Origin of the sequence: Thermohahella caldifontis (genome assembly GCF_041153465.1) — a bacterium.
GTDB lineage: Bacteria > Pseudomonadota > Gammaproteobacteria > Pseudomonadales > Oleiphilaceae > Thermohahella > Thermohahella caldifontis.
In genome coordinates, this window is sequence record NZ_CP154858.1 from 683795 (window position 1) to 799137 (window position 115343).

The window sequence follows — 115343 nt, forward strand, 5'->3', positions numbered from 1 at the left end:
TGCGCAGTACAAAGACGTCGTCTCCTGCAACCGGTGTGTTCGGGGGGCACCCTTTTCCTTCCAGTCCGGGATCAGCTCGTTGAGAGAAGTCGGCTCCAGTACGGTACCTGCAAGAATATGCGCGCCAACTTCGGAACCTTTTTCAACAACACAGACCGTAAGTTCCTGACCAGCGTCCTGGGCCAGCTGAAGCAGTTTGATCGCGGCGGACAGACCCGACGGGCCGGCACCCACGATGACAACATCAAACTCCATAGCTTCGCGTTCCACGACTCGTCTCCTCTGTAATGACTTCGGATTGGGGCAAGACTGGTTCAACGCCACGCCGCGGGAATCGGACAGGCCGGCTGATCAGACCAAGTCTTTGATAGTATGCACTAAGTATCTATACTGACAGCCCATAGCATACCCGATTTTTGACATCAAACAAACGTTTGTTTGAATTTTGGGGTTGATTTGTGTCTAATGTGACCGGAAGGGTCGCAGCCCGGCAAGAGTTGACGCCCCTCAAGTTTTGCCGGATTTGCATGACAGCGGACCGGCAAGGCAGTTGACCTGTGTATCCGTTGGCTTCATTATGTGGGCCTCGAACGTCACACAGTCGTAAAACAATGGGTGCATGGCGCGCTGCAGGCCCATGCATGCAGATGAACCCATCGCTGATAAATACGAGGAATCTATGAAGGTTCTGGTCGCTGTTAAACGAGTTATTGACTACAACGTCAAAGTACGTGTCAAGCCTGACAATTCAGGTGTGGATCTGACCAACGTCAAGATGGCGATGAACCCCTTCGACGAAATTGCGGTTGAAGAAGCCGTTCGTCTGAAGGAAAAGGGTATCGCTACGGAAGTGGTTGTGGTCTCCATTGGTCCCAAGGCTGCTCAGGAACAGATCCGTACCGCTCTGGCACTGGGTGCGGACCGCGGCATCCTGATCGAGACGGACCAGGAAGTTCAGTCCCTGGACGCAGCCAAGCTGCTCAAGGCTGTCGTTGAAAAGGAGCAGCCCCAGCTGATCCTGCTTGGCAAGCAGTCCATTGACACGGACAACAACCAGACCGGTCAGATGCTGGCTGCCCTGCTGGGCATCGGACAGGGCACCTTCGCATCCCGCCTGGATGTGGAAGGCGATCACGCTGTGGTTGAGCGTGAGATTGACGGTGGTCTCATGGACGTCAAGCTCAAGCTGCCCGCCGTGGTGACTGCAGATCTGCGTCTGAACGAGCCGCGCTATGCTTCGCTGCCGAACATCATGAAGGCGAAGAAGAAGCCGCTTGAAACCCTGAGCGTTGCAGATCTGGGTGTCGAACTCAAGCCGCGCCTGAAGACACTGAAAGTCGAGCCGCCGCCTCAGCGCAAGCCCGGCATCAAGGTGAAGAGCGTGGACGAGCTGATCGACAAACTGAAAAACGAAGCGAAGGTGATCTAACATGAGCGTGCTTGTTGTTGCAGATCATGACAATCAGAATCTGAAGCCCGTTACCCTGAACGTGCTGGGTGCGGCAAAGCAGATCGGTGGCGACATTGTGGTTCTGGTTGCCGGCGAAAACTGTGGGGCGGTAGCCGAGCAGGCCGCCAAGGCAGAGGGTGTCAGCAAGGTACTGGTCGCTGACAACGCGGCGTACGGCCACCACCTCGCCGAGAACATAGCCCTGCTGGTGACTGAAATCGCCAAGGATTACACGCATATCCTGGCGCCGGCAAATACGTTCGGCAAGGATTTCATGCCGCGTGTCGCGGCCCTGCTGGATGTGGCGCAGATTTCCGATATCGTCAAGGTGGTTTCTCCGGACACCTTCGTGCGTCCTTTCTATGCCGGTAACGCGCTGGCAACCGTACAGAGCGAAGACCCGATCAAGGTGATCACCGTTCGTGGCACGGCCTTCGATCCGGTGGCAGCAGAGGGTGGCTCCGCAGCGGTCGAGAAGCTGGATATCGTGAAGGACGCGGGTGTATCCGAGTTCGTGAAGGAAGAAATCGCCAAGTCCGACCGTCCGGATCTGACCAGCGCCCGCGTGGTGGTTTCCGGTGGCCGCGGCATGCAGAACGGCGAAAACTTCAAGATGCTGTACGAGCTGGCTGACAAGCTGGGTGGTGCAGTCGGTGCTTCCCGTGCTGCAGTGGATGCGGGCTTTGTCCCCAACGACCTGCAGGTAGGCCAGACCGGCAAGATCGTGGCACCTGATCTCTACATCGCCGTGGGCATCTCCGGTGCAATCCAGCACCTGGCCGGTATGAGCGGCAGTAAGGTCATTGTTGCCATCAACAAGGACGAAGACGCACCGATCTTCCAGGTAGCGGACTACGGCCTGGTGGCAGACCTGTTCGAGGCGGTCCCCGAGCTGATCAGCAAGCTCTGATCCGTCCGGTCATGCAGTAATGAAGGGGAGGGTCGGCGTGGCCTTCCCCTTTTGCTTTTCGTGCATCAGGACTGCAGCTCGGCCAGATTCCTGAAGTGATCCAGTGCTTCCGGGTTGGCGAGGGCGTCCGTATTACCCGGCGCTTCACCATGAATGAGGCGCTTGACGGCCAGCTCGCTGATTTTTCCGCTCAGTGTTCGGGGAATATCCGGCACAGCGATGATTTTTGCGGGCACATGCCGGACGGATGCCTGTTCCCGGATACGTGCACGGATTCGGGATTGCAGTTCCTCCGTCAAGCTCACCCCGTCGCGCAAGCGAACGAACAACACAATCCTCTCGTCATCCTGCCAGCGCTGCCCCACGACCAACGCTTCCAGGACTTCATCAAAGGTTTCCACCTGTCTGTATATTTCCGCCGTGCCGATACGAACACCTCCGGGGTTCAGGGTGGCATCCGAACGACCATGGATGATGACACCGGTTTGTTCGGGCAGTTCACCTGAGGCCGGATGAAAACTCAGTTCGCCGAAATCACCATGAGCCCAGACGCCGGGAAAACGCTCGAAATAAGCACCCCGGTACTTGCACTGATCCGGGTCATTCCAGAATCCGACCGGCATGGACGGGAACGGCTGTCGGCAGACCAGCTCGCCCCGCGTCCCTGGGGGAACCGGCTGGCCGGCATCATCATAAAACGCCACGTCCATTCCCAGCCCGATGCATTGAAGCTCGCCCCGATAGACCGGGAGGATGGGGTTACCCAACGCAAAACAGCTGACGATATCTGTGCCACCCGATATGGAGCTGACACACACATCCGGTTTGATGTGCTGATACAGGTAATCAAAGGTCTCATGGGCCAATGGCGAGCCGGTGGAAAGCAGTGTCCGCAAGTGGGGCAGGGCATTCGGCGTTTCCCGGAAGGATACGCCGGCCTTGTCACAGCCGGCATAGAATTTTGCCCCGGCACCCAGCGCGACCAGCTCTTCCTGTTCGGCAATCTCCCAGAGACGGCGGGCATCGGGCGCGAAGGGCGAGCCGTCATAGAGGACAGGAACCGCCTGAAGTGCCAGCGCACTCACCAGCCAGTTCCACATCATCCAGCCGCAGGTGGTGTAGAACAGTATCCGGTCGCCGGCTCTGAGATTGGTGTGCAGCCCCAGCTCCTTGACGTGCTGAAGCAAGGTTCCCCCGGTGCCGTGCACGATGCACTTGGGTTTTCCGGTGGTGCCGCTGGAATACAGGATGTACAGGGGGTGGTTGAAGGGAACACGTTCAAAAGCGGGCTTGTGCTGACCGGCCACCGCGTGTTCCCAGCCAATAACAGGGCAGGAAAATGCGGAGGGATCCCAGCTATCACCTTCATAGTGGTACGGAATCACTGCGGACAGGGAAGGCAGGGCCCGGGAAACGGCCAGGACCTTGTCCCGACAGTCGTGGATCTTGCCCGCATAGCGATAGCCATTGACGGCAATCAATACCCGGGGCTCAATCTGTGTGAACCGATCCAGAATGCCTGACAGCCCGAATTCGGGAGAGCAGCTGCTCCATACTGCACCAATGGAGGTGGTCGCCAGCATGCCAATAACCGCTTCAATCCGGTTGGCGGTGATGGCGGCCACCCGATCGCCTGCCTGAACGCCCAGTTCACGAAGCTGATGGGCCAGATTGCCAACCTGTTGTCGCAGCTCTGCCCGGGTGAGTGTTCTGCGCTCGCCGTTTTCGGCATGTTCGATCAGGGCCAGCGCCTGGTCATTGCCCTGAAGCAGGTTTTCGGCAAAACTGAGGCGGGCATTGGGAAACCAGCGGGCACCGGGCATGGCGTCTGGATTCTCAAGAACGGGCCCCTGTGAAAAATCACCCTGCACGTTGAAATAGGTGACCAGGCTGTGCCAGAACGCTTCCTTGTGTTCGACAGACCAGCGATGCAGCGCACTCCAGTCCTGACAAGTAACCTGAAGATTATCCTGCAACCATCTGATATAGGATGAGATCACTGCGCTTTTCTTCTGCGCTTCAGAAGGGACCCACAGTGGTTGAGTCGTCATGCCTCGCCCTCCTTGAGTGTCATGGTGTTGTAATGTGCCAGGCCCGCTCTGGCCGTATAAGGCCGTCCCAGGTGCTGGGATATCCAGTGGCCGGTTTCTGCCAGGCGGTCCATGTCGAGTCCGGTGTCATAGCCATTTTTTTCCAGAAGATAGACCACGTCTTCGGTGGCGACATTGCCACTGGCACCGCGGGCATAAGGACAGCCGCCCAGACCGGCTATGGACGTATCAAAACGTGTAATGCCCAGATCCAGACAGCGGTCGATGGCGGAAACCGCCTGACCGCGGGTATCGTGCAGGTGCAAAGCGATCTGTCCGGTGCCGGTTACCTTGAGCACCTGTTCAATCCGTTGTGCAATCTGTCTGGCGGTACCCACGCCGATGGTATCGCCCAGGGATACCTCGACACAGCCTATGTCCAGGAGCGCCTCCGTCACCCGGATGACCGCTTCGGCATTGGTCGGGCCTTCATAGGGACAAGCCATGAGACAGGAGACATAGCCTCTGACCGCCATGCCCGCGTCCAGTGCTCGCGCCACGACCGCGCGAAACCGGCTGAGGCTCTCATCAATCGTGCAGTTGATATTGCGCTGGCAGAAGGTGTCACTGGCTGCGGTGAAGATGGCGATGGTCTCCACGGGGTGGGCCAGTGCGCGTTCCAGTCCCTTTTCATTCGGCACCAGGGCAATCTTGTTGAAGTGACGCCGGGCCAGTGCGTCAATAACGTGCTCCGTGCCGGCCATCTGCGGCACCCATTGAGGTGAAACGAAGCTGCCCACTTCAATATCGTGCAGTCCCGCATCGTTCAGGTGTTCGACAAGCTGAATGCGTGTCGCCGCATCCAGAGGTGTCCTTTCATTCTGAAGACCGTCACGGGGGCCGACTTCAATCAGTGTGATGTCGCTCATGAGGCATCCTCTGATCCGGTATGCTCAGTGTACTCGAAGAGTCGCTGACCTTCCTGTACCTGATCCCCCTCGTTCACGAGAATGCGCTTCAGTGTGCCATCCCGGGAGACCCTGACCGGATGCTCCATCTTCATCGCCTCCATCACCATGACCGTATCTCCGGATTTCAGTCGCTGTCCGGGTTTTGCGAGCACCTTCACCACAGCACCTGTCATGGGCGCAAGATTGTCAGAACCGCCTTCGCTCCCGGCGGGATCGTAGGCATCCGGCTCGAGCAGGGTAAAGGTGGCCAGAGGCGGGCTGTATATGACCAACCGGCCGGACGGGCAGGCGTAGCGGATCTGTATGGTCTGGCCATTTTCAAGGCGTATCGCGGCCTGACCGTGTCGGTCACCCGGCAGCAGTTCGAAGGTGAATGTGCCGCATTCCGAATGTGCTTCCACCCGCGAACCAGCCATCCGGACCGCCAGGTGCAGGCGTCTTTCACCCTGCAGCAGCGTCAGATATTGCTCGTATACGGGCATGACGCTGCGAAAAGCCCACTGGCGACTGACCGGATCCAGCCTGAGGCGTGCCTCGTGCAACCACGCCGCCAGCGCCTGGCTGACGACTTCGGGTTCCGAAGGTTCGCCACCGGGTTTCACTCGCTCACATAACCGTGTATCCAGTCTGGCATCACGAAAATCTTCATGGGCAAGTATCTGCAACAGGTACGACACATTGGTCTGAACACCATCGATGCGTGAATGGGCCAGCGCCTGATACAGGTTGCCCAGTGCAGCGTCCCGCGAGGGTGCCGATGCGATCACCTTGGCCAGCATGGGGTCAAAGTGAGGGGTGATTTCCAGGCCCTCACGCAAGGCATGATCGATACGCAACCCCGGCACGGTGTCAGGCCACTCCAGTGCGGTCAGCCGGCCGGTGGCGGGCAGAAATCCCTTTTCGGGCTGTTCGGCGTAGATGCGGGCTTCAATGGCGTGGCCCGTGGCACGTATATCGCTTTGCGAAAACGGCAGCGGCTGGTCATCGGCGATGCGCAACTGCCATTCCACCAGATCGAGCCCGTACACGGCCTCGGTAACCGGATGTTCGACCTGAAGGCGCGTATTGACCTCCATGAAATAGAAGTTGCCATTCGGTGCAAGCAGGAATTCCACCGTGCCGGCATTGCGATAGTCCAGTGCTTTGGCACAGCGAACGGCCGCATCGCCCATGGCCTGACGAGTCGCATCATCCAATCCCGGCGCGGGGGCCTCTTCGAGAATCTTCTGATGCCGCCGCTGCACGGAGCAGTCCCGGTCGCCCACATAAAGTGCCTTGCCGAAATGGTCGCACAGCAGCTGAACTTCCACATGCCGGGCAACAGGCAGGTACTTTTCCAGCAGTACGTGGTCGGACCCGAAGGCACTCAGCGCTTCCCGCTTTGCACTGGCCAGGGCATCGGGGAAATCCGCCTCGGACCCGGCCACTTTCATCCCTTTTCCACCCCCGCCGGCGCTGGCCTTGATCAGTACGGGGAACCCCATCCGGCGTGCTTCGTCCAGCAATCGTGCAGCCGTCTGATCATCACCGTGATAGCCGGGCACGGTGGGAACACCGGCAGCTTCCATTTCTGCCTTGGCCCTGGACTTGTCACCCATGCGGGATATGGCTTCCGGCGCTGGCCCGACGAAGCGTATTCCGCGCTCACGGACGCTACGTGCAAAGCCCGCATTTTCGGAGAGAAATCCATAACCGGGGTGCAGCGCATCCGCATCCGCCATTGTGGCCACTCTCAGGATGTCATCCTGATTCAGATACGCTCTGACCGGTGGGCTGCCTTCCACATGCCAGGCTTCATCTGCCGCCAGAACATGGGGCGCATCCGCATCCTGACCGGAGTGGATGGTGATGGTATGAATGCCCAGTTGTCTCGCGGTACGGATGATGCGCACGGCGATTTCACCGCGATTGGCCACCAACAGCCGTTTGATATGCTTCATGGGCGGGCCCTCCACGCCGGGGCACGCTTTTCCAGAAAGGCGTTCAGCCCTTCCTGCGCTTCTGTGCTGGCACGGCGCTCGGCAATCGCTCTTGCCGTCAGTGCCTGAATCCGGTGATCCGGGGTGGTGCCGGAAACGTCCCGGATCAGTTGCTTGCAGTGCCTGACCGCTGACGGGGCGTTTTCCGTCAGGGTGCGCAGCATCCGGTTACAAGCCTCATCCAGCCTGTCAGGTTCCGTGACATCGTGAATCAGCCCGAGTTGCCTGGCCACTGTGGCCGGTATCTCTTCAGCACTCAGCATGAAGCGTCTGGCCTGTCGAGCGCCCATGGCACGAATGACGTAAGGGCTGATCACGGCGGGAATGAGTCCGAGCCTGACTTCGCTCAGGCACAGCCGTGCGCTGGTGTCAGCCAGTACAATATCGGCGCAGGCGATCAGGCCGACTGCGCCGCCATAGGCAGCCCCGGTCACGCGGCAGACAACCGGGACAGGGCAGGTATCCACTGCGTCCATCAGGTCTGCGAGGCGTTCGGCATCGCGGATATTTTCCGCTTCGGTGGCGGCACCCAGGCGTTTCATCCATGCCAGATCCGCACCCGCGGAGAAATGCTTGCCCTTGCCATACAGCAACACTGCCCGGGTATCTGCCGGCAGATTACGAAAGGCCTCCGTCAGATTGCGTATGACGTGCTCGTCGAAGGCATTGCGCTTGTCAGCGCGGTCAATACCAATGCGGACAATATGGTTTTCTGTATCCGTTGCGATCATGGTCACATCCTGAAGACGCCGAAGTGAGTGGGTTCCGCAGGGGCGTTGAGCGCAGCCTGCAATCCAAGTGCAAGCACCATCCGGGTATCTGCCGGATCAATGATGCCGTCATCCCAGAGGCGGGCGGTGGCATACCAGGGGTCGGACTGGCGTTCGAACTGTTCCAGAATCGGACGCCGGATGGTTTCGGCTTCCGCTTCGGTCAAGGCGGTGCCCTTCCGGGCGGCCGCGTCCTGACGCACCTGTACCATGACGCCTGCAGCCTGTTCTGCCCCCATCACGGCAATCCGTGCATTGGGCCACATCCAGAGAAATCTGGGGTTGTATGCGCGTCCGCACATGCCATAGTTGCCGGCACCATAGCTCCCGCCGACAATGACCGTGAACTTCGGCACGTTGGCACAGGCAACGGCGTGAACCAGTTTGGCGCCATGCTTGGCGATACCTTCCGCTTCGTATTTCGAGCCCACCATGAAACCCGTGATATTCTGGAGAAAGATCAGCGGGATGTTGCGCTGACAGCAGAGTTCCACAAAGTGTGCGCCCTTGAGGGCGGATTCGGAAAACAGAATGCCGTTGTTGGCGACGATCCCGACCTGAACACCTTCAATGGCGGCAAAGCCACAGATCAGGGTTTTGCCGTATTCGGCCTTGAACTCGTCCAGCTCCGATGCGTCCACAATCCGCGCGATGACCTCCCGCATGTCGAAGGGTGTCTTGGGTGACTCGGGCACGATGCCCCGCAACTCTTCCGCCGGATAGGCAGGCGCAGGCCCGCCGGGCAATCCGGGTGAAGGATTGCCATTGAGACGCCTGACCGCATCTCGCGCACGCTGCAAGGCCTGAAACTCATCCCGCGCGTAATGATCGGCGACACCGGAAACCCTGCAGTGCACATCCGCTCCTCCCAGGTCTTCGGCCGAAACGGTCTCGCCCGTTGCCGCCTTGACGAGCGGGGGGCCGGCCAGGAAGATGGAGCTCTGATGGGCCACCATGATGGCTTCATCCGCCATGGCCGGCACATAGGCCCCGCCTGCCGTGCACAGCCCGAGTACGACGGCAATCTGTGGAATGCCCTGTGCGGACATTCTTGCCTGGCGGTAAAAGATGTGTCCGAAATCTTCCTTGTCGGGGAAGACTTCATCCTGACGGGGCAGGTTGGCGCCCCCGGAGTCCACGAGGTAGATGCAGGGCAGACGGTTCTGTTCGGCAATGGTCTGAGCCCGGATATGCTTCTTGACCGTCAGCGGGTAGTAGGTACCGCCCTTGACCGTGAAGTCATTGGCCACCACCATGCAATCCCGGCCATGAACCTTGCCGATCCCCGCGATGATACCTGCACCGGGCACATAATCGTCATAGACGTTCCAGGCTGCCTGTGGTGCAACTTCCAGAAAGGGCGATCCCGGGTCCAGCAGTCTCGATATACGCTCCCTCGGGGACAGCTTGCCGCGTTCCCGATAGCGCTGCTGAACAGCTTCGCCACCGCCAAGACGTACCTTGTCCATTCGCTCCCGCCATTGGGCAAGCAACCCGGACATCCATTCCTGCCGCCTCCGGAAATCGTCGGAACGGCTATCCAGTGTACTGATGAGCTTCATGGCTACCCCGGCGAATCAGGTGGTTTCGTTGAACAGTTCCCGCGCAATGAGCATGCGGCGGATTTCGGATGTGCCGGCGCCGATTTCATAGAGCTTGGCATCGCGGAGCAGTCGTCCCGTCGGGAAGTCATTGATATACCCGTTGCCGCCAAGGATCTGGATGGCATCCAGAGCCATCTGGGTGGCTTTTTCCGCACAGAACAGGATGACCCCGGCTGCATCCTTTCGCGTGGTCTCGCCACGGTCACAGGAAGCGGCTACGGCGTAGAGGTAGGCGCGGGAGGCATTCAGGTGAGTGTACATGTCGGCCAGCTTGCCCTGAATGAGCTGAAACTGCCCGATGGGCTGGCCGAACTGCTTGCGCTCGTGAACATAAGGAAGCACCACGTCCAGGCAGGCCTGCATGATGCCGACAGGTCCGCCTGACAAAACCACGCGCTCGTAATCCAGGCCGCTCATCAGTACCCGAACCCCCTGGTTCAGCCCCCCAGTATGTTTTCCTCGGGGACTTCACAGTCTTCGAAGATGAGCTCGCAGGTATTGGAGCCGCGCATGCCCAGCTTGTCCAGTTTGGGCCCGCGGGAAAAGCCCTTGAAATCCCGCTCGACGATGAATGCCGTAATCCCGTGTGCAGCACGCTCCGGATCCGTTTTCGCATAGATCACGTAGGTGTCCGCATCGGGACCATTGGTGATCCACATCTTGCTGCCGTTCAGGATGTAACGATCCCCTTTTTCACCGCTCTGAGGGTCATGGAAACCACATCACTGCCGGCATTGGGTTCTGACATGGCCAGGGCGCCAACGTGCTCCCCGGACACCAGTTTGGGCAGATAACGCGCCTTTTGCGCTTCGTTGCCGTTCCGGTAGATCTGGTTGACGCACAGATTGGAGTGCGCACCATAACTCAGGCCGATGGAGGCGGAGGCCCTGCTGATTTCCTCCATGGCCAGCACATGTGCCAGATAGCCGAGACCGCTGCCACCATAGGCCTCGCTGACCGTAATCCCCAACAACCCCATCTCTCCCAGGCGTTTCCAGATGTGCATGGGGAAGGCATTTTCCCTGTCCACATCGGCTGCAATGGGCGCAAGTTCCGACTGGGCAAAGTTGCGGACCTGATCCTGAAGCATGGTCAGGGTTTCATCAAAACCAAACTGAAGAGTGGGGTATTGGGGTGCCATATTCCGACCTCGTATCTCGTTTAATGTTGTGATTGTTCTGACGGGGTGCTTTGGGCGCGCCTGAGCGCCTCAAGGCAGCGTTCTTCGGCGGCATCCAGTTCGGTTTGCATGAGACGGATATCGGCCAGTTGCTGCTCGAGAATGGCGCGGCGTTCCTGAATCTTTTCCAGCATGCGCTGAAGCTGGGTGATGTTGCCATGTGCCGGATCATAAAGGCCGATGAGTTCCCTGGATTCGGCAAGGGTCAGTCCCAATCGCTTGCCTCGCAGGATGAGCTTGAGGTTGACCCTGTCCTTGTCCGTATAAATGCGTTTCTGACCTTCCCGGCGAGGGTTCAGCAGACCTTCCGCTTCATAGAAACGAATGGTCCGCGTGGTGACATCAAATTCCCGCGCAAGATCACTGATGGTATAGGTGCGTTTGCTCAACCGTGCATGCTCCCGTTCATGGCATTTCAGGCAGTATATGTTTACGTTAACGTAAACGTCAATATAGACCAAATGCCGAAAGCACTGGAGCAATTCCGCCGATGGCAGGGTTCGGGGCAACCGATGACCGATCTGGCAGATTTACGGATCCATCAGCGGTGCAGATGATCAAAATGGCAGGGAAAGGCTGGAGTTCTGCAACTGGCTGGCCAGTCGCTTCCGGAAGAACACCCATTCATTCAGGCGCTCCGGAGTCGATACGGGGCTGCCCTGGGTTTTCTGGCGTGCAAGCCAGAGTCCGGAACCATTGAAACTGTAGATGGGATAGAGATCCTTGCGCTCCCCCGCAGGTTTGATCTCCGGAATCAGATTATCCAGAATCAACGGTTCGGCACCGGGGGTGGGGTAGTAGGCCAGCACCATGTGCGCCTGGTTGAGTGTGAGCGCCTTGACGTAGGTGACGCGCAATTTTTCATCTGCCACGCCCAGCTGTCTGAGCGTGAAATATTTGGCCAGTGCAAAATCTTCGCAGTCACCTCCGTTGGTGCTCAGGAACTCGACGGGGGTGGCCCAATAATCCGCACGCCCCCAATGCTCGATATCCGAGACGAAGCGGGCGCGATTGAAAAACCGGTTGACCTTGTCCAGCTTGTCCTGATCGGAAAGCGTTTGCGGCAGGTTCAGGAGCCTTTCCCAGTACAACAGCCGGAGACGGGCCTTGTCACCATACTCCTTGGTAACGGCGTTCAGAAGACTGTCAGACAGCTGGAAGGCACCGGCCGCCAGCACACAGATCACCAGCGCCATGACCCGGGTGAACGCAGTGACCGGGAAACCACCTGAATATTGCACACACGACTCCGGCTGCATCGTTTACAGATGCAGTATAGATCATCCGGCTGGTTTACTGCTGACTTTGTGCGCGAATCTGTTCCCGCAGTTGCTGAAGTTTGGCCCGGATTTCTTCCCGGCGCGCTTCGTCAATAACCGGTGCCGAATACATGGGTACTTCTGCGGTGCCTTGAGAGAAATCCGGATCGGATGCTTCCTCCGGGACCTGTTCATCATTGCTTCCGCTGAACCCGGAGTCTTCATCGTCACCGAAATCAGCGGCATCCGGTGCCACAGCGGTAACTTCGAAACCGCCTGAAGTTTCCGAGGTTTCCGGGAACCTCAACACTTCCAGTTTGCCTTTCCGGTCAAGCACGACGCTGTCTTCACGCACATCCTTGAGTAGGGCACCACCGGTGACGGTTTCCCCGAGTCTGTAAAATTCGGTACGGCCATCGGGCCCGTCAATCAGCGCACCTTCCTCACGGCCGTCGGAGCCATCTGCTACCCCTCGCAGGGTAAGCCGAAGACGGGTTTCGGGCAGATCCTCAGGAATGGATTTTTCCGGTGTTACCGCCTGCGGCTCTCCGAACAAGTGAACCCTGGCAATCGCCTCTCCCTCAACAGTCCGTGCAGCCGGTGGTTGTATCATCCGTACCGGCGGCGGATTCTGCCAGCTACCCAGCTGTTTCCAAGCTGTCCAGCCCTGGAAACCAAGCCAGGCCAGCATTGCCACCAGCAGGATTGCTGCTGTGCGTTTTGGGGAAAAAACATTCAGAATCCCGGATGCCACCTGAATCACGCCATAAAAGTGTCCATAATGAGCGAACGTTAATGGATTTTGATCGTACAGGGAAGTATTTTGAAAATAAGGTGTTAGCTGTGCCACACTTTCCGCGAGGATCGTCCGGTTGGGGGAGTGACAAGCCCGGGCTACTGGTGCAGCATGACGTATTCGATATTCCATTGCTTCAGGTGAATGTATATGCAGTCTCGGAACCCGGCCAACACAGCGCGGTTACCATTTGCCTTTGCACGCCGCCAGGGTGTTTTTCTTCGTCAGGAGGATGAAGGGCACGCCATTGTGTACAGGCACAATGCGCCGGTTACTGCCTTCATGGAAGCTCAGCGGCTGGCCGGCAAGCCGGGCAAACTGAGAATGGTGGACCCGGACACCTTCGACCATGAACTGAATCAGGCCTATCAGAGCGACGGTGCGGATGCCATGCAAATCGCAGAGGGTATCACCGATGAACTGGACCTCAACAGCCTTGCCAACTCGGTTCCTGAGACGGAGGATCTTCTGGAGCAGGAGGATGACGCTCCGATCATCCGGCTGATCAATGCCATTCTCTCGCAAGCGGTCAAGGTCGGTGCTTCCGATATTCATATCGAAACCTTCGAACAGGAATTGGTGGTGCGTTACCGTGTGGATGGCGTGCTCAGGGAAGTCGTCAAGCCCAAACGCACGCTGGCGCCGCTGCTGGTCAGTCGTATCAAGGTGATGTCCAAGCTGGATATTGCGGAAAAGCGCATTCCCCAGGATGGCCGCATTTCGCTCAGAGTCGCTGGCAAGGAAGTGGATATTCGTGTTTCCACCATGCCCAGCGCCAGCGGCGAGCGTATCGTCATGCGTCTGCTCGAGAAACAGGCCGGCCGTCTCAGACTCGAATCGCTGGGCATGTGCGAACGGGATTTGCAGGCTATGAAGCGTCTGATACACCGGCCGCATGGCATCATACTGGTTACCGGTCCGACCGGATCGGGGAAAACCACCACCTTGTATTCCGCTATCAGCGAAATCAATGACCGTTCACGCAACATTCTGACGGTCGAGGACCCGATCGAATATCATCTGCCCGGAATCGGACAGACACAGGTCAATACCAAAGTAGGCATGACCTTCGCCAAGGGGCTCAGAGCCATTCTGCGTCAGGACCCGGACGTTGTCATGATCGGTGAGATCCGCGACCTGGAAACCGCCGAAATCGCCGTCCAGGCCAGTCTTACCGGACACCTTGTGCTGTCAACACTGCATACGAATACTGCCGTGGGTGCTGTCACGCGCCTCGTGGACATGGGCATCGAACCCTTCCTGATTTCTTCAAGCCTGATCGGGGTGCTCGCACAACGACTTGTCCGCGTGCTTTGTCCCGCGTGCAAGGAAGCCTATCAGCCGGATGCGGAAGTCTGCCATTTTCTGGGTGCGGACCCGAAGGCGCCGCCCACCATCTACCGGGCAGCGGGATGTGAAGAGTGTAACCAGCTTGGCTACCGGGGCCGGCTGGGTATCTATGAAATCATTGAAGTGGACGATACCCTTCGGCAGCTCATTCACAAGCAGGCTGGTGAACTGGAACTGGAGACAGCCGCCAGACAGAAGTCGCCTTCCATCCATGCTGATGGCGTGGACAAGATCCTCAAGGGCATGACCTCTGTAGAGGAAGTGCTGCGCGTCACACACAGGGACTGATATGCCTGCATTCGAATACACGGCGCTTGATCAGCGGGGCAAGACGCGAAAGGGTGTACTGGAAGCCGACAGCGCCCGTCAGGCGCGCGCCCAGCTCAGGGAGCAGCAATTATCACCGATCGAAGTCAACCAGGCGAAGGAAAAGGCAGACAAAGGGCAGTTCAGCTTCCGCCGCAAAAGCCTTTCTGCAACGGATCTGGCCATAGTGACCCGACAGCTTGCGACCCTTGTGCAGTCCGGCATTCCGATCGAGGAAGCACTGGGGGCCATAGCGCGCCAGTCGGAAAAGCCCAAGGTCCGTACGATCATGATGGCGGTGCGCTCGAAGGTATTGGAGGGTTACCCGCTTGCAGACAGCATGGCCAGCTTCCCTTCCGCATTTCCGGAGATGTATCGCGCCACTGTGGCTGCCGGCGAACATTCGGGGCATCTGGACCTGGTGCTCAACAGACTGGCGGACTATACCGAACAAAGGCAGGCTGCAAGGAACAAGATCCAGCTCGCAGCCATCTATCCGATCATACTCACCTTTGTGGCCATTGCCATTGTGACATTTCTGCTTGGTTATGTGGTTCCGGATATCATCAAGGTCTTTGTTCAGCAGGGGCAGGACCTGCCTCCGCTCACTCAGGCCATACTGGTACTGAGTCGTTGGGTCACGGATTACGGACTGATCGCCCTGGTGCTCATCATTGCAGGCCTGATCGGCTTCCGCATCGCCATGCGTCAGGATAATTTTCGTTATCAGGTGCACCATTTCCTGCTGGTGGCTCCGGTCATAGGCAGATTTGTCAGGGGCGCCAATACAGCCCGCTTCGCCAGTACTCTGGCCATTCTGAACAGTAGTGGCGTACCGCTGGTGGAAGCCATGAAAATTGCAGGCGAAGTCCTCAGCAACATTTGCCTGAAGGATGCGCTGGCCGCCGCGACCCAGAGTGTCAGAGAAGGCGGGACGCTGCATGCAGCACTGGAACAGACCGGATATTTTCCTCCTTTGATGCTGCACATGATTGCCAGCGGTGAGGCTTCAGGTGAACTGGATCAGATGCTGGAGCGGACAGCTCACGCTCAGGAGACGGAACTCCAGGGCATCATTGCCACGCTGGTCGGGCTTTTCGAGCCGCTCATGCTGCTGGTGATGGGCGGGGTTGTCCTGGTCATTGTTCTGGCCATCATGCTACCCATTCTCAACATGAGCAATCTTGTCAACTAATTAACCATTACATGAAAAAAGGCTGTTAAGAGTATGATTAGAAAGCAAACTGGTTTTACGCTGATTGAAATCATGGTGGTCATGGTGATCCTGGGGCTGCTCATAGCGGCGGTCGCTCCCAACATCCTCGGGCGAGCGGATCAGGCCAAAGTCACCATTGCCAAATCCGATATCCGCAATCTGTCCAATGCGCTGGACATGTACAAGCTGGACAATTTCAGTTACCCCAGCACGGATCAGGGGCTTGAAGCACTGGTCAAGAAACCCTCGGGATTCCCGGAAGCCAAGAACTGGAATCCCAATGGCTACATCAAGAGCCTGCCCAAGGATCCCTGGGGCAATCCCTACCAGTACCTGAGTCCGGGTACACATGGGCCTTATGATCTCTATTCTCTGGGATCTGACGGCAAGGAAGGCGGCGAAGGCGACGCGGCTGACATCGGCAACTGGAATCTGGATCAGTAACACAGTGCGGTCACGTGGTTTCACGCTCATTGAGCTTCTGGTCGTCCTCGTCATTATTGGTCTGATGGCGGGGGCGGTCTCGCTGGTAGTGGGCGGCAACCGTGAAAGGCGTTTGCTGGATCAGGAAGCCGAAAGGCTGGTATCGGTGATCAACCTGGCGCGGGATGAAAGCATCTTCGAGGGCAAGGTATTCGGTTTTGCTGTAGAGGATGAACGCTATCTGTTCCGGATGCTCAATGATGAGGCAACCCAGTGGACGGAACCTGACCTGAGCGCCCTTCGCCCACATTCCATACCCGAGTGGATGAGTCTGACCCTGAAAAATGACGAAGTGGCCTTCAGACTGAAAAAGGAGGAGAAGCAGGGCAGCGAAACAGCTTTTGAGCCACAGGTCATTCTCACGCCGTCGGGTGAATACACGCCGTTTGAAGCCGAACTGAGCCTGAAGGCTGAGGAGACGACAAGGATCGTCATTCGCGGAGACGGTTTCAATAATGTGGAACGGCAAATGGATGAGACCGCAGATGCGCACTAAACGAATTGCCGGCTTCACGCTCATCGAGGTTCTGGTGGCCTTGCTGATTTTCGGTCTGGTGGCTGCCACGGTCCTGAAGAGCACTTCATCATCGGTTCAACGGCATGAAAGTCTTGAAGAGCGCTCACTGGCGGCCTGGATAGCTGCCAACGCCATCACCGAATTGCGCTTGCAATCCAGGCTGAGTCCCGGCAGAAGAGGAGAGGACCTGACCTTTGCCGGCCGTCAGTGGAAGGTCGTACGTGAGGTGATTGCGACACCCAACCCCTGGGTCAAGGAAATACGCATCACGGTGCAAAGGGTCGAAGAAGGACTTGAACCACGACAGGTGGCTGTTGTGACCGGCTATGGTGGTACCCACTGATGAAGCGCCAGGAAGGTTTTACACTGCTGGAGGTGCTGCTGGCTGTCGGGATTACCGCGCTGATCGGCGTGGGTGCCTATTACCTTTTTGATCAGGCAGTTCGTGCTGAAAAAGCCATGAAGGCCCGCACGGCAGAATTTTCAGCACTTCAGCGAACCGTTTCCTATCTGGAAGACGATTTGATGCAGGCCGTGCCCCGTCCTGTACGCGGAGAGTATGGCGAAACACTGTTTGCCCTGACGTCGCGCAACATCCTGTACCCGGTGGAGCTGACCCGGACCGGATGGAGCAATTTTGCGGGCGGGCGGCGCAGTGAACTTCAGCGTGTCGCCTATCAGGTCAAGGATGGTGTGCTATACCGGCTCTACTGGCGAGTACTGGATCGTGCTCAGGATACCCTGCCAAGAGAACAGGCACTGCTCAAGTCAGTCGGTCAGCTCCGCTTCCGCTTCATGGATGCCGAGGGCGCCTGGCATGATGACTGGCCGAGCCTGGAAATGATGCAGGCTGCCGGCAATACGGAAAACGATGTCGCTCTGATGCCGCGGGCAGTTGAGTTTACGTTGGAAACAGGCAGGTTCGGCACCATCAGACGCATTCTGGAGCTTGCCCAACCGGATCCCGGAGACGAGGACGCTGCAAGCAGTTCAGTTCCCGGGGGCAACCCGTCAGATAACAATTCCGGAGCAGGCGCGTGAACAGACAAAGCGGGATGGCGCTCATCCTGGTCCTGCTGATCACCGCACTGGTCACCATTGTTGCGGTGAATATGGAAAGCCGTACGGCTTTGACCATCAAGCGCACGGCCCATCATATTTTCAGGGAGCAAGGTCGTCATCTGGCGTACGCCGCAGAGAGCTATGCCAGAGAGATTCTTTATGCGGATTGGGAAAAGGATAATCGTGAAAAAAGCATGGTGGATACACTGGATGAACCTTGGGGTGCTGCGGCCATCCGGATTCCACTTGCCGCCTGGGCGGGTCTTGAGGGGCAACTTGACGACATGCAGGGCCGTTTCAATATCAATTCGCTGGTCACCCGTAAGGACGGCAAAACGACCGTAAACCTTCAGGCGCTCAATCAGTTCAAAAGATTATTGAACATTCTTAATGTATCTCCTGAGCTCAATGCCGAAAAATTTGTGGACTGGATGGACGATGATGAAGAGATCTACCAGTTCCGTGGTGCAGAAGATGAGACCTACCTGCTCAAATCGCCACCCTACCGTGCGGCAAACCAGCCCTTCAACGACATCAGTGAATTGTGGCTTATCGACGGGATGACTGAAGAGGATTTCAAAAAGCTTGAACCCGTGATCAGTGTGCTCCCCACATCCACGCTGAAAATCAACGTCAACACTGCCTCCCGGGAAGTGCTGGAGAGTCTGAACGAAGGCATTGATGCGGCCAGGGCTGAGGCACTGATCGAGGCGCGGAAAGCGGACAAGGGCTTCAAGGACGTACAATCCTTTCTCGCCCGAGACGAACTGGCAGGTCTGGGCATCAAGGAAACCGGCCTCACAGTCAAAAGTGATTACTTTCGTGCCCGGATCAAGGTACATTTTGATGATCGCATCATCCGACTGGAATCACTGATTCACCGTGACGGGCAAGGTAAAATGCAAACTGTCAGGCGTGATTTCGGAAAGCGTTTTAACATTGATAAAAAAGCCGTGGACGTACAATGAGGCAACGCCATGCTACTTGAACTTGTGGTCAGGCCTGGGCCTGAAGACACTTGGCAATGGCTTCTGGCCAGCGCCGACCTGAAGGATATGGAAACAGGTGAGGGAAGCCAGGAAGCACTTGAACAGGCCTTGCTTCACTATGCTGATACACGTATCAGGGTGCACATTCTCCTGCCGGCAGAGCAGGTTGTCGCACTCTTGCCTGTTGTCCCGGCTCGCCAGACACGCCTTTATGAACGCATTATTCCCAATCTGGTTGAAGATGATCTGGGCGAAGAGATAGAGCGTTGCCATTTTGCCTGGGGCAAACGGCAAGAGGGTAATCGTGTACCTGTACGTGTCGTGTCACGAAGCATTATGGACGCGTGGACAGACTGGGCCGGTAACAACGGCCTGCTGCTGCAGGGCATCTGGAGTGAGGCGGATATCTTGCCAACGGCCGACAATCTGGTTTCTCTGGTGTCAGATGGAGATCGAATTCTCTTCAGACATCCGAGGGGCCTGTGCGGAGCGTTACCCCGTGAAGGCATCAATCTGCTGGATACGTTGTTCAGTGATCCACCCGGTTTGACGGCACAACTTTATCACCCGAAGGACGAAGATGTCGGTGTAACGATCGCGCAGCTGGAACAAACCGGGTTACAGCGTGTCGAATCTCAACCTTATGGATCTCTCTTTGAGTGGTTGGGCACACGTTTACTCAATGGGGCAGAGCAATCAATCAATCTCTGCACAGGCCCCTATCAGCCGCGGGAGACTGATTCACAGAAGCATCTCAAGGCATGGTGGCCTGTTGCGGCAGTTTTATTGCTGGGGCTGACGCTGGGAACCGGGCTCAACGTTGCAGAAGGGTTGTATTATCAAAAACAGGCTGAACACTATCGGAGCCAACAAGTGGCACTTTACAGACAGTGGTTCCCGGGGGCGCGGGTACTGGCAAGCCCACGCAAACAGCTGGCCTCCAAGTTACAACAGTTGTCCGGCTCTGGCCAGGAAGGCGTCTTTCTGCAAGCCTTGCATGACACGGCCATGCGTATCAGACAGAATGGCCAGGGAAAAATTTCTGTTCGCAGCTTGCAGTTCACACAAGAGAAAGGCGAGTTGGCAGTAGAAGTTCGGGCACCGGCGCTGGCTGACCTGGAGTCTGTTCGTGAGGCACTCTCCAAGGCCGGTTATCAGGTGGATATTGGTTCTGCCGTTCGGGAGGCCGACGGTGTACGCAGCCGGCTGCGAATCAGGAGATCATGAAGATGGCGCTTGTCCCCGAAAACATCCGTATATCGCTCTCCAGAAAGTGGCAGAGCCTGCCCCAGAGGGATCAGAATGCCCTCTTGGTGCTGGGTGTCGCGCTGGCCCTTTTCATCGCCGTGTTCGGAATCTGGCGCCCTGCAGCACAGTTTGCCGAATCTGCACGTGCCGATGCCGAACAGGCCCGAGCCGACTACATCTGGATGAAAGAAAGGGAAGCATTGGTCCGCGCACTCAGACAAAGCGGTTCATCACAGGCAAACGGACGCGTGCTGACAATAGTGAATCAGGAAGCGGGACGCTATGGTATTGAACTGAAGCGTTTTGAGCCCCGGGGCGAGAACCGTCTCAATGTCTGGCTGGAAAGCATCCCTTTTGATAAGGTGGTGCTTTGGTTATCTCAGCTTGGCAAGCAGGGTATTCAGGTACGTCAGATTTCAGTGGATCAGGCCGGTCAGCCAGGTCTGGTCAACGTACGGCTTTCCCTGGAACGCTGACGGTAACAATAAAAACAGAACAAGGACACCCATCATGCAAACCACACTGGATACGGAAGACACTCGGCTTGTCCGGCTTGATCGCTCCGTACTGGTTGAGGCCAAGACGATCCTCTATCACGCCTACAGGAACGAACCCACCTTTCAATACCTGTTTGACAGTCACCGTCCCGGCTATGACCAGCGCGTGCGAGCGACCCTGCGAGAAGGACTGGAACTGCACTTTGCCTCCGGCCAGGATGCGCTGGGTATTCTTGTCGGTGACAGGTTGGCTGCCGTAGCACTGATTTCCAATGATCACTCCCGGACCGGTCTGGGTAATCAGTTCAACTGGCGGATCCGGATGATGCTGACGGCAGGCCTGGCGTGTACACGCCGCTATATGGAATATCATGAGCAAATCAGAAGCCTGCTCCCCGAGGGCATGTGCCATTATCTGCCGTTCATTGGTGTGGATCCGGATTATCAGAAACACGGTCTGGGGCGCAAGCTGATGGATGCAGTCGAAAATATCTGCCGTGAAACACCCGTCAGCTCCGGAATCGCACTGGATACCGGAAACGCCAGGTATATCCGTTTTTACACTTCGCTGGGTTACCGGAAAATCGGTGAGATAGAGCTGGGCTCCGTGAAGGAAATCCTGCTGTTCAAGAGTTTGGTAAATGATGAGTGATTCATATGATCTGATTGTCCTGGGCGGTGGCTCGGGAGGTGTGCGGGCTGCCAGAATTGCGGCCTCACTGGGCGCCCGTGTCGCCATTGTCGAGGGGTGCTTCTGGGGTGGAACCTGCGTAAATGTGGGCTGTGTGCCGAAAAAGCTATATGTTTACGCCTCCCATTATCATCAGAGTTTTGAAGAGGCCGAAGGCTTCGGTTGGAAAGCAGGACAAATCAGTCATGACTGGGCCATCCTGCAAGCTAGGCAAAGAGCAGAAATTCAGCGTCTGAATGGTATTTACAGCCGGCTTCTGGATCACAGCGGTGTCACCCGGATAGAGGGCTATGGGCGCTTTCTTGATGCCCATACCATTGAGGTAAATGGCGAAAGGTTGACCGGGCGATATATTCTCGTCGCCACCGGCAGTACACCCGAGTATCCCGATATTCCGGGAAAGGAATGGCTGCAATGCTCAGACCGGCTTTTCGAGCTGAAAGAAAAGCCGGGCAGGGCAGTGGTCTGGGGAGGCGGTTATATCGCTGTTGAGTTTGCGTGCATTCTGGCGGGGCTGGGTGTAGAAACCACGCTGGTTTACCGTGGATCACAGATATTGAGAAAGTTTGATCCGGATGTATCTGCATTCGTACAGTCCGAACTGCCGAAAAAGGGTATCTGGCTGAAACTTGATACCACACTGGAGTCACTGGAACGGGTGGATGATGGCGTCCGCGCTCAGCTCAGTAACGGAGAGTCTTTGATTGCGGATGAAGTATTTGGTGCGACAGGTCGCCGCCCGAATACCGATCAGCTCAACCTGGAGGCTGCAGGCGTAATGACCGGCCCGAAAGGGGAGGTCATTGTCGATGAAAATTACCAGACATCGCAGGCACATATTTTTGCGGTGGGTGATGTGATTGACCGCGTACAACTCACGCCTGTTGCTCTGGCAGAAGGCATGTACGTTGCCAACCGTCTGTTCGGAGGGATTCCGAAGCCGGTTCGCTATGACCTGATTCCCACAGCCGTCTTCTCCCAACCGGCCATCGGTACTGTTGGCATGACCGAACCCGAGGCGAGAGAAGCAGGACATGAGGTTCGGATCTACATGACCGATTTCAAGCCCCTCAAGCATACGCTTAGCGACATGGACGAGCGTACGCTGGTCAAGCTGATCGTGGACGCAGAAACGGACAGAGTTCTGGGTGCCCACATGGTTGGGGATGAGGCTGCCGATGTGATTCAGGGGATTGCCATCGCCATGACCGCAGGAGCAACCAAGTCAGACTTTGACAGTACAATCGGCATTCACCCTTCCAGTGCGGAAGAGTTCGTCACACTCCGTACCCCGGTCCGTTAAGGACTGTTCATTGCCCCTGACGTATCGAGTCCGGGCAAGGGTGCCAGGTACTCGCCAAGCACCCTGGCCAGTACCTGGCGCTTGACCGGCTTGGCCAGAAACGCATCCATGCCTGCTGCCCGGCATCGATCCTCGGCACCATCCAGCGCATTGGCTGTCAGCGCAATTACCGGTGTGTGCGGGCGACCTTCAAGGGCTTCCTGCCGGCGAATCATTTTGGTGGCTTCAATGCCATCCATCACCGGCATCTGGCAATCCATGAGGATCAGATCGTAACGGCCCTTTGACCACAGGGTGAGTGCCTCACGACCGTTGTAACAGGCCTGGCAGGTCAACCCAAGGTGACGCAACAACCCCATAATGACTTTCTGGTTGACCAGATTATCTTCAACCACCAGCACGTGCCCCTGTAACCTGACATCATTTCCGGTATCACTTTCGATCGACTCTCCGGATGCCTTCACGATGACGGGCAGCGAGACCAGATAGCGGTTGCCTGATTCACTGTCTTCACGGGGTTCCCAGAGCAGCCTGCCCCCCATCAGTTCCAGCAAGCCACGAACCAGAGAGAGACTGATACCAAAGCCAGGGGGAGCTGCTCAATGACAATCAACCCCTTCTCCTCACCATCAAAGAGTGCCTTGCGAACGGCCTCATTCAATGGTGGCGCATCATCTTCACATTCAATCTGAAGCTGCATCCGTTCATCCGTCATGGCCTGTAACCGGGTATGGATACGGATTTCCCGGCACTCCGAGTATTTGATCAAGGCGCCCAGAAGCGTGCCTAATAACTGGCGAACACGCTCCGGATCAAGGGATACTCTTCGTCCGTCAATATCGGGGGAATGACTGACTACAATCACTCCCCCCTGGCTTCGAGCGTGTCCCGATAGGCTTCGGTTACCTCATCCACAAGATGAGTGGCCAGACAAGGCACGGGATCCAGCGTAACCTTGCCACGATCCAGCAGAGAGTAATTGAGGATATCCGAGATCTGAGCCAACAAGTTTTCGGCTGAACGCAAGGCTGTGTTTGCATATTCCTTTTGTGTCGGACTCAGAGTTGTCTGCTCCAGCAACTGGAGCATGCCAATCACGCCATTAAGGGGAGTTCTGAGTTCATGACTCATGAGCGCCAGAAATTCACCTTTTGCTGCGCTGGCGGTTTCAGCACGCTTGCGTGCCTTCTCCAGGGCCAGGATATGCGCATTCATTTCCCGATCCTGCTCCGCAAGCTTTCCTGACAACGTGTTGACGGCGTCAATCAGCTCACCCAACTGACCATCCACATCCTGATCTGCCATGTGGTGGCCGTAATTCCCGGCAGCCAGACGGGTCAGTGAGGAATGTATCGACTCAAGCGGCGATGAGATGGCCTTGACCAGCGCTCTGACCAGAAGCAGTACCAACAATACCATTACCAGCCCGAGAGAAAGGGCATTGACAACGATCTGGTTGCGCTTGCCGTTAAGTGTGTCGAGGGATATTGTGAGCTCCACCTCACCAAGGCGATCAGGTACATCTGTCGCGCTACGGCTCAGGCCTGAAAATTCGGTAAACGGATCATTACTCAATGCGACAGCAGGATTCCGGACGGGTTGCCGGATCAAATGCATCTGCACCGGGGATTTATCCGGACCTTCACTTTCTGCAACGACGTGACCATTCTCGTCCAGAACCCGGACGCGTGAAACCCAGTCCTGATGTATTCCACGACTGATCTGCTTTTGCAGGCCCATATAGTTGCCGGTCAGCAGGTCATATTCGGACATCAGTGCAACCTGCCCGGCCAGCAGCTCCCCCTTGCTGACAAGATCCTGTCTGGCGTCTGCCAGCCTTGCTGAAGTAAAAAACCAAAGCAGGGCCAGGAGCAGAAACCCACTGGGTACCAGTCCCAGAATCAGGGCCCGCGTCTGAATGGATTGCCCGCGCCTCTTCATCGTGTCGCCTCCATCCTTTCCAGCTCGTGACGGAGCATGTCATCCGAAGGTGGATTCAGCCCCAGCGAACGCGCAACCTGGCGATTTACTGCAACGGAAAAGTAGCGTGCGTATCCTGGCCGCGGCCAAAACCCGTGCTTTTTGTAAAACTCGAGTGCCTCGATGATTTCACGCGAGAAATCTCCAATACTGGAAAAGGTTGTTGCCAGGCTGCCGGCTCGTACATAGGCAAGGGAAGGGCCAACCACCGGCTTTCCATGCCGGTACGCGGACAACAGGATCAACTTGATCAGGTTTCGGTTGTAAATTTCCGGTTCCGGTGTCGCAAGCAAGGCATCAGCACTGTTCAGCGCTCGTGACAGGATTCTCGGTAACTCATCCTGATTTCGGAGTGTAAACGACTGAACACTCAACGCAGGGTGTTTGGGCCACTCGGCCAGCGGTTTGTCTGCAGGCACCAGAACTGCGACCGTCTTCGCCCTGGGCAAGAGAATGGAGATCAGATTCAGCTGCCTTTCGGGAGGGGATTCCAGATAAATGACGCTGTGCTGACGCTCCCTGAACGGAGGCAGAGCGCTGAGCTTCTCGTAACTGGCCTTGCGGATAAACACGCCGAGCGTGGGCACCTTCGGAAGTGCCGCCGAGACTCTTTTGAGAGCCTCCTGGCCCAGCGCCACAATACGTACATCTTCAAGCTGTGCAACCTGATCAGCCAGTGCCCCGACATTATTCTGGCTGACCATGACGAAATCCCAGTTCAAGCCATCCAGCTCGTTGAGAAACTGCCTCAGTTCATGTGCTACGGGGGAATATTCCGGGGCCACAAGGAGTACGGAGGTTCGGGCGTGCGACCATGAACCCGCAGTCAAACACAGAAAAAGCAGCCACAGCCGGACGCTCCCGCGAACCATTCACACCTGCTCCATTCAGAGATTCAGCGCAACCTGCGCAAAATAGTGAGTGCGATCATCATATACATTGTCCTTGAACATCACAGGGTCATCATTGAGATAGTGTTCCACCTTGACGCTGAATTCAACGGAAAGGTGACTGCTCAGCCGCTTTCGCCAGCCAGCCCGCACGTCCAACCTCTGATAGTCGAACTCGCCAATGCTGTCAGCGATATAGTAAACAACGGCTGTTGACAGGTTCTGAGGCCACTGACGCATCCACGCCAGGCTGCCACTGTGTTGGGCACTGAGTCGTCTTTCAATTTCAAATAAACGGTTCTGGGAAAAGCCCGTATATTGAGGCAGAAAGAGCTTGTTGCCTGTGTACTGTTCATCCTGATCCATATATGCGTAAGTCCATCTCAGCGTATCGCGCCTGCCGGCCTGCCAGCGACCTTCAATCTCCAGACCGGTCTGAGTGACATCAAGGTTGTTTTCCGGATCAAAAGAGAAATAGTTCAGCGGTGCACTGATCAGATCCCAAAGGTGGTCACGGTAGACCTTGACGTCCAGCTCAAGACCTTGTGAAGGCAGGTTGATGTAAAGGCCCAGTTCCCGGGCAACAATCTGTTCTTTTTGCAGCCCTCCGGGAGATCTGACTGTAAAGGTCCTGGCTTCCGTGGCGCCGTTCAGGGGTGGGGTGAGGTTTCGTGCTGTAAACTGCCACTGAGCGGACTGTTCATAGGTGTCCGGTGTGCGAATGGCATGCGAGACGACGGCTCTGAGCGTTACCTGAGATGTAATATGATAATTCAACGCCGCACGAGGCGAGAAATTGAACCCATTCGCCTGGTCATCTTCTGCCATCCCGCCCAGATGAACAACCCAACGATAGGCCGGACGGTATTCACTGCTGAAAAAAGCAGACAGGACCCGGTTGCGACCAAAGCCATCAAAATACGTCTCGCTCCAGAAACGATCCTGCCTCCAGGACACCCCGCCAAGGACACGTATTTCGGGGGTAGGCGTCCAGATGGACTGCACTTCCAGCTCATTTCTTCGTTCACGGATAGACAGGTTCGTATCCCCGCAGACCTCGGGTACGGGTGGATTCAACATGTCGTTGATCACCAGAAGTGCAAGTTGGTCATCTGATGCGCTGCCGATGCCTGAACTGCCGCCCCCGGCTATCGTTGTATAGAGACCGCCAAGAAACGAACTGTCTGCACCGATCAGAATGCTGCCGTATGTCTGATTACTGGCATAAAGACGGGTGAGGGCAGGGCTGAACAGAACCGGGTGCACACAGGCGGTGAACGGTTGATCTCTGACACGCTGCTGTGTGTAGGCTGTCAGCTTGAGATTCAGGTCGGGCGACACATCCCAGTCAATCCGGGTTGAAAGGTAATTGTCGCGGGCCCGTATATCAGGATCTGTTGCCTGCCCGTCGCCCTCATTTCTGGGTACTTGCTGATCGCCGTTGAGCAGACCGGCGTCCAGATACCAGCGCTGATTGTCGCTTCTGTTCCAGAGAAGCACGAGATTCGCCCCTGCGAGATCGTAACTGTCACGGAAGGGGGTCTGCCCATCACGCCGATAATCAAAACCCTGTTCACGTTTGTCATGAACACTGGCGCGGTACTGGAACTCCCCCGCGCGCCCGCCCCATCTCGCAAACCGCTTCTGATCGCCAATACTGCCTGTTTCGCCGAAAACCCGGCCGCCGTGAGTATCCTCCGGGTGGCGTGTAATGATATTGACCACGGCCAGAAAGGCGTTTGCGCCGTAGGCTGCAGTGTTGGGGCCTCGGGTCACCTCAATGCGATCAATATCCTCCAGAGCGACTGGCAAATTGAGCCAGTCCACACTGGCGAGATTGGGGTTATATACAGAACGGCCATCGACAAGAACCTGAAGGCGACGTTGTTCATTAGCATTGGTTCCGTGGTAGGACGTGACCGGAACATTGGCGCCGACATAACCGACAGTCATTCCGGGGACCAGGCGAAAAACATCGTGCAGATTCCGGATGCCGAGTGCATTGATATCCTGATGGGTGATGACTGTAACAGAGGCCGGAACCTCGGAGCGTGGCTGCTTCAACCGAGCCGGTGTCAGGACGGTCGGCACATCATCAAAGTACCATGTATCAGCCTCGGTAGCCGGATCTGATGCGGCCAGGAGCCACCCTTCGGCCAAAGGATCACCGGCCAGCGCAAATTGTGAAGCAGACAGGAGACAGAGCGGAGCGATCCAGCGGCTATAACGAACGGGCGAGAACGTCGTCAGGCGTTTAACTGTGTCATGGCGGATAGAGAGTAATTTCATCTGGTATCTGTAATTCTGTGTTTATTTTTGTATTTCATTGTATATGCTTGGGGCATGTTTGTCCCGCATGAAGCCACTTGATCAGAGATTGGTTGGTTATGTTGAATCTAATAAAACACGCCCCATGGGTCAGCCTGACCGGACTCTACACTGCGCATGTATGGCGCATTCATGAATTCGCTCCGGCAGAAGTGGACACCTGGCTTGGCCGTGCAGCAAGGGTTTCATTGATGCCATTTGAACAGATTTCAGAGGCACTGTGGGGCACCTCTCTGGAGCGCACCCTTGTCGCTCGGCATCAGGCCATGGATGACAAGGCCCGCACCTGGCTGAACAGGCATCCCGAGGACCGATGTGCTTTCATTGAGCTGCCCTGTGGGCTGGCAACACGATCACGCCGGCTGGCAAGTTCATGTCCAGGACAGCCGGTGTCCTGGATAGAAGCGGATCTTCCTGCCATGATGGATGCCCGGCAAAAACTGCTGGGTTCCAGCCCACGGGTTCAGAGCATACCCGTCAATGCATTGGAATGGGAAGGCAGAACCGGTCTGGCGCGTCTTGCCGACGCGATACAAGCCCGTCATCTCTGCGTCACCATGGAGGGTCTCCTCAATTACCTGGGAATAGACGGTATCCGTCAGGCGCTGGCCATGCAGAGGAAAATGCTGGATTACACCGGGCAGGACCTGACGCTGATTGCCGACATTTGGCCGGACCTGCGTCACCAGCCACTGGGCCCGATGCGTCACATACCTGCGAGAATTCTGAAAACTCTGACTGGAAGCGAAGCTGGACTGCTCGGGAAGAGTGCGGACGAAATCCGGGGCTGGTTCATCGAGGCCGGATTCGAAGCGGTCACGCTATACACCCTTGATGGCGAAGTATGTCAGTCACTCGATATGACGCCGGCACCCTGGTGTATTCTGGTGGAAGCGTATGCCAAAGCCGGCGTCCGATAACATTGTCAACGAAACCTGCTGATGGATTGAAGAGGCGGATATTCACTGGCAAGGGATATCCGGTAGCACTCAAGGTATTCGCGCATTGCGGACTTTTGGCGACTGAAAATTACAATGACAGCCAGACAGGCGGGCCGGCATGGCATGGCATGACTGGAATTCTGACGTCAGAATGGCTGCTGAGGTATAACAATCGTCATGGATGTTTACCGTCGGCAAACGCGTTGATCGTTCGTTCCCGGCGTCGTTACTGGGCTCCAGCCATTACGCATAATGTATATTATGTTAAATTTAATATCCTTGGTACCAGAACCTCAGTCATACGGCTGAACACTCATGTTTTTTCCTTATCATTAACGCTCTGGCCAGGCAGTGTTCGCATTAAAAATGCTGTGGTTTCTTAATATGCGAGTTGCCGTTAACGGATGGCATCAAGGGCAATGGCTTCCAGGACCCCGGCAACCTTCTTCAGCAAGGCGTTACACGCTTGAGAGAGTTGGTGGCGCTTTCCGAGATAGACCGGATCATTGTACGCGACGCTGGTGGTGCCCTCCGAGTTTTGCCAAACCAGCAGCTTTTGAGGAAGGTCTATCGCAACGGTCCGGCCACACTTCATCAATGGTGTGCCTACCTTGGGGTTACCAAAAATCAGAAGCTGGGTCGGTGCCAGCGTCGTTTTTTCCCGTGTTGTGGACAACGAGACCTTCATGGGCAAATGCCAGGTGACCGAATGTCAGTAAAATAAAAAGAGAGAGACCAACGCGCCTTTTCATGGTGTGATGCCCTTTGGCTTGTGTTTCGTCCATCCTACCGCGCCTGTATCCTAGACGACAACGATTTCCGTTATCCATTCCAGATTCGTACCATGCGACCGCGGAACAATTCAATTCAAAGGCACAGGAATGTTTGATTACTGCGTGTATTAACGCACAGCAGTAGCCGGAACCGTTATGGCTCTGTCAGAATGTCAAACGAAGGAAGTCACAATCCACCGATTGCTACACTTTTCTGTATGCAGAATTAGAAAAAATTAGAAATGCTTTATGAGAATGGAGTTACGAATGCTGTATCTTATTGAATAAGGAGGAAAAATTGGTCGGGACGGCAGGATTTGAACCTGCGACCACCTGCACCCCATACAGGTGCGCTACCAGACTGCGCTACGCCCCGACTTTTTGGTTTCGCTGATTGGCTCAGCGGGTGCGAATATTACATGAGTGTTTTATAAAAATAAAGCCCTGTCCGTGCACTTTTTTCAGTGTGAATCCAGTGTGTGCAAAACATCCTCCAGCTCCACGATCATTTGGCGGATGAGCTGCTTGCTTTGCGAGATATCTTCCTTGACTTCGCTACCAGCCAGTTTCTGCTTGGCCCCACCAATGGTATAGCCCTGCTCATATAGCAGGCTACGGATCTGGCGGATCGTCAGCACATCCTGACGCTGATAGTAGCGCCGGTTACCCCGGCGCTTGATGGGTGAGAGCTGCGGGAACTCCTGCTCCCAGTATCTCAGAACATGAGCCTTGACCTGACAGAGCTCGGCCACCTCACCTATCGTAAAGTAACGTTTACCCGGTATGGGCGGCAGTTCATTGTTGTGACTCGGTTCCAGCATATGCTTCCACTTTTGCCTTCAGCTTCTGACCAGGACGGAACGTGACTACGCGGCGCGCCGTAATCGGAATTTCTTCACCGGTTTTCGGATTGCGTCCGGGGCGTTCCCTCTTGTCCCGCAGGTCAAAATTCCCGAATCCGGAAAGCTTGACCTGCTCGTTGTGGCTGAGTGCATTTCTGATCTCGTCAAAAAAGGCCTCAACCATTTCCTTGGCTTCACGCTTGTTCAGGCCCACTTCCTGATACAGCCTCTCGGCAAGGTCCGCTTTGGTGAGCGCTGGCATGGCTTCAACTCCTCAATGTAGCATCGAACTCCGATTTGAGAGCCGTCACAACTGCATTCAGGAATCCGTTTACCTCATCATCCTTCAAGGTGCGTTCCGGATGTCGCCACGTCAGACCGATAGCACAACTCTTGTGTTCAGGTCCAACATGCTCGCCTTCGTACACGTCGAAGAGTACCTGACGTACACACCATTCACCAGCATGGCGCGAGATCACCTCTTTCAAACGTGCCCAAGGTACCGAACGCTTCACAACGATGGCAATATCACGCCGGACTTCCGGGAATCGTGATACGCCCCTGAATACAGGGACTTCTCCACAAGTCACCTTGTTCAAGGATAGCTCAAAGATTCCGGCACAGCCATTCAGATCAAGCATTTTGTTAACATCCGGATGCAAGATACCAAAATGACCTGCTTTTTCCCCATCGATGACCACATCTGCACCCTGCCCCGGATGAAGCATTCTGAGCGATGAGCGTTCAAAATGCACGCGTGAGGCAGCAATACCCGCGACGTCAAGAATACTCTCTACGATCCCCTTGACGTCAAAAAAATCAATGTCTGCCCGGGTTGAGGTCCAGCTTTCCGGTTCCCGACGGCCAACGAGTACGCCGGCCAACATGGGCTCCTGAACAATATGTTCTTTTGCGTTTTCAAACCTCAGGCCACTTTCGAAAAGCCGGATGCGGGATTGCTGGCGCGCCTGGTTGTACGCCGCAGCCTTGAGCAATCCGGGGACCAAAGAAGTACGCATCGTATTCATGTCCGAAGCAATCGGATTGGCCAGATCAATGGCGTTGGCTTCCGGCACACAGGCCCTGAGGAGATCCCCGTCCACAAAGGAATACGTGATCGCCTCACTGAATCCCAGCGAATTGAGATGTTTGCGGAGAACCTGAACGGGTGTCTGACGTTCATCAGCGTCGCGAAACTTCACATGCGCCAATGAAGCATTTTCCGGGAAGTTGTGATAACCGTACAGGCGCGCAATTTCTTCGATGAGATCCACATCCAGACGAATATCAAAACGATGGCTTGGTGCCCGAAAACTCCAGCCATCCTCGTGGATTTTCTCGGCCACAATTTTCAGTCGAGCGAGCTTCTCTTCAACCCGGGTTTTGCTCAGCTGAATACCCAGCCGGCGTTCAACTTCGCTGTATTTCAGTCGTACGAGTGGCTGCGTGGGCAGGTAGTCCTTATCTTCAACTGCAAATACAGGTCCCGGTTCGCCGCCGGCAATTTCGAGTATCAGCTGCGTTGCGCGCTCGATGGCACGTTTCTGGTGAACCGGGTCCACACCGCGCTCGAAACGATGAGAAGACTCCGTATGCAAGCCGTAACGCCGCGCTTTTCCTGCAATGTGCTCAGGTGCAAAAAAAGCACTCTCCAGGAGAATATCACGGGTTTTTCCGGAAACGCCGCTATGTTCGCCTCCCATGATCCCGGCTATCGCCAGTGGCCGCTTTTCATCCGCTATGACCAGCACATCTGCAGACAATTCAATTTCCTGTCCGTCAAGAAGTACCAGCTTTTCACCTTTCTTGGCCCAGCGGACCTCGATATGCCCATTCAATTCCTCCAGATCAAACGCATGCATGGGCTGGCCCAGCTCGAGCATGACATAGTTCGTCACATCCACGGCTGGATCAATGCTGCGAATACCGGAACGCCTCAGTTTTTCCGTCATCCATACAGGTACCGGACGGGAGAGATCCACATTGCGAATGATACGTCCAACGTATCTGGGACAGGCTTCCGGTGCACTGAGCCGGACGTCGAATACGTCATTGTGTTCGGACGGGACCGCGTTGAATGACGGCTCATCGAACGGAATATTGTTGAGTGCGGCCACCTCCCGGGCAATCCCGGTCACGCTGAGGCAATCGCTTCTGTTGGGGGTCAGATCCACATCAATGATCTGATCGTCCAGATCCAGCCACTTGCGAATATCTTCACCCACCGGCGCGTTTTCCGGCAGCTCCATCAATCCCGAATTATCGTCAGACAATCCCAGTTCGGACTCGGAGCAAAGCATGCCACAAGACTCCTGCCCCCGCAGCTTTGCCTTGCTGATTTTGATTCCGCCCGGCAGCCTTGCCCCCACTTTGGCAAATGGCACTTTGAGGCCTGGCCGGACATTGGGCGCCCCGCAGACCACCTGGACACTGCCCTCCCCGTCAGATACCTGACAAATACGAAGCTTGTCCGCTTCCGGGTGAGGTTCAACACTTTCAACCTGCCCGACAACAACGCCTGTGAAAGGCTTGGCTGCCGCGACAACATCATCAACCTCCAGCCCTGCCATGGTCAGCTGCTCAACCAGTGCCGCACTGTCAATATCGGGATTAACCCATTCTCTAAGCCAGTTTTCGCTGAATTTCATCTGTAACCCGTCCTATCCGTTTTCCTGCCTGACGTTGCGCTCAGAACTGCTCAAGAAACCTGAGATCATTTTCAAAAAAGAGTCGCAAGTCATTGACGCCATAGCGCAACATGGCAAGGCGCTCTACCCCAAGACCGAAGGCAAAACCGGTATATGTTGCGGGATCAATCCCTGTCGCTTCCAGAACCTTGGGATGAACCATGCCGCAACCCAGGATTTCCAGCCATTTGGTCTTGCCTTCCGCATCAACCCCCCACTCAATATCCACCTCTGCAGAGGGTTCGGTGAACGGGAAGTACGAGGGTCGGAAACGCACTTTCAGCGCGTCATTCTCAAAAAAGTGACGCAAAAAATCGACAATGGTGCTTTTCAGGTCGGCAAACGATACTCGTGTATCCACCACCAGTCCTTCGACCTGATGAAACATGGGGGTATGTGTCTGATCGGAATCACAACGGTAGACACGACCAGGACAGATCATTCGGAATGGTGGTTTCTGGTCACGCTCCATCACCCGAACCTGTACCGGACTGGTATGTGTACGCAACAAGTGACCGTCCGGGAAATAGAAGGTGTCGTGCATGGCACGTGCCGGATGATAGGCAGGTATATTGAGGGCTTCGAAGTTGTGGTAATCGTCTTCGATTTCCGGGCCCTCTTCAACGGAGTATCCGCAACCCTCAAAAAACGTCCGGATACGTTCCAGCGTCCTCGTGACGGGGTGAATATGCCCCACATCTTCCCGCCGCCCGGGAAGTGTGATGTCCACCTCTTCACTGGCAAGGCGTTTTGCAAGGGCCTCGGCTTCAAGGGCAACCTTTCTTGCCTCTATGGCCTTGGCCAGCAACTGTTTGACGGCATTGATTTCGGCGCCGGCGGCCGGACGCTGCTCAGGGGGCAAGCCTGACAGTGATTTCAGTTGCTGGGTAATGGCCCCCTTTTCCCCAGATACTCTACGCGAATGGCATCCAGAGACTGTACGTCAGTTGCCTCGTCAATTTCGGCTTGTGCCTTGTTCTTGAGTTCTTCGAGATTCATCGTCCTGCCTGCTCTGAAAACAAAATAGGGGAAGAGCTGCCCCTTCCCCTACTCACACCAAAACCCGCTAAAGTTTCAGCTACCCATCAACGCTTCAGGCCAGGGCTTCCTTGGCTTTCTCAACGATAACGGCAAACGCTGCCTTTTCGTTCATAGCCAGATCAGCCAGAACCTTGCGATCGATTTCAATGTTGGCTTTACGCAGCCCTGCAATCAGCCTGCTGTATGACAGACCATTTGCACGTGCGCCCGCATTGATACGCGCAATCCAGAGTGCTCTGAACTGGCGCTTGCGCTGACGACGGTCACGGTAGGCATATTGACCCGCTTTAATGACGGCCTGTTTGGCAACCCGGAATACGCGGCTGCGTGCACCGTAGTAACCTTTTGCCTGTTTCAGTACTTTCTTGTGACGGCGGCGAGCCGTTACACCACGTTTTACGCGAGGCATCTTCTCTTACTCCTGTGACCTTTATTGACCCAACATACGCTTGACTTGAGGCACATCAGCCTTGGCAATCTGCACTTTGGGACGCAGATGACGCTTACGCTTGGTGCTCTTCTTGGTCAGGATGTGGCTGGTAAAGGACTGGCGGTGCTTGAAGCCATTGGCTGTCTTCTTGAACCGCTTGGCAGCGCCTCGCTTGGTTTTCATTTTGGGCATGATATGTTACTCCGCATTCATCATGTTTTGGACTGCCTGCCGGCAATCATTTCTTTTTGGGGCCCAGCACCATCACCATCTGCCGACCTTCCATCTTCGGTCTTTGCTCGACTGTGCCATACTCCTCAAGGTCCTTTTCGACCCTTTGAAGCAGTGCCATGCCGAGCTCCTGATGGGCCATTTCACGACCACGGAACCGTATGGTTACCTTGGCCTTGTCCCCGCCTTCAAGGAAACGTATCAGGTTGCGTAGTTTGACCTGATAATCCCCTTCATCCGTCCCTGGTCTGAACTTCACTTCTTTGACCTGAATCTGCTTTTGCTTCTTTCGCGCGGCGGCCTTGGCTTTCTTCTCTTCGAAGATTTTCTTGCCATAATCCATGATCTTGCAGACGATCGGATCGCCATCTGCGATTTGAACCAGATCCAGCCCTTCCTCTTCGGCGCGCGCGAGCGCGTCACTCAGAGGGACGATGCCGACCTGACTCCCGTCAGAACCGATAAGCCGCACTTCACGTGCAACGATGTTTTCGTTTATTTTCGGGCGTTCCGGACGGCCTTGCCGATTGTTGCGCTTAATGTTTGCTTCTCCGTTTCAGTTCAGATCAACGACCTTTACGGTCTATGGCGGTCTTGAGCAGCTCGGTCAGTGCTTCAATGCTGACGACACCCAGATCTTCACCTGTACGTGTCCTCAAGGCCACCTGCCTGTTTTCGACTTCTTTGTCCCCGATAACGGCCAGATAAGGCACCTTGGACAAAGTATGCTCGCGGATTTTAAAGCCGATCTTCTCATTTCTCAAGTCCGCGATGGCGCGAATACCCTGATTCCTGAGGGTTTCACACAATTCGGATGCGTAGCTTGCCTGCCGGTCAGTGATTGTGAGCAGTGCAATCTGGGTCGGGGCCAGCCACACCGGGAAGGCCCCTTCGTAATGCTCAATCAGGATACCAATGAAACGTTCAAAGGAACCCAATATGGCCCGATGCAACATGACAGGTGTCCGGCGACTCTGATCGTCTGCAACATACTCGGCCCCCAAACGGCCAGGCATGCTGAAGTCAACCTGTATGGTACCACACTGCCAGAGTCGCCCCAGGCAATCCTTCAGGCTGAACTCGATCTTGGGACCATAGAAGGCACCTTCACCCGGCAGCTCTTCCCACGGGAGCGACTTGGCGTTGAGGGCATCTGCAAGCGCCTTTTCAGCCTTGTCCCAGATTTCGTCTGACCCTACACGCTTTTCAGGCCGGGTGGAAAGCTTGTAGATGATCTCGTTGAAGCCGAAGTCCGCGTAGACTTCGTGCAGAAAATCAATAAAACGCGCAACCTCTTCCTGTATCTGGTCTTCTGTGCAGAAGATATGTGCATCGTCCTGCACAAAGCCACGCACCCGCATCAGACCATGTAGCGCACCGGAGGGCTCATTCCGATGACAGGAGCCAAACTCAGCGAGCCGCAAGGGCAGCTCACGGTAACTGCGCAGTCCCTGATTGAACACTTGAACATGACAGGGGCAGTTCATGGGTTTGATGGCAAAATCCCGCTCTTCCGAGTGGGTCGTGAACATCTCGTCCTTGAACTTTTCCCAGTGACCGGATTTTTCCCAGAGCGTGCGTTCGACCACCTGGGGGGTCTTGATTTCCTTGTAACCATGCTTGTCCAGCTGGCGACGCATGTACTGCTCCAGCTGCTGGTAGATCGTCCAGCCATCCGGATGCCAGAAGACCATGCCAGGCGCTTCTTCCTGCATATGAAAGAGATTCAGCTTTTTGCCAATCTTGCGGTGATCCCGTTTCTCGGCTTCCTCGATACGTTTGAGGTAGGCCTTGAGATCCTTGCTGTTCGCCCAAGCGGTTCCGTAGATACGCTGGAGCTGTTCATTTTTGGCGTCGCCACGCCAGTAGGCCCCGGCGACCTTGGTGAGTTTGAAGGCCTTGATCTTTCCTGTCGACGGCACATGAGGTCCGCGGCAGAGATCGATAAAATCACCCTGCCGATAGAACGAGAGCTCTTCCTCTCCGGGAATATCCTCAATGATACGAACCTTGAAGTCCTCGCCCATTTCACGGAACAGTTTCCTGGCGGACTCCCGATCCATTACGGAGCGTTCGACAGAAATGTCCTGACGGGCCAACTCCTTCATACGGGCTTCGATCTTTTCAAGATCTTCCGGCGTAAAAGCCCGATCAAACTTGAAGTCGTAATAAAATCCATCTTCAATCACGGGACCGATCGTCACCTGTGCCGACGGAAACAGCTGCTTGACAGCCATCGCAAGCAAGTGGGCACAAGAGTGACGGATAATTTCAAGTCCCTCCGGATCACGATCAGTAATGATCGCCAGATCACAATCCTCTTCGATCAGATATGAGGTATCCACCAGGCGACCATTCACTTTTCCGGCAAGGGCTGCTTTGGCCAACCCGGGCCCTATGGACGCAGCCACATCTGCAACGGTGACGGCTTCTTCAAATTGACGTTGGCTCCCGTCCGGGAGTGTGACCACTGGCATGAGTTGGTTATCCTGCTGAAAATGTTTGACAAAATCTGCACAGGGTGGCGATTCTAACAGGAAGGAGGCCGGGCGCAAAGGGATCGTTCAGCGAATCCATCCCTTTTCACGATAATATCGCTCGGCTCCCGGATGCAGAGGCGCAGTCAGGCCATCACGAACCATGGATTCCGGTTTGAGGTTGGCAAGTGCAGGGTGCAAGCGTCTGAAGAGGTCCAGGTTCTCAAATACAGCCTTGACCAAGGCGTAAACCTGCTCATCGGGTACTGCGTCCGTAGTAACCAGCGTTGCAGCCACCCCAAAGGTCCAGACACTTTCCGGATTATTCCGGTAGACGCCACCCGGTACCATGGTCTTGCGATAATAGCTGTGGGTGGAAATGAGCTTGTTTATCACCTTGCCCCGAACCGGAAGAATGACACTGTCACACAGTGTTGTGGCTTCCTTCACTGCTCCGGATGGATGCCCCACAACGTACAACATGACATCAATTTTTCCGGAACACAGAAGACGGGGCTGATCGGATGCCTTGTACTCCAGTGCCTCAGAGAAGTCTTTCATGGACCAGCCATACTGCTCCATCAGAACTTCCAGGGTCGCCCTCTGCCCCGTACCGACACCACCGACATTAACCCGCTTGCCCCGGATATCTTCAAACTGATGTATGGAGTCATCTTTTCGAACCACGACAGTAAACGCTTCCGGATGCAAAGAGAAGACAGACCGCATCCCCTTGTGCGGCCCTTCATCACTAAAGGGGCCGCTACCAAAGAATGCGTGGTACTGCCAGTCTGACTGTACGATGGCAAAATCCACGTATCCATTCCGCAGTGCGTCAAGGTTGTAGGTCGAACCGTCAGTACTCTCCAGCGCACAGCGGAAGCCGAGCGACGAGGCATTCCGGTTCACCATCCGGCAGATGGCGCCACCGGCAGGAAAATACACTCCGGTTTCGTTACCGGTTGCAATCATTACCCGCTTGATGGTGTGCTTTTCAGCACCGGCAGAGGCAGCCAGAATCAGGGCTGCAATCCCGAGCAGCAAACTCACAAACTGTCTGATTCCGAGCTGTTTCATCCCCTGCCCCTCCATCATCAGGCTGCAGCTTCCGCCGCAGCAGCCTTGGCACGCATCTTGTCAGGATTGAGGAAGATCCTTGCCAGAGCGGGCAACAGCCAGATGGCACCTACCATGTTCCAGAGGAACATGAATGTCAGCAGCAGTCCCATGTCGGCTTGGAATTTGATAGGGCTGAATATCCAGGTACCGACACCGAGCGCCAGCGTCAGACCGGTAAAGGCCACGGCCTTGCCAGTTGAACGCAGCGTTTCGAAATAGGCCTCCTGCAGATTAAGTCCATCCAGAATCATGCGCTCCAGTTTGGTATAGATATAAATGCCGTAGTCCACACCGATTCCCACGCCCAGCGCAATGACCGGCAACGTGGCCACCTTGACACCAATTCCCATCTTGGTCATGAGTGCTTCGGCCAGAATTGAAGTGATGCCAAGTGGTATGACAATACACAGCACGGCACGCAGCGAACGGAAAGTGATAAAGCACAACAGGGAGACCACTGCATAGACAAAGACGAGCATCATGTCCTTGGCTTTTGCAATGACCTGGTTGGTTGCCGCTTCCACACCACCATTGCCGGCTGCAAGCAGGAATTCAACACCTTCCACATTGGCTTCTTGGGCAAACTTCTCAACCACATCGACAACACGCTGCAGCGTGGTAGCCTTGTGATCCTTGAGGTAGGCCACAACCGGTGTCATGGAACAGTCGGTATTGATCAGGCCGGAGGGTGCAGACCGGATAGTGGAGTTGATGAAGCTTTCGTTGCGGGACAACTCCATCCACTTGTAGTTACCCTCATTGAGGGCCTTGGTGACAATCTTGGAGAACGTCACCACGGATCCGGTGGACTCCACACCCTCCGTGTTCTCCAGCACCCACTGAAGCCGGTCAATGGCATCCATCGCCTTGTACCTGGTGCAGCTCTCCGGTTCGGTCTTGACCATGATGACCAGGACATCCGAGCTCGTACTGTAATGACTGATGACATAGTCATTATCCTTGTTGTAACGCGAATCGGGACGGAGCTCCGGTGCACCCTTGTCCAGGTCACCGATCTGGAGACCCTGCTTGTAATAAATACCCAGACCTGCCCCCAGCACGGCAATGATGATTGAAATGGGAGCCACGGACGGGTGCGCAAAATATGACATGAGGCGCCACTTCCGGTCCGCTTCTTCGGTATGATTCTGAACGTGCCGCACACCGCCCTTGCTGATACCTACGTATGACATGACGACCGGGTGCAGAACCAGGTTGGTCAGAATAATGACCGCCACACCAATGCCTGCAGCAACGGCCAGATCCTTGATGACGTCAATCTTGATCAGGAGCAGCGTCAGGAAGCCGATGGCGTCGCTGACCAGTGCCAGCATGCCCGCTATGTAAAGCGCGCGGAATGCCAGACGCGCAGCCGTCATGGCATCAAAACCCTTCGCGGTTTCGAGCGCCATGGCATTGACGATCTGAACGCCATGGGAAATGCCTATCGCAAAGATCAGGAAGGGCACAAGCACAGAGTAAGGATCGAGACCATAACCCAGCAGCCTGAGCAGTCCCAGCTGCCAGACCACAGCCACGACGGAGGCCAACACCGGGGTCAGAGTACCGGCCCAGCAACGGGAGTACCAGAACAGGAAAACGGTGGTCAGTACCAGTGTGATGACGGCGAACATGGCAATGGAGCCAATCCCCTCAATCAGGTCACCCACCTTTTTGGCAAAGCCGACAATATGAATTTCGATATTCGGGTACTGGCTCTGATATTTGTCCCGGATGATCTCAAGTTTCCTGGACAGCTCCCGGTAATCCAGGGGCTTGCCGGTTTCCGGATCAGATTCCAGCAGCGGTGCATAAATGATGGTGGATTTGAAATCGTCGGCAATGAGGCGACCAATCTGTCCGGACCTCAGAATATTTTGACGAAGTGCATCCAGACTGGAATCCGAACCGTCATAGCCATCCGGGATGACAGTCCCGCCCTGGAAACCCTCTTCGGTGACCTCAACCCAGCGCACATTCGGCGTCCACACGCTCTTGACTCGAGATCTGTCCACGCCCGGCAGAAAGAAGATCTCGTCGTTGATTTCCTTGAGCACCGACATGTATTCGTCGTTGAAAATGTCACCATTCTTGACGGCGACCGCGATACGCACAGCGTTGCCCAGGTTTTCCAGATCAGAGCGATACCTGAGCATATTCTGGATATAGGGATGTTCCAGCGGAATCAAGCGCTCAAAACTGGCATCAGGCTTGATTTTGGACATGTGATAGCCGAAGAACACCGTCAGCAGCAGAAAGGCCACCAGAATGATGGGTCGGTTATTGAAAATCAGCCGCTCAAGAAACGGTTCGGCCTTGGGCGTCAGCAAGTAGTGTTCGCCCTTTTCATGCATGGAATCTGACATTCAGTCAACCTCTGAAACTTGTCCGTTAACGAGTTTGAAATTTCTTCTTCACAGTACCATCAATAAAGCTTGCTCAGGCCGCGCAACAAACGCACACCCCGTTCGCCGACAAATACCAGACGATCGTCAGGCAAATACAGGCCGGCCAGCAATGCCTCACGGTCTTCCCGCGTATGCACCTTGAAGGTCTCACCAAAGTCCTGGCTCATGGCCCACACCCCCGAATTGCCCATGGCCAGAACGCGTCCCTTGCCATCCGCACTCAGGCTGTTAATGGTCTGTTCAGCCCCCAGCATGACGCGCTCCCAAGTACGACCCAGGTCCTGCGAGCGAAATATATGACCACGCAGTCCGGCTACAAGCACTTCATTAACATTGCCGGTGCCCGATACCGCAAACAGTGACCCGGAATACGGGCTATCCAGTTTCTCCCAGGTCGCGCCTTCGTCCGTGGAGCGGAAAATCTGTCCTGCTTCGCCCACGATAAAGAGCGCGCCACCGGTTACCTGTGCGATGGCATTGAGGTGAAAGCGCTCATCGTTTTCAATCCGGGGTGCAGCATTTTCCCAGGTTTCGCCCCCGTCGCGTGTTTCAAAGAAGAAACCATAGGCGCCGACCACAAAACCGTGGTTCGTATCCTTGAACCAGACATCCAGCAATGGCTTTGAAGGTCCGGTCTCTGCGTCTGCCTGCGCATCTTCCAGTGCGAACTGGGCATCTTCAAGTTCATACTCCAGATCTGCCTTCTCGTCCTCGGAAGCCTGATCATATTTGGCCTGAAGGGCATCAAGGCGTGCCTGCACCTGTGCAATGACCAGTTGATTCGCTTCGTTGCCGTCAAACTGCTTCGTCCAGGTCGCACCACCATCTGTGGTATGCAGCACCAGCCCGCCATGTCCGGTTGCCCAACCATTACGACTATCCACAAAATACACGCCAGTGAGCAGAACCGATACCGGAACCTTGGCCTGAACCCAGGTTTTGCCCATATCATCCGAATAGATAATGTGTCCCCTCTGCCCGACGGCCACCAGGCGGCTACCTGCCTGCGCAATATCGGTCAGCAGTGAGGATGCAGCCTTCAGTGTCGGCATGGACGGTGTTTCAAGCACATCTGTCAACGCCATGGCAGATTGCGCAAGTGCAAGACACGCAAACACCGCGAGGCGTGCAAGCGTCGCGGCAGCTTTTTGAAAACCAGAAATGTACGTTCGCATGAGCTGTTTTCGGACCTCCACTTGTAATACGGTCACTGCCTTTTGGGCAGCCATCTTTCAGGACGCTTCCGTGCGTCCGCGGTTTTCCTGATCAACGTACGCCACGACGCCTGAGTGATTGCGGGCTGAAATAGCGCCGGGACGGAATCTTCTCACTGAAGATCCGGGTATTGCGTTCTTCACTGTCCATGCCCTGAACGTGGTAGCGACGGGCCTGCAGGTCATAGAAGACTTCCATGGCTGTCCACTGGACCGGCACCTCATAATAGTTCTTGATCAGTGCCATGCTGACACGCCAGAGCTGGTCACGGTTGTCATACTGGTCAACCAGTGCAATCTGCCAGCTATCCTCATCAATGTAGAATACGCGCTTCTTGTAGATATGCCGCTTGCCCGGTTTGAGGTTCGCTTCAACAACATGCACGCGATGCTTCTCAAAGCGGGTCAGATCCGGGTTGATATGAGACACACCCAAAATATCCTTGTATTTGACCCCGGCTTCAGCAATACGGTAGTTGTTGTAGGGGATATAGATTTCCTTTATGCCCTTGTAGGACCAGTTGTAGCGGTCTGGCGCACCATTATACATGTCAGTGTCATCCGCCGTACGCAGGTTGTCCGCTGCGGCGATGGGTGAGTCATACGCCAGGTTGGGTGCACGACGAACACGACGCTGACCGGCGTTGTAACCCCAGGCCTTGCGCGGCTCCTTGACCTGATCCAGTGTTTCGTGAGCCAGAATGGCGCCGCCGGCCAGGCGGGGCGGTGAAATGGTAAAGGACAGGTAGTAGAACAGAATGTTTTTCAGCTTCTTGGCATTACCCTTCGGATTGTAGTAATTAAAGAAGACCTCCTGCTGAGATTTGACCAGCGTATATTCACCATTCCTCTGTACCGTGGCTTCCACAGTACGCCGCTTGATGAACACCCCTCGCCAGCGGGTAATGTGATTCCAGATCGCCTGGAGTCCCTTCTCTTCATCGGTACCGTGAAGAATCGGGAAGGGAATGCCACCATAAGCTTTCTGGATACCGTTCCCGCCCTTTGCCAAACGGGCAGTCATGGCATTATTGTAAGTATTCTTGTACACCCATTCCGGTGCGGAGGTTGTCCGACGCGTCGGATAGACAGGAATCCGGAAGGTTGTCGGATAGGTTTCGAACATCTTGATTTCACCGGGCGTCAGATAATCCCGGTACTGATCAAGATTCTGGGCTGTAATGATGAACAACGGTTTGTCATCAGGAAACGGATCAGGATGATGCTGCCCTTCCCGCTTGTAGGACTTGGGGGGCTCGGTGATGCCGCCCGTCCAGTCGGGAATATCCTTGCCATTACCCTTGCGGATGCCACCAAAGGGCATCAGGTCACTCTTGAGTCGGTCCGCCTCGGCCTTGGATACGGCGGCCTGAACTGAAGGTGCCGGCAACACGCTCAGCCCGACAATGGATGCCAGCAACGCGCTGAGTAGACTGTTCTTCTTTTTCATGTGTGTTCCTGTGTGATGTTCAGAATCTGTTTGTTGTTGGAGATCGCGACTATGCATCAGGCATCCCTGCCTCGCATTATTCTCTCGGCTTTATAACAGGTTAGCTCAGAGTTCAAAAATGTCTATCAATCCAAAGTGCGATTTTGTGAATCCGCCAGTGATTTGCTGACGATTTCATATACATCGCGTGACAGTCCGGGCTGAGCCTGGATGCGCTTCAATGCGTCAACCATACCTTTCGCGTAGGGCCCGGCATACTTTTTCCATTGCGTCAGCGGCGTCACAATCCTGGCTGCCAGCTGGGGATTGAGGCGATCCAGACGCCCGACCCACTCGGCAAGCCAGCGGTATCCATCGCCATCCTGGCGGTGAAAATGTTTCCAGTTGCCAGCCGCGAAACGTCCGATCACTGCACGGACCGAGTTTGGATGACGGTCACTGAACGCAGGATGAAGCGTCAGTTCCCTGATGCGCTCAAGATCAGACCATGCGGATTCGCCGGCCTGGGCACTGAACCACAACTCCATGACCTGAAGATCGCCCTGCCATTTTCTGTAGAAGGCGCTGACTGCTGCGTCAGTTTTTTCGCAATGTCCGCAGCGCAGCATGGCCTTCAGCCCGCCCAGCTCGGACGACAGCGTCCTGGCGGATTGAATCTGGGCATCGGCCAGTTCCAGAACCGTTTGCGGCGCAACGGCCGCCAACATCAACAGGGCCTGATTCATGATGGCACGGCCTGCCATGGCTTCGCTGCCGAGGTCGTCGGAAATCGTATCCCGGTAACGCCTGTAAATCGCCTCAAGCTCCACTTTCAATGCCTGAGCCAGACTGAGTTCGGCCTGCTCGTGCACGGCAACCAGCGCCTGAATGTCACAGGGGGCAAACTGGTCTCTCAGCCAGGACACCGACGGTAACTGGATGAGCCGTGCTGTCAGAGCGGCATCTTCATCTGCCCGGGCCAGGCAGCCACGCACCGCTTCGGTCCAGGTTGCCAACAGATGCTCTGACCGTGCGCTGTCTTTTTCCAATAAGGCGCGAATGGTCTGAATAGCCAGTGTCTGCATGGCATCCCAGCGGTTGAAACCATCCGTGTCGAAGCGGATGAGATGGGTCAACTGATCTTCAGACCAGTCGTACTCCAGCATCACCGGCGCGGAAAATTCTCGCAGAAGAGACGGGACAGGACGCGAAGGGAGATTCCGGAACACGATCTTTTGCTCCGGCTCGGTCACTTCGATACAGGTTTCAACCGTGCCCGCATCATCAAGCGGCAGCAGCCTGCCTTCCTCTCCCAGAAGGGCCATTCTGACCGGTACGTGGAAGGGCGCCTTCGCCGGCTGCCCGGGTGTTGGCGGGCAAGTCTGCCGGAAATTGAGCGTATAGGTGCCGGTCACCGGATCCCACTCATCCGTGACCCCCAGTCGAGGTGTGCCGGCCTGGGTATACCAGCGCCTGAACTGGGTCAGGTCCCGTCCGGAGACTTCCTCCATGCAGGCCACAAAGTCATCTGTGGTGACAGCCTGGCCATCAAAGCGTTCAAAATACAGATCGGTGCCCTTGCGGAACAGCGCGGCCCCAAGGAGGGTATGCAGCATCCGCACCACTTCAGCGCCCTTTTCATAGACGGTCAGGGTGTAGAAATTGGAAATCTCGATGTAGCTATCGGGCCGGACGGGGTGCGCCATGGGTCCGCTGTCTTCCGCAAACTGGGCGCTTCTGAGCAGATTCACATCATCAATGCGCTTCACGGTCGGCGAATGCATGTCAGCCGTGAACTGGGCATCACGAAAGACCGTAAATCCTTCCTTGAGGCTCAGCTGGAACCAATCCCGGCAGGTGACCCGGTTGCCTGACCAGTTGTGAAAGTATTCATGGGCAATAATGGCTTCGATGCGCTCGAAACCTTCGTCCGTGGTGGCATCCGGCCGGGCCAGTACACAGGAGGAATTGAAGATGTTGAGACCCTTGTTCTCCATCGCCCCCATGTTGAAGTCATTGACGGCGACAATATTGAACAGATCCAGGTCATATTCCCGGCCATATTTCTCTTCATCCCAGCGCATGGCACGCTTCAGGGCATCCAGTGCGAAGTCACACTTGTCGATATTCTCGGGCTCCACGTAGATATTGAGCGTGACCTTTCGCCCGGAACAGGTTGTGAAGTGATCCGTCCTGGCGACCAGATCACCGGCTACCAGTGCAAACAGGTAGCAGGGTTTCGGAAACGGGTCGTGCCAGGTCGCGGCATGCCGGTCACCTTCCAGCTCTTCGGTACCGATGGGGTTTCCGTTGGACAGGAGGACAGGACAGGTCCGTCTGTCGGCCTCGATACGCGTCGTGAAGACTGAGAGCACATCGGGACGATCCAGATACCAGGTAATTCTCCGGAAGCCTTCCGCCTCACACTGGGTACAGAACATTTTCCCTGACCGGTACAGACCTTCAAGCCGGGTATTGTCCTGAGGCCTGATCCGGCTTCGGGTCGTCAATACAAATGTGTCTGGGATGTTGTAAACCACCAGGGAGTCTGCCGTGACGGTCCAGCCGGTGGACGGAAGGGGTTGGTCATCCAAGGCGATGGTCAGCAGTTCGAGCTCTTCACCATCCAGTCTGAGGTGATCGGGTCGCGTTTCCGACGCCGGATTTCTCGTGATGTGCAGGCGCGCTTCAATTTCGGCATAATCATCATGAAGACGGACGACAAGTTCCGTTTGCGGGATCAAAAATGCCGGTGGCCGGTAGTCCTTGAGCCAGATGGTTCTCGGTTGCGCATCTTTCATTCGAAACTCTCCTCGTTCAAACTGATGTCCAGGTGGCCTCGTATCCGCTGTACTTGCGAATATTGATTACACCACCTGACAAGATCAGGTACTGCCCTTTCATGCCCAGCAGCGTCCCCTCGACAACCGGTGTCTTTTCGGCGTTGATGGACCGGACCTTTTCCGGCCATTCCAGAACCGGATACACAAACTGTGCGGCCGGCGTCCCGGCCTTTTGCCATGCCGGCAGATCCTGCCCTTCGGTTTCGAGCCAGGACAATACCCGGTCACGCTGTGCCTGCAGGTCCAGCGTTTCGGCAGTCCCCTTGAGCATGGCCTGCCAGGATGTTCTGTCGTTGAGGATGGCTCGCAACCTGTCTTCTATCAACCCTGCATGGAAGCGCTGTGTCACCCGGAGCAGCTCTATCGCCTGGGTCGCCCCCTGATCCAGCCAGCGTGTCGGGATCTGGGTGCTCCTCGTAATACCGACCTTGAGCCCGGAACTGTTGGCCAGGTAGACACTGTGCCCGGTCATGCAATGGTTTTTTGCCCACTCCGGTTCTCGGCAGGTTCCCTTGTCAAAATGGCAAAGTTCAGGACTCATGATGCAACGGTCACAGGCGGCAAGGGATCTGAAGCATTGATAGCAGTGACCCTGAGCGAAGCTCTTTTTGGTAGGCCGGCCACAGGCCACACATTCGATGCGGCCGGTAAAGTGCAGCCGGACAGTGTGCCCGAGGCATTCGTTGAGCGGAATTTCAGCCTCTCCGATCCGTAGTGAGTAGCGGCACGGTTCCTCCGGCAGAATGTGCATCTTGCGCAAGGTGCCCTGCCCGGTCATGCATCCTCTCCGGGCGTCCACTCACCTGCCCCCCGTTATCCGTCACCTTGCCGGAGCAGGGTGTGGGCTTTGTCCGGTCGATGTAGCCGGTGCGCTGGGTTTCTGGTACGCCCTGTGCGTGTTCATATAACAGAATGGCTTCCATGCAGTGATGCTTCTGCTCTTCGGTAAGGCGCGTTCCATCCGGCCACTTGCTCAATTCCAGTGCCTGTTTGAGACGCTGGTAGATCTCGGGCGTGATGTTTTTGATCAGTGAAGAAATTTGTTCATTCATGGTTGACTCTGCAAATGCAAATCATTATCATTGGTGGCGTGTGTTTGATCCCACACACTCTCTCATCAGGGTACTTCACAGCTTTCGGGGGCTTTGCCCCCTTTTTTTGTGCGAAATAACACACCCAGCACGCTACCTGTTGCCAGTCCGGAAAAGTGAGCCGTGTCAGCCATATTCAGACCGACCGCGTCAGTCATGCCCGTAAGCCCCAGAAAAGCGAAAAAGACCGAGAAATATATCAAAGATGTCGGTATGCCCGCAAAATGCCCGGCTTCGTCAGATCGCTTGAGCACCCAAACCATTCCCATTAACCCGTAGTTGATCCCCGAAAAGCCACCAAAGGTGATCGGCCCCGTGAGGGCCTGGAGAACATTGGACACGACACCGATCGCGATAATCGAAGCCATGAGGCGGACACTGCCGAGATAACGTTCCAGCGGTCCGCCCAAAATGTACAACGCTAACATATTGAACAGTCCGTGCTCCAATGAGAAATGAAGCCAGACAGGTGAGATCAGACGCCAGACCTCCCCCATACCCAAGGTCTCCAGAATTGCCAACCAACGGGCTCCCGGAGAATCGACATCCCACCAACGCGGATCGACAATCATCCAGTCCCAAGGCTCCGAGAATCCGGCAAGCAACCACAGCCCCGACACGACAATGACGCCCAGCCAGAAACCCGTTACCGGTGGCACACCCCTTGAGGCCCTGCTGACGTGGGAGGAAATGCCTTCAGGGTCATGGGATACATGAGGTGCGGAAAGTTGCTGTTCCAGCCAAGCCGCGACCGCATCTGCCTGACTTTCAGGCACGTGAAAGACCATAACCATGGCCCCTTTGGGCGACTCCACAACCCGGATATCCAGGCCTTGTCTGCGAAGATATTCCAGTCCCTCAGGAGAGGGCATCTCCGGGCCAGCAGGCCGGCTCAACACCCCGTTCCGCCACACCCATTCACTCACCGCTGGTGCGCTCCACGTCAACCCAGACAAAATGGTCGTTTGTCAGAGTCTTTTCCCCGTTAAACCGATAGGCCACAAGCTTGCCGTATTTGACGGCACTATAGTCCACACAGGCTACATTGGATCTCAACAGTCGAGGGGTTCCGGACAGCCAGTAGTGCCCCACAAAAACCGGAGGTGCGCTCTCCGGGTAGCTGAGCAAGCGTGACTTCTCCTCCTGTGTGAGCAGACGGTTTCTCAAGGGCTCCGGCAATCCGTCAGGCTGGAACACCACGTCCTGGTAGGTTCGGGGATTGCTGGCCCAGAACCGGGTCCGGAAGGCATTCCGGGTGTAGCCGTCCCCACCTTTGATCACGAAACCCTCCGGTAGCCGAAGATCGGTTCCGCGCAGCAGGCGATCCATGACTTTCCCGGCAAAGCTTCCGTGTACACTGGAGTCGTGGAGAAAGTCCATGTCAATCGTATTGCGTCCGTATTTCTCCCGGAATGCCTGAATCAACGCTTCATCCCAACAGGCATGCACGACACGGAATCCCGGCAACTCCAGAAACAAAGGCAGTGTCAGGAACCAGTCAAGATACGACTGAAACTCTTCCTCGTGGTGCTCGAACTGTTTCAGTGTCGCGGAGATGGTACGTGTATGCCGCGCCGTGTGCTCTCTCAGGTATGTTCGTGTGCTACCCGGCCGGGCGCGGGTACAGTAGCCCAGTGCGTTATATTCATGATTACCCATGACCATCTGAGCGGTACCCGCTTCGACCATACCTCTGACGATACGTAACGCTTCGCGAATACGTGGTCCGCGATCAATGATGTCACCCACGAAAATGGCTTGTCGCGCTGGATGGCCGTATATGCCCATGCTTTCCTGATAACCGAGCTTATGCAGCAGGGCCTTGAGTGTCAGTGCGCAACCGTGTACATCACCTATGATGTCGTAACCTTCAAAGCGCTGGCCGTCGCTCATCACGCATCTCCTCCGAGCGTGGCAGCCCATTTCAGCTTGTCGCGGCAGATTTCATAGAAATTGTGACTGACCGGATGGATCAACCGCAGTTTGTGCGGTTTCTTGAATATGGTGAGCACATCCCCAGGTGCCGCAGTAATCTGAGTCTGGCCATCGCAGCTCACCTGAGGATATATCTCGTTGGCATCACCGATGACAATTTTGATCTCGCTATTGCCATTGACCACGATGGGGCGGCTGCTGAGTGTATGCGGAAACATGGGAACCAATACGATGGCGTCCAGTGCCGGGTGCATGATCGGGCCACCTGCGGACAACGCATAGGCAGTGCTGCCGGTCGGCGTGGCCACAATGAGGCCGTCGGACTTCTGGGAGTAGACAAACTGACCCTCGATATAGAGATCGAAGCCGATCATTCGGGTGCTCTTGCCCGGATGCAACACGATATCGTTGAGGCCACACCCGTAACCGACCGGGCTGCCATTACGCTTGACGTACGCATCCAGCAGAAATCGGGATTCCTCGATGTACTGACCTGCCAGCACTTCTCCGACCTTCTCTTCCAGCTCATTCGGCGAGATATCCGTCAGAAAGCCCAGATGCCCCCGGTTGATGCCGAGCACCGGAACATTGTGGCCTGCCAGGGCCCGTGCCGCGCCCAGCAGACTGCCATCGCCTCCGACAACGATGACCAGATCACAGACCTCCCCGAGCATCCGCTTGCTGGCAACCTGCTGGCCATGCCCCGGAAGGACTTCAGCGGTATCTTCCTCCAGAATGACATGATAGCCATTGGAGGTCAGATACTGTTTCAGTCGCCTCAGTGTTTCGACCACCAAGACACTGCCGAGGCGGCCAATCAGACCGATATTCTTGAATGTATCCATGAATTCATGCCAATCATGTCAGAGGGCAGGTATGGTAGCCCGCCCGCTTCTGAAAGTGAATGGATCAGGCCGTATTCTGGTGAACCGCACAACGGTCACTCACGCCCGGCACAAAATCTGCCGGGGTTGCCACGGCCTCGATGGAGGTGTTGCATGGCTCGCCGGAAGCATCTTGGTGGATGCACACCGGGTTCTCATAGTGCTCAAGCCACAGCCGATAAACCTCTTCGGAAACGAAACACTTTTCGGCCGCATAAGCCATCGGGTTGGCAATATAGCGATCCACGTCATGCAATGGCAAAGTGATATGACCTGCGCCCGGATGATAGGCCACCATGACCACGGCCAGTTCTGCCAGCTTGCGGAGCTTGTCCTCGCCATCCCTTGCTGCAAGCTCTTCCTTCAGTTGTCTGACTTCTTCCCGTAATTGCTCTTCGCGCTCCGTCCGGTAATACAACTCGCGGTCCTTGCGTTCAAGCTGTTCCTTGACGATCGTCAGCTCGGCAGCAATACGCTCCTGCATCTGCTGCACGGCATCGGAGCTCATGGACTGTTCAAGTTCGGTCTGCAAGGCATTGATCCGCTTGCGCTGTGCGGTCAGTTCATTCTGCAGACTCAGAAACTGCTCATTGCGTTTGGACAGTTTCTTCTGAAGCTGCTCATTGAGTACCTGCTGTCGCTTGAGTGCCTGCTCCAGATCCAGTATGCGCTGACGGAATCGCTTGCCTTCCAGTGACAGCTTGCGGGCCGCCTCCTGCCTGACCTCCTCGATTTCGGATTCCAGCGTCCGGATACGCAGCCGCTGACTCTTGATCAGACGCGCCAGCTTGATGCGATGGGGGTCGGTTTCGGCCGGAGGCTCAATCGGTGTGACCACAGGTATGTTCTCGGGCTCGAGCACGGGGATATCTTCATCCCCGGGAATCATGCCGGCCGGAGCCCCATGATCTTCGGTTTCCTGTGCCCGCACCTCAAATCCGAGACGATTCTGTTTCAGGGCATCCCTGATCACCAGAAAGAGATTGCTGTTCGGGCGCATGTCCGGATCCCAGAGATCCTTGCGGTGCCAGTCAATCGCGCACTGGCTCCGGCATGCGAGGCGAATGGGCCCGGCCCCCAGATCGGGGCCTGATGCGGATATCTGCGCAAAGCGGCGCAATGGCAGGTTCCACTCGGGATCAGCCAGACCGTTTTCGTCAAAGTAAAGGGTAAAGAAGACCAGCGCTGTCGGGCGAAGCGCCGTATCCATTTCCACATAAACGACGTGCGCATCGGTGTCACGCCAGTCACCCATGGCGATCATGCCATCCAGAATGGCCTCAAACTCCGAGTACCGCATCTGCTTGACTACCCGGTGATCCTCGATAAACAGGACGGCCTGATACTCACCCCGTGATCGCGCCATTCAGTCACTCCATGAACATAGTCAGACTTTTTCTGATCATAGCATACAAAAAAGCCCGGGGTGTTGCCCCGGGCCTTTCCGCCTATCCCTGTTGGGATCAGATTTCGGCAGCCAGACGCGCGCCCTGGTTGATGGCACGCTTGGCATCCAGCTCGGCCGCAACATCCGCACCACCAATCAGGTGAACCTTGAAACCTTTGGCCTCCAGCGGATCGACCAGCTCGCGAAGCGGATCCTGACCGGCGCAGATGATCACGTTATCCACGTCCAGGGTTCGGGGTTCGCCGTTGACCTTGATATGAAAACCTTCGTCATCAATGCGCACGTACTCGCATCCGCCCATCATCTGCACCCCTTTCATCTTGAGTGAAGCGCGGTGAATCCAGCCCGTGGTCTTGCCCAGGTTCTTGCCCACCTTGGAGGTCTTGCGCTGCAGCAGATAGACCTGACGGGGAGACGGGTGCGGATGCGGTGGCTTCAGACCGCCGCGATGACTGAGAGACAGATCAACCCCCCACTCCTCTGCAAACAGCTCCGGCGAGAGGCTCGGTGAGGTACCCTCATGAGTCAGGTATTCCGCTGTATCAAAACCGATACCGCCCGCGCCAACAATGGCCACCTTCCTGCCGACCGGCTTGCGTTCCAGGAGGCAGTCCAGATAGCCCATTACCTTGGGATGGTCGATACCTTCAATGTCCGGCGTACGCGGCTTGATCCCCGTGGCCAGAACCACCTCGTCGTATCCACCGGCCGCCAGCTGCTCTGCATCCACGCGCGTGTTCAGATGCAGCTTGACTCCGGTTTTTTCGATCATGACGGAGAAGTAGCGCAGCGTTTCGTTGAACTCTTCCTTGCCCGGAATCCGCTTGGCCACGTTGAACTGCCCGCCAATCTGGTCGCTGGACTCAAACAGGTGCACTTCATGTCCGCGCTGGGCGGCAATGGTGGAGAAGGCCAGACCTGCAGGACCGGCGCCGACTACCGCGATCTTCTTGCGCTCTGCGGCAGGGGTATACTGCAGTTCCGTTTCATGGCAGGCACGCGGGTTGACCAGACAGGATGTCAGCTTCATCTGGAAGGTGTGATCGAGGCAGGCCTGATTACAGGCGATACAGGTATTGACTTCCGGCTCACGGTCCTCCATCGCTTTCAGCACCAGTTCCGGATCTGCCAGGAAGGGACGCGCCATGGAGACCATGTCGGCATCGCCGTCTGCAAGTACCTTTTCCGCCACGGAAGGCATGTTGATGCGGTTGGTGGTAACCAGCGGAATGGAAACCTCTCCCTTGAGCTTGGCAGTCACCTTGGTGAAGGCCGCCCGGGGCACCATGGTGGCAATGGTGGGTACGCGCGCTTCATGCCAACCGATACCCGTGTTGATAATGGTGGCACCTGCCGCTTCGATGGCCTTTGCCAGCTGCACAATTTCTTCCCAGCTGCTGCCATCCTCAATCAGGTCGAGCATGCTCAGGCGATAAATGATGATGAAGTTCTCGCCTACACGCTCGCGGGTACGCCTGACGATCTCGATGGGTAACCGGATCCGGTTTTCGTAGCTGCCACCAAATTCGTCGGTACGCTTATTGGTATGGGAGACGATGAACTGGTTGATGAAGTAGCCTTCGGAGCCCATGATCTCCACACCATCATAACCCGCCTGCTTTGCCTTTTCGGCGCTGTTGACGAAGGCTTCGATCTCGCCCCAGACCTCTTCAGTAGTCAGTTCACGGGGCCGGAACGGGTTGATGGGTGCCTGAATGGCCGACGGCGCAACCAGCTTGGGATGATAGGCATAGCGACCGGCGTGGAGAATCTGCATGCAGATCTTGCCACCCGCTTCGTGTACTGCCTGAGTGACTACCTTGTGGTGTTCGGCATCTTCATCCGTCTCCATCCGGGCGGCGCCGGGACCCACCATGCCGGCTTCGTTGGGTGCAATGCCCCCTGTCACGATGAGTCCGACCTGGCCGCGCGCACGCTCGGCATAGAAGGTGGCCATACGCTGGAAACCGTTCTTGGTCTCCTCAAGGCCGGTATGCATGGATCCCATCAGGACCCGGTTTTTCAGCGTGGTGAATCCGAGGTCAAGGGGAGACAGCAAATGCGGATACTTTTTGATCCCAGGATATTCGGTACTCATCAGCATTCTCTCCGTTCTTTTTGGTGTGATTGCGCTAAAAAGTAGTGCATTCGGTCGCGGACAACAATATCATTTCCTTACAATTCACTAACCCTGAATAAGTACACATGGAACTGGGTGATATCAGTGTCAGTTTTGTCCTGACGATGCAGCGCGCGGTGCTGGCCCTGGGACATGATCCGGAGCCGGTTCTGGCTCGCTACGGTCTTGACCGGGAAAAACGTGCCCAGCCCGGCTTCAGGCTGAGTATCCCACGATTCATGCGTATCGGTCACGACCTGATGACCTTGACCGGGCGGCCGGATATTGGCCTGATCACAGGCCGGATCACCCATTGGTCCGATCTGGGCCCCGTCGGCCTGGCCGCCATGAGTGCCCCGACACTCGGGCAGGCTATGCGTGTTGCCATCAATTTCGAGCGTCTGGGCAGCAAGAACAGAAAGGGCCACAGTCATTACAGCGAAGAAAATGGTCGTGGTCTTGCACGCTTCTACTCCCTCACGCCTTACAACGACTATAACCGTTTTGTCGTGGACTGTATCCTGGCCTCCTGGTATCAGCTGGCGTTGACGGCAACCGGGGAGACAGATCTTGTTCATCATGCTGAAATAGAGTTTGAACGACCGGACTACGCTGATCGCTATGCGGAACACCTGCCCTTCCCCATCCGCTTTGGCGCCAAACGTAATGCGGTGGTTTTCAGGCGGCGTGCCACACAATGGCCACTTTGCACCCACAACCCGGCCGTACACAACCTGTCAGTACAATGGTGTCACGAGGAGCTGAACAAACTGGACAGGGAGTCGGCATACCGGGAGCGCGTGGCCAAGGCCGCACTTTCCCGCTTTAATGGCGGGCCCCCCAGACTCGAAGAGATCGCGGAACAGCTTGGCATGTCTCCATGGACATTGCGCCGCAGACTTGCCGATGAAGGGATTACCTATCAGGAAATAGTGGATGCGGTGAGAAAGGATCTTGCCGAGACATACGTCAAGAGCACGGACCTGACCATGTCAGAAATTGCCTATCGTCTGGGCTTCGCTTCACCGCCGGCGTTTTTCCGCGCATTCAGACGATGGTTCGGCCTAACCCCGAAACTGTACCGGTCGCAACGACAGCCGCACTGAGGCTGAGAGCCTTTTTACATCTCCGTGGCATCATCCGGGCACATGGGATCTTCGTCACATCCAACTTCCCCAAATCCACCCGCTTCCAATCTGAGTTCTTCTTCAAGTTCCATATCCGTCGCCCCCGGCGCTCAATATCATACGGGCAAGGTTACCCCCAACCGATGACATTTCTGTGACGAGGTGATATCCGGCAACTATTGCAGAGACTGTGCGAAGACGAACGATAATGTCGGCAAGCTTGGGATGTGCGCAGGCTGACCAAGACAGAAACTGACAGGAACAAAAAAATGGCTATGAGGAAGGAAGTGGCGGAGCGGACGGGACTTGAACCCGCGACCCCCGGCGTGACAGGCCGGTATTCTAACCAGCTGAACTACCGCTCCGCTTTTTGGTGGGTGGTGACGGGATCGAACCGCCGACCCTCTGCTTGTAAGGCAGATGCTCTCCCAGCTGAGCTAACCACCCATTGAACCATCAGGCGATTGAAGTGGCGGAGCGGACGGGACTTGAACCCGCGACCCCCGGCGTGACAGGCCGGTATTCTAACCAGCTGAACTACCGCTCCGCTTTTGGTGGGTGGTGACGGGATCGAACCGCCGACCCTCTGCTTGTAAGGCAGATGCTCTCCCAGCTGAGCTAACCACCCGTTTCAATCACGTCCCTGATTGAGCTGCGCATTTTAACGATTTAATCCGGGCTGTCAAATCCTTCGTGCGCTTTTTTCTTAAAAAAACTGATTCGGGATCAAATCGTTCAACAGGCAACCAGATTGACTACTTTTTGCCTATCAGCTCAATCATGTAGCCATCCGGATCACGGACAAATGCGATGATGGTCGTACCATGCTTCATGGGGCCGGCCTCCCTCACCACCTCACCGCCACGCTGACGAATATCCTCACAGGCAGCATAAACGTCATCAACTTCTATGGCGATATGCCCGAAACCATTGCCCAGATCATAATGATCCGTATCCCAGTTCCAGGTCAGTTCCAGGACCGTATGATCGCTCTCGTCACCGTAGCCGACAAATGCGAGCGTAAACCGGCCTTCCGGATAATCCTTGCGCCGCAGAAGGCGCATGCCGAGTACTTCCGTATAAAAAGCGATGGAACGATCCAGATCACCCACCCGGATCATGGTGTGCAGAAGGCGCATACTGTGACTCCTTGCATGGTTTGAAAGACTGCCGAAGCGCATGGACGCGAGGCTTCCGGTCTTCAGGGATCAACTCTTCGGCCAGCTTGCGATTCAGGGCCTCGAGCCTGGCAACAATACCCGAGCGAATGCCTTTCATCAAACCTGACAGGGCCTTTTCACCTGATCGGGAACGTACTTCAGAAGTCATCCTTCTCTCCTCCACACGATAAAAGGGCTCACGCATCACGCGCCATTACCAGAATTGCCACCATGGCGGCGGCTCGCTGGCTGCCAGCTCAAGCTCATACTGCTTGATATCCTGCTCCAGCTCTTTCTCCAGCCGGTCTGCTTCCAGGCGTTTGGTGGGCCCGCCACCACAGAGGTACGCACACCACCAGTTGCCTTTCCGGTAATTGCCCTGCGCCTTGAGCCTTTCCAGCTCTTCCTCCCGCAATTTGGCGATCTCTTCACGGCGGCGCTCGAAACTGTATGCCAGGTTCTCCTTGACGATACGCGTGGCCGCATGGTTGGGTGCCACCATGTCACTCTTGAGAAACCGGGTATCGACGATTTCGGTGAGCGCCCACTGATTGTCCACCAGACGCAGGTCACCCTTTTGCCACGGGTCATCGGATGGCAGCTCCGGATTCAGTTCCGGCTCATCCACTTCCGAATACCTCAGGTAATAGACCTTTCCCGGCTCCACTTCAAGATCCTGATCCACGATCAGGTCAAGGGAGATGTCATTGAGCCCTTCCAGTCCGAGCAATGGCCGCCTCATGGCAATATGGCGCTTTCCGGGCGCGACGATCAGCCAGGTATAAGCACCGGAACGCAGGTTGAAGTAATGCGTATCATCCACATACACGCTGGGCGACTCGATTTCGTCGCCTGCCCACTCGGAAGCCGGCCGATAAAAATAGAGCAGCGCCTCCCTGTCCTGTTTCCACTCGGAATTGGGGATGTGTACAAAGTACTGCCCGTTAACCGGATGAACGAATCCACCGACGCTCTTGCCAATGGACTGATAAATCTTGCAGCCACCGAGCATCAATGCCAGGCAGCCCATGATCAAAAACCGAAGACCGTGCAGTCTGACTTGCGCATTCAGCATGTACCGTTTTCCTCCTGATAAGGTCTTCATGTTAGCCATTTCCGTGTCACTGCGGTGAGACATGGCGCACCCTTTGGAGGCCTTCCGAAACCCTTTGTTACAAAGGCGCCGTATTCGCCACCTCCATGACATGCCGCTGCCTGCCAAAATGTGACGCAGGCACGGAGATTTGTTTGTTTTTTTGACACGGGCCTTGTTTTTTTGCGCAACAAAGGTGCTATCTTTTGAAATAAATAATGACAATTTATTACATCATAATAAGTAAAAACGCAGTGTGGGCAAGCCGGGCGTGAGCAGAGACCGTACGCGCCATATTCAGACGAGGACAGTATCATGATGGCTTCAAAAGGGAGACTCCCAGGAAAACTCTGCCGGCTGCTGCTGGCAATCTCGGTCATACCCGGTGTTGCACTTGCCGAAGAGGCCGCAGCCGCTCAGGAGGCGCAAGCGACATCACAAACACAGGTGGAGCTGAAGTCCGGCGATACGGTTGAAATCACTTTTTCAAGCCTGCCGGATTATATTGATCTGTCGCAGGATCCGGCAGAGGCGAACCGGATCCCTGCAAAATTACTGACCAATCCGCAATTGGCAGACATTTTTGTGCCTGGCCTGTTCACTCCGCCTGCGGCGGGCGGCCCCGAGCTGGATGCCGCCGAAAAGGCACTGACTGACCTGGCCGAACCTCTCGCGGTAGATCCGGCACTAACTGCCCAGCAGGACAGCGCCATTGCAGCCGCCATTCTTTTCCGCGAGTTTGTTGACGTCAAGATCGTGCCGACATTCCTGACTCAGGATATCCAGAACACGACAATCAACGCAACGGGCCGCTGAAACGGCAGTGCAGTCAAACCTACTTGGCCGGCTGCGCTTTTTTCTCAATCGCCTTCAGACGCTTGTCCAGAGACAGATAGCGTCCTACCAGTTGCTGGCGAGCCTGGTCAAATACCCGGGCCAGTTCTTCGGTTGAGGCCAGCCGGGCTTCCAGCTTGTCCAGTCGAGACAGCAAGGCTGCCGTTTGTTTTTCCTGTCTCTGTAATCCGGACTGAATTTCGGACACCTGTTTTTGCAATGATGCCAGACTGACCTGAACGGCACTCAGGGATTCATTGGTTCGGCTCAAGACCTCATCCATCGCCGCCTGGCGCACGGACATGGCTGTCGCGTCCGTCTGAATCTGCTCTATCAGCTTGCTCTGGTTCTGAAAACTGTTTTCCAGTGTCTGCAATTCCGCGGACAGTCCGCCTGTACGACTTTTCAATGACTCGATATCCTTCTGCGCTTGGCGAATCCAGGCCTTGTTGCGCTTGTTGCTGACATCCCAGAGCTTGCGTATTTCCGAATCCAGAAACTTCAGCTGCCTGGCCACTTCGTTCCCGCTTTGCTGCAGGGTGGAATCCGTGCTCTGCAGCTCTCCCTCAAGGCGCGCAATGACCAGATTGCTCTGCCTGACCTGACGGGAAGCCTCTTCAAGCTGGGCCTGCATCTGGTCAATCACGCGAATCTGGCGGGTGTAGTTCCAGTAGCCGGCTACCGCGATGGCAACCAACATGATGAAGATGATGACCAAGGCGGCCTGGGCGGGCCGTGTCAGCCGGACATACTGCTCTACTGCTTTTGCCGTGTCCGGAGATCCCGGGACGGCGGATTTTCTTTTGCGCGGCTGTCCGGGCGATGCATGCTGCTTCACGTGGCGCTCAAGCTCATCCCGGTCTGGGCGTATCCCGTCCATTTTTGCTCCGTTGCTCTGGTCTGAATTCAAGATGTTCGCATTATGCGCATTACCACGGGAATTAAAAGAGGGGGAAGGTTTGCACCCCCCGGACACGATCTTTAAAATAGCGGGCTTCACGTATTCAGGAGTACATTTATGGTACCTGTAGTCGGCATCATCATGGGGTCCAGATCTGACTGGCCGACCATGGAACACGCCGCACGCATGCTGGAATCGCTTGGCGTTGGCTACGAAACACGTGTGGTCTCGGCTCACCGGACACCAGACCTGTTGTTCGACTATGCCAAATCCGCCGCTGACCGGGGGCTGAAGGTCATCATTGCCGGAGCGGGCGGCGCCGCGCACCTGCCCGGCATGGTGGCCGCACAGACGCACCTGCCCGTACTGGGTGTCCCCGTCCAGTCGAAAGCCCTGAACGGACTGGACTCACTGCTTTCCATCGTTCAGATGCCGGGAGGTGTTCCGGTTGGCACGCTGGCCATCGGCACGGCGGGCGCCCGGAACGCGGGAATTCTGGCGGCACAGATCATTGCGCTGGAAGATGAGACCGTTAGGGAAAAGCTGATCGCTTTCCGCCGGGAACAGACCCGGCAGGTACTTGACCATCCGGATCCCAGCCAGCCATGAAGCAACGCATCGGAATACTCGGCGCCGGACAGCTTGGCCGGATGATGGTGCTCGAGGGCATGCCCCTCGGGCTCGAGTTCGTGCTTTACGAGCCATCAGGGAAACCGACCGCCAATGTGGGCCGCATCATCACGCCGGAAACACCGGATGCACTGGCAGCGTTTCTGGACGCTGTGGATGTGGTGACCTATGAGTTCGAACACCTGCCCCTGGCAGAGGTGGAAGAAATTGCGCGCCACAAGCCTGTCTATCCCGGGGTCGAGGCACTGAGAGTTTGTCAGCACAGGGCGCTTGAAAAAGCCCTGTTCACGGAACTGGGCATTCCGACTGCGACCTATCGGGTCGTGAACTCTCCCGAGGCCCTGAAGTCAGCAGCCGGGGAGCTGGGCTGCCCTGTGGTGGCCAAGTCGGTGACGGAAGGCTATGACGGCAAGGGCCAAGCCGTGCTGCGCTCCCCGGAAGAAGCCGAGGATGCCTGGAAGCGGATCGGACACAGGGAGTTGATTGTCGAGGCCTTCGTGAATTTTACGCGTGAAGTCTCCATCATTGCCGTTCGAAGCCGCACCGGAGAAGTCCGCACCTATCCGATTGGAGAAAACCTGCACCGGGACGGCATCCTGCGCCTGACTCGCGCTCCGGCACCCAATCTGTCGGCCACCGTCCAGAAGGAAGCCGATGCGTTCATCACGCGCATACTCAACCGCCTGGATTACGTCGGCGTGCTGGCACTGGAACTTTTCGAGACGCCGGACGGGTTGCTAGCCAACGAAATGGCGCCAAGAGTCCACAATTCGGGACACTGGACACAGAATGGCGCCGTGATCAGTCAGTTCGAGAATCATGTCCGTGCCGTTGCAGGACTGCCTCTTGGGTGTACCGAAGCCCGCGGGCACACGTGCATGATCAATCTAGTCGGCAACCTGCCCGACCGGGAAGCTGTGCTGAGGCACCCGGACACGCACCTGCATCTTTACGGCAAGTCCTCCCGCCCCGGCAGAAAACTCGGACACATCAACGTCGTGTCGGATGATCCGGCCATGCTGGATCAGCGCATGGAAGCCATCCTGTCCACCCTTCCGGACGCACTCTCATAGGCAGCTTCAATCCTTCCGATAGAAACCCTCAATTTCACAATCATGGCACCGCTCGCCGGGCGGTGCTATCATTGTGCCACCCGACGCGGAAGTGATCCGCGTCACAGTGATTCGGGATCAATCACAACACATACGGAGAGAATAATCATGGCTTTTGAACTGCCTCCCCTGCCTTTTGCCAAAGATGCTTTGGCACCTGTCATTTCTGAAGAAACACTGGAATACCACTACGGCAAACACCACAAGGCGTACGTTGACAAGCTCAACGCGCTGGTTCCCGGTACCGAATTTGAAGGCAAGAGCCTCGAGGAAATCATCAAGACTTCTTCCGGCGGCATTTTCAACAATGCAGCTCAGGTGTGGAACCATACTTTCTACTGGAACTGCCTGAGCCCGAACGGTGGCGGCGAACCCACCGGCGCAGTTGCTGACGCCATCAACAAGGCTTTCGGCTCCTTCGAGGCGTTCAAGCAGAAGTTCAATGAGTCTGCAGTCAACAACTTCGGTTCCGGCTGGACCTGGCTGGTCAAGAATGACGACGGCTCCGTTGAGATCGTCAACACCAGCAACGCCGGCACTCCGCTGGCCGAAGGCCGCAAAGCCATCCTGACTGTGGATGTCTGGGAGCACGCTTACTACATCGACTACCGCAATGCGCGTCCGAAGTATCTGGAAGAGCTCTGGAAGCTGGTCAACTGGGACTTCGTGAACCAGAACTACGCAAGCTGATCCATCGGGATCATCCATTGAGGGGAGGCCATGGCCTCCCCTTTCTGTTTCTCAGATTCCGCAATAATGATGAAAGGAGTTTTGTATTTTTCGGCAAGATGACGCTAAACTGCTTCCAATACAAAAATTTATCCGAAGCCCCGCGCATGACCCAGGATTCATCAAGGCAAGTCGAACCGGAAGTGACACTTTCCAAAGTTTTGCTTCGTCGTGTCATGACGGTGGCATTCGCAATCGGCATTGTTGTCAGCCTGATCCAGATTGTGACCGATGCCTGGCGAGTCAGCGAAGAAATTGACGCCGAAGCACTGGAAACCCTGGAGATTGTCAAGGATGCGGCGACACAGGCGATTTACAGCATTGATGAAGACCTCGGCGAGCAGGTCATAGATGGCCTTTTCAAAAACTCCGCCGTACGCTACGTGGCCATTGTCCATCCGGATGAAACACCGCTGGCCAAACGAGTCCGCCCGACCCGGGAGCATCGTTTTTCGGCCCTGATTTCGGCCATCTTCGGCGCGGAACGCGAGTACAGCATTCCCCTGTACCGGGGAGACCCCCAGAAAATCCATTATGGCGATCTGCGCATACTTTACGACACGCTGGATCAGGGTGAAGCCTTCATGCAGCGTTCCATTCTGGTCATGGTATCAGGCATCATACGCGCCCTGACACTGGGATTTCTTCTCTACCTGGTTTCTCATTACCTGGTGACACGCCCGATCCAGTATCTGACCCGGTCGCTGACACGCATCGATCCGGTTCAGCCGGATCCGAGTCTGATCCGGACCCCGGCAGGTCATAAGCGGGACGAACTGGGCATCTGGACCGATCGCGTGCGTGCACTTCTCCAGTCCATTCTTGAATATCAGAGACAAAGACAGGATGCGGAAGCCCGGATTATCAAACTCTCTCAATACGATACCCTGACCGGACTGCCCAACCGCTCGTTCTTCAGGAGCCATCTTGATGACGCCATCAAGGGCGCGCGCAAGAACAGCCAGAGACTCGCCGTCCTGTGCATTGGCGTGGACGACTTCAAGAACATCAATGAGCAGCACGGCTACACGACAGGAGACCAGGTTCTCCAGGCCCTGGCAGAGCGCCTGCGCAACATGCCGGAACTGACGTCAACCGTCGCTCGCCTGGGTGGCGATCAGTTCGCCCTGATCCTGTTCAACGCGGTCAGTCATTTCAAGGTCGCAACGGCTGCCGATCAACTGCTCAAGGCGCTGAGCAAACCCGTCCTGCTGGATACGCTCTCCGTTCAGACCACCGTGACCATCGGTATCACCCTGTTTCCGGATGATGGCGAGGATGCGGAAAGGTTGCTCCAAAAAGCGGAGCAAACAATGGTTCTGGCCAAGTCTCAGGGACACAACCAGTTCCAGTTCTACGTAGCCAGTATTGATGCGGAAATCCGGGAACGCCGCAAACTTGCGGACGACTTGGCAAGCGCGATTCGGAACCGGGAGCTCTTTCTGGTTTACCAGCCACAAATTGATCTGAGAACGGGCAAGATGATCGGTGCCGAGGCATTGTTGCGTTGGCGCCATGAAACGCGAGGACTTGTACCTCCGGATGTCTTCATACCCATCGCAGAATCTTCGGAGTTGATCCATGAAATTGGTGACTGGGTGCTGGATGAAGCCATCCACCAGATGAGTCTGTGGCAACAGGCAGGGTATCCGGTTCGCATATCGGTAAACCTCTCGGCCCAGCAATTTACCCGTGAAGATCTGCCTCAGCGCATCATTCGTGCGCTCACACGACACGAAGTCCCACCTGAACAACTGGAACTGGAAGTAACTGAAACCAGTTTCATGCGCAACCTCCAGCCCTGTATCAACGCTCTGTCGGCATTGAGAAGCTATGGCATCCAGACTGCTGTGGACGATTTTGGCACCGGGTATTCCTCACTGAGCTACCTCAAAAAACTGCCGGTCTCCAAAATCAAGATTGACAAGCAGTTTGTACAGGATCTTCTGGATGATCCGGACGACACCTCCATTGTTCTCGCTGTCATCCAGCTCGGCAAAAGCCTGGGACTCGAAGTCATTGCCGAGGGGGTTGAGACAGAGAGGCAGGAGAAGTATCTTCTCGACAACGGTTGTCTCTATGGCCAGGGATACCTGTTCAGCCGTCCAGTCCCCCCGATGAGCTGCTGGACTTTTTCAGGGCTCATCTTACAACCTGATGATCCAAGGAGCGATATGCAAAATTCAACCATCATTGGCCTTGCTGCAGTGGGTGGAACCCTTGTTTGGGGCGTCACAACCTATAACCGGCTGGTCGCGCTACGCAATGAATTCAAGAACGCATTTGCTCAGGTTGATGTGCAACTGCAACGCCGCCATGATCTCATCCCCAACCTCGTGGAATCTGCCAAAGCCTACCTGAAGCATGAGCAGGAAACCCTCAACGCCGTAGTGAATGCCCGTAACCAGGCTGTTCAGGCATCACGCACTGCCAATCCGACAGATGGCGAGACGGTTAAAAAGCTTGCCAGCGCCGAATCCAGGCTGGGACAGGCCCTGGCCAACATTCAGGCTGTATTTGAAGCTTATCCGGATCTCAAAGCGAATCAAACCATTGCGGATCTGATGGCCGAGTTGGGTAATACGGAAGATCAGATCAGCGTCGCTCGCCAGCAGTATAATGATGCGGTCATGACCTACCATACGTATCGGGAACAGTTTCCCAATAACCTGGTTGCCGGATTTTTCGGATTCAAGCCCACCGAACTTTTCGAAATCGAGAGTCCCGAGGCGCGCAAGGCGGTCAAGGTATCGTTTGACTGAACAGATATCACAGAGCAATGCCATGTCAAAGAAGGACTGCAGGCCCTTCTTTTACATGAGCTTCATATGCGTGAATCATGGGTTGTACTTTTTGTCTGACGGATCGCCCGGGCCACTTTTGGCCCGGACAATCCCCCCATCAGGGAATGAGTGTCGGCTCGGGCTGAATCAGACGGTTGCGCTTGTACAGCGAATTGATGTCCGGCTTCTCGAGCTTTGATGTTTCATCCTCACCGTGGGCTTGTTTCTGGATATCCAGGTGAAGCTCCCAGAGGTCATCATACTTGCGTCCGCTAGCTTCACGAGCGGCCATCTTGTCGCGCACAATGGTCGGTCTCAGGAACACCAGCAGGTTACGCTTCACCTTCTGATTTTTCGTTGAACGGAACAAGGCGCCCAGCCAGGGAATATCGCCCAGCAAGGGAACCTTGCTGACGGCTTGCGTATATTCTTCATTCATCAGGCCGCCCAATACAATCGTCTCGCCATCATCCGCGAGTACGGAGGTCTTGATCTGCCGCTTGTTGGTAATGATATCGGAAGCGTCCTGATTCGACGGTGCCACGGATGAGGTTTCCTGTTCGATATCCAGCCTGACCACGTCACCCTCGCTGATCGACGGTGTGACACGAAGTGTCAGACCCACATCCTTGCGCTCGATGGTTGTGAACGGATTGGTTGTGCCATCTGTGCCCGTAGAGGTTTGGCCCGTCTTGAAGGGCACGTTCTGACCCACCACGATCTCGGATTTCTGATTGTCCATGGTAATGATGCTCGGGGTTGACAGCAGGTTCGCCTGACTGGTGGAGGACAGTGCCTGCAGAATGACTCCAAAGCTGAGCCCGCTTGTGTTTTCCTTGCCCGCACCCAGCGTAATGCCTTCACCTAGGCCCACGTCCGTGGAATTGCTTGCGATCGCAGCCAGAACCTGGGAGATGGACAGTCCCGCATTGCTGAAGTTGGTGCCGATGACCGGGCCGGATTTACCCGAGACATCCGCGCCGGCCATCTGCAGGCCGAGCTGCTTGGTGAGGCCATCGGAGATCTCCACAATGGCCGCCTCGATCAGCACCTGTGCCCGACGAACATCCAGCTGATCCACAATGCGTTCGATTTCCTTCATCACGGACGGCTCCGCGCGCACAACCAGCGCATTCAGCCCTTCATCCGCATAAATGCCCACTTCAGAATTGCCACCGGCGGCCTTGCCATCTTTCCCTTTTGTCACATCCCCCATCAAACCCTTGAGCAGTTCCGCAAGCTTCTCGGCGTCGGCATTCTTGAGCCGAATCACCTTGGTCGTCCCGGTAACGGCTGCCGGCTGATCCAGCTTGGCAATCAGCAGCTTGATCTTGTCACGGAAATTCTGGTCGCCCTTGATGATCAGCCGGTTACTTCTTTCATCTGCCACCACACTGAATTTGCTTGCGGCTGCCTTGTTGGCAGCCTTGCCGAGCTCACTGGGTGCCAGCTCTTCGAGCAGCTTGACCATGTCGCCCACCCAGGCTTCCTTCAACTGCACAACTTCCAGTTCATATTTGGACGGGCTGTCCAGTTCTTTAATGATTCGCTCGATGCGGGTAATGTTATTGAGGTGATCACTGATAATCAGGGCGTTGGCTGTGGCGACCCCTGCCAGGTGTCCGTATTTGGCGACCATGGGCCTGAGGATGGGCACCAGCTCAAGGGCGTTGACGTTATTCACCTGAATAACCCGTGTGACAATTTGCTCGCCCGGGGTTTTCCTCAGCATGCGAAGGTTTTCTGCAGATTGTTTCGCATTGTTGATCTGCTCAATCTTGATGACTCCGTTACCCGGCGTCGCGGCAAAGCCGTGCACGCTGAGAACGGAAAGAAACATTTCATAGACTTCATCGCGGGTCATGGGGGCGTTCGATATGACGGTTACCTTGCCCTTGACCCGGGGATCCACGACAAAACTGTAACCGGTAATGTCTGCAACCTGCGTGATGAATGCACGGATATCCGCATCTTTGAGGTTGACCTTCCAGGTCTGGTCTGCCTGTCCTGCCGCATTGACCTGAGGGCCGAGTACAGCGTACGACAAGGCGATCATGGTCAGGAACGCTTTGAGCCAGTAGCCAAACTGTCCATGTTGCATCGTTATTTGTGTTTTTTTCACGCGACTTCACCGCAATGCGTAGTTGATTGTAAAGGTCGTACCACCCCGCTCAATCTCTACCTGCAGGTTGCCCTGTTCGTAGAGTTGCTGGAGCAGTGCCTGATCTTCTTCAATATTACCAAGAACATAACCGTTCACGGAGCGAATCACATCTCCTTTCTGCATGTTCATGGCATTCAGCATGGGATTATTGCCCTGATAGACGTAACCTTCGCCGTTTTCATTCGGAGCAAGGCCCACTGAGGCCAGCGCCTGACGCGGATTTTTCCTCAGCTCTGCCTGCGCCTGGCGGAGAAATTTCTCGGGTGTGACCGCCGGCTGACGTGCTGCCGCCACCTGGATGCCTGAATCCCGGGTCTCGGAGAAGTAGAGCGATTCACGAACACCGTTCCGCTCCAGCAATACATGGTCTTCAAATACGGCTGCCAATGAAGCTCCCCGGGGAGGGCATCGCCCAATTTGAAGTAGTCAGCCGGTCTCCCGGGAGATCCGATGATGGCCCCCTGAGATTCCGGGTCGTCTGAGGCCTGGACACCGTACAGAACCAGATTCAGGCGCGTTCTCGGAGCCGGGACAGCTTCATTCTTTTCTGGTGTAGCGCTTCGTTGAACCGTGCCAAACAAATGTGTCGCTGCAATAGCAGGCCCAAAGACCGATAGATCCGGAGTACTTCCCGACCGCTGAACCGGCTGAGTGATGATGAGTACAGGATCTGACGGCCAGACAATGCGCCAGATCCAGGGTGCCAGCTTCTGGGGCAGCCAGATGGCCAGAACAAGCAACAACCAGAACTTCAGACGTGCTGCCCAAGCCACCATCACATCAACCTCTGTCGCAACTTGAATACTTCCGTGTCAGGTGAAACCTGGTTCGGCCAGGGCGCGCCGGCCAGATCGACCAGCCGCTTGAGCACGCTGATGTGAGCCGTACCCAAACCATCAATACGAATCCGCATCACAGGCTGATTGTCCTGTGTGCTCACCTCCAGTCTGACATCTCCCCCCTGCCCGCTAATCCGCCCGCGCAGAGGCGGCATGTCGGCGGTCTGAAGCTGACTCCCGGCAGGATACTGAACAGGCCCGCCCGACCAGACCATCAAGCCTCTGGCATCCATGGGCAAGCCGGTATCGGGATTGAGGGTCAGGTGCAATTCATGGATATCCAGTTCTCCGGCAAGCCTGAGCCGATAACGCGACAATAGATAATTGAACGACTCCAGGCTGATATTACCCTTCGCTTCCAGAACGGGTGTGGACAAGCCTTCAATACTTACGTTTGATTCGATTTGACCATTGCTCGTCCGTGCTATCAACTCCAGCAGCGCCCCCCTTCCGGAAAGCCCTGTCGGCCGGAGGCGCCAGTCCAGAATGACGGGCAGGGACCTGGCCTGGATCATGACCTGCCCACGGGGCAATGTGCCCGCCACACCGCGGATAGTAACAGGCACCTGCATATGTTGACGGACAATCGGCATGGCCTGCTTCCAGATCAGACCCGCAGGCACCGTCCAGATCAGGCCGATCAGCAGGCTGATCAGGGCCACCATTGTCAACAGAAGTCCGCGTTTGCTCATCTCGCCCTGAAATTCGTGTCCGAAACCGGAAGTCTAACAAAAACATAGCAGACAGTTATAGAAACTGACTTAATTTTAATAGCACGAAAAAAAGCCCCGGCCTTTCGACCGGGGCTATTTATGCAGGATCTGTGTCCTGCGAGGGCACCAATGGGCTTACATCATGCCGCCCATGCCACCCATACCACCCATGTCCGGCATCGCCGGTGCGGGCTTGTCTTCCGGAAGTTCGGTGATCATGCACTCAGTGGTAATCATCAGACCAGCTACGGAGGCCGCGGACTGAAGTGCGGTCCGGGTCACCTTGGCCGGATCCAGGATGCCCATCTCAAGCATGTCGCCGTATTCTTCTGTTGCAGCATTGAACCCGAAGGATCCTTCACCAGAACGAACCTTGTCCACAACAACAGAAGGCTCACCACCGGCATTCGCAACAATCTGACGAAGCGGTGCTTCCATGGCCTTGCGCAGCAGGTTGATACCTACTGTCTGGTCTTCATTGTCGCCCTTGAGGTCCTTGATCGCTTCCAGTGCGCGTACCAGTGCAACGCCACCACCCGGTACAACACCTTCTTCGACTGCGGCACGGGTAGAATGCAGCGCGTCTTCGACGCGAGCCTTCTTCTCCTTCATTTCCACTTCGGAAGCAGCACCCACCTTGATGACTGCGACGCCGCCAGCCAGCTTGGCCACACGCTCCTGGAGCTTCTCACGGTCGTAGTCGGAAGTTGCCTCCTCAATCTGCTTGCGGATCTGCGCAACACGGGCCTGAATGTCTTCAGGCTTGCCGGCACCATCAATGATGGTGGTGTTTTCCTTGGTCACCACGATGCGCTTGGCGGTACCCAGGCTGTCAAGCGTTGCGTTCTCCAGAGTCAGACCGATTTCCTCGGAAATCACTTCACCACCGGTCAGAATGGCAATGTCGCGCAGCATTTCCTTGCGGCGATCACCAAATCCGGGCGCCTTGACGGCAGCTACCTTGACGATACCGCGAATAGTGTTCACAACCAGTGTGGCCAGCGCTTCACCTTCCACATCCTCAGCAATAATCAGCAGCGGACGGGAAGACTTGGCGACTTGCTCCAGAATCGGGAGCAGCTCACGAATGTTGGAGATTTTCTTGTCCACGAGCAGAACAAAGGCGTTCTCAAGCTCAGCAGACATGCTGTCCTGGTTGTTGATGAAGTACGGGGACAGGTAACCGCGATCGAACTGCATACCTTCGACCACGTCCAGCTCGTTTTCCAGACCGCTGCCCTCTTCAACAGTGATCACCCCTTCCTTGCCCACCTTTTCCATGGCCTCTGCGATCAGTTCACCAACCTGAGTATCGCTGTTGGCAGAGATGGTGCCCACCTGAGCAATGGCCTTGCTGTCTTCGCACGGGCGCGCCAGCTTGCGGATTTCTTCCACTGCAGCAGCAGCAGCCTTGTCGATACCCCGCTTCAGGTCCATGGGGTTCATGCCGGCAGCTACCGCCTTCATGCCTTCGTTCAGAATGGCCTGGGCCAGAACGGTTGCGGTGGTGGTGCCATCACCGGCCTCGTCATTGGTCTGGGAAGCGACTTCCTTGACCATCTGGGCACCCATGTTTTCAAACTTGTCCTTCAGTTCGATTTCCTTGGCGACAGACACGCCGTCCTTGGTCACGGTCGGTGCACCGAAGGACTTGTCCAGTACCACGTTGCGGCCCTTGGGACCGAGAGTTGTCTTGACGGCATCCGCCAGGATGTTTACGCCGTCAACCATACGCTTGCGCGCGCTGTCACCGAATTTTACGTCTTTTGCTGCCATGTTGATTCAATCCTGTTTTCAGAAACTTGAGTTTGGGGTTCAGTCTTCAATGATGCCGAGAATTTCGCTTTCGGCGATGATCAGCAGCTCTTCCCCATCCAGCTTGATGGTGTTGCCCGCATACTGGCCGAAAACCACAACGTCACCTTCCTTGACAGCCAGCGGACGAACCTCGCCATTGTCCAGCACGCGTCGTTCGCCTACCGCCACGACGACACCCTGGGAGGGCTTTTCCTTGGCGTTACCCGGCAGCACGATACCGCCCGGCGTGGTGGTTTCTTCTTCCTTGCGACGAACGACGACACGATCGTGTAACGGACGAATTTTCATACGATGTAATCTCCCGATTCTTTGACGAACCTGATTGAGTTGTTCACCCGCTGCGGGCGGGCACGAAATGTGTGTGCCATAGATGGGGCCGGCCCTGCGCATTTCAACAGGACCATGACAAAATGCGTTTTAATGCAAATCAGAATTTCGATAGTTTATCTCTATCGAGAGGCCGATACTCTCCGTCCACGGTACGGCCTGAAACGGAGTCGTCGAAGGGGTGTCCTGCCCGGAAACCATCCATGGAATGTTGCATACGCAGCCACAGCGGTTCGACGAGGCGGCGATAGACAGCCTGACGCGTCCATGGCAACAGGAGAACGAGACCGGTTGTGTCGGTCAGCCAGCCGGGGAAGATGAGGCAGAGCGCCGCCAGGGTGATGACCAGTTGGTCAGCCATCATGGCCATTTCATCCTGTCCCTGATGCAGCGCCCTCTGCAGGGTTTCGATGCGTGCCGGACCGGCCAGCAGCGAAGCCCCCCAGACTGCGGTACCCAACGTCCAGAAAAAGGTGAACAGAAAACCGATTTCAATGGCTGACCAGATCAGGCCGACCAGCTCGATCAGGGGCAGCCACCAGAACAGACGCAGGACAATCAGGGGCACGGGGAGGTCTCCATATTTTTCACACCGGATGGTAAGGCATGCCGCTCCTGTTGTCATGCCCTTTCGCCGGTACTGATATGAGTGTTCGTCACGATAAATTCAAGCAGAAATTTCATTTTTCAATTATCCTGATGCGCGATGGAGGTGGAATGTACATACGATTGAGATCATTTCTCCAACCGGAGGTTTCCAGATGAAAATTGAGAATGCTGTTGTTGTGATTACCGGTGGTGGTCAGGGGCTGGGTCGTGCCATGGCGCTCCATCTTGCTGCCAGGGGTGCCCGTCTTGCCCTGATCGACCTGAACGAGGAACGCCTTCAGGAGTCCGTCAGCCTGTGCAAGGAGGCCGGTTCTCCGGACGCCCGTTACTACCTCTGCAACGTGGCGCGTGAAAATGAGGTGGAGCAAACCTTTCAGGCCATTGACAATGACTTTGGCGCGATTGATGCGCTGGTCAACAATGCGGGCATCCTGCGTGATGGCTTGCTGGTCAAGGCCAAGGATGGAGAAATCGTCAAGAAGATGACACTGGAGCAGTGGCAGGCGGTAATTGATGTCAACCTGACCGGTGTATTCCTCTGTGGCCGCGAAGCTGCCGTCAGAATGATCGAAAAGGACCGCAAGGGCTGCATCATCAACATTTCAAGTATCAGCCGTGCCGGCAACATGGGACAGACCAACTACTCCGCGGCCAAGGCCGGGGTTGCCGCCATGACAGTGACCTGGGCCAAGGAGCTGGCACGTTACGGGATCCGCAGCATGGCCATTGCGCCAGGCTTCATCGAAACGGAAATGACGGCATCCATGAAACCGGAAGCCCTTGAAATGATGACCCGCATGATTCCGCTGCGCCGCATGGGCAAGCCGGAAGAAATTGCCCAGACGGTGGCCTTCATACTCGAGAATGACTATGTGTCAGGCCGGGTCATCGAGGTTGATGGTGCCCTGCGTCTCTGATCATGGATCCGGCACTTCTGGAACGAATCTGGACGGTGGTCGCGAGCGTTCCCGAAGGGCGCGTGGCCACCTATGGCCAGATTGCCGGCCTGGCAGGACTCCCCCGGGGTGCCCGACTCGTCGGGCGCGCCCTGGGTTCGCTTGAGCGCAACAGCCGGGTTCCCTGGCATCGCATCATCAATGCAAGGGGCCAGATCTCCATCCCCGGGGACTCGCCGGCCTTTGTCCTGCAGCGGCAACGCCTGATGGATGAAGGTGTGGACGTCTCCCCTTCCGGCAAGGTTTCACTCAAACGGTTTCAGTGGCATCCCTGAGTGAAGCCAGATGCCGGTTCAGCGCACGGCGGATAAAGGCGAGCAGGATCAGTGAGGGGGCTACCATCACGCTGGTCAGCACGAAGAACAGCGGCCAGTTGCCTCCAAGAAGATCCACGACCCAGCCGCTGTAGGAAGCCAGGAATGTGCGGCCGAGCGTGCCCAGGGACGCCAGCGCAGCGTACTGTGCAGCCGAGAAGGTCTTGCTGCACAGAATCGACAGAAATCCGACAAAGGCTACCGTGGACCAGGCCGATGTGAATCCGTCGATCACTACCGCCGCGGCCAGCAGATGTACATCCGGTCCTGCCAGGGCCAGCCAGGCAAACATGAGGTTGCTCGCCGACATGGCTATCCCTCCGGCAAACAACCCTCGCATGAGCCCGAACCGGGCACTGACCCAGCCGCCCAAAAGGCTGAAGACAATGGTCACCCACCAACTGATCAGCTTCGAATAGAGGCCGATCTGCTCTTCAGTAAAGCCCACATCCTTGTAGAAAATGATGGACATTCGCCCGAGGAAAGCCTCGCCGATCTTGAACAGGAAGATGAACAACAGGATGGCACTTGCCAGGCGGACGCCGTTGCGCGCAAAGAAGTCGCGCACGGGCTCGACAAAGGTCGCCAGCATTCTGCTGACCCAGATTTCCGGCCAGCCGGGAGCGGGTCGCCCGCCAACCGTATCATTCCCCGCTTCGGTATTGAACAGCAGACGCGCCGAGATGGCGAACACCACACCCACCAGCACGAAAGTCAGCGCAGCCCTGGCCGGTGTGGTGGTGGTTCCGGGCATGCCAAGCGCCAGCCAGACCAGACCCGAAAATCCTGCTGCGAACAGGAGTGCTGCACCGTAAAGTCGAGCCGGGCCGATTTTCCGGGCGCGCTCCAGATAGGCCGCATCCACACTCGCTACGGGCGGCGCAGCCTTCTCTTTTTCCAGGAAGCAGGTTATCAGCAGCAGCCCGAGCATGGCAAACCCCATGAGGCTGTACTGGGTGGCCCAGCCACCCGGCAGGGTATTGACCAACAGGAAAGGTACGGCACCCAAACCGGAAAATCCGGTCCACCAGCCGGCGGTGGCCATGGCGGACAGCAGCGCCATGTGCCGGTCATCCCCCGCTTCCACCAGCTGGATGCGGTAGGCATCGATGGCGATGTCCTGCGTGGCGCCTGCTGCAGCAATGGCAAAAGCCAGGTATTTGACTGCCTCCAGCCCTTCCTCGGGATGGGCATTGGCCATCATCAGACAGGCGCCGGCAATGATCGCCTGCATGAACAGGATCCAGCTCCTGCGGCCACCCAGCCAGCGCGCCCAGGGCAAACGCAGTCGGTCCAGCAGTGGTGACCACAGGAAGTTGATGGAAAAGGCCAGAAAGACAAGGCCGTAAAAGCCGATATCGGTCCGGCTGTAGCCTGCGCTCTTGAGCCAGACCATCATGGCCGAACTGATCATGACCCAGGGGAAACCGGAGCTGATGCCGAGCACGAAAACCGCCAGCAAGGACCGCCAGTGCCGGTACCAGAGCGTCCGGTTGACAAGATTGGCGAACGGATCAGTCACGGAAATTCTGAAACTGCAGGGGAACGCTCACGCTGTCATCTTCTCTGAGCATCTGGATCACCTGCTGCAGATCATCCCGCTTCTTGCCGGTCACCCGGAGCTGATCCCCCTGAATGGACGCCTGCACCTTGATCTTGCTGTCCTTGATCTTCTTGACCAGCTTCTTGGCCTCGGCCTGATCAATGCCCGACTTGAGCGGATAGGCGCGCTTGACCTGCTTGCCGGATTTGCTGTCCTGGGGCTCGCCCAGAATGCGCAGATCCAGCTTGCGTTTCGACATGGCCGTGGCCAGCATCATGTGCATCTGTTCGAGCTGAAATTCTTCCTCGGCGGCCATCACGATCTGGCCTTCCTGAAGCTCAAAGGAGGCCTCCACCCCGCGAAAGTCATAGCGCGTGGTAAGCTCGCGATTGGCCTGGTCAACGGCGTTGGTCAGTTCGTGCTTGTCAAATTCCGAAACAATGTCAAATGAAGGCATGGCGTTCTCTTTCTGATGAATATCATCCGTTCGGCGTATGAAAAAATCAGTCAAAGCCTCTAAAATCTGGACAGTTGTCAAAACATCGGATCTGGCAGCGCATTATTATACTGATCCCGCACACGTGCAACGGTGATGCGGGACGTTTTGATCACAACCGTACACAACAATTCGGGAATTGCACCTTATGCCCAATCTGGATGTATCCATTCTGGTGGTGGACGATGCGAAATTCAGCAGCGCGATCATTGCCAAGCGCCTGAAGAATGCGGGTTACCGTGACGTTCGCATTGCCAACAGTCCGCTGGTGGCGCTGAAAATGATCGAACAGCGCCCGGTCAGCATCCTCGTGGCCGACTGGCTGATGCCGGAGATGGATGGTCTGGCCCTGGCGGATCGGGTGCGGCAGCTGGACGAGGCCACGCATCACTTTACCTATGTCATCCTGCTGACAGCCAAGGAAAGTGTCGAGGCCCTTGCCGAAGCCTTTGACCGCGGAGTGGATGATTTCATCTACAAGTCGGAAATGAGCCGCCAGCTGTTGCCCCGTATCTATGCGGCAGACCGCATTGCAGACATGCACAATACCCTGCTGCTCGCCAACCGGCTGCTCATGGAAAACAATCGCGAGCTGGAGGAAAAGAACGTGGTGGATCTGTCCACCGGACTGGGCAACCAGCTCTACTGCCGCCAGAAACTGAAAGACAGCTTCAGGGAAATTGAGGCACGTGGTGGCGTGACCAGTTATGCACTGATTGGCATCAAGAACTGGCAGGCACTCAAGCATACCCACACCCATGCCATTCTGGACGAGCTGGCCAGTGGTATCGCGTCCAGACTGCAACACCTGACCCGTCCGCTGGACATCCGCTGCCGCATTTCGGACAACCAGTTTGTGGTTATCTATCACCTCAAGCGCATGGATGACGCCTCCCTGCAGACTTACAAGCGTCTGTTTGACGGTATCAACCTGAAGGAATTCAAGACCACGGCAGGCTATATCTCCGTTCAGGCCGGCACCGGGGTGATCTGCATTGATGCCAATGAAGCCCTGCCCGAAGTCACGCATGTGGAGAAGGCGGCCGGAGAGGCACTGAAGGCTTCCTACGAAACCGGAACAGTGGTCATCCGTCCCTGGCACAAGATCGCCGGTGAAATTCTGAGCGACTGATCCCGCCCGTTGTTAACAATTCTCTACACGCCCTTACGCATTCACTAAGGAATGTGAAGGGCGTCTCACTTATTCTGAAAGCGTGGATTGAGTAGTATCCCCCACATTGAGGCAGGGGGTTCTGCTGTACCCCTGCCTTCTTTCAGGTGGACTGCTCGGATCCCCGTATTCCTTGCCTTTTGTTTCATGTTTCCCTTTCGGGCGCCGGTTGGCGCCCGTTTTGTTTATGGGTAGTCACCCGCTGCGGGTGTCTTCCCTCAGGCCGGATAACCGGTGATCTGCCGTATGCGTCCATACAAGGGCTTCAGGCGGGCGTACAGGTTGCTGTATACCTCGCGGTACAACCGGTCGTAGATATGCACCGCATCCGCCTGGGGCTCAAAACGAGCACCGACACGGGTCATGGCGCGTGTGGCGGTCTGGCAATCCGGGTACACCCCTAGGCCGACCATGGCGTCCATGGCAGCACCGAGTGCGGACGTTTCCGGTGTATGTGGCCGCTCTGCCGGGGTATTGAACACATTGGCAGCAATCTGCATGGCCTGATCGCTCTGTGATCCCCCACCGCTGATGCGCAGGGTGTGCAGACGCTGACGGGTGCGTGCCTGAATGCGGTCCCTGCCCTCTCTCAACCCGTAAGCCAGTCCTTCCAGGATGGCACGGTAGATGTGTGCCCGGTTGTGGACGTCACCAAAGCCGATCATGGCCCCCTTGGCTTCCGGGCCAGGTTCGCGGATGCCTGGAGACCAGTACGGCTGCAGCATGAGCCCCATGGATCCTGCAGGAATATCGGTAATCAGCTCATCAAAGAGCGCTTCCGGTGCGATCCCCCTCTCCTGTGCCTGCCGGGCTTCGCGCTGCCCGAATTCGCGCAGAAACCAGCTGACCATCCAGAAGCCGCGATAGATCATCACCTCCGTCGAATAGTGATCAGGCACCGCCGACGGATAAGGAGGTATGAAACGATAGACTTCCAGATAACGGCTTTGCGTCGTATTGATGGTGGCCGTTGTCCCGAAGCTCAGCGAGGCCACACCTGATTGAATGCCTCCGCTGCCGAGAATTTCACACGCCTTGTCTGCGGCCGCCGCAATCACCGGCAGGCCGGGCCTCAGGCCCAGGGCGCTGGCGGCATCTTCGGTGAGGTTGCCCGCCGGCGTGCCGGGTTTGACCAACTCGGGCAGCTGGCTGCGTCGGAGCGGCAAGGCCTGCCAACGCCAGTCCCAGTCCGGCGCCCAATCCAGTCGCTTGAAATCAAAGGGGACGTAGCCCACCTGGGAGCCGATGGAGTCGATAAATCTGCCGGTCAGCCGGTACATCCAGTAACCTGACAGGAGCAGAAAATGTTCGGTTTGCGCCCAGATGTCCGGTTCATTCTCCGCCAGCCAATTGGCTTGTGCCTTGCGCAGAAAGCGCTCGACGGTCGGTCGCACGCCCGCCAGGCGGAACGCCGCCCGCCAGTGAAATGGCAACTCCGGAAGCATCCCGGCTTCACGCTGATCCAGCCAGATGATGGCAGGCCGCAGCGGCCGACCGGACTTGTCGAGGCAGACCACCGTGCCACGCTGGGTGGTCACGGTGACGGCAGAGACGGCATCCGGCCCGACCGGTGACGCTTCCCACATCCGGGCCTGAGCCGTACAAAGCGCATCCCAATAGACTTCCACATGCTGCTCCGCCCAGCCCGGCCTCAGACTGAAATAGGGTTCAATCTCGCATTTGCCCTTGGCCAGCACATCACCTTTCTGATTGATGAGCAACGTGCGAACCGACTGGGTGCCATTGTCTATGGCCAGCACCACCGTATCTTTCATTGACCATCCTCCGGCAGACTGAAGTAACGCCGGATGATGTCCAGGTAGCGTTCGCATTCCCGGTCCCAGCGTTGCGCATCCCAACCCAGTCGCGCCTGACAGATCCGTCCGATCTGATCCAGAATCTCCCTGCCTCCCCCGGGGAGGATGTTGCCCAGGCGCGTGCGTCTGAGCATCAGGTCATCCAGATGCTCGACCATTTCGTTGGCAAGAATCCAGTGCAGCTCACCCTCCCACCACGGGGTCGCGCCGATTCTTGCCCCGGGGGCCGACCGTATCACGTCGGCGCCTGCCTTGCCGTAGCGGCCGATCCAGCGCTGTATCCGGGCACTGACAAAGGGGCCCGGCTCCGCATCCACCCGATCGAAGATCCGGGGCTCTGCGGCATCAATGCTTCCGGGAGACAGGTTCAGCCAGGGCGCTGCCACCTTGAGCACATCACGGGCAATCAATCTGAAGGTGGTGAGCTTTCCCCCGCCACCGTAATCAGCCCCTGATCATCCCAGATACTGTGTTCACGCTTTTCCCGCGAGGGATCCAGGCCCTTGCCTTCCGAGACCACCGGCCGCACGCCCGCCCAGGTGGACAGGACGTCAGCAGGGGTCAGGTGTGCCGTGGGCAGGATGTGATTGAGGCCATCCAGCAGGTAATTGACTTCTTCCCGGGTGATGGCCACGTCCTTTTCCGGGTCAAGTTGATGATCCAGATCCGTGGTACCCGCCACAGTCACCCCCTCCCAAGGAAAGACAAAGACCGGGCGCTTGTCCGCCGGATGAAGGTAACTGATGGACAGGGCCACGGGCACACGCCAGCGCGGAAAGACCAGGTGGCTGCCACGCAACGGCCGGATCTGCTCCGGGCCCGTGGCCAGACCTCTGAGGGCAGAGGCCCAGGCCCCCGTTGCATTGATGACCGCGGACGACCGGATTTCAAATGCCTCGCCCGAGATCCGGTCGGTGATGCGGACCCCCCTGGCGCGTCCCTTACCATCACGCAAGACTTCATCGGCGGAACAATAATTCAGGGCCATGGCGCCCTCACGGCAGGCCTGCTGAATGACGCGCAGTGTCAGCCTGGCATCGTCGGTGACGGCGTCCTGAAACCGTGTAAAGGCCTTCAACCCCTGAGCCTTCATGCCGGGCACCCAGAAGGGGGCCTCCACCGGCTCATGCCGTTGATGAAGCTCCTGTCCTGCCATGCCATCGTAAACCGTGAGCAGCAGGTTGAAGAGCGATGCCGGCGGAAATTCACCGGCATAATGCCCCATGACAAAGGGCAGCGGCTCCACCAGCCCCGGAATCTCCCCCAGAAGGCGCTGACGCTCGTGCACCGCATCCCGGGTCAGACCGAACTGACCGCTGGCCAGGTACCTCAGCCCGCCATGAACCATTTTTGAGGATTTGCTTGAAGTTCCCCACGCAAAATCATGTTTTTCAATCAGCAGTGCACGAATACCGAGTCGTGCACACTCACGCAGAATGCCTGCTCCCGTGATGCCGCCCCCGACAATGACTGCATCCCAGATTTCGCTGCATGCGGCATGCAGGCGCGTTTCCCGCGGTTTTTCGGCGCCTTGAGCCTGCATGATCACTGCTCCCCGTTATCCGTCAGCAAGGTGCCGGGATTCAGCCGATGGGCTTCATCCAGATGATGGCACAGTGTCCGGATCATGGATATGCCCAGCTCCCCCTTTTCGACCGGAAGATAGGGTGCATGATCCTTTCCCACACCATGTTGATGACTGATGGTTCCGCCATTTTCCACGATCAGGCGCGAAGTGGTGTCCTTGAGCCGCTTCCATCGCGCCAGTGTTTCTGCGTAGTCCGCGCCGTTGGGAAAAACGTAGGTGGTGTAAATGGAGCAGCCCTGCGGATAGAAATGCGACAAATGGGTAAAGACATGGGTTTTCACGCCCTCTGCAGACAATACCGTCCGCAGGTTGTCCTCAATCAGGTTGAGCAGCCGATCCACATTGGACCACGGTGTACAGGTCTCCAGGGTGTCGACGGCATAGCCTTCGCGCCAGAGTGACTCGCGCAGATAGGGCATGAGGAAGCGCTTTTCCTTCCACTTGTTGCCCAGGTAGGTGCCGGTAAAGACCGGACGATACGGCGACAGGACCTGGCGCAGCTGGGACTTGATCTGACGGTGCTGCAACCGGGAACCGGTGATGCCTACTGTCATCATGCACTTGCCCTCGCCGGCTCCGCGCAACCGGAGTGCCTTTTCCAGCAGGGCAATCTGTCCGGGGTGCCCGGCCAGGGCCAGCTGGGTTTCCGTTTCCACGGCATTGCTGACGCGAAGCATGCTCAGCGGTACCCGCTGCTGGACCAGTGCCCGTGCGCCATCCCGGGCGTTGTCCCAGTTGCGGAAGAAGATCACATGGAATTTCTCCACCTCGGGCAGCGGAGTGACACGAACCTTGACTTCCGTGATCACGCCCATCCGGCCTTCTGACCCGAGTATCATCTCCCTCAGGTCCGGCCCGGCCGAGGAGGCCGGAATGGGCGGCAGAATCAGTGTTCCCCTGAGCGTTTCCACCCTTCCGCCGGCAAAGAGCTGTTCGATGCGGCCGTAGCGCAGGGACTGCTGGCCACTGGAGCGGCTGGCGACCCATCCCCCGACGGTGGACAGTTCCCAGGACTGGGGAAAGTGGCCCAGTGTATAGCCCCGGGCACGCAGTTGGGCTTCCACCATCGGACCGGGTGTGCCGGCGCCAAAGGTGGCAATCTGGCTGATTTCATCCAGTTCCATGAGCTGGTTCATGCGTTCGAGAGACAGCGTCAGCACCGGCTTGCCCTGATCCACCGGATTGATATGACCGGCGACGGACGTACCGCCACCATAGGGGATCACCACCACATCCTGTTCCTGACACCAGCGCAGCAGCTCGGCCACCTGTTCACTGGTTTCCGGGAACGCAACGCCGTCAGGAAAAACACCGAATTCTCCGCTGCGCATGGCCAGCCAGTCCGGCAGGCTTTGCCCCCGGGCGTGACGAATCCGGGTGTCGGGCGAGCGATCAATCAGCGGATGTCCGGCTAGCCTCGATTCGGGAACCGTCGCGCGCACGGCGTCCAAGGTGGCGTCCGGCAGACTGTGTCCCGGCCCGATGCGCGCTTCCAGAAACTGGCGCCCGTTGGCGGGCAGATCCATGGCATTGGCTTCGTCGCCCCAACCATTCCATCTTCTCATGTGGTGCTCCTGTGGGTATGGGTACAGATAGGCTGAACTTTGATGAGCATACTAATACAATGTCCAGACACGTCAGTGACCGGCCGTGACAGATCCGGTCACCTTTTGTGCCAGACCGGGAGAATGGGACATGAGTCAACTGGGTCAGGCTTCCGTTGCCGCCCTCATGCAATATGTGCGGTTCGCCCAGCATGAAGGGCTGGATGCGGACGGCGCCCTGCGCGCTGCCGGCTTGCCCCCGGACCCGCTGGAAGCCGGCCTGAGACAGATCGGCGGGGAACAATTCCAGCGCTTTCTGATTTATCTGACCGAGCATTCGAAGGATCCGCTCCTGGGACTGAAAAGCGGCCAGTTTGTCCAGCCCGGATCCTACAGTACGCTCGGCTATCTGGTCATGACCTGTTCAACGCTCGGTGAGGCCATCGACCTCATTGCGCCCTATGAGCGTCTGGTGGGTGACATGGGCGTCACCAGGGTGGTTCATCATGCGCCCTGGGTCGATGTACGCTGGCACTGCAACTACTCCCATCCCGATGTCCGGCCGCACATGATGGCGAACGTGCTCAGTTCCTGGACCCTCTACGCCCGCTGGCTGGCCGCAGAAGACGCCGCGCCGCAATCCGTCTGGTTTCCGTTTCCCGCGCCGGACGGGAATGCGGTGAAGGCCCATGAACAGGTATTTCGCTGCCCGGTACATTTTGATGCGGACTTTTGTGGTCTGCGGATCCCGGAAACGCTGCTGGATGCGCCGCTGCGCCAGCCGGATCCGGAGCTCAAGGCGCTGCTCGCACAGACGGCACGACAGCAGATTGAAGCATTGAGTGCGGCCAATTCGTCCTTCACTGTCCAGGTCCGTGCCGTGATCCGCCAGCAACTGGAACAGGGGGTCATCCGGCGCGACATGGTGGCCGAAGCCTTCAGAATGTCCCCCCGCACGCTGGTGCGCCGCCTTCAGGAGGAGGGGCTGACCTATCAACAACTTGTGGATGATGTGCGCGAGGAGCTGGCACGACTGTATGTGACGGAAACCGATCTGTCTTTTGCCGAAATCAGCCACCGCCTGGGTTTTGCCGAACCCCGGTCCTTCTTCCGCAGTTTCCGACGCTGGACCGGCACCACACCTTCTGCCTTGCGTCAGGGCTGATGGAAGGCCCGGCTTTTCAGCAATAGGCCAATCTCCTCATCTGACGCCCCCAGCTCTTGCAGCACATCCCGGGTATGATGCCCCAGAATGGCCCCAGGGTCATGTTCCCTGCGCACCCCGGACCGGGCGAAGCGAATGGGTGGAGCCGGCTGCCGCACCGTGCCCGTTTCAGTGCTGACCTCGACAAACAGGTCTCTCGACTGAATCTGCGGGTGCGCCTGCACTTCCACGAAATCCAGCACCGGTTCCACACAGGCGTCCACATTGGCAAATACGCGAACCCAGTGAGCCTGATTGTGCGAGGCGAATCGTTCCCTGAGCCAGTCCTTGGCGGCTTTCCGGTCGTCGGGGCGCTGACCGAGAAGCAGGCTGACCTTGTCCGGGTCACCCAGTGCCTGACAGAGGGCCTGGGCGAACTGGGGCTCCAGGCTGCCCACCGCCATGAACCGGTCATCGGCCGTGCAATAGTAATCGTAAATGCCCCCTCCGTTCAGGACATCGCCCTCCGGTTCCGGCACGGGACCGCCCGCCAGATAGCCGGCCCAGGCAAGATGATTCAGTGTCAGCGCCGCATCCGTCATGCTGATATCCACATGATCCCCCTGCCCGGTCTTCATGGCCTTCAGGAGGGCCGCCTGGATGCCGATGACGGCGTGATGCGCGCCACCGGCCACATCGGCAATCTGTATACCGTTGAGCGTGGGGCCCGTATCACGACGCCCCCCGTTGCTTGCGACGCCGGAGAGCGCCAGATAGTTGATGTCATGGCCGGCACGATGTGCCCAGGGGCCGGTCTGGCCATAGCCGGTGATGGAACAGTACACCAGACGCGGGTTTCTCTCCGCCACCGCAGAATAACCCAGGCCCAGCCTGTCCATGACGCCCGGGCGGAACTGCTCCACCAGCACATCAGCCGTCTCAATCAGCCGCAATACCCACGCCCTCGCCTGCGGATGCTTGAGATCCACCGCCACGGAGCGCTTGTTCCGGTTGAGGTAAGCATGAGCCGCCGAAACCTTGCCCGCGCGGGGAGAGAGATGCCGGAGCAGGTCCGGACGGGTGAAGGACTCCACCCGGATCACTTCGGCGCCCATGTCGGCCAGCATCATGGTCGCCACCGGCCCCGGCAGAAGCGTTGAAAAATCGACAATGCGGATGCCTTCCAGGGGTAAGGTCATGGCGTGCTCCTGACATGTGGATATCCGGGTTTATAACTGCAATCTTCCTTCCGGACAATGGTCAGAGCGCTCATCACAATTGATGTTTTTGTTCAGAAAGTGCGCTCAAGCACTTGAAACTACACCTGAATGCAGGCTAACTTGAGCGCATGGAAAAACTCTCCGTCTCCCGCCACTTTGTTCTGGCTGCCCTTGGTGGCATACGCCGCCGGGGTATTGACGTGAACACCGTGCTGGATGCGGCCGGCATTTCCCCGCCACTGCTCGCCCACCCGCGCGCACGGGTGAGTGGCCAGCAATATACTCGCCTGATCCAGACCATCTGGCAGACGCTGCGGGATGAATACATGGGCTTTACGGATTCGCCCAGCAAGCCGGGTACCTTTGCCACCATGTGCTACCTGGTGGTGCATTGCACCCATCTCGAGAGTGTTTACAAGCGCGCTCAGGCCTTTTACGGTCTGTTCGATCAGCCCGTGATCATGGCGCTGGAAAAGGACGAGACCCAGGCTGCCCTGGTAATGCGCCCCGAAACCCGCCTCCATGATCCCGATCACTTTCTGCAGGAAAGCCTGCTGGTGATCTGGCACCGCTTTTCCTGCTGGCTGACCGGAGAATGTCTCAATCTGGAGGCTGTCCATGTCAACTACCCGCCGCCGGAACATGCACGGGAATACCGCTATCTGTTCAACTGCCCGGTTGAGTTCAATTGTCCGGATACGCGGCTGATCTTCAGCAAGCGTTATCTGACGTTACCGGTGATTCAGGACGAGGTGCACCTCAAAGAGTTTCTCAAGACCTCCCCCGCTGATCTGCTGGGCAAGCCCAACGATCGGCTGAGTTTCAGCGCCCGCATCCGCGAGCGGCTGTTTCAGGCCATGCAGCATGAGCTGCCGGATTTCGAATCCATTGCCGATGCCCTGAACATGAGTCCGCAAACCCTGAGGCGTCGGCTGCGTGACGAACATGTCACCTATCAGGAGCTAAAGGATCAGGTGCGCCGGGATCTGGCCATCTACCATCTGGCCCGCACGGAGCTGACAATTCAGGACATTGCCCTGCGGGTAGGCTTTACGGAGCCTTCCACCTTCCACCGGGCTTTCAAGAAATGGACCGGATCAACTCCGGGTGAATACCGGGAAAACCTGCTCCGTGAAAAATCTGGCGATCAGCCTGCCGGCTGATTCTGCGCGAAGCGCTCGGCCTTGCAGGCCTTTGCGGCGTATAGCTGTTTGTCCGCCTCCTTGAGCATTTCCCGCCCGCTGGGCACACTGAGCTCGGACAGAACCGCCAGGCCGGCACTGGCCTTCATGTCGAGCGACAGGCCACGGGCCGTCAGCGGATGTTTCACCAGATGCTGTCGCAGGCGCTGAATGAACTGCTCGCCGCCCTCCCGGTCCTGAGATGGCAGCAGCACCACGAATTCATCGCCGGCAAACCGGAAGACCTGGTCACTCTTTCTCACCACCGCAGTCAGGCATGCGGCCATATGCCGGAGATACAGGTCTCCCGTGTCATGTCCCCAGGTGTCATTGACCTGCTTGAAGTCATCGCAGTCGATGAAGACCAGCGCCAGGGGCAACTTGTGACGCTGTGCCCGCGTGATTTCCTGCTCCAGGGTTTCCTCCAGTTCGCGACGATTGCGCAGGTGCGTCAGCGGATCGCGCGTGGCCAGAAACTGGATTTTCTCCCGGTTGAGGGCCGCATCCAGGCAGAGTGAAGTTTTGACGGCCAGCTGGTAGAGGAAGAAGCTGTCCTTGTCGGGCCGGTAACGTTCCTTGTCCGTGGAGCCCAGCGTCAGCGCCCCCACCACCCTCTGGTCGATGGTCAGGGGCAGAATTGCCAGGGACTGGCATTTTGGCCGGTCGGCCGGGCTGATGAGGGGGAACCAGGCCTGAACGTTCCGGTTGACCAGCAAAGGTTTTCTGGAACCCTGCGTCAACTCAAGGAAGGCCACCGAATCCACCAGCACGCGGGTGCCTGCCAGAGACTTGGATCGCGTTACCGTGCGCACCAGGGCTTCGGTGTGAGGCGCACGGATCAGGGCGAACCCGGCATGATCCACCTGAAAGCGTTCCAGAATCATGTCCAGCAGCCGTTCCAGCAAGGCCGCACTGTGCCCCATGTTCATGATGGCGACTTCGATATCGAACAGCTTGCGGGCGATGGCCTCATTCCGACGCGCCCGGTCTATCAGTTCTTCAACGGTGTAGCGGCTCACTGTGTTCTGGCATCCGTCATGACTTGAGGCGTTGGGACAAGCATAGCCCCTGTTGCTTTTCTGATCAAAAAAATCCAATGAAAAAAAGGGGTGTCAACCCAATTCTAAAATGTCCCCTTTTTACCAAAGCTAAAGTGTCCCCTTTGGGTATCCTGTTTCAGGAGGTTACCGACTGCCTGCCGGAGGCCGCTTTACCAACCGGAGAACGTCGCCATGGATGGTCCGGCGCGGGCTTTCTGCCTGAGGATGCCTTTTGTCTGGCTCTCGCCTTGTCGACACGTTGGTGGAGGCTTTTCTCGTCATCCAAAGGGACCGGGGGCTCGCCTTCGCTCAGGATTTGCCAATCCAGTTGATGCCCTTTGTGGAGCACCGTCACATGGCCATCCTGTGCTTCACAGATGGTGATCCGGGCGCCCCGGAGCCGATAGCCCTTTCCATAGCCGGTGAGCTGGTATTCCCGGTTCCTGAACTGAAAGGTCAGGTTCTTTGAGAGCTTTCGGTGGTTGTGCAGGCACAGGATGAGCGCCAGCTCCTCTGGTGTGTGCAGAACGGGGCGGTGAGCATCCGTGGCGTTCTGGGCGGGTTTGGCAAAGCGTGCGTTGAAATCGCGCATAAAGCCCGGCAGCCAGGCATTGGCGGTCTCAATGTCCGAGATGCCCGCAAGACGCAACTCCTTGACGAGGCGGTCCTGAAGCGTCTGGTTGGCACGCTCGACACGCCCCTTGGCCTGAGGGGTATTGGCATGAATGGGCTCGATATCCAGCGTTTTGAGAGCCCGGGTGAACTGGGTCAGCTCACCTTCGCGCTCGGGTTGGTTTACCCGGAAGATGCTGTGCTTGTCGGAATACAAAGCAGCGGGGCGGCCGTGCTCGGCCAGATAGCCTTGCAGTGTCTGCAGGTAAGCCCAGGTGGTCTCGGCCGGGGCGAAGCGTAATGCCATCAGTTCACTGGTGGCGTCATCAATGAACACGATCAGGGTGCAGCGCGGGCCGCGCCCTTCAAACCAGTCATGTGGTGAGCCGTCAATCTGAATCAGCTCGCCGCGACAGGGCCGTCTGGGACGTCGCTGGTGAATCCGGGCGGCCTTGCGTTTTCCGGGTTTCCAGAGTCCGTCAGCGATCATCCACTGTCGGAGGGTCTCGGCTGACAGCTTGTATCCATGCAGTGCGGTGAGTTTTTCACAGGCAAGCGTTGGTCCGAAATCAGGGTAGCGTGTGCGAACCAGAGAGAGTACTTCCTTGCGCACGGCCCCGGGAATTGCATTGCCCGGGCGTTTACCGAGATGGCCGGAAACCAGTCCTGACGGCCCCTTCTGACGAAAGCGGGCGACCAGACGCTTAACTTGCCGGACACTCAGCCCAAGCTGCCGGGCAGCTTCCTGTTGCCGAAGCTGTTTTGCGGTCACCTGCTGAATGATTGCCAGCCGATCGATCGCTTTTTGCGTCATTGCAATGGTCTCCTCTGCCATTGCCCCCTCCTGTATCCCAAAAGGGGACATTTTAGAATTGCGAGAAGGGGACATTACAGCTTTGGGCTAACACCAATGAAAAAAAGGGGTGTCAACCCAATTCTAAAATGTCCCCTTTTTACCAAAGCTAAAGTGTCCCCTTTGGGTATCCTGTTTCAGGAGGTTACCGACTGCCTGCCGGAGGCCGCTTTACCAACCGGAGAACGTCGCCATGGATGGTCCGGCGCGGGCTTTCTGCCTGAGGATGCCTTTTGTCTGGCTCTCGCCTTGTCGACACGTTGGTGGAGGCTTTTCTCGTCATCCAAAGGGACCGGGGGCTCGCCTTCGCTCAGGATTTGCCAATCCAGTTGATGCCCTTTGTGGAGCACCGTCACATGGCCATCCTGTGCTTCACAGATGGTGATCCGGGCGCCCCGGAGCCGATAGCCCTTTCCATAGCCGGTGAGCTGGTATTCCCGGTTCCTGAACTGAAAGGTCAGGTTCTTTGAGAGCTTTCGGTGGTTGTGCAGGCACAGGATGAGCGCCAGCTCCTCTGGTGTGTGCAGAACGGGGCGGTGAGCATCCGTGGCGTTCTGGGCGGGTTTGGCAAAGCGTGCGTTGAAATCGCGCATAAAGCCCGGCAGCCAGGCATTGGCGGTCTCAATGTCCGAGATGCCCGCAAGACGCAACTCCTTGACGAGGCGGTCCTGAAGCGTCTGGTTGGCACGCTCGACACGCCCCTTGGCCTGAGGGGTATTGGCATGAATGGGCTCGATATCCAGCGTTTTGAGAGCCCGGGTGAACTGGGTCAGCTCACCTTCGCGCTCGGGTTGGTTTACCCGGAAGATGCTGTGCTTGTCGGAATACAAAGCAGCGGGGCGGCCGTGCTCGGCCAGATAGCCTTGCAGTGTCTGCAGGTAAGCCCAGGTGGTCTCGGCCGGGGCGAAGCGTAATGCCATCAGTTCACTGGTGGCGTCATCAATGAACACGATCAGGGTGCAGCGCGGGCCGCGCCCTTCAAACCAGTCATGTGGTGAGCCGTCAATCTGAATCAGCTCGCCGCGACAGGGCCGTCTGGGACGTCGCTGGTGAATCCGGGCGGCCTTGCGTTTTCCGGGTTTCCAGAGTCCGTCAGCGATCATCCACTGTCGGAGGGTCTCGGCTGACAGCTTGTATCCATGCAGTGCGGTGAGTTTTTCACAGGCAAGCGTTGGTCCGAAATCAGGGTAGCGTGTGCGAACCAGAGAGAGTACTTCCTTGCGCACGGCCCCGGGAATTGCATTGCCCGGGCGTTTACCGAGATGGCCGGAAACCAGTCCTGACGGCCCCTTCTGACGAAAGCGGGCGACCAGACGCTTAACTTGCCGGACACTCAGCCCAAGCTGCCGGGCAGCTTCCTGTTGCCGAAGCTGTTTTGCGGTCACCTGCTGAATGATTGCCAGCCGATCGATCGCTTTTTGCGTCATTGCAATGGTCTCCTCTGCCATTGCCCCCTCCTGTATCCCAAAAGGGGACATTTTAGAATTGCGAGAAGGGGACATTACAGCTTTGGGCTAACACAATGAAAAAAAGGGGTGTTAGCAACAAATAGAACTGTCCGGTTTTGTAGCACATAAACTGTCCGCTTTGGGTCCACTGATGATCAGACTTGGCAGCGGACGTTGGCCGGTGCCTGATCAATAGGTTCGAGGGGGTCGAAGGGCAGGCCTTCTGGGGTGTAACTGGCCAGTCTTCTGGGGCCGTGGAAGATCGCCAGGGAGCGATCAGGATAACGGTGTACCCGAACCTTGGCCTTGACGTAATGGCGCCGATAGCGGTCGGCAGGGATCTGCAGCTTGAGTCCCTCGAACGAGACGCAGTTGTCCTTGTTCACGGTGCGTTCGTACTGCTCACACAGGATGTCGTCCAGTCCAGGGCCGATGAAAGGCACGAAGGCGCTGCCCTCGACGGCGGGTTTGACGCAGAACTCCCGGTTGAAGGCCGGCAGGTAGTGCTCCCGAAGGTAGCGGTTGGCCGCCGCCATGGTGGTAATGCCCTGGGCTGCAAGTTCCTTGGGCAGGCGTCCCTGATGGGTGGCGAACTGGCGCTCACAGCGGCCCCGGGCCTCGGGGGAATAGGCGGGGATCATCTCGACCCCGAGCTGGGCCATGGCCCTGCCGAACTGGGTGAGGTTGGACTTGTCGACCTTGCCGCCGGCCTTGGGGGTGTGCCAGTAGTGACTGCCCCGGTCGGTATAGAGGCTCGAGGGAAGGCCGTGATCGGTGATGACCTCTCGCATGGCCTGGAAGCTCGAAGCCGTGCCTTCCTCCTCGACGAAGAACATGGAGTAGTGCTCAGAGGTGGCGTCATCGAAGGTGATGATCAGATCCCAGTGGTGGCCGGGAACCCATTCGTGGGTGGAGCCATCCTGGTGGAGCATCATGCCGACCATGGGCGCCCGCTCGCGGCGTCGACGATGCTTACCCCGAGCCGGTGCCTTCTTGACCAGGCCTGCCTTCTGCAAGGTGTTCCGTACCCAGGTATAGCTGCGTGTGCCGCCGTGACGGTCGCGGTAGAAGCTGTAGAAGTGTTTGATGTTCCAGCCGTCGTAGCGCTCCTTGTAGAGCGCCTCGAGGCGTAGAACCTCATCCACCGGGGCCTTGCGGTGGGAAACCTGACTCAGGCGCTTGTCGATCAGGCCGTCGAGGCCCTCCTCCTCGTAGCGGTCGATATAGCGCCGGAAGGTCCGCTCACAGACCCCCAGCAGCCGCGCCGCCTCTTCCTGGGTCAGCCGTTTCTCGGTCCATCCCGTATAGGCTTCTTCGAATCGCATTTTCCGGATCTCCTGTAGCAGTTCTGTCCGTCTCATGGCTCACCTCCTTGGTGATCATGAAACCGGACAAATCACGTGCTACAAGTCCGGACAGTTTATTTGCTCCCAACACAATGAAAAAAAGGGGTTGACGTTCCGCCCCGGGATCCGTAATATACGCACCAAGTCGACGCGGGGTGGAGCAGTCTGGTAGCTCGTCGGGCTCATAACCCGAAGGTCGTCGGTTCAAATCCGGCCCCCGCAACCAACGATTTCCAAAGCCCAGACCATTATCCGGTCTGGGCTTTTTCGTTTTCAGGCAACACTTCATCCGCAAAAAAACCGCCCCATCCGAAGATGACGCGGTTCTCCTTCCAAACGCCCCGGATTCAGGCTTTCTTGACGAATTCGGACTTCAGTTTCATGGCGCCAAAGCCGTCAATCTTGCAGTCGATATTGTGATCCCCTTCCACCAGGCGAATATTCCTGACCTTGGTGCCCACTTTCAGCGCTGATGACGCCCCCTTGACCTTGAGATCCTTGATCACGACAACGGTGTCGCCATCCTGCAGCAGGTTGCCATTGGCATCACGCACGACCAACCCTTCTTCCTGTTCGGCGGACTGCTCCCCTTCTTTCCACTCGTGCGCACATTCCGGGCAGACCAGCATGTCACCATCCTGGTAAGTATATTCTGATCCGCATTTCGGGCATTCAGGCAGTGCTTGACTCATCTTGGCGTCCTCAACATTTCAAAATCACAGATGGTTGTGTGGCCTATTGTACTTCTTTTTTCTATTTTTTGGGATACACCCAGCCCGCCACAGGGAGTCGCTGCACTGCAAACGCCTCACGAATCCTTGCCCGACGAATCTGCCCGGCCCGAGCCTTCCCCCTTCTCCCGGCGACGCAACCGGACACGCCCCAATGTATTGGAGATTTCGGAATTGCGACGGATCATGGCATCCACCTGGCTGACGGTGTAACGCCCGCCGGGGGCCACGCCACCAATCAGATCTTCACGGATTTTGGTGGTCAGATTGCTGAGGGCACTGTGCAACGGATGCTGATCGTCAGCGAAACTCATGTCACCGGAAATGGCCTTCACCACCTGCAAAAAGGATTGATATTCGTTCAGCACAACCGGTGAGGCCACAATGGCCAGACGGTGAGTCATGAACTTGAGGTCAGTCAGCTGATGCTCGCTGAACGTCTCGCACTGGGACATCTGCTCGATCAGGTCCAGCAACCGCTCGTAGGTGGCAGCCTTGAGGTCGAGAAACTTGATACCCTGTTCTTTCTCGATTTCCACCGCCGTCTGCTTGTTGAGCAGCAGCGCGGTGATGAGCACGGTGATCAGCGTACCCAGGATGATCAGGACGATTTCCTGAGCGAATGGCAGCTCGTCGGTGACCTTGTACGCATAGCGCAAATAAAGGTATCCCGAAACCATTGTCAGGAAAGAGAGCAGCAGATAGAGAATTTGCTTGTCGGCCGGCCTCATGCGCTGATCTCCGGAATGTCTAGCCAGCCCAGTCCGGCCGCGGTTTCCCCATGAGGGATATATTCGCAGCCGATAAATCCCGCATAGCCCCGCGCCCACAGCCATTCAAAGATGAAGCGGTAGTTGAGCTCGCCCCGGTCAGGTTCGTGACGCCCGGGCACATTGGCGACCTGGATATGCGCGATGCGGTCCCAGCACCGACTGAGCCACCAGATGATGTCTCCGTGCATGCGCTGGCAGTGGTAGATGTCAAACTGCAGCCTTACGTTGGGACGATCAACCTGCTCAATGAGTGCCAGTGCCTGCTCCATGTCCGACAGAAAATACCCGGGCATGTCATGCCTGTTGATGGGCTCTGCAGTGACCGTCAGACCATCCTTCCCGAGCAGGTCGGCAGCGTACCGGATTGCATTGACCCACGCCTCGCTGGCTTCTTCCTGATCCAGGTCATCCGGTTTGACACCGGCCATGACATGAATTCGCCGGTTTCCCAGAACGCCCGCATACTGTCGGGCCTGGTCCAGACCCTCCCTGAACTCATCAAACCGGTCCGGCAGGCAGGCCAGACCTCTTTCGCCCTTGCTCCAGTCACCCGGCGGCGCATTGAACAGCGCCTGGGTCAGACCGTTATCATCCAGAAGTTTTTTCAGCGTCTGCGGCGAATGTTCATAAGGAAAAAGATACTCCACCGCATGAAACCCGCAGCGTGCAGCGGCTTCGAACCGTTCCTCAAACGGCACTTCGGTAAAGAGAAAACTCAGATTGGCGGCAAATTTCAGCATCGTGCTCTCCGTTGATCCACGTCAACTATATCGGGAAATACGGGATTTGCGAAGTTGACGGTCCCCGTCCCAATGCGTAGCATGAAAATATTTCCAGACGATGAAATTATTTTCATATGGAATCACAACTCGACCTGGCCTCACGGGCCGCATGGCTCTACTACATCGGTGGTTACAAGCAGGGTCAGGTCGCTGAACGTCTGGGCGTCTCCTCTGCCAAGGCACACCGGCTCATCGCACAGGCACATGAAGCCGGTCTGGTTCAGGTCTTCGTTCAGGGGCGCCCGGCCCGCTGCGTCGAACTGGAAGAGCAAATCCTTCAACACTTCAACCTGAAAGGGTGCGTGGTCGCGCCGACACTTCACGAAGAAGACGATCCCCGCCAGAACTTTCACGAGGTCGGCCTTGCCTCCGCACAATGGGTCGCGGAGCTGATCCGCTCGGGAGACCACACGCTGATCGGTGTGGGCAAGGGGCGTTCGCTGACCGCCTTTGCCCGGAACCTTCCTGAAATGGACCTGCCGCACACTCGGTTTGTATCCGTTAGCGGCAGTCTGACACGACATTTCTCGGCCAATCGCGAAGACGTGATTCTGACGCTGATGCACAAGACCGGCGGGGAAGGATTCATCAACCCGGTCCCCTATATTGCGGCCTCGGAAACTCAGCGTGACCTGCTGCTGGCACAGGAAAATGTCAGCGGCGTGATGGCACTGGCGCGCCAGGCCTCACTCGTGATAGTGGGCATCGGTTCACTTAACCGCGATACCTACATCCAGAACGTGGGGCTGGTCAGCCCGGAGCAGTGGCAGGATCTGCGCGCTTCGGGTGCCATCTCCGATGTTGTGGGAAATTTCGTCGATGTCCGGGGCAGAAAGGTGGATTGCGCCGTCAACCGGCACGCACTTTCCCTGTCACTTGACGATCTGCGCGGCAAGCGTGTTGTGGCCGTGGCAGGAGGACACGACAAGGCATTGGCCTGCCTGGGCGCCCTGCGCACCGGTATTCTGACAGATCTGATTCTGGGTGAATCGGCTGCTCGTCAGCTGGTTCAGCTACTTGACGGAGAAACATCATGAGCGGTGAAAACCGTTTGTCCGGCGTTCCGTACGCACCGGACTGGTTTGACGATATTCATGTGGACGGTGCGGCCGTTCAGCGGCGCATCAACCGGCTGATGGGCAGCCGCTCGGTGAAGGGTGAAGCCCAGGTTGCGTGGCTGCTCAAGGCCATCAGCCTGATCGACCTCACCACGCTCTCGGGAGACGATACGCCGGGGCGCGTGCGCCGCCTGTGCGCCAAGGCACGACGTCCGGTCAATCAGAACATCCTGGATGCGCTGGGCGTGGACTGGCCGGTGCAGACGGCAGCCGTATGCGTCTATCACGAAATGCTGGGCACGGCAGCCGAAGCGCTGGCCGGCACGAACATTCAGATCGCCGCGGTCTCCACAGGTTTTCCTGCCGGACTCACACCTTTCGAACTGCGTGTGCGGGAAGTGGAAATGAGCGTTGCCGCAGGAGCCACGGAAATCGATATTGTCATTTCCCGCCGCCATGTGCTCACCGGCAACTGGCGCGCGCTGTACGATGAAGTGCGGGCTTACCGGGAAGCCTGTGGTGATGCACATCTCAAGGCCATTCTCGCCACCGGCGAACTGGGCACCCTGACCAACGTGGCCAGGGCCAGCATGGTCTGCATGATGGCCGGTGCCGACTTCATCAAGACCAGTACCGGCAAGGAACCGGTCAATGCCACCCTGCCCGTCTCCCTCGTCATGCTGCGTCAAATTCGCGAATTCCGGCGGCGCACCGGTCAGATTGCAGGGTTCAAGCCCGCAGGTGGTATCAGCACAGCCAAGGATGCGCTTTCATGGCTCATTCTCGTCAAGGAAGAGCTGGGCCCCGAGTGGCTGCGACCGGACCGTTTCCGCTTCGGCGCATCCAGCCTGCTGGGAGATATCGAACGACAACTGGAACATGCGGCCACCGGGGGCTATTCCGTGGCCTGGCATCATGCAATGGGTTGAACATCATGACAATTCGAGACAGGTTTGAAGATATGGCTTACGTCCCCGCTCCGGAAAGCACGTCTGCTGCAGAAGCCTGGCTGGACAGCCATGAGCGCCGCTTCGGGCATTTCATAGGGGGACGCTGGACAGCCATTGCAGAAGACGCACTGATGGCAACCCTGAATCCCGCTTCAGGCAAAGTGCTGGCCCGGATTTCAGTGGGTACGGCAGAAGACGTGGATGCCGCGGTCAGGGCTGCCGGGAAGGCCGCACCTGCCTGGCAGGCACTTTCGTCACATGAACGTGCCCGTTACCTGTATGCCCTGGCCCGCCTGATTCAGAAGCACGCACGCACGCTGGCGGTGCTGGAGTCACTGGACAACGGCAAGCCCATCCGCGAATCCCGGGATATCGATATCCCGCTGACCGCAAGGCACTTTTATCATCACGCCGGCTGGGCACAGCTCAGGGGGCAGGCGTTCAATGGCCGCGAACCCTGGGGTGTAGCGGGTCTGATCATCCCCTGGAACTTTCCTCTGCTCATGCTGGCCTGGAAAGTGGCACCCGCTCTGGCCGCCGGAAACACCGTCGTGCTCAAGCCTGCCGAAACCACCTCGTTGACAGCCCTTTACTTCGCAGAGCTGTGCCAGCAGGCAGGGCTGCCCGATGGTGTGGTGAACATTGTCACCGGCGCCGGAGAAACGGGCGCGGCGCTGGCTGGCCATCCGGGTATCCGCAAGCTGGCGTTCACCGGCTCCACCGAGGTGGGCAAGATACTTGCGCGCGTTGTCGCAGGTACTGACAAGGGGCTGACGCTGGAACTGGGCGGCAAGTCGGCCTTCATCGTCTTTGAAGATGCGGATCTGGACGCCGCCGTCGAAGGCATTGTGGACAGCATCTGGTTCAACCAGGGGCATGTCTGCTGTGCCGGCTCTCGACTGCTCGTTCAGGAAGGACTCCACGATCCACTGCTCGAACGCCTGCGAGAGCGCATGGCCACGCTGCGCGTCGGTGACCCGCTGGACAAGAACACGGATATCGGCGCCATCAACTCCGAAGAGCAGTTCAACAAGATCACGCAGATGGTCAGCCGCGCATGCCATGATGGTGCGACCTGCATCCAGCCCACGCTGGCACTGCCGGGAGAGGGTTATTTCTTCCCGCCTACCGTGCTTGCGGATCTTGAGCCGGCTTCGGAGGCCATGCAGGAAGAAATCTTCGGACCGGTGCTGACGGTCACGACTTTCCGGACGCCGGCAGAAGCCATCGCACTCGCCAACAATACCCGATATGGTCTTGCCGCCTCCGTATGGTCGCGCAATCTGGGCCGCTGTCTGGAGGTGGTGCCAAAACTTCAAGCCGGTGTGGTCTGGGTAAACTGCGCCAATCAATTTGATGCGGCAGCGCCCTTTGGCGGCGTGCGCGAATCCGGATACGGTCGTGAAGGGGGGCTGGAAGGTATGGAAGCCTGGTTCAGGCCCGAGCCTGCGCCGCTTGCCAAAACAGCCAGAAAATCCCGCAAGCTGGCCACCACTGCGGCGGCCGAGACCGTGGATGCGACACACAAGTTTCTGATCGGCGGCAAGCAGACGCGTCCGGACAGCGGCACCAGCTACCCGGTAACCGACGTCAGCGGCAAGCTGCTGGCCTGGATCGGAGTGGGTGGTCGCAAGGACATCCGCAATGCGGTCGAGGCGGCCACCAAGGCTCTGGGCTGGGGTAACCGGACGGGGCACCAGCGCGCCCAGATCCTGTACTACCTGGCAGAGCGCCTTGACCAGCGTCGTAACGAATTTGCTGAAGATCTGGCGCTTCAGACCGGCCGGGAATCCGGCCGGTGCGTGGCTGAAGTTCAGACCTGCATTGAAAGACTGTTTGAAGCCGCCGCCTGGGCAGACAAGTTCACCGGGTCGGTTGCCGGGGCTGATTTCCCCGGACAGGTCATCACACGCCAGGAGCCCGCGGGCGTCATTGGCATGCTCATGCCGGAACATTCTCCGTTGCTTGGTGCGGTGGCCATGCTGGCACCCGCCGTGGCCATGGGCAACACCGTGGTGGCCTGTGCCAGCGAAGCCCATCCGCTGAGCCTGCTCAAGCTGGCCCAGGTCATCGAAACATCAGACGTACCGGCCGGCGTGATCAATATTCTGGCCGGTCCGCGCGCGGCCCTGGCCGAGACGCTGGCACGCCATGCCGGCGTCCAGGCACTCTGGCTGGCAGACCACGGTGAGACGATCACGCGTTGCATGACCTTCGGCGCGGATACACTTAAGCGTATTCTCGCATTGCATCCGGATACGGACTGGTCAATGCTCCGGGCCTACCCGAGGCTGTATCGGGAAGCCTGTGCCGCCAAAACCATCTGGCTGCCGGCAGACATGAACTAACAAACAACATGAACAACACACAGCAAGTGCATATCACAGGAGAAAAAACATGAGTACACTCAAGAAGGCCGTGAGCGCATGCATGGGCGTTGCCCTGGCGGCAGCCGCTACTCTGGCGACGGCGGAAAGCATCAAGCCGGCAGTCGTTTACGACATGGGCGGCAAGTTCGACAAATCCTTCAACGAAGCCGTTGCCAAGGGGCTGGAAAAGTTCAAGGCTGACCATGGCATTGAGGTGCGGGAATTCGAGCCTAACAACGAAACCCAGTTTGTCCAGGCGCACCGCAAGTTTGCTCAGCGCGGCTTCGACCCCATCATCGGGGTGGGCTTCAACCAGGCCACCACCGTCAAGGAACTGGCACCCAAATTCCCCAAGACCCACTATGTCCTGATTGACTCAGTTGTGGATGCCCCGAACGTCAAGTCCATTCTCTTCAAGGAACATGAAGGCTCCTTCCTGGTCGGCATGGCAGCAGCGCTCAAGTCCAAGACCGGCAAGGTCGGTTTTGTCGGCGGCATGGACATCCCCCTGATCCGCAAGTTCGAATGTGGCTATGAGCAGGGTGCCAAGTACGTCAACCCGAAAATCGAGGTCATCGCCAACATGACAGGCACCACTCCAGCCGCCTGGCACGACCTCAGCCGTGGTGCCGAGCTGGCCAAGGGTCAGTTCGAGCGCGGTGTTGATGTGGTCTTTGCCGCAGCCGGCGCAACCGGACTGGGTGTCTACCAGGCTGCCAAGGATGCCGGCAAGTTTGCCATCGGCGTGGACAGCAACCAGAACTACCTGCACCCGGGCACGATGCTGACTTCCATGGTCAAGCGTGTGGGTGTTGCCGCCTACAAGGCACTGGAAGAAGCAAAAAACGGCAAGTTCACTCCGGGCATCACCCACCTGGGTCTGGCCGAGGACGGCGTGGACTGGGCCGTGGATGAATACAACAAGGACCTGATCACGGAAGAAATGAAGCAGAAAATCGAGCAGGCGAAGAAAGACATCATCGCAGGCAAGATCAAGGTTCACGACTACATGTCAGACAACAGCTGCACCTACTGATACCGAGGTCAGGATGAACACGCATCCGGAAACACCCGCCATTGAACTGACCGGCGTCTGCAAGACGTTCGGCAGCGTCAAGGCCAATGATCACGTGGATCTGGTTGTCCGTTCGGGCACCGTCCACGGCATCATCGGTGAAAACGGCGCGGGAAAGTCTACCCTGATGAGTATCCTTTACGGCTTCTACACCGCTGACGAGGGCACCATCCGGGTACGGGGCAAAGAAGTCGCCATCCAGAACTCCAATCAGGCCATCGCCCTGGGGATCGGGATGGTCCACCAGCACTTTATGCTGGTGGAGCCCTTTACCGTGCTGGAAAACATTGTGCTGGGCGCCGAGTCCGGGTTCAGACTGGAAACCAGTTTTGAACATGCACGGGCTGAACTCAAACGGCTCAGCCAGCAGTACGGTCTGGACGTGGATCCGGATGCGGTCATCAGTGATCTGTCGGTCGGCACCCGGCAACGGGTCGAAATCCTGAAGGCGCTCTACCGGGGGGCCGAGATTCTCATTCTGGACGAGCCGACCGGGGTTCTCACGCCGGGCGAGACGGAGCAACTGTTCAATATTCTCCGCACCCTGCGTGAAGAAGGTGTGACCATTTTGCTGATCACCCACAAGCTCAAGGAAATCATGGCCATCACCGACTCCGTCTCCATCATGCGGGCCGGGCGGATGGTGGCTCACCGGGAGACCCGCGAAACCAGCACCGAAGAGCTGGCCGAACTCATGGTCGGCCGCAAGGTGCTGCTCAAGGTCGAGCGATCCGATGTGGAACCGGGACAGGTTCGCATTGGCGTCAAGGATCTCCGGCTGGTGGATGACAGCGGGGTGGAACGTCTGAAATCGCTGAATTTCAGTGTGCGTGCGGGTGAAATTGTCGGCGTGGCAGGTGTTTCGGGCAACGGTCAGAGCGAGTTGCTCGATGTGCTTTCGGGCATGCGACCGGCCACATCCGGCGTGGTGGAACTTGATGGTGTCCGGATTGATTTCGGTATCCATGACCCGGCCCGGGCACGCCAGATGGGTGTTGCGCATATCCCGGAAGATCGCCACCAGCGCGGCCTTGTAAAGACCTTCAGCGCTGCGGAAACGTCCATACTGGGCTATCAGCGCGACCCCGACATCAATCGTCACGGGTTGCTGGATTCGCGTGCCGTACATCAGCGGTGCGAACAGCTCATGCACAATTTCGATGTCCGCCCGCCGCTTCCCGATCTCAAATCTGCCAACTTCTCGGGCGGCAACCAACAGAAGCTCATCATTGCCAGGGAGTTCAGCCATCATCCCGGCATTCTGCTCGTCGGGCAACCCACACGCGGCGTGGATATCGGCGCCATCGAATTCATCCACAAGAAGCTGCTTTCCCTGCGTGAACAGGGTTGCGCCATTTTGCTGGTTTCCGTCGAGCTGGATGAAATCATGTCCCTTTCCAACCGCATCATTGTCATGTGCAACGGCGCCATTACCGGCGAGGTCAAAGGCGGTGAGGCGGATGAAAAGACGCTGGGCATGCTGATGGCCGGCGCACAACAGGAGGAAGCACACCGTGTCTGACTCTCAGAGCCTGCCCCGCTGGGCAGACGTCATTCTGATTCCTCTGATCAACATCACGCTGGCTCTGGCCGTATCCATGCTGATCATCCTGGCCATCGGCGAAAGCCCGCTGGAGGCGATCCAGGTCATGATCAATGGTGCACTGGGATACGATGAAGCCATCGGTTATACCCTGTATTACACCACCAACTTCATATTCACCGGGCTGGCAGTGGCCGTGGCGTTTCATGCCAACCTGTTCAATATCGGCGGCGAAGGCCAGGCCTACATCGGCGGTCTCGGCGTCGGGCTGGCCATGCTCGCTCTCAGCGATGCCCTGCCCTTCGGGCTGCTCCTGCCCCTGGGAATTCTGTCCGCCGCGCTCTTTGGCGCTGCCTGGGCGTTCATTCCGGCCTGGCTTCAGGCCTACCGGGGCAGCCATATCGTCATCACCACCATCATGTTCAACTTCATTGCCTCTGCGCTGATGGTGTATCTGATGGTGCATGTGCTGATCGCACCCGGTTCCATGGCACCTGAAAGCGTGGAGTTCAATCAGGCGGCCTTTCTGCCCTACCTGCACGACTGGCTGCATGCCCTGGGCTTCGAGGTGGCGGAATCACCATTGAACCTGTCTTTCATCATTGCACTGCTGTGCATGGCTGCGGTCTGGATTTTTGTCTGGCATACCCGCTGGGGCTATGAACTGCGTGTATTCGGACAGAATGAAAAGGCGGCCGCCTATGCCGGCATACCCGCCCAAAAGATCATCATCGTGACCATGTGCATTTCCGGAGCGCTGGCGGGCCTGGTGGGCATCAACGAAATCCAGGGCGTCCAGCATCGTCTGCTGCTCAATTTCACGGCTGGCTACGGATTTACTGGCATTGCGGTGTCACTCATGGGCCGCAACCATCCGGTGGGTATCTTCCTGGCCAGTCTTCTCTTCGGCATGCTCTATCAGGGCGGCGCCGAGCTGGCCTTCGAGATGCCCAACATCACCCGTGAGCTGGTGGTCGCCATTCAGGGCCTCATCATTCTGTTTTCGGGCGCACTGACCTACATGTCAAAGCCCTGGCTGGAAGCCCTGTTCCGCCGCCTGCCCCAACGCCACACCCCGGCACAGGAGGGTTCTGCCCATGACTGAATGGCTGGAAATCATTTTCCTGACACTGGATGCCACACTGCGTGTCTCGGCACCGCTCATCTTCTGTGCACTGGCCGGGCTGGTTTCCGAGCGTTCAGGCGTTATTGATATCAGTCTGGAAGGCAAGCTGCTGGCGGGTGCGTTTGTCAGCGCCACCATTGCGGCCTGGTGGGGCTCACCCTGGCTGGCTCTGGTCATGGCCATGCTGGTTACCATCGCGCTGAGTCTGCTTCACGGACTGGCCTGTATTACCTACCGCGGCAACCAGGTGGTCAGCGGCGTGGCCATCAACATTCTGGTCGCGGGTCTGACCGTGGTACTCGGGCATGCCTGGTTCAAGCAGGGCGGCAGTACCCCGCCCCTGTCCAATGAGGCACGCTTCATGCCCATCGACTGGCCTTTTGCCGAAGCACTTCAGGATGTCCCGGTCATCGGATTGCTCTATTCGGAGCTGCTGAGCGGCCACAACCTGCTGGTCTATGTGGCCTGGCTGACCGTTCCGGCCGTTGCCTGGTTGTTGTACCAAACCCGTTTCGGTCTGCGCCTGCGGGCGGTCGGAGAGAATCCGCAAGCGGTGGATACGGCCGGCATTTCAGTCGCTTTCCTGCGCTATCGGGCCCTGATCATCAACGGTCTGCTGACCGGCATGGCCGGTACCTATCTGGCCATTGCCCAGAACGCGGCCTTCTCACGTGACATGAGTGCCGGGCAGGGCTATATCGCACTGGCCGCCATGATTTTTGGCAAGTGGAAGCCCTGGCCGACATTTTTCGCCGCCCTCCTCTTTGGCATGCTGGATGCGATATCGATCCGCCTGCAGGGCGTTGTGGTACCGGGTATCGGCGAAATCCCCGTCCAGCTGATCCAGGCGCTGCCTTACATTCTGACAGTCGTGCTGCTGGCCGGCTTCATCGGCAAGGCCGTGGCACCGGCCGCCGATGGCGTGCCCTATGTGAAGGAGCGCTGAACATGAGCGGCACCGAAACCATCCTGCTGCTCGCAGCACAGATGATGGCCCGCGCACATGCGCCCTACTCGCGCTTTCATGTCGGTGCCGTCGTCAGGGATGACCAGAATCGGCTGCACGGTGGCTGCAATGTTGAAAATGCCGCCTATCCGCTGGGCAGTTGTGCCGAGGCCAATGCCATTTCCCGGATGGTGTCCGAAGGGGGACATCAAATCCGGGAAATCTGGGTGATGGCCCGTGGCGAGCAACTGGTGACCCCCTGTGGTGGCTGCCGCCAGAAAATCCGGGAATTTGCCGCGCCCGACACCCCGGTTCATCTCTGCGAACCCGGGCGCATCGTTCGTACCGTGACACTGGGAGAACTGCTGCCCATGTCCTTTGGACCCGAGGTGTTTCATCATGACTGAAAATGCGGCCAACATCATCCGCAAGACGCTGCCGGACTTCCGGCCCCGGCTGGCCTTCATTCTGGGCTCCGGACTCGGCCCGCTGGCAGATGCCGTAAACGTCTCTGCCACCTTCGACTACGCCAGCCTGCCCGGCTTTCCCAAGCCCGGCGTGGGCGGTCATGCCGGCCAGCTGGTATTCGGCCACATCGGCCGGACACCGGTTGCGGTGCTCAAGGGGCGGGCACACTACTACGAGCGTGCCAATGCTGCCGAAATGGCCGTTCCCGTTGCCACGCTGGCCGAACTGGGTTGTGAAATTCTGTGTGTCACCAACGCTGCCGGCAGCCTGGATGCAAACATTCCGCCCGGCAGCGCCATGATCATCCGTGACCACCTGAACATGGTCAATGCTTCACCACTCGTCGGGATTGAAAGTGACCGTCGGTTTGTCCCCATGGGCGGCGCCTATGACCTGGCCCTTCGCCAGCAACTCCAGCAGGCGGCCGAACAGGAACTGGGCCGTCGCCTGCCCGAAGGCGTCTATGCCTGGATGGCCGGCCCCCAGTTTGAAACACCTGCAGAGATCCGCATGCTCAGCCTGCTTGGCGCCACGGCCGTGGGCATGTCCACGGTTCCGGAGGTGATTCTGGCGCGCTATCACGGACTTCGGGTGCTGGGCGTATCCGTGATCACCAACCTGGCAGAAGGGATGAGCGACACCCCACTCAGCCATGATCAGACACTCGAGTACGCGAAGAAGGGTGCAGATGCACTGATCCGTCTGCTTGCACGCTTTGCTTCGGAGATGAGCGCATGAACCTGTTGCCCCAAGAGATCATTCGCAAGAAACGCGATGGCGGCACGCTGAGCGGGGAAGAAATCCGCTTTTTCGTGCAGGGCATCACCAGCGGTCAGGTGACCGAAGGTCAGATTGCCGCGTTTGCCATGGCCGTCTTTTTCAATGGCATGAGCCGGGACGAACGCATCAGCCTGACCACCGCCATGATGCATTCCGGCAAGGTACTGGACTGGTCGGATCTGAACCTGCCCGGCCCGGTACTGGACAAGCATTCCACCGGCGGCGTGGGCGACAAGGTCAGTCTCATGCTGGGGCCCATCGTCGCCGCCTGCGGCGCCTATGATCCCATGATCAGCGGCCGGGGACTGGGGCATACCGGCGGCACCCTGGACAAGCTGGAGTCCATCCCCGGTTACAACACCTATCCCGATCCGGATCTTTTCAGACGCACGGTGAAGGAAGTGGGTTGCGCCATCATTGGCCAGACCGATGCCCTGGCCCCGGCAGACAAGCGGTTTTATGCCATCCGCGATGTAACCGCCACGGTAGAATCCATCCCCCTCATCACGGCCTCCATCCTGTCCAAGAAACTGGCTGCCGGTCTCGAAGGGCTGGTGATGGATGTAAAAACCGGCAGTGGCGCCTTCGCCGATACTTTTGAGATGGCGGAGGAACTGGCCCGGAGCATCGTGGATGTCGCAAATGGTGCCGGGGTACGCACCAGCGCTCTGATTACCGACATGAATCAGGTGCTCGGCCTCACCGCGGGCAATGCCCTCGAAATCCGGGAAACCCTTGACTACCTGAACAACCGGCGGGACTGCCCTCGCCTGGATGAAGTTGTCATGGCGCTGGCGGCAGAAATGCTGGTCATCGGTCGGCTGGCTCAAGATACTGAAGAAGGGCGACGCATGGCGGAGGAGGCTCTGACGTCCGGTCGCGCCCGCGAAGTCTTCGCACGCATGGTCTCCAGTCTGGGAGGCCCGGCAGATTTCTGTGACCGGCCCGAAGCCTTCCTCCCGGCGGCACCGGTCATCCGTGATGTCCCCGCCCCGGCCACAGGCGTTCTCAACAGCATGCAGACTCGTGATGCCGGCCTGGTGGTCGTGGCACTGGGAGGCGGACGCACACGGCCACAGGACGGCATAGACCATGCCGTCGGCGTGGATCAGATCCGGCCTCTCGGCACAGAGGTCCGGGCCGGAGACCCCATTGCCCGGATTCATGCACGTGACGAGGCAGCAGCCGAACGGGCCATTGCGGCCTGGCAGGCTTGCGTGCAGATATCCGATACGCCCCGGACGCCCGGCGAGGTTGTCCTCAAGCGGATCACCCAACAGGAGGCCACATGAGCCGCGCCATCATACTGGTATTTGATTCACTGGGCATCGGCGATGCAGAAGATGGCGCGCACTACGGAGATGCCGGATCCAACACGCTGGGGCACATCATCGAGCAGTGCGCCCGGGGGCAGGCTGACCGTGAAGGCTTGCGACGTGGCCCGCTGAACATCCCCAACCTGACACGGCTGGGGCTCGTCAACGCGCTCGCCGCCAGCAGTCGTGAATCCCTGGAGGGTGTCACGCCGATTGCAGCGCCCGAAGGTGCCTGGGGTTATGCCCGCGAGCGCAGCCGGGGCAAGGATACCCCTTCCGGCCACTGGGAAATCGCCGGACTGCCGGTGGAATTCGAGTGGGGCGTCTTTCCCCGGGCCCGCCCAGCTTTCCGGATGATCTGGTGGAAGCACTGATCAAGCGCTGTGATCTGCCCGGCATTCTGGGCAATTGCCATGCCTCCGGTACCGAGATCCTCAAGCGTTTCGGGGAAGAGCATATCCGAACCGGCAAGCCGATCTGCTACACCTCGGCGGATTCCGTGTTCCAGATCGCTGCCCATGAAACACACTTCGGACTGGACCGTCTCTATCAGGTCTGCGAGGTAGCCCGCGAGCTGGTGGATCCGCTCAATGTCGGCCGGGTGATTGCACGCCCGTTCATCGGCGAGACCGCCGAGACCTTTCAGCGCACCGGCAACCGTCGTGACTACACCACCCCACCCCATGCCCCGACACTGCTGGACGTGGTATCAGGTGCGGGTCGTGAAGTCATCAGCGTCGGCAAGATTTCCGATATCTTTGCCCACAAGGGCGTGACCCGAAAGATCAAGGCCAACGGCAACATGGCCTTGCTGGACGCCACGCTGACGGCCATGGACAGTGCCCCGGATGGCAGTCTCGTGTTCACCAATTTCGTGGATTTCGACATGCTGTACGGTCACCGGCGCGATGTGGCCGGATACGCCCACGCGCTGGAGGCACTGGATGCCCGGTTACCGGAGCTGGAAGCACGGTTGCAGCCCGGTGATCTGGTGCTGATCACGGCAGATCACGGTTGTGATCCGACCTGGTCCGGCACTGACCATACCCGGGAGCATGTGCCCGTGGTCTTCTTTGGTCCCGGGGTGGCGGCTCAGGCGCTCGGTGAACGCAACACCTTTGCGGACATGGGCCAGACCGTGGCACGCTGGCTGGGTGTGCCTGAACTGTCCCACGGGCAGCCCTGCTTCTGAAAGTGGAAGAAGTGAGCTGGAAGTTGTGGCCGCATGCGCGGCCACGATTTTTTCAGAACAGCCTCAGACGGTATCACCCTGACGCAGCAGTTCATGATTGGCGTTCTTGTCTGCTTCGCTGCGTGGCAGCAGCAGATTCAGCACAATCGCCACAAAACCGCAGAGTGAAATGCCCTTCAGGTTCAGATCGCCATTGCCAATCACCATGCCCCCGATACCGAATACCAGCGTCACGGAAACAATGACCAGATTGCGCGGCTCGGCCAGATCCACCTGATTGCGAATCAGCGAGTTCAGACCCACGACAGCGATGGAACCAAACAGCAGGATGAGGATCCCCCCATCACCGGTGCCGGGATAGTCTGAAGCGCTGCACCAAACTTGGTCAGAAACGCCAGTGCAATCGCCGTCACCGCAGCCCAGGTCATGATCCGGGGGTTACTCTGCCTGGTCAGCATGACCGCCCCCGTCACCTCGGAATAGGTGGTATTGGGCGGGCCACCAAAGAAGGCAGCCAGAGACGTGGCGAGCCCGTCACCGGCAAGCGTCCGGTGCAGACCGGGTGACTTGACGTAGTTCTTGCCTGTCACGTTGCTGATGGCCAGCACGTCACCAATGTGCTCGATGGCCGGCGCAATGGCCACCGGAATCATGAACAGAATGGCCTCCCAGCGGAATTCGGGGAAGGTGAAATTGGGCATACCGATCCAGCCGGCGTTTTCCACTGCCTCCAGTTTGACCACCCCCAGCGCCAGGGAAATCCCATAACCAACAGCCACACCAAACAGGATGGGCACCAGTCGTGCAATCCCCTTGGCAAAGACCGCAACCACCAGCGTGGTCAGTAGCGCGGGCAGTGAGATCATCAGGGCCGTGCCGTAGTCCATCAGTTGCGCCGAGCCGTCACCGGCCTTGCCCATGGCCATGTTCGCGGCAACCGGTGCCAGCCCCAGACCGATGGACATGATGACCGGGCCCACCACCACAGGCGGAAACAGCCTGGCCAGAAACTCGGTGCCCTTGATCTTCACGGCGGCAGCCAGCAGCAGGTAAACCCCGCCTGCGGCCATGAGCCCGCCCATCGTCGCCGGCAGACCATACATGTCCTTCGCCGCCAGGATGGGGGCAATGAACGCAAAGGAACTGGCCAGAAACACCGGCACGGAACGATTTGTCACCATCTGAAAGACCAGCGTGCCGGCACCCGCGGTAAAGAGCGCCACGGTAGGATCCAGCCCCGTGATCAGCGGCATGAGCACCAGTGCGCCAAAAGCGACGAACAACATCTGAACGCCAGTCAGAACCTCTTTCCAGAGCGCGTCTTTCTGCATTGTCAGTCGTCCTTCTGCCGGGTGCCGAAAATCTTGTCGCCCGCATCCCCCAGGCCGGGAAGGATATAGCCCTTCTCGTTCAGACGCTCATCAATGGCCGCCGTGTAGATGCGCACATCCGGATGTGTCTCTTCCACCCTTGCAATTCCTTCGGGCGCGGCCACCAGCACCAGTGCCCGGATATCCTTGCAGCCTGCGCGCTTGATCAGCTCGATGGTGGAAATCATGGAGCCGCCGGTCGCCAGCATGGGATCCACAATCAGGGCCACACGCTGATCCATGTCACCGACCAGTTTTTCCAGGTAGGTCTGTGCTTCCAGCGTTTCTTCGTTGCGCACCTGCCCCACAACGGACACCTTGGCGCTCGGCACCAAGGAAAGCACTCCGTCCAGCATGCCCAGTCCGGCACGCAGGATGGGTACCACCGTCACTTTCTTGCCGGAGATCTTCTCGACCTTTACCGGGCCGGCCCAGCCTTCGATCACCTCTTCGGTCAGACCAAAATCCTTGGTCGCTTCATATGTCAGCAGTGCCGCCACTTCCTGCGCCAGCTCGCGGAAATTCTTGGTGCTGATATCCTTGCGCCGCATCAGCCCAAGCTTGTGCCTAATCAACGGATGTCTGATTTCAAATGTATTCATTCCGGACAGTCTCCCCATGCATAAACCCTCTGATTTTAACAGGATACGCCTGACGACAGAAGGGAGTTGAAACATGGCGTCTCCCCATTTTTTACCCCGGTCCCGTGGCGAGAGAACCATTTCGGGCAAACAAGTCATCAATCAGACTTCGTGGTTTTCGTTTGCGCCAAAGTGACCAGAACAGCACCCGTGCACCTCTGAAAAGGTTCTGCCATCCCTTGAGCAGGCTGTAGAACGGGAACTTAAGCGCCTTGTCCGGCTTTTGACGGCGTGAACTTCTGATCAGACAGCTATCCCGGTCCTGCCAGACGGGAAGCAGTCCCCAGGCCAGACTCGCCAGCGCAACCAGATTCTGAAGTGTGGTGAAGCGCCGTGCCGGTACAGACTCCAGCGCAAAGCCCTGCTTGGTAAAGCGGTAGCCTTCCTCGCAGGCCCAGCGGTCCATGTAGGCATGTATCATGCGCTCTCCCTGTCGCCTTCCGCGCACCGGACGCGTGGTAACCAGCACCAGAGGCTCCGGGCGGTCATGGCGGACGACAATCATCCACAAGGGGCTGTCCGGATGCTCTCGCAGCATCACCCGGGTGATACCAAACCTGACGCGGGGGCCTCCCCGTCTGAGTTGCCCCTGATGCTTCAGCGGCAGTTCACGGGCAATCTGCTGCGCTGTTTTATGACGGTCCCGCCAGCACCAGTAGCGCTGATTGGCCGCTCTGACCAGCACCTGCCGTTCACACCGGATCCAGGCATCCCACAGGATGCCCCGGTCGCCTCCCCGGTCTATCACCCAGAGCAGATCCTTCCGGATGTGCCGGCTCACTTCATCCATCACCGAGAGAATGTCATGGTTCTCGCTTCTGAATGCCGTGCGCCGCGGGGTATTCAGGCGGGTCAGCAACGGCAGCGTCTTCCCGCGCCGGACATCCCGTGCCACCACGGTCATCAGCGGATATCCGCCGACAATTTCTCCGGTATCGCCGTCCCTGACGCGGCCCCGCCATTCACTTTTCGGTGCGCCGTCACGGTTCAGATCGCCCGGATCAATGGCCAGGATCATGTCCTGCGTGACGTGCCGGCTGACGTGCGCAAGCTGCACCTGCTCTGCGGCCTAGGCCACTTCACTGTGTCCGGCCAGCATGCGGGAAATGCGCTTCTGGGTATGGTGCAGTCTGCATGGCTCATTGAGTGTGCGGGCAATCTCTGCCTGCGTGAGGGAACCGGAAGTGAGGATGCCGAAAGTGACCTCTGCCATGAGCTTTCGCACAGGCCGTGTGATCTGTTCAGGTGCCTGGTCAATCAGGCTGCAGAGGCGGGCTTTCCATTTTGTCCGATCTGTGGCATGGTAAGGCATCGGGGTTTTCCTTTGGGTTCAGTGACTTATGGCCAATCACATTGTACCCGGAGGGAAACCCCGATTCCGTTACCACATCACGTTTTTCCCTTTAAAGTCAAAAGGTTGAATGGCGCCTTCTGAAAAAATGGGGAGACGCCAGAGTTGAAACGCATGGCGCCAAATTCGGCATCTTCATCGTCGATCTCCCCAAAATGAAACATGACACAATCCGGAGTTCCCGAAACCGCGACACATCCGCTTTCGTTTCCCCGCCCGCTCAACCTATAATGCCCGCAGCCTTTACTGACTCAGGATGAAAAGGACAGTCATGACTCTGGACAATGTGCGCCTGGCCATCATCGGCCTCGGTTACGTGGGACTGCCGCTGGCGGTGGAATTCGGAAAACATTACGACACGCTGGGGTTTGACGTCAGCACCCGGCGCGTCGAGGCCTTGAAAGCGGGCCACGACAGCACCCTGGAAGTCTCCGACGAAGAACTGAAAACCGCCACCCGTTTGCGATACAGCCATGATCCCGCAGACCTTGCAGACCGGAACATTTACATTGTGACCGTGCCCACCCCCATCGACGATTACAAGATCCCCGATCTCGGGCCGGTCAGGGCAGCCAGCCGTACTATCGGTCAGTATCTCAAGAAGGGGGATATCGTCATCTACGAATCCACCGTATATCCCGGCACCACCGAAGAGGTGTGCGTCCCCATTCTGGAAGAAATGTCCGGCCTGACCTTCAACAAGGACTTTTTCTGCGGCTACAGTCCGGAGCGCATCAATCCGGGCGACAAGGAACACCGGGTCACCACCATTCTCAAGGTCACCTCCGGCTCTACGCCCGAAATTGCCGACAAGGTGGATGCCCTCTATGCCTCCATCATCACCGCCGGCACCCACAAGGCTTCATCCATCAAGGTGGCCGAAGCGGCCAAGGTGATCGAGAACACCCAGCGCGACGTCAACATTGCCCTGATCAACGAGCTGGCCATGATCTTCGAGAAGCTCGGCATCGACACCCTGGAAGTGCTGGAAGCGGCCGGCACCAAGTGGAATTTCCTGCCCTTCCGGCCCGGTCTGGTCGGCGGCCACTGTATCGGCGTGGATCCGTATTACCTTACCTACAAGGCGCAGGCCGTGGGCCACCATCCTGAGATGATCCTTTCCGGCCGGCGAATCAATGACGGCATGGGCGAGTATGTGGCCGAGCGCGTGATCAAGCTCATGACACGGAAGAAAATCGGCATTTCCGAAGCGCGTGTACTGATCCTCGGACTGACATTCAAGGAAAACTGCCCGGACATCCGCAATACGCGTGTCATCGACGTGATCAGTACTCTGGAGTCCTATGGTACCCGTGTGGACGTGCATGACCCCTGGGCCAGCCCGGCGGAAGCGGAAGAAGAATACGGCATCAAACCGGTTCCCTCGCCGGAGAAAGAGGCTTATGATGCCATAGTGATTGCCGTCGGCCACCGGCAGTTCAGGGCGCTGGGCGCAGAGGGCATTCATGCCTTCGGAAAGCCCGATCACGTGCTCTTTGACGTGAAGCATATTCTGCCGCGCGAAGACGTGGACGGCCGGCTATAAAAGAGACAGACGTCAACCCTTGAAAGGAGTAAATACTCATGAGCAGGATTTACGACGACAACTCGCTGTCCATCGGCCGGACACCGCTGGTCCGGATCAATCGCATTGTCAGTGACAATGCCACCGTGCTGGCCAAAATTGAAGGCCGCAACCCCGCTTACTCGGTCAAGTGCCGTATCGGTGCCAACATGGTCTGGGATGCCGAACAGCGTGGCGCGCTCAAGCCCGGCATGACCATCGTTGAGCCCACCAGTGGCAATACCGGCATTGCACTGGCCTTCGTGGCGGCGGCTCGGGGATACAAGCTTATCCTGACCATGCCCGCCTCCATGAGTCTGGAGCGGCGCAAGGTGGTCAAGGCGCTCGGCGCAGAAGTCATCCTCACGGACCCGGCCAAGGGCATGAAAGGTGCCATCGAGAAGGCTCGCGAAATCGCCGAGGCCGATCCCGAACAGCACATCATTCTGCAGCAGTTCGAAAACCCGGCCAACCCGGCCATACATGAAAAGACCACCGGTCCGGAAATCTGGGAAGACACGGAAGGCGCCATCGATATCCTCGTGGCGGGTGTCGGTACGGGCGGGACCATCACCGGCGTATCCCGCTACATCAAGCAGACCTGTGGCAAGGCCATTCAGAGCATTGCCGTGGAACCGACGGATTCTCCGGTGATCACCCAGGCGTTGGCGGGGCAGGAGCTCACTCCCGGCCCCCACAAGATTCAGGGCATTGGCGCGGGATTCATCCCGAAGAACCTGGACCTGTCGCTGATTGATGGTGTGGAGCGCGTCACCAATGAAGAAGCAATCGAAATGGCGCACCGCCTCATGAAAGAGGAAGGCATTCTGGTGGGCATTTCCTGTGGCGCCGCCATGACCGCCGCAGCCCGGCTCGCCGAAAAGCCGGAAAACAAGGGCAAGACCATCGTCGTGATTCTGCCGGATTCTGCGGAACGCTACCTGAGCAGCCCGCTGTTTGAAGGTGTCTTTACGGACAAGGAACTCAATCCCTGATCGTCAGGCGGGGTACCTCGTGTACCCCGCTGCCTTCAGTCTCCAGTGGGCGCCTCAAAGACCGCCGTCACTTCTCCGTCCTGCAGTACCCGAAGCTGTCCGGAGGGCAGTTTTTCCCAGGCTTCATCCACCGTGAGCGGCTGAGTTGCCAATACCGTCACCACATCGCCCGGCGTGGTGTGCTCCGAGAAATCAATGGCGATATCACTGTCCGCCAGGGTGGCCCGCCCAAAGGGGGCGCGCCGGGTAATCTGGTGCAGGTGAGTGTGGCAATAGACATACAAGGCACGGCCTTCCGACAGCAGCAGATTAAATACGCCCTTCGCGCTGATTTGCGTACACAGCTCATGAATCACCTGCCCCAGCTCCACAACATCGGGCATGTGATCGAAACGATGGCGGATCTGATTCAGCATCCAGCAGAACAGATGCTCGCTGTCCGTCGTGCCTACCGGTAAAGCCTGATCACCGGGTGTGACAACAAAGCTGCGAAAGGCGGGGACCTGCCCGTTGTGGGCAAAGCACCAGTAGTGTCCGAACAGCTCGCGCACAAAGGGGTGAGTGTTTGCCAGACAGATTTCACCCTGGTTAGCCTGGCGGATGTGGCTGATCACGGTCTTGCTCTTGAGTGGATACCGACAAACAAACTCCGCCATTTCCGACTGAGAACTGGGATTCGGGTCACGAAACACCCGGATACCCTTACCTTCATAGAAGGCCATGCCCCAGCCATCCCGGTGGGGGCCCGCTTCCCCACCTCTCCTGCGCAACCCTTCCCATGAAAATTGTATGTCAGTGGGCACATTGGCGCTCATGGCCATCAGTTCACACATCAGGCTTTACGCATCCGGTTTTTTCTCATCCTCATCAGGCAGGTCGTCCACATCGGCAATATCAAAATCTTCCAGATTGAATTCGTCATCCTCAATGCGCTTGCGGGCCTGCTCGTTCTCCTGAAGGATCTGGTCCGCCAGGGCTTCGGGATCCAGTTCGTCCTCACCTCCGGCCGCCACCTCATCCGCCTCCGGTACGGCCTCGACCACGGGCGGCTCGGATTCGGCAGGCTCCGGCACATTCACCTCTTCAGGCTCGGCAGCCGCCTCGAATGCGGCATCAATTTCATCTGCCGCGTTGATGTCGAACTCCATGGCATCCGCGTCATCCATGACATCTGTATCCGGGACATCCGTGACATCCTCCGCTGCCAGATGATCGTCGAGCTCCGTTACCTCAGGCTCCGCTGCTCCGGTCTCCGGGGTATCGAACTCGTCCATGTCAATGGCTTCCGGCTCTTCAAGCCTTTCAATTTCATCTTCCAGATCCGGCTCGGCCGCTTCTGCGGCGGCTGCACCTGCGGCTGCTGCGGCCGTAGCAGCCGCCCCGGCATCTTCCGCATCATCGCGGAGTGAAGGCCGCTTACCCTGCCCCGGTTTCTTGCGCGGCCTGGCCTGCAATTGGGCCTGCTTTTTCCTGCGCCAGAACCAGAATCCTGCACCACCAAGAATCAGCAATACGCCGCCGCCGATAGCGATCATCACCCAAAGCGGGATGCCGGAAGCCTCCTCGGGCGTTTGCTCAGCTGCTGCCGTCTGCTCTGCTTCAGCCTGGGCGATGGCCTCTTCGGAAATCGGTGCGATAACCGCCGGTTCGGCCTCAGCCGCAGGTTCAGGCTCTGGTGCTTTTTGTACCACGGGCTCTTCCGTCAGCTGGGCGTTGATGGCATTGACCTGTTCCGGATCCACCAGGGACTCGATACGGTTGGGCGAAGCCTCCTGCCGCGGAAATTCTGCTACCACTTCCTTGGGGGAAAGACCGAAGGTTGCGCCGTTGTCCAGTTTTGCCTTGACCGTCAGTTGGACTGTATATTCGCCTTCACCCTTGGTCGCCTCAATGGGCAGCTCCCAGCGCCGGACATCGTCCACAAAGGGCATCGTCTTGATGAGCGTACTGGCATCAGGGGCCTTGATCTTCGCCACAATGGAGGTTCCGGCGATATCAATATGGGGGTTGCGCGGCGTCGCCGTCAGCAGATAGCGCGTCGTTTCCCCGCTACCGGTCGCTTCCAGTTCGACGGCAAAAGGCGGTTGCAGTGTAATCAGCTGACGGGCCTGACGCCTGAAGGTCTTGCCATCAGCCGTGGCAATCACCTTGTAACGGCCCGTGGTCTTGAGCTTGGTAATGGCGTCCCGGAACACCCCGTCCGCCGGCGGATTGGCGGGATCGGAAATCCGCTTGGTACCTGACTTGCCGTCCTCAAACTCGACGGTGATATCCAGATCAATGAGCCGGAGGAAATTCGGTTCGGTCACCTGCTGTCCGTCTTCAAAGAACCCGACTTCGATATCCAGCCGGTCTCCGGCGTAGAAGTTGGCAGGCAAACGCCCCATGACCATGCGCAAATTGGACACGACCGTCACGCGGCTTCCGGGTGCCGGCGTCGCCTTGAGCTTCCAGCTCCCTTCAAAGGGCTTGGTAATGGTGATGAGATCAAAATCGGCTTCACGCAACCAGCGCACGTCATCTCCATGATCATCCGCAGTGATCGACTTGCCCGAAGGGTCAATCAGCTCGGTCGGAGGCGCATCCTTGGCACGGAACAGCAGTGCTGTCAGCTCCTGAACATTGGAATCCACGTCGAACTGGTTGTCCTTGATGGGGACCTCCTCGGCGGGCACCGCCTGTTCGAGCGTCTCCACAAACACCCGTGTGAGCTCCTCAGCACTTTTGGCCACCACGGCCACCCCCCCTGTACGAACAGCGATAGTCTCAAGCAGGGACTTGTCCGCGTTGTCTGACAGTGCAATCGTATGGATGGTTGCGCCGGCCGCCTGAATTCCGGGCAACACCTGGCTCAGGATCCGGCGACGCTCGGCAACGTTCTCCTCAGTGTTTTTGGAAATATCCACCACCCCGTCACTGAGCAGGATAAAGTGCGTATTGGCATGCTTCGCTCCGTCCGAGAAGTCATCGGCAGCCTTTTCCAGGGCGGCACCAATGTTGGTGAACAGGGCCACTGAATTGATCTGTTCCGATGCCTTGATGACCTCCGCCTTCCAGGCGTCGTCCACAGGCCTGTGCTTGACCAGCATGTTCACATACTGACCAAAGGTCCATACGCCCGCGGTGCTGCCGGGAGGCAGAAGGTTGGCAATCAGGCGCACCGCCGGCCGCCTCAGGTTCTGAGGGTCATTCTTCTTCATGCTGCCGGAGATATCGACAATCACCCGTACGTCGGGGTTTTCCGGAAGCTGGATGGCAGCCTGGGCCAACGTCCCCCAGAAAGCGGCGATCAGCCACAAAGAAAGGGCGACAGCCCCTTTTGAACCTCTCTGAAACAAGCGCATGCGGTCATCCTGATCTTTGGATCTTTAACCCTAAGGTATAGCAGTTTTTTCAGAGACTACAATGAGATTTGAAAGCCCGTGCTTTAATTTCCCGATCTAACTGCATGAGCCTTGGTCGTTTTGTGACCATGCGGGTGAAGTACGGCGTGAAGCGCCCGGTCCAGAATATACAGACTCACGAACAGGGCCAGCGACCCCAGGTAGAACAGCCCACCCTGCACCAGCATGCCGGTCTCCCCTTCCACGGCACTGTACACGACCACCATGAATGCAGGCGCAAGCTGAAAGCCCTTGGCTGCCGCAAATGCGGGTGTATAGAAGAGCCAGACGTAGAGTGCACGAAGGAAGCGCTGAAGCCCCTTTCTCCGGATGCGGCGAAACAGGGGCCAGAGCAACGCATACAGCCCGGTGACGGCCAGCAAATAGGCGCCCCAGGCGGTCAGATAATAGAGTGTCCCCTTGTCAATCATGATCATCCTCCCAGATCAGGGCTTCCCACATTTCCTCCGGCACACCGTCCTCACTGACCGCTCCGGCCCAGCCGGCATGACCTGCATCCGCCGGACTGTCCATCCGTCCGGACACGAGGGGGTGCCAGTCCGGCAGAGGTTTGCCCTCATATCGCAGCCGGTAGGCGCAGGTCGCGGGCAGCCATGCCACGATCTGTGGCAGTGTCTCCGGCGTCAGGCGAATGCAATCCGCCTTGTACCGGGTGCGCTGATCATATACCCGGCAACCACCGCACTCCAGATCCAGATACCGGCACGCCACCCGCGTCAGAAAGATCTGCCCGGTATCTTCATCTTCCAGCTTGTTCAGGCAGCATTTGCCACAGCCATCACAGAGCTGCTCCCACTCATCGGAAGTCAGACTGTCCAGGGGCCGGACGGCCAGCGGATTCATGACGCATCATCACGGGCTGCGCGGCTGAAGGCACTATACCTTTCGGCCGCCTCGATCACACGACGCGCTTCCTCTTCCGGAGGTGGCGGCAACTGGAGATAAAAACCCTTGTCCCGTATTGCCTCCAGGATATCCTTGCCCGTGGTTCTGGCCAGCTTCTTCTCGGGGGTGAGCAGCAAATCAATGACGTGCTGAGGTTTGCCGAAATGTTCCAGCAATGCGCCAGGCACGTCTTCGGTACCCTTTCGCTTGTCCACATACAGGTAGGTTTCCGCCTTGCGGGAGCTCTTGTAGACGGAAACCATCTTGCGTTCAACTGTGCTCATTGACGTTGGCCTTTCTGATCAGTTCATGTACAAACGGCGTCCGCCAGCCCCAGTCCCGCTCGCCGATGCCTTCGCGTGTCAAGGCTTCCAGTGTGCGTCGGTCAAAGATCAGGGAGAGGGGCCAGCCATGGGCTTTGGCCAGCGCCTCCGCAGCGGTCTTGAAGGCGCCATAGCGGGGCTTGAGGCGGCCGGGCAAGGGCTTTTCGATCAGCCCCAGTGAAGGCTCGGTCGGCAGATCCTCCCTTTTCACGATCTCAAGGACGGTCTGGCCGTACTTGCGCAGGCTTCTGCCACGCATGTCTGTCACGGCGGCCAGCGCAGACAGGTTTTTCGGCATGGACTCGGCAATGCAGATCAGGTCCTTGTCACTGACCACCCAGGCGCGCGGCAGATCGTCTTCCTGACAACGGGATTCGCGCCATGCGGCCAGCGCCTGCAGCACCGCCTGCTGAGCCGGTGACAAGTGGCAGCCTCCCCGCAGCTTGAGGTAATAACGCTCCGGCTCGATGGTTTGCCGCTGCTTCACGGTTGCCTCGCGGACAATATCGGGAATGATCCGGCGGACTGATTCGGGCAAACGTGGCCACAATTTATCGTAGATGCCCAGCAGATACTCCACATCGGCAACCGCGTACCTGACCTGGCTGTCACTGAGCGGCCGCTGCAGCCAGTCAGACCGGGTTTCCCCCTTGTCCAGCTCCACGCCCAGCTCATCCTGCACCAGCTTCTGGAATGCGTGCTGCAGGGGATAATCCAGCCAGCTTGCCGCTACCTGGGTATCCAGGATGGGCTGAATGTCCGGCACATTGAGACGCTCGAACACGAAGAGATCTTCACCGACCGAGTGAAAGAGCTTGAGCACCCCCTCGCTCTGCAGCATGCCTCTCAGAGCAGACAAATCAGGTAGCGCCACACAGTCCACCAGCCACACCTGTCCCGAAATGGCA

103 protein-coding genes, 6 tRNA genes and 6 pseudogenes (2 of these 115 running past the window's edge) are annotated in these 115343 nt (G+C 57.4%); 39 read left to right on the plus strand and 76 right to left on the minus strand.

Annotated elements, in window-relative coordinates:
• A pseudogene (locus tag AAIA72_RS03300) lies at window positions 1-255 on the minus strand (electron transfer flavoprotein-ubiquinone oxidoreductase); it reaches 1385 nt to the left of the window's first position.
• A 424-nt stretch (window positions 256-679) separates the two neighbouring features.
• On the opposite strand from AAIA72_RS03300, the gene AAIA72_RS03305 reads away from it, so the two are divergent.
• Together AAIA72_RS03305 and AAIA72_RS03310 are read left to right on the plus strand one after the other, a co-directional pair.
• A complete protein-coding gene (locus AAIA72_RS03305) occupies window positions 680-1429 on the plus strand; it encodes an electron transfer flavoprotein subunit beta/FixA family protein (RefSeq protein ID WP_369602026.1) in 750 nt (249 codons plus the stop codon).
• 1 nt (window position 1430) lies between these two features.
• The gene (locus tag AAIA72_RS03310; RefSeq protein WP_369602027.1) at window positions 1431-2360 is read left to right on the plus strand and encodes an electron transfer flavoprotein subunit alpha/FixB family protein; all 930 of its coding nucleotides are present in this window, start codon (window positions 1431-1433) and stop codon (window positions 2358-2360) included.
• A gap of 65 nt (window positions 2361-2425) precedes the next feature.
• Here the strand turns inward: AAIA72_RS03310 and AAIA72_RS03315 are convergent, their stop codons facing one another.
• From AAIA72_RS03315 to AAIA72_RS03355, 9 genes and pseudogenes are all read right to left on the minus strand, one after another.
• The gene (locus AAIA72_RS03315) at window positions 2426-4411 is read right to left on the minus strand and encodes an acetoacetate--CoA ligase (protein ID WP_369602028.1); all 1986 of its coding nucleotides are present in this window, start codon (window positions 4409-4411) and stop codon (window positions 2426-2428) included.
• Window positions 4408-5319: a hydroxymethylglutaryl-CoA lyase gene (locus AAIA72_RS03320; RefSeq protein WP_369602029.1), complete on the minus strand. Its 912-nt coding sequence runs from the start codon at window positions 5317-5319 to the stop codon at window positions 4408-4410. Before AAIA72_RS03320 ends, AAIA72_RS03315 begins: the two co-directional genes overlap by 4 nt.
• Entirely contained in the window at window positions 5316-7301 is a 1986-nt protein-coding gene (locus AAIA72_RS03325; protein ID WP_369602030.1) for a biotin carboxylase N-terminal domain-containing protein, read from the minus strand. The genes AAIA72_RS03320 and AAIA72_RS03325 overlap by 4 nt, the downstream gene beginning before the upstream one ends.
• Window positions 7298-8071: an enoyl-CoA hydratase-related protein gene (locus tag AAIA72_RS03330; RefSeq protein WP_369602031.1), complete on the minus strand. Its 774-nt coding sequence runs from the start codon at window positions 8069-8071 to the stop codon at window positions 7298-7300. The genes AAIA72_RS03325 and AAIA72_RS03330 overlap by 4 nt, the downstream gene beginning before the upstream one ends.
• Window positions 8072-8073: 2 nt before the next feature.
• Window positions 8074-9672 (minus strand): carboxyl transferase domain-containing protein, encoded by a 1599-nt coding sequence (locus AAIA72_RS03335; RefSeq protein WP_369602032.1) that lies wholly within the window; start codon window positions 9670-9672, stop codon window positions 8074-8076.
• Window positions 9673-9687: 15 nt separating this feature from the next.
• A pseudogene (locus AAIA72_RS03340) lies at window positions 9688-10855 on the minus strand (isovaleryl-CoA dehydrogenase).
• Window positions 10856-10875: 20 nt separating this feature from the next.
• Complete coding sequence (locus AAIA72_RS03345; RefSeq protein WP_369602033.1) at window positions 10876-11283, minus strand: MerR family DNA-binding transcriptional regulator; 408 nt, start codon at window positions 11281-11283, stop codon at window positions 10876-10878.
• 168 nt (window positions 11284-11451) lie between these two features.
• A complete protein-coding gene (locus tag AAIA72_RS03350) occupies window positions 11452-12135 on the minus strand; it encodes a transglutaminase-like cysteine peptidase (protein WP_369602034.1) in 684 nt (227 codons plus the stop codon).
• 52 nt (window positions 12136-12187) lie between these two features.
• The gene (locus AAIA72_RS03355) at window positions 12188-13081 is read right to left on the minus strand and encodes a type II secretion system protein N (RefSeq protein ID WP_369602035.1); all 894 of its coding nucleotides are present in this window, start codon (window positions 13079-13081) and stop codon (window positions 12188-12190) included.
• Between the two features lie 18 nt (window positions 13082-13099).
• Here AAIA72_RS03355 and gspE point away from each other — a divergent pair, with 18 nt between their 5' ends.
• Genes gspE through gorA form a run of 11 tightly spaced genes read left to right on the plus strand, consistent with a single transcriptional unit; the run spans window position 13100 to window position 22611 of the window.
• Window positions 13100-14587 (plus strand): type II secretion system ATPase GspE, encoded by a 1488-nt coding sequence (gene gspE / locus AAIA72_RS03360; RefSeq protein WP_369602036.1) that lies wholly within the window; start codon window positions 13100-13102, stop codon window positions 14585-14587.
• A gap of 1 nt (window position 14588) precedes the next feature.
• On the plus strand, window positions 14589-15800 hold the full coding sequence (gene gspF / locus AAIA72_RS03365) for a type II secretion system inner membrane protein GspF (RefSeq protein ID WP_369602037.1): 1212 nt from the start codon (window positions 14589-14591) through the stop codon (window positions 15798-15800).
• Between the two features lie 33 nt (window positions 15801-15833).
• Window positions 15834-16265: a type II secretion system major pseudopilin GspG gene (gene gspG, locus AAIA72_RS03370; RefSeq protein WP_369602038.1), complete on the plus strand. Its 432-nt coding sequence runs from the start codon at window positions 15834-15836 to the stop codon at window positions 16263-16265.
• Between the two features lie 4 nt (window positions 16266-16269).
• Entirely contained in the window at window positions 16270-16800 is a 531-nt protein-coding gene (gene gspH, locus AAIA72_RS03375; RefSeq protein WP_369602039.1) for a type II secretion system minor pseudopilin GspH, read from the plus strand.
• Window positions 16790-17164 carry a type II secretion system minor pseudopilin GspI gene (gene gspI, locus AAIA72_RS03380; protein ID WP_369602040.1) on the plus strand — a complete coding sequence of 125 codons (375 nt, stop codon included), beginning with the start codon at window positions 16790-16792 and terminating at the stop codon, window positions 17162-17164. Before gspH ends, gspI begins: the two co-directional genes overlap by 11 nt.
• Window positions 17164-17862: a type II secretion system minor pseudopilin GspJ gene (gene gspJ / locus AAIA72_RS03385; protein WP_369602041.1), complete on the plus strand. Its 699-nt coding sequence runs from the start codon at window positions 17164-17166 to the stop codon at window positions 17860-17862. The genes gspI and gspJ overlap by 1 nt, the downstream gene beginning before the upstream one ends.
• 14 nt (window positions 17863-17876) lie before the next feature.
• Window positions 17877-18851, plus strand: coding sequence for a type II secretion system minor pseudopilin GspK (gspK, locus tag AAIA72_RS03390; RefSeq protein ID WP_369602042.1), 975 nt, complete (start codon window positions 17877-17879; stop codon window positions 18849-18851).
• Between the two features lie 9 nt (window positions 18852-18860).
• Window positions 18861-20099, plus strand: coding sequence for a type II secretion system protein GspL (gspL, locus tag AAIA72_RS03395; RefSeq protein WP_369602043.1), 1239 nt, complete (start codon window positions 18861-18863; stop codon window positions 20097-20099).
• A 2-nt stretch (window positions 20100-20101) separates the two neighbouring features.
• Window positions 20102-20596 carry a type II secretion system protein GspM gene (gene gspM, locus AAIA72_RS03400; RefSeq protein ID WP_369602044.1) on the plus strand — a complete coding sequence of 165 codons (495 nt, stop codon included), beginning with the start codon at window positions 20102-20104 and terminating at the stop codon, window positions 20594-20596.
• 34 nt (window positions 20597-20630) lie between these two features.
• A complete protein-coding gene (locus tag AAIA72_RS03405) occupies window positions 20631-21269 on the plus strand; it encodes a GNAT family N-acetyltransferase (RefSeq protein ID WP_369602045.1) in 639 nt (212 codons plus the stop codon).
• Window positions 21262-22611 carry a glutathione-disulfide reductase gene (gene gorA, locus AAIA72_RS03410; protein ID WP_369602046.1) on the plus strand — a complete coding sequence of 450 codons (1350 nt, stop codon included), beginning with the start codon at window positions 21262-21264 and terminating at the stop codon, window positions 22609-22611. Before AAIA72_RS03405 ends, gorA begins: the two co-directional genes overlap by 8 nt.
• On the opposite strand, the gene AAIA72_RS03415 is transcribed toward gorA, so the two are convergent.
• The 5 genes from AAIA72_RS03415 to AAIA72_RS03435 form a co-directional block, all read right to left on the minus strand.
• A complete protein-coding gene (locus AAIA72_RS03415; protein WP_369602047.1) occupies window positions 22608-23165 on the minus strand; it encodes a response regulator in 558 nt (185 codons plus the stop codon). The two genes, gorA and AAIA72_RS03415, sit on opposite strands and share 4 nt — an antisense overlap.
• Window positions 23153-23476 carry an ATP-binding protein gene (locus AAIA72_RS03420; RefSeq protein WP_369602048.1) on the minus strand — a complete coding sequence of 108 codons (324 nt, stop codon included), beginning with the start codon at window positions 23474-23476 and terminating at the stop codon, window positions 23153-23155. The genes AAIA72_RS03415 and AAIA72_RS03420 overlap by 13 nt, the downstream gene beginning before the upstream one ends.
• Window positions 23473-24552, minus strand: a complete 1080-nt coding sequence (locus AAIA72_RS03425; protein ID WP_369602049.1) for a histidine kinase dimerization/phospho-acceptor domain-containing protein — start codon at window positions 24550-24552, stop codon at window positions 23473-23475. The genes AAIA72_RS03420 and AAIA72_RS03425 overlap by 4 nt, the downstream gene beginning before the upstream one ends.
• Window positions 24549-25295, minus strand: a complete 747-nt coding sequence (locus tag AAIA72_RS03430) for a hypothetical protein (RefSeq protein WP_369602050.1) — start codon at window positions 25293-25295, stop codon at window positions 24549-24551. The genes AAIA72_RS03425 and AAIA72_RS03430 overlap by 4 nt, the downstream gene beginning before the upstream one ends.
• Window positions 25296-25478: 183 nt before the next feature.
• Window positions 25479-27770, minus strand: coding sequence for a TonB-dependent receptor plug domain-containing protein (locus tag AAIA72_RS03435; protein WP_369602051.1), 2292 nt, complete (start codon window positions 27768-27770; stop codon window positions 25479-25481).
• Window positions 27771-28000: 230 nt separating this feature from the next.
• On the opposite strand from AAIA72_RS03435, the gene AAIA72_RS03440 reads away from it, so the two are divergent.
• Window positions 28001-28729: a hypothetical protein gene (locus AAIA72_RS03440; protein ID WP_369602052.1), complete on the plus strand. Its 729-nt coding sequence runs from the start codon at window positions 28001-28003 to the stop codon at window positions 28727-28729.
• A 418-nt stretch (window positions 28730-29147) separates the two neighbouring features.
• On the opposite strand, the gene AAIA72_RS03445 is transcribed toward AAIA72_RS03440, so the two are convergent.
• The 22 genes and pseudogenes from AAIA72_RS03445 to AAIA72_RS03550 all read right to left on the minus strand — a co-directional run bounded on the left by AAIA72_RS03445 (window position 29148) and on the right by AAIA72_RS03550 (window position 53639).
• Entirely contained in the window at window positions 29148-29438 is a 291-nt protein-coding gene (locus tag AAIA72_RS03445; RefSeq protein WP_369602053.1) for a DUF302 domain-containing protein, read from the minus strand.
• A 384-nt stretch (window positions 29439-29822) separates the two neighbouring features.
• Window positions 29823-29899, minus strand: a tRNA-Pro gene (locus AAIA72_RS03450).
• An 85-nt stretch (window positions 29900-29984) separates the two neighbouring features.
• Window positions 29985-30344 carry a MerR family transcriptional regulator gene (locus AAIA72_RS03455; protein WP_369602054.1) on the minus strand — a complete coding sequence of 120 codons (360 nt, stop codon included), beginning with the start codon at window positions 30342-30344 and terminating at the stop codon, window positions 29985-29987.
• The gene (ihfA, locus tag AAIA72_RS03460; RefSeq protein WP_369602055.1) at window positions 30319-30627 is read right to left on the minus strand and encodes an integration host factor subunit alpha; all 309 of its coding nucleotides are present in this window, start codon (window positions 30625-30627) and stop codon (window positions 30319-30321) included. The genes AAIA72_RS03455 and ihfA overlap by 26 nt, the downstream gene beginning before the upstream one ends.
• 4 nt (window positions 30628-30631) lie before the next feature.
• Window positions 30632-33013, minus strand: a complete 2382-nt coding sequence (pheT, locus tag AAIA72_RS03465) for a phenylalanine--tRNA ligase subunit beta (RefSeq protein WP_369602056.1) — start codon at window positions 33011-33013, stop codon at window positions 30632-30634.
• A 40-nt stretch (window positions 33014-33053) separates the two neighbouring features.
• Window positions 33054-34051: pseudogene (gene pheS / locus AAIA72_RS03470) on the minus strand (phenylalanine--tRNA ligase subunit alpha).
• Window positions 34052-34145: 94 nt separating this feature from the next.
• Window positions 34146-34502 carry a 50S ribosomal protein L20 gene (gene rplT / locus AAIA72_RS03475; RefSeq protein WP_369602057.1) on the minus strand — a complete coding sequence of 119 codons (357 nt, stop codon included), beginning with the start codon at window positions 34500-34502 and terminating at the stop codon, window positions 34146-34148.
• Between the two features lie 21 nt (window positions 34503-34523).
• Window positions 34524-34715 (minus strand): 50S ribosomal protein L35, encoded by a 192-nt coding sequence (gene rpmI / locus AAIA72_RS03480; protein ID WP_369602058.1) that lies wholly within the window; start codon window positions 34713-34715, stop codon window positions 34524-34526.
• Between the two features lie 46 nt (window positions 34716-34761).
• Entirely contained in the window at window positions 34762-35295 is a 534-nt protein-coding gene (gene infC / locus AAIA72_RS03485) for a translation initiation factor IF-3 (RefSeq protein WP_369602961.1), read from the minus strand.
• 25 nt (window positions 35296-35320) lie between these two features.
• Entirely contained in the window at window positions 35321-37231 is a 1911-nt protein-coding gene (thrS, locus tag AAIA72_RS03490; RefSeq protein WP_369602059.1) for a threonine--tRNA ligase, read from the minus strand.
• Window positions 37232-37318: 87 nt separating this feature from the next.
• A complete protein-coding gene (locus AAIA72_RS03495; RefSeq protein ID WP_369602060.1) occupies window positions 37319-38308 on the minus strand; it encodes a TAXI family TRAP transporter solute-binding subunit in 990 nt (329 codons plus the stop codon).
• Window positions 38309-38325: 17 nt separating this feature from the next.
• Window positions 38326-40716 (minus strand): RND family transporter, encoded by a 2391-nt coding sequence (locus AAIA72_RS03500; protein WP_369602061.1) that lies wholly within the window; start codon window positions 40714-40716, stop codon window positions 38326-38328.
• 59 nt (window positions 40717-40775) lie between these two features.
• Window positions 40776-41843 (minus strand): WD40/YVTN/BNR-like repeat-containing protein, encoded by a 1068-nt coding sequence (locus AAIA72_RS03505; protein ID WP_369602062.1) that lies wholly within the window; start codon window positions 41841-41843, stop codon window positions 40776-40778.
• Between the two features lie 181 nt (window positions 41844-42024).
• On the minus strand, window positions 42025-43422 hold the full coding sequence (locus AAIA72_RS03510; protein ID WP_369602063.1) for a DUF1329 domain-containing protein: 1398 nt from the start codon (window positions 43420-43422) through the stop codon (window positions 42025-42027).
• A 125-nt stretch (window positions 43423-43547) separates the two neighbouring features.
• Window positions 43548-46202, minus strand: coding sequence for an aminopeptidase N (gene pepN, locus AAIA72_RS03515; protein ID WP_369602064.1), 2655 nt, complete (start codon window positions 46200-46202; stop codon window positions 43548-43550).
• Window positions 46203-46218: 16 nt separating this feature from the next.
• Window positions 46219-47022 carry a DUF2797 domain-containing protein gene (locus AAIA72_RS03520; RefSeq protein ID WP_369602065.1) on the minus strand — a complete coding sequence of 268 codons (804 nt, stop codon included), beginning with the start codon at window positions 47020-47022 and terminating at the stop codon, window positions 46219-46221.
• On the minus strand, window positions 46940-47296 hold the full coding sequence (locus AAIA72_RS03525) for a YeaC family protein (protein WP_369602066.1): 357 nt from the start codon (window positions 47294-47296) through the stop codon (window positions 46940-46942). Before AAIA72_RS03525 ends, AAIA72_RS03520 begins: the two co-directional genes overlap by 83 nt.
• Window positions 47297-47361: 65 nt before the next feature.
• Window positions 47362-48123 carry a rhomboid family intramembrane serine protease gene (locus AAIA72_RS03530; protein ID WP_369602067.1) on the minus strand — a complete coding sequence of 254 codons (762 nt, stop codon included), beginning with the start codon at window positions 48121-48123 and terminating at the stop codon, window positions 47362-47364.
• A 130-nt stretch (window positions 48124-48253) separates the two neighbouring features.
• A complete protein-coding gene (locus AAIA72_RS03535) occupies window positions 48254-49228 on the minus strand; it encodes a metallophosphoesterase (RefSeq protein WP_369602068.1) in 975 nt (324 codons plus the stop codon).
• Window positions 49228-50115 carry an NAD(+) kinase gene (locus AAIA72_RS03540; protein ID WP_369602069.1) on the minus strand — a complete coding sequence of 296 codons (888 nt, stop codon included), beginning with the start codon at window positions 50113-50115 and terminating at the stop codon, window positions 49228-49230. The genes AAIA72_RS03535 and AAIA72_RS03540 overlap by 1 nt, the downstream gene beginning before the upstream one ends.
• A gap of 64 nt (window positions 50116-50179) precedes the next feature.
• Complete coding sequence (locus AAIA72_RS03545; protein ID WP_369602070.1) at window positions 50180-51520, minus strand: DNA repair ATPase; 1341 nt, start codon at window positions 51518-51520, stop codon at window positions 50180-50182.
• 97 nt (window positions 51521-51617) lie between these two features.
• Window positions 51618-53639, minus strand: a complete 2022-nt coding sequence (locus AAIA72_RS03550; protein ID WP_369602962.1) for an FAD-dependent oxidoreductase — start codon at window positions 53637-53639, stop codon at window positions 51618-51620.
• A gap of 128 nt (window positions 53640-53767) precedes the next feature.
• Here AAIA72_RS03550 and AAIA72_RS03555 point away from each other — a divergent pair, with 128 nt between their 5' ends.
• The gene (locus AAIA72_RS03555) at window positions 53768-54787 is read left to right on the plus strand and encodes an AraC family transcriptional regulator (protein WP_369602071.1); all 1020 of its coding nucleotides are present in this window, start codon (window positions 53768-53770) and stop codon (window positions 54785-54787) included.
• 309 nt (window positions 54788-55096) lie between these two features.
• Here the strand turns inward: AAIA72_RS03555 and AAIA72_RS03560 are convergent.
• The 7 genes from AAIA72_RS03560 to AAIA72_RS03590 all read right to left on the minus strand — a co-directional run bounded on the left by AAIA72_RS03560 (window position 55097) and on the right by AAIA72_RS03590 (window position 57043).
• Window positions 55097-55173: transfer RNA gene (locus AAIA72_RS03560), tRNA-Asp, on the minus strand.
• 6 nt (window positions 55174-55179) lie between these two features.
• Window positions 55180-55255, minus strand: a tRNA-Val gene (locus tag AAIA72_RS03565).
• Between the two features lie 23 nt (window positions 55256-55278).
• Window positions 55279-55355, minus strand: a tRNA-Asp gene (locus tag AAIA72_RS03570).
• Window positions 55356-55360: 5 nt separating this feature from the next.
• Window positions 55361-55436 (minus strand) — tRNA-Val (locus AAIA72_RS03575).
• 127 nt (window positions 55437-55563) lie between these two features.
• Window positions 55564-55947: a lactoylglutathione lyase gene (gene gloA / locus AAIA72_RS03580; RefSeq protein ID WP_369602072.1), complete on the minus strand. Its 384-nt coding sequence runs from the start codon at window positions 55945-55947 to the stop codon at window positions 55564-55566.
• Entirely contained in the window at window positions 55913-56137 is a 225-nt protein-coding gene (locus AAIA72_RS03585; RefSeq protein ID WP_369602073.1) for a hypothetical protein, read from the minus strand. The genes gloA and AAIA72_RS03585 overlap by 35 nt, the downstream gene beginning before the upstream one ends.
• 45 nt (window positions 56138-56182) lie before the next feature.
• Window positions 56183-57043 (minus strand): DUF2846 domain-containing protein, encoded by an 861-nt coding sequence (locus tag AAIA72_RS03590; RefSeq protein WP_369602074.1) that lies wholly within the window; start codon window positions 57041-57043, stop codon window positions 56183-56185.
• A gap of 333 nt (window positions 57044-57376) precedes the next feature.
• Here AAIA72_RS03590 and AAIA72_RS03595 point away from each other — a divergent pair, with 333 nt between their 5' ends.
• Complete coding sequence (locus AAIA72_RS03595) at window positions 57377-57877, plus strand: hypothetical protein (protein ID WP_369602075.1); 501 nt, start codon at window positions 57377-57379, stop codon at window positions 57875-57877.
• A gap of 19 nt (window positions 57878-57896) precedes the next feature.
• On the opposite strand, the gene AAIA72_RS03600 is transcribed toward AAIA72_RS03595, so the two are convergent.
• Complete coding sequence (locus tag AAIA72_RS03600; protein ID WP_369602076.1) at window positions 57897-58775, minus strand: hypothetical protein; 879 nt, start codon at window positions 58773-58775, stop codon at window positions 57897-57899.
• A gap of 138 nt (window positions 58776-58913) precedes the next feature.
• Between AAIA72_RS03600 and purE the strand changes: the two genes are divergently transcribed.
• From purE to AAIA72_RS03620, 4 genes are all read left to right on the plus strand, one after another.
• Window positions 58914-59405: a 5-(carboxyamino)imidazole ribonucleotide mutase gene (gene purE, locus AAIA72_RS03605; RefSeq protein WP_369602077.1), complete on the plus strand. Its 492-nt coding sequence runs from the start codon at window positions 58914-58916 to the stop codon at window positions 59403-59405.
• Window positions 59402-60499: a 5-(carboxyamino)imidazole ribonucleotide synthase gene (locus AAIA72_RS03610; RefSeq protein WP_369602078.1), complete on the plus strand. Its 1098-nt coding sequence runs from the start codon at window positions 59402-59404 to the stop codon at window positions 60497-60499. Before purE ends, AAIA72_RS03610 begins: the two co-directional genes overlap by 4 nt.
• Window positions 60500-60646: 147 nt before the next feature.
• Window positions 60647-61228, plus strand: a complete 582-nt coding sequence (gene sodB / locus AAIA72_RS03615; RefSeq protein ID WP_369602079.1) for a superoxide dismutase [Fe] — start codon at window positions 60647-60649, stop codon at window positions 61226-61228.
• Window positions 61229-61374: 146 nt separating this feature from the next.
• On the plus strand, window positions 61375-64029 hold the full coding sequence (locus tag AAIA72_RS03620; protein WP_369602080.1) for an EAL domain-containing protein: 2655 nt from the start codon (window positions 61375-61377) through the stop codon (window positions 64027-64029).
• 139 nt (window positions 64030-64168) lie between these two features.
• Here AAIA72_RS03620 and gspD read toward each other — a convergent pair whose 3' ends face one another.
• The 7 genes and pseudogenes from gspD to AAIA72_RS03655 all read right to left on the minus strand — a co-directional run bounded on the left by gspD (window position 64169) and on the right by AAIA72_RS03655 (window position 70479).
• Window positions 64169-66172: a type II secretion system secretin GspD gene (gene gspD, locus AAIA72_RS03625; protein ID WP_369602081.1), complete on the minus strand. Its 2004-nt coding sequence runs from the start codon at window positions 66170-66172 to the stop codon at window positions 64169-64171.
• Between the two features lie 6 nt (window positions 66173-66178).
• Entirely contained in the window at window positions 66179-66601 is a 423-nt protein-coding gene (locus tag AAIA72_RS03630) for a hypothetical protein (protein ID WP_369603031.1), read from the minus strand.
• A 65-nt stretch (window positions 66602-66666) separates the two neighbouring features.
• Window positions 66667-66990: pseudogene (locus AAIA72_RS03635) on the minus strand (type II secretion system protein N); the annotation flags it as partial.
• Entirely contained in the window at window positions 66990-67718 is a 729-nt protein-coding gene (gene gspN / locus AAIA72_RS03640) for a type II secretion system protein N (protein ID WP_369602963.1), read from the minus strand. The gene gspN and the pseudogene AAIA72_RS03635, both read right to left, overlap by 1 nt.
• 183 nt (window positions 67719-67901) lie before the next feature.
• Window positions 67902-69542, minus strand: a complete 1641-nt coding sequence (gene groL / locus AAIA72_RS03645; RefSeq protein WP_369602082.1) for a chaperonin GroEL — start codon at window positions 69540-69542, stop codon at window positions 67902-67904.
• Between the two features lie 39 nt (window positions 69543-69581).
• Window positions 69582-69872 carry a co-chaperone GroES gene (locus AAIA72_RS03650; RefSeq protein WP_369602083.1) on the minus strand — a complete coding sequence of 97 codons (291 nt, stop codon included), beginning with the start codon at window positions 69870-69872 and terminating at the stop codon, window positions 69582-69584.
• A 139-nt stretch (window positions 69873-70011) separates the two neighbouring features.
• Entirely contained in the window at window positions 70012-70479 is a 468-nt protein-coding gene (locus AAIA72_RS03655) for an FxsA family protein (protein WP_369602084.1), read from the minus strand.
• A gap of 193 nt (window positions 70480-70672) precedes the next feature.
• Between AAIA72_RS03655 and AAIA72_RS03660 the strand changes: the two genes are divergently transcribed.
• On the plus strand, window positions 70673-71437 hold the full coding sequence (locus AAIA72_RS03660; protein WP_369602085.1) for an SDR family oxidoreductase: 765 nt from the start codon (window positions 70673-70675) through the stop codon (window positions 71435-71437).
• Between the two features lie 2 nt (window positions 71438-71439).
• A complete protein-coding gene (locus AAIA72_RS03665) occupies window positions 71440-71751 on the plus strand; it encodes an MGMT family protein (RefSeq protein ID WP_369602086.1) in 312 nt (103 codons plus the stop codon).
• Here AAIA72_RS03665 and AAIA72_RS03670 read toward each other — a convergent pair.
• Both AAIA72_RS03670 and AAIA72_RS03675 read right to left on the minus strand, forming a co-directional pair.
• Window positions 71726-73312 (minus strand): MFS transporter permease, encoded by a 1587-nt coding sequence (locus AAIA72_RS03670; RefSeq protein ID WP_369602087.1) that lies wholly within the window; start codon window positions 73310-73312, stop codon window positions 71726-71728. The two genes, AAIA72_RS03665 and AAIA72_RS03670, sit on opposite strands and share 26 nt — an antisense overlap.
• Complete coding sequence (locus AAIA72_RS03675; protein WP_369602088.1) at window positions 73305-73790, minus strand: YajQ family cyclic di-GMP-binding protein; 486 nt, start codon at window positions 73788-73790, stop codon at window positions 73305-73307. Before AAIA72_RS03675 ends, AAIA72_RS03670 begins: the two co-directional genes overlap by 8 nt.
• Before the next feature lie 187 nt (window positions 73791-73977).
• Between AAIA72_RS03675 and AAIA72_RS03680 the strand changes: the two genes are divergently transcribed.
• Entirely contained in the window at window positions 73978-74961 is a 984-nt protein-coding gene (locus tag AAIA72_RS03680; protein WP_369602089.1) for a response regulator, read from the plus strand.
• A gap of 257 nt (window positions 74962-75218) precedes the next feature.
• Here the strand turns inward: AAIA72_RS03680 and AAIA72_RS03685 are convergent, their stop codons facing one another.
• Genes AAIA72_RS03685 through AAIA72_RS03700 form a run of 4 tightly spaced genes read right to left on the minus strand, consistent with a single transcriptional unit; the run spans window position 75219 to window position 79970 of the window.
• A complete protein-coding gene (locus AAIA72_RS03685; protein WP_369602090.1) occupies window positions 75219-76775 on the minus strand; it encodes an FGGY-family carbohydrate kinase in 1557 nt (518 codons plus the stop codon).
• Window positions 76772-77203 carry a glycerol-3-phosphate dehydrogenase C-terminal domain-containing protein gene (locus AAIA72_RS03690; RefSeq protein ID WP_369602091.1) on the minus strand — a complete coding sequence of 144 codons (432 nt, stop codon included), beginning with the start codon at window positions 77201-77203 and terminating at the stop codon, window positions 76772-76774. Before AAIA72_RS03690 ends, AAIA72_RS03685 begins: the two co-directional genes overlap by 4 nt.
• Window positions 77204-77223: 20 nt before the next feature.
• Complete coding sequence (locus AAIA72_RS03695) at window positions 77224-78360, minus strand: glycerol-3-phosphate dehydrogenase/oxidase (RefSeq protein ID WP_369602092.1); 1137 nt, start codon at window positions 78358-78360, stop codon at window positions 77224-77226.
• A gap of 2 nt (window positions 78361-78362) precedes the next feature.
• Window positions 78363-79970, minus strand: coding sequence for an FAD-binding oxidoreductase (locus tag AAIA72_RS03700; RefSeq protein WP_369602093.1), 1608 nt, complete (start codon window positions 79968-79970; stop codon window positions 78363-78365).
• 130 nt (window positions 79971-80100) lie between these two features.
• Between AAIA72_RS03700 and AAIA72_RS03705 the strand changes: the two genes are divergently transcribed.
• The gene (locus tag AAIA72_RS03705) at window positions 80101-81114 is read left to right on the plus strand and encodes an AraC family transcriptional regulator (protein ID WP_369602094.1); all 1014 of its coding nucleotides are present in this window, start codon (window positions 80101-80103) and stop codon (window positions 81112-81114) included.
• Here AAIA72_RS03705 and AAIA72_RS03710 read toward each other — a convergent pair.
• Window positions 81105-82292, minus strand: a complete 1188-nt coding sequence (locus AAIA72_RS03710) for a CaiB/BaiF CoA transferase family protein (protein ID WP_369602095.1) — start codon at window positions 82290-82292, stop codon at window positions 81105-81107. The two genes, AAIA72_RS03705 and AAIA72_RS03710, sit on opposite strands and share 10 nt — an antisense overlap.
• Window positions 82293-82441: 149 nt before the next feature.
• Between AAIA72_RS03710 and AAIA72_RS03715 the strand changes: the two genes are divergently transcribed.
• Window positions 82442-83476, plus strand: a complete 1035-nt coding sequence (locus AAIA72_RS03715; RefSeq protein WP_369602096.1) for an AraC family transcriptional regulator — start codon at window positions 82442-82444, stop codon at window positions 83474-83476.
• Here the strand turns inward: AAIA72_RS03715 and AAIA72_RS03720 are convergent.
• From AAIA72_RS03720 to AAIA72_RS03735, 4 genes are all read right to left on the minus strand, one after another.
• Window positions 83461-84513: a GGDEF domain-containing protein gene (locus AAIA72_RS03720; RefSeq protein WP_369602097.1), complete on the minus strand. Its 1053-nt coding sequence runs from the start codon at window positions 84511-84513 to the stop codon at window positions 83461-83463. The two genes, AAIA72_RS03715 and AAIA72_RS03720, sit on opposite strands and share 16 nt — an antisense overlap.
• Window positions 84514-84670: 157 nt before the next feature.
• Entirely contained in the window at window positions 84671-85981 is a 1311-nt protein-coding gene (locus AAIA72_RS03725; RefSeq protein ID WP_369599988.1) for an ISNCY family transposase, read from the minus strand.
• 155 nt (window positions 85982-86136) lie between these two features.
• Entirely contained in the window at window positions 86137-87447 is a 1311-nt protein-coding gene (locus AAIA72_RS03730) for an ISNCY family transposase (protein WP_369599988.1), read from the minus strand.
• Window positions 87448-87602: 155 nt separating this feature from the next.
• The gene (locus tag AAIA72_RS03735) at window positions 87603-88772 is read right to left on the minus strand and encodes an ISNCY family transposase (protein WP_369600308.1); all 1170 of its coding nucleotides are present in this window, start codon (window positions 88770-88772) and stop codon (window positions 87603-87605) included.
• 170 nt (window positions 88773-88942) lie between these two features.
• Here AAIA72_RS03735 and AAIA72_RS03740 point away from each other — a divergent pair.
• Window positions 88943-89019 (plus strand) — tRNA-Met (locus AAIA72_RS03740).
• A 121-nt stretch (window positions 89020-89140) separates the two neighbouring features.
• Here the strand turns inward: AAIA72_RS03740 and AAIA72_RS03745 are convergent.
• The 3 genes from AAIA72_RS03745 to otnI form a co-directional block, all read right to left on the minus strand.
• Window positions 89141-89485, minus strand: coding sequence for a zinc ribbon domain-containing protein YjdM (locus AAIA72_RS03745; RefSeq protein WP_369602098.1), 345 nt, complete (start codon window positions 89483-89485; stop codon window positions 89141-89143).
• A 116-nt stretch (window positions 89486-89601) separates the two neighbouring features.
• Complete coding sequence (locus AAIA72_RS03750; protein WP_369602099.1) at window positions 89602-90255, minus strand: hypothetical protein; 654 nt, start codon at window positions 90253-90255, stop codon at window positions 89602-89604.
• Window positions 90252-91037, minus strand: a complete 786-nt coding sequence (gene otnI / locus AAIA72_RS03755; protein ID WP_369602100.1) for a 2-oxo-tetronate isomerase — start codon at window positions 91035-91037, stop codon at window positions 90252-90254. Before otnI ends, AAIA72_RS03750 begins: the two co-directional genes overlap by 4 nt.
• Before the next feature lie 116 nt (window positions 91038-91153).
• Between otnI and AAIA72_RS03760 the strand changes: the two genes are divergently transcribed.
• From AAIA72_RS03760 to AAIA72_RS03810, 11 genes and pseudogenes are all read left to right on the plus strand, one after another.
• Window positions 91154-92116 carry a sugar-binding transcriptional regulator gene (locus tag AAIA72_RS03760; RefSeq protein WP_369602101.1) on the plus strand — a complete coding sequence of 321 codons (963 nt, stop codon included), beginning with the start codon at window positions 91154-91156 and terminating at the stop codon, window positions 92114-92116.
• On the plus strand, window positions 92113-93066 hold the full coding sequence (gene deoC, locus AAIA72_RS03765; protein ID WP_369602102.1) for a deoxyribose-phosphate aldolase: 954 nt from the start codon (window positions 92113-92115) through the stop codon (window positions 93064-93066). Before AAIA72_RS03760 ends, deoC begins: the two co-directional genes overlap by 4 nt.
• A gap of 5 nt (window positions 93067-93071) precedes the next feature.
• On the plus strand, window positions 93072-95435 hold the full coding sequence (locus tag AAIA72_RS03770) for an aldehyde dehydrogenase family protein (RefSeq protein ID WP_369602103.1): 2364 nt from the start codon (window positions 93072-93074) through the stop codon (window positions 95433-95435).
• 49 nt (window positions 95436-95484) lie between these two features.
• Complete coding sequence (locus AAIA72_RS03775; RefSeq protein ID WP_369602104.1) at window positions 95485-96492, plus strand: BMP family protein; 1008 nt, start codon at window positions 95485-95487, stop codon at window positions 96490-96492.
• 13 nt (window positions 96493-96505) lie between these two features.
• Window positions 96506-98053, plus strand: a complete 1548-nt coding sequence (locus AAIA72_RS03780) for an ABC transporter ATP-binding protein (RefSeq protein WP_369602105.1) — start codon at window positions 96506-96508, stop codon at window positions 98051-98053.
• Window positions 98046-99179: an ABC transporter permease gene (locus AAIA72_RS03785; RefSeq protein WP_369602106.1), complete on the plus strand. Its 1134-nt coding sequence runs from the start codon at window positions 98046-98048 to the stop codon at window positions 99177-99179. The genes AAIA72_RS03780 and AAIA72_RS03785 overlap by 8 nt, the downstream gene beginning before the upstream one ends.
• Window positions 99172-100146: an ABC transporter permease gene (locus AAIA72_RS03790; protein WP_369602107.1), complete on the plus strand. Its 975-nt coding sequence runs from the start codon at window positions 99172-99174 to the stop codon at window positions 100144-100146. Before AAIA72_RS03785 ends, AAIA72_RS03790 begins: the two co-directional genes overlap by 8 nt.
• Window positions 100147-100148: 2 nt before the next feature.
• Entirely contained in the window at window positions 100149-100553 is a 405-nt protein-coding gene (cdd, locus tag AAIA72_RS03795) for a cytidine deaminase (RefSeq protein ID WP_369602108.1), read from the plus strand.
• Window positions 100546-101352: a purine-nucleoside phosphorylase gene (locus AAIA72_RS03800; protein ID WP_369602109.1), complete on the plus strand. Its 807-nt coding sequence runs from the start codon at window positions 100546-100548 to the stop codon at window positions 101350-101352. The genes cdd and AAIA72_RS03800 overlap by 8 nt, the downstream gene beginning before the upstream one ends.
• Window positions 101349-102686 (plus strand): thymidine phosphorylase, encoded by a 1338-nt coding sequence (gene deoA / locus AAIA72_RS03805; RefSeq protein WP_369602110.1) that lies wholly within the window; start codon window positions 101349-101351, stop codon window positions 102684-102686. Before AAIA72_RS03800 ends, deoA begins: the two co-directional genes overlap by 4 nt.
• Window positions 102683-103902, plus strand: a pseudogene (locus tag AAIA72_RS03810) (phosphopentomutase). Before deoA ends, AAIA72_RS03810 begins: the two are co-directional and overlap by 4 nt.
• Window positions 103903-103965: 63 nt before the next feature.
• Here the strand turns inward: AAIA72_RS03810 and AAIA72_RS03815 are convergent.
• The 4 genes and pseudogenes from AAIA72_RS03815 to AAIA72_RS03830 form a co-directional block, all read right to left on the minus strand.
• A pseudogene (locus AAIA72_RS03815) lies at window positions 103966-105233 on the minus strand (uracil-xanthine permease family protein).
• Between the two features lie 2 nt (window positions 105234-105235).
• Window positions 105236-105874, minus strand: coding sequence for a uracil phosphoribosyltransferase (upp, locus tag AAIA72_RS03820; protein WP_369602111.1), 639 nt, complete (start codon window positions 105872-105874; stop codon window positions 105236-105238).
• 91 nt (window positions 105875-105965) lie between these two features.
• A complete protein-coding gene (locus tag AAIA72_RS03825) occupies window positions 105966-106970 on the minus strand; it encodes a hypothetical protein (protein ID WP_369602112.1) in 1005 nt (334 codons plus the stop codon).
• 12 nt (window positions 106971-106982) lie between these two features.
• Entirely contained in the window at window positions 106983-107126 is a 144-nt protein-coding gene (locus AAIA72_RS03830) for a hypothetical protein (protein ID WP_369601277.1), read from the minus strand.
• 409 nt (window positions 107127-107535) lie between these two features.
• On the opposite strand from AAIA72_RS03830, the gene tviB reads away from it, so the two are divergent.
• Complete coding sequence (gene tviB / locus AAIA72_RS03835) at window positions 107536-108810, plus strand: Vi polysaccharide biosynthesis UDP-N-acetylglucosamine C-6 dehydrogenase TviB (RefSeq protein WP_369602113.1); 1275 nt, start codon at window positions 107536-107538, stop codon at window positions 108808-108810.
• Between the two features lie 38 nt (window positions 108811-108848).
• Window positions 108849-109823: a cysteine synthase A gene (gene cysK, locus AAIA72_RS03840; protein ID WP_369602114.1), complete on the plus strand. Its 975-nt coding sequence runs from the start codon at window positions 108849-108851 to the stop codon at window positions 109821-109823.
• Window positions 109824-109858: 35 nt separating this feature from the next.
• Here cysK and AAIA72_RS03845 read toward each other — a convergent pair whose 3' ends face one another.
• The 6 genes from AAIA72_RS03845 to AAIA72_RS03870 form a co-directional block, all read right to left on the minus strand.
• Window positions 109859-110656, minus strand: coding sequence for a class II glutamine amidotransferase (locus AAIA72_RS03845; RefSeq protein WP_369602115.1), 798 nt, complete (start codon window positions 110654-110656; stop codon window positions 109859-109861).
• A 6-nt stretch (window positions 110657-110662) separates the two neighbouring features.
• Entirely contained in the window at window positions 110663-113167 is a 2505-nt protein-coding gene (locus AAIA72_RS03850) for a VWA domain-containing protein (protein ID WP_369602116.1), read from the minus strand.
• An 83-nt stretch (window positions 113168-113250) separates the two neighbouring features.
• The gene (locus AAIA72_RS03855; RefSeq protein WP_369602117.1) at window positions 113251-113637 is read right to left on the minus strand and encodes a hypothetical protein; all 387 of its coding nucleotides are present in this window, start codon (window positions 113635-113637) and stop codon (window positions 113251-113253) included.
• Window positions 113630-114070: a YcgN family cysteine cluster protein gene (locus AAIA72_RS03860; protein ID WP_369602118.1), complete on the minus strand. Its 441-nt coding sequence runs from the start codon at window positions 114068-114070 to the stop codon at window positions 113630-113632. Before AAIA72_RS03860 ends, AAIA72_RS03855 begins: the two co-directional genes overlap by 8 nt.
• A complete protein-coding gene (locus AAIA72_RS03865) occupies window positions 114067-114396 on the minus strand; it encodes a YcgL domain-containing protein (RefSeq protein ID WP_369602119.1) in 330 nt (109 codons plus the stop codon). The genes AAIA72_RS03860 and AAIA72_RS03865 overlap by 4 nt, the downstream gene beginning before the upstream one ends.
• A protein-coding gene (locus AAIA72_RS03870) for a ribonuclease D (RefSeq protein WP_369602120.1) crosses the window boundary here: on the minus strand, window positions 114383-115343 show its 3' portion. It continues 155 nt past the right edge of the window; the window shows 961 of its 1116 coding nt (coding positions 156-1116); its start codon lies beyond the right edge, outside the window — the gene reads right to left on this strand; its stop codon occupies window positions 114383-114385. Before AAIA72_RS03870 ends, AAIA72_RS03865 begins: the two co-directional genes overlap by 14 nt.

What these genes read in the sequence shown, in the direction of transcription:
- AAIA72_RS03305 (WP_369602026.1), top strand. Translation starts at nt 680, where the DNA reads ATGAAGGTTCTGGTCGCTGTTAAACGAGTTATTGACTACAACGTCAAA.
- AAIA72_RS03310 (WP_369602027.1), top strand. Translation starts at nt 1,431, where the DNA reads ATGAGCGTGCTTGTTGTTGCAGATCATGACAATCAGAATCTGAAGCCC.
- AAIA72_RS03315 (WP_369602028.1), bottom strand. Translation starts at nt 4,411, where the DNA reads ATGACGACTCAACCACTGTGGGTCCCTTCTGAAGCGCAGAAGAAAAGC.
- AAIA72_RS03320 (WP_369602029.1), bottom strand. Translation starts at nt 5,319, where the DNA reads ATGAGCGACATCACACTGATTGAAGTCGGCCCCCGTGACGGTCTTCAG.
- AAIA72_RS03325 (WP_369602030.1), bottom strand. Translation starts at nt 7,301, where the DNA reads ATGAAGCATATCAAACGGCTGTTGGTGGCCAATCGCGGTGAAATCGCC.
- AAIA72_RS03330 (WP_369602031.1), bottom strand. Translation starts at nt 8,071, where the DNA reads ATGATCGCAACGGATACAGAAAACCATATTGTCCGCATTGGTATTGAC.
- AAIA72_RS03335 (WP_369602032.1), bottom strand. Translation starts at nt 9,672, where the DNA reads ATGAAGCTCATCAGTACACTGGATAGCCGTTCCGACGATTTCCGGAGG.
- AAIA72_RS03355 (WP_369602035.1), bottom strand. Translation starts at nt 13,081, where the DNA reads ATGGAATATCGAATACGTCATGCTGCACCAGTAGCCCGGGCTTGTCAC.
- gspE (WP_369602036.1), top strand. Translation starts at nt 13,100, where the DNA reads ATGCAGTCTCGGAACCCGGCCAACACAGCGCGGTTACCATTTGCCTTT.
- gspF (WP_369602037.1), top strand. Translation starts at nt 14,589, where the DNA reads ATGCCTGCATTCGAATACACGGCGCTTGATCAGCGGGGCAAGACGCGA.
- gspG (WP_369602038.1), top strand. Translation starts at nt 15,834, where the DNA reads ATGATTAGAAAGCAAACTGGTTTTACGCTGATTGAAATCATGGTGGTC.
- gspI (WP_369602040.1), top strand. Translation starts at nt 16,790, where the DNA reads ATGCGCACTAAACGAATTGCCGGCTTCACGCTCATCGAGGTTCTGGTG.
- gspJ (WP_369602041.1), top strand. Translation starts at nt 17,164, where the DNA reads ATGAAGCGCCAGGAAGGTTTTACACTGCTGGAGGTGCTGCTGGCTGTC.
- gspK (WP_369602042.1), top strand. Translation starts at nt 17,877, where the DNA reads ATGGCGCTCATCCTGGTCCTGCTGATCACCGCACTGGTCACCATTGTT.
- gspL (WP_369602043.1), top strand. Translation starts at nt 18,861, where the DNA reads ATGCTACTTGAACTTGTGGTCAGGCCTGGGCCTGAAGACACTTGGCAA.
- gspM (WP_369602044.1), top strand. Translation starts at nt 20,102, where the DNA reads ATGGCGCTTGTCCCCGAAAACATCCGTATATCGCTCTCCAGAAAGTGG.
- AAIA72_RS03405 (WP_369602045.1), top strand. Translation starts at nt 20,631, where the DNA reads ATGCAAACCACACTGGATACGGAAGACACTCGGCTTGTCCGGCTTGAT.
- gorA (WP_369602046.1), top strand. Translation starts at nt 21,262, where the DNA reads ATGAGTGATTCATATGATCTGATTGTCCTGGGCGGTGGCTCGGGAGGT.
- AAIA72_RS03425 (WP_369602049.1), bottom strand. Translation starts at nt 24,552, where the DNA reads ATGAAGAGGCGCGGGCAATCCATTCAGACGCGGGCCCTGATTCTGGGA.
- AAIA72_RS03430 (WP_369602050.1), bottom strand. Translation starts at nt 25,295, where the DNA reads ATGGTCAGCCAGAATAATGTCGGGGCACTGGCTGATCAGGTTGCACAG.
- AAIA72_RS03435 (WP_369602051.1), bottom strand. Translation starts at nt 27,770, where the DNA reads ATGAAATTACTCTCTATCCGCCATGACACAGTTAAACGCCTGACGACG.
- AAIA72_RS03440 (WP_369602052.1), top strand. Translation starts at nt 28,001, where the DNA reads ATGCCATTTGAACAGATTTCAGAGGCACTGTGGGGCACCTCTCTGGAG.
- AAIA72_RS03445 (WP_369602053.1), bottom strand. Translation starts at nt 29,438, where the DNA reads ATGAAGGTCTCGTTGTCCACAACACGGGAAAAAACGACGCTGGCACCG.
- AAIA72_RS03455 (WP_369602054.1), bottom strand. Translation starts at nt 30,344, where the DNA reads ATGCTGGAACCGAGTCACAACAATGAACTGCCGCCCATACCGGGTAAA.
- ihfA (WP_369602055.1), bottom strand. Translation starts at nt 30,627, where the DNA reads ATGCCAGCGCTCACCAAAGCGGACCTTGCCGAGAGGCTGTATCAGGAA.
- pheT (WP_369602056.1), bottom strand. Translation starts at nt 33,013, where the DNA reads ATGAAATTCAGCGAAAACTGGCTTAGAGAATGGGTTAATCCCGATATT.
- rplT (WP_369602057.1), bottom strand. Translation starts at nt 34,502, where the DNA reads ATGCCTCGCGTAAAACGTGGTGTAACGGCTCGCCGCCGTCACAAGAAA.
- rpmI (WP_369602058.1), bottom strand. Translation starts at nt 34,715, where the DNA reads ATGCCCAAAATGAAAACCAAGCGAGGCGCTGCCAAGCGGTTCAAGAAG.
- thrS (WP_369602059.1), bottom strand. Translation starts at nt 37,231, where the DNA reads ATGCCAGTGGTCACACTCCCGGACGGGAGCCAACGTCAATTTGAAGAA.
- AAIA72_RS03495 (WP_369602060.1), bottom strand. Translation starts at nt 38,308, where the DNA reads ATGAAACAGCTCGGAATCAGACAGTTTGTGAGTTTGCTGCTCGGGATT.
- AAIA72_RS03500 (WP_369602061.1), bottom strand. Translation starts at nt 40,716, where the DNA reads ATGTCAGATTCCATGCATGAAAAGGGCGAACACTACTTGCTGACGCCC.
- AAIA72_RS03505 (WP_369602062.1), bottom strand. Translation starts at nt 41,843, where the DNA reads ATGGCGTTGACAGATGTGCTTGAAACACCGTCCATGCCGACACTGAAG.
- AAIA72_RS03510 (WP_369602063.1), bottom strand. Translation starts at nt 43,422, where the DNA reads ATGAAAAAGAAGAACAGTCTACTCAGCGCGTTGCTGGCATCCATTGTC.
- pepN (WP_369602064.1), bottom strand. Translation starts at nt 46,202, where the DNA reads ATGAAAGATGCGCAACCGAGAACCATCTGGCTCAAGGACTACCGGCCA.
- AAIA72_RS03520 (WP_369602065.1), bottom strand. Translation starts at nt 47,022, where the DNA reads ATGACCGGGCAGGGCACCTTGCGCAAGATGCACATTCTGCCGGAGGAA.
- AAIA72_RS03525 (WP_369602066.1), bottom strand. Translation starts at nt 47,296, where the DNA reads ATGAATGAACAAATTTCTTCACTGATCAAAAACATCACGCCCGAGATC.
- AAIA72_RS03530 (WP_369602067.1), bottom strand. Translation starts at nt 48,123, where the DNA reads ATGGTCTTTCACGTGCCTGAAAGTCAGGCAGATGCGGTCGCGGCTTGG.
- AAIA72_RS03535 (WP_369602068.1), bottom strand. Translation starts at nt 49,228, where the DNA reads ATGAGCGACGGCCAGCGCTTTGAAGGTTACGACATCATAGGTGATGTA.
- AAIA72_RS03540 (WP_369602069.1), bottom strand. Translation starts at nt 50,115, where the DNA reads ATGGATACATTCAAGAATATCGGTCTGATTGGCCGCCTCGGCAGTGTC.
- AAIA72_RS03545 (WP_369602070.1), bottom strand. Translation starts at nt 51,520, where the DNA reads ATGGCGCGATCACGGGGTGAGTATCAGGCCGTCCTGTTTATCGAGGAT.
- AAIA72_RS03555 (WP_369602071.1), top strand. Translation starts at nt 53,768, where the DNA reads ATGGAACTGGGTGATATCAGTGTCAGTTTTGTCCTGACGATGCAGCGC.
- gloA (WP_369602072.1), bottom strand. Translation starts at nt 55,947, where the DNA reads ATGCGCCTTCTGCACACCATGATCCGGGTGGGTGATCTGGATCGTTCC.
- AAIA72_RS03585 (WP_369602073.1), bottom strand. Translation starts at nt 56,137, where the DNA reads ATGACTTCTGAAGTACGTTCCCGATCAGGTGAAAAGGCCCTGTCAGGT.
- AAIA72_RS03590 (WP_369602074.1), bottom strand. Translation starts at nt 57,043, where the DNA reads ATGCTGAATGCGCAAGTCAGACTGCACGGTCTTCGGTTTTTGATCATG.
- AAIA72_RS03595 (WP_369602075.1), top strand. Translation starts at nt 57,377, where the DNA reads ATGATGGCTTCAAAAGGGAGACTCCCAGGAAAACTCTGCCGGCTGCTG.
- AAIA72_RS03600 (WP_369602076.1), bottom strand. Translation starts at nt 58,775, where the DNA reads ATGGACGGGATACGCCCAGACCGGGATGAGCTTGAGCGCCACGTGAAG.
- purE (WP_369602077.1), top strand. Translation starts at nt 58,914, where the DNA reads ATGGTACCTGTAGTCGGCATCATCATGGGGTCCAGATCTGACTGGCCG.
- AAIA72_RS03610 (WP_369602078.1), top strand. Translation starts at nt 59,402, where the DNA reads ATGAAGCAACGCATCGGAATACTCGGCGCCGGACAGCTTGGCCGGATG.
- sodB (WP_369602079.1), top strand. Translation starts at nt 60,647, where the DNA reads ATGGCTTTTGAACTGCCTCCCCTGCCTTTTGCCAAAGATGCTTTGGCA.
- AAIA72_RS03620 (WP_369602080.1), top strand. Translation starts at nt 61,375, where the DNA reads ATGACCCAGGATTCATCAAGGCAAGTCGAACCGGAAGTGACACTTTCC.
- gspN (WP_369602963.1), bottom strand. Translation starts at nt 67,718, where the DNA reads ATGGTGGCCCTGATCAGCCTGCTGATCGGCCTGATCTGGACGGTGCCT.
- groL (WP_369602082.1), bottom strand. Translation starts at nt 69,542, where the DNA reads ATGGCAGCAAAAGACGTAAAATTCGGTGACAGCGCGCGCAAGCGTATG.
- AAIA72_RS03650 (WP_369602083.1), bottom strand. Translation starts at nt 69,872, where the DNA reads ATGAAAATTCGTCCGTTACACGATCGTGTCGTCGTTCGTCGCAAGGAA.
- AAIA72_RS03660 (WP_369602085.1), top strand. Translation starts at nt 70,673, where the DNA reads ATGAAAATTGAGAATGCTGTTGTTGTGATTACCGGTGGTGGTCAGGGG.
- AAIA72_RS03665 (WP_369602086.1), top strand. Translation starts at nt 71,440, where the DNA reads ATGGATCCGGCACTTCTGGAACGAATCTGGACGGTGGTCGCGAGCGTT.
- AAIA72_RS03675 (WP_369602088.1), bottom strand. Translation starts at nt 73,790, where the DNA reads ATGCCTTCATTTGACATTGTTTCGGAATTTGACAAGCACGAACTGACC.
- AAIA72_RS03680 (WP_369602089.1), top strand. Translation starts at nt 73,978, where the DNA reads ATGCCCAATCTGGATGTATCCATTCTGGTGGTGGACGATGCGAAATTC.
- AAIA72_RS03685 (WP_369602090.1), bottom strand. Translation starts at nt 76,775, where the DNA reads ATGAAAGATACGGTGGTGCTGGCCATAGACAATGGCACCCAGTCGGTT.
- AAIA72_RS03695 (WP_369602092.1), bottom strand. Translation starts at nt 78,360, where the DNA reads ATGCAGGCTCAAGGCGCCGAAAAACCGCGGGAAACGCGCCTGCATGCC.
- AAIA72_RS03700 (WP_369602093.1), bottom strand. Translation starts at nt 79,970, where the DNA reads ATGAGAAGATGGAATGGTTGGGGCGACGAAGCCAATGCCATGGATCTG.
- AAIA72_RS03705 (WP_369602094.1), top strand. Translation starts at nt 80,101, where the DNA reads ATGAGTCAACTGGGTCAGGCTTCCGTTGCCGCCCTCATGCAATATGTG.
- AAIA72_RS03710 (WP_369602095.1), bottom strand. Translation starts at nt 82,292, where the DNA reads ATGACCTTACCCCTGGAAGGCATCCGCATTGTCGATTTTTCAACGCTT.
- AAIA72_RS03715 (WP_369602096.1), top strand. Translation starts at nt 82,442, where the DNA reads ATGGAAAAACTCTCCGTCTCCCGCCACTTTGTTCTGGCTGCCCTTGGT.
- AAIA72_RS03725 (WP_369599988.1), bottom strand. Translation starts at nt 85,981, where the DNA reads ATGGCAGAGGAGACCATTGCAATGACGCAAAAAGCGATCGATCGGCTG.
- AAIA72_RS03730 (WP_369599988.1), bottom strand. Translation starts at nt 87,447, where the DNA reads ATGGCAGAGGAGACCATTGCAATGACGCAAAAAGCGATCGATCGGCTG.
- AAIA72_RS03735 (WP_369600308.1), bottom strand. Translation starts at nt 88,772, where the DNA reads ATGCGATTCGAAGAAGCCTATACGGGATGGACCGAGAAACGGCTGACC.
- AAIA72_RS03745 (WP_369602098.1), bottom strand. Translation starts at nt 89,485, where the DNA reads ATGAGTCAAGCACTGCCTGAATGCCCGAAATGCGGATCAGAATATACT.
- AAIA72_RS03750 (WP_369602099.1), bottom strand. Translation starts at nt 90,255, where the DNA reads ATGAGGCCGGCCGACAAGCAAATTCTCTATCTGCTGCTCTCTTTCCTG.
- otnI (WP_369602100.1), bottom strand. Translation starts at nt 91,037, where the DNA reads ATGCTGAAATTTGCCGCCAATCTGAGTTTTCTCTTTACCGAAGTGCCG.
- AAIA72_RS03760 (WP_369602101.1), top strand. Translation starts at nt 91,154, where the DNA reads ATGGAATCACAACTCGACCTGGCCTCACGGGCCGCATGGCTCTACTAC.
- deoC (WP_369602102.1), top strand. Translation starts at nt 92,113, where the DNA reads ATGAGCGGTGAAAACCGTTTGTCCGGCGTTCCGTACGCACCGGACTGG.
- AAIA72_RS03770 (WP_369602103.1), top strand. Translation starts at nt 93,072, where the DNA reads ATGACAATTCGAGACAGGTTTGAAGATATGGCTTACGTCCCCGCTCCG.
- AAIA72_RS03775 (WP_369602104.1), top strand. Translation starts at nt 95,485, where the DNA reads ATGAGTACACTCAAGAAGGCCGTGAGCGCATGCATGGGCGTTGCCCTG.
- AAIA72_RS03780 (WP_369602105.1), top strand. Translation starts at nt 96,506, where the DNA reads ATGAACACGCATCCGGAAACACCCGCCATTGAACTGACCGGCGTCTGC.
- AAIA72_RS03790 (WP_369602107.1), top strand. Translation starts at nt 99,172, where the DNA reads ATGACTGAATGGCTGGAAATCATTTTCCTGACACTGGATGCCACACTG.
- cdd (WP_369602108.1), top strand. Translation starts at nt 100,149, where the DNA reads ATGAGCGGCACCGAAACCATCCTGCTGCTCGCAGCACAGATGATGGCC.
- AAIA72_RS03800 (WP_369602109.1), top strand. Translation starts at nt 100,546, where the DNA reads ATGACTGAAAATGCGGCCAACATCATCCGCAAGACGCTGCCGGACTTC.
- deoA (WP_369602110.1), top strand. Translation starts at nt 101,349, where the DNA reads ATGAACCTGTTGCCCCAAGAGATCATTCGCAAGAAACGCGATGGCGGC.
- upp (WP_369602111.1), bottom strand. Translation starts at nt 105,874, where the DNA reads ATGAATACATTTGAAATCAGACATCCGTTGATTAGGCACAAGCTTGGG.
- AAIA72_RS03830 (WP_369601277.1), bottom strand. Translation starts at nt 107,126, where the DNA reads ATGGCAGAGGTCACTTTCGGCATCCTCACTTCCGGTTCCCTCACGCAG.
- tviB (WP_369602113.1), top strand. Translation starts at nt 107,536, where the DNA reads ATGACTCTGGACAATGTGCGCCTGGCCATCATCGGCCTCGGTTACGTG.
- cysK (WP_369602114.1), top strand. Translation starts at nt 108,849, where the DNA reads ATGAGCAGGATTTACGACGACAACTCGCTGTCCATCGGCCGGACACCG.
- AAIA72_RS03845 (WP_369602115.1), bottom strand. Translation starts at nt 110,656, where the DNA reads ATGTGTGAACTGATGGCCATGAGCGCCAATGTGCCCACTGACATACAA.
- AAIA72_RS03850 (WP_369602116.1), bottom strand. Translation starts at nt 113,167, where the DNA reads ATGCGCTTGTTTCAGAGAGGTTCAAAAGGGGCTGTCGCCCTTTCTTTG.
- AAIA72_RS03855 (WP_369602117.1), bottom strand. Translation starts at nt 113,637, where the DNA reads ATGATTGACAAGGGGACACTCTATTATCTGACCGCCTGGGGCGCCTAT.
- AAIA72_RS03860 (WP_369602118.1), bottom strand. Translation starts at nt 114,070, where the DNA reads ATGAATCCGCTGGCCGTCCGGCCCCTGGACAGTCTGACTTCCGATGAG.
- AAIA72_RS03865 (WP_369602119.1), bottom strand. Translation starts at nt 114,396, where the DNA reads ATGAGCACAGTTGAACGCAAGATGGTTTCCGTCTACAAGAGCTCCCGC.